Origin of the sequence: Microbacterium sp. PA5, from assembly GCF_049860775.1 — a bacterium.
Taxonomy (GTDB): Bacteria; Actinomycetota; Actinomycetes; order Actinomycetales; family Microbacteriaceae; genus Microbacterium.
The window spans coordinates 56,691-168,080 of record NZ_CP187567.1; the positions used below are offsets into that span (position 1 = coordinate 56,691).

107 protein-coding genes and 1 pseudogene (2 of these 108 running past the window's edge) are annotated in these 111,390 nt (G+C 72.1%); 55 read left to right on the forward strand and 53 right to left on the reverse strand.

Annotation, left to right across the window (positions count from 1 at the left end; genetic code table 11):
• The 3 genes in view from ACPWUT_RS00275 to ACPWUT_RS00285 are tightly spaced (each overlapping or abutting the next) and all read right to left on the reverse strand, a layout consistent with a single transcriptional unit that may run on beyond the window.
• Positions 1 to 1,618, reverse strand: the 5' portion of a protein-coding gene (locus ACPWUT_RS00275) for a YhgE/Pip family protein (protein WP_425839384.1). 326 nt of this gene lie to the left of the window's left edge; only the first 1,618 of its 1,944 coding nucleotides appear in the window; it begins with the start codon at positions 1,616 to 1,618; its stop codon lies off the left edge, out of view.
• Complete coding sequence (locus ACPWUT_RS00280; protein ID WP_425839387.1) at positions 1,615 to 2,304, reverse strand: hypothetical protein; 690 nt, start codon at positions 2,302 to 2,304, stop codon at positions 1,615 to 1,617. Before ACPWUT_RS00280 ends, ACPWUT_RS00275 begins: the two co-directional genes overlap by 4 nt.
• The gene (locus ACPWUT_RS00285) at positions 2,304 to 2,930 is read right to left on the reverse strand and encodes a TetR/AcrR family transcriptional regulator (protein ID WP_425839390.1); all 627 of its coding nucleotides are present in this window, start codon (positions 2,928 to 2,930) and stop codon (positions 2,304 to 2,306) included. Before ACPWUT_RS00285 ends, ACPWUT_RS00280 begins: the two co-directional genes overlap by 1 nt.
• A gap of 249 nt (positions 2,931 to 3,179) precedes the next feature.
• Between ACPWUT_RS00285 and ACPWUT_RS00290 the strand changes: the two genes are divergently transcribed.
• Positions 3,180 to 3,473: a GIY-YIG nuclease family protein gene (locus ACPWUT_RS00290; protein ID WP_284528487.1), complete on the forward strand. Its 294-nt coding sequence runs from the start codon at positions 3,180 to 3,182 to the stop codon at positions 3,471 to 3,473.
• A 109-nt stretch (positions 3,474 to 3,582) separates the two neighbouring features.
• Here ACPWUT_RS00290 and argG read toward each other — a convergent pair whose 3' ends face one another.
• The 6 genes from argG to ACPWUT_RS00320 form a co-directional block, all read right to left on the reverse strand.
• Positions 3,583 to 5,025, reverse strand: coding sequence for an argininosuccinate synthase (gene argG / locus ACPWUT_RS00295; protein ID WP_425839393.1), 1,443 nt, complete (start codon positions 5,023 to 5,025; stop codon positions 3,583 to 3,585).
• A 153-nt stretch (positions 5,026 to 5,178) separates the two neighbouring features.
• On the reverse strand, positions 5,179 to 6,000 hold the full coding sequence (locus tag ACPWUT_RS00300) for a MetQ/NlpA family ABC transporter substrate-binding protein (protein ID WP_284528489.1): 822 nt from the start codon (positions 5,998 to 6,000) through the stop codon (positions 5,179 to 5,181).
• Between the two features lie 11 nt (positions 6,001 to 6,011).
• A complete protein-coding gene (locus tag ACPWUT_RS00305) occupies positions 6,012 to 6,728 on the reverse strand; it encodes a methionine ABC transporter permease (RefSeq protein WP_284528490.1) in 717 nt (238 codons plus the stop codon).
• Positions 6,725 to 7,711, reverse strand: a complete 987-nt coding sequence (locus ACPWUT_RS00310; RefSeq protein WP_425839398.1) for a methionine ABC transporter ATP-binding protein — start codon at positions 7,709 to 7,711, stop codon at positions 6,725 to 6,727. Before ACPWUT_RS00310 ends, ACPWUT_RS00305 begins: the two co-directional genes overlap by 4 nt.
• Before the next feature lie 620 nt (positions 7,712 to 8,331).
• Positions 8,332 to 8,679 (reverse strand): hypothetical protein, encoded by a 348-nt coding sequence (locus tag ACPWUT_RS00315; protein WP_425839401.1) that lies wholly within the window; start codon positions 8,677 to 8,679, stop codon positions 8,332 to 8,334.
• Positions 8,669 to 8,917: a hypothetical protein gene (locus tag ACPWUT_RS00320; protein WP_425839404.1), complete on the reverse strand. Its 249-nt coding sequence runs from the start codon at positions 8,915 to 8,917 to the stop codon at positions 8,669 to 8,671. Before ACPWUT_RS00320 ends, ACPWUT_RS00315 begins: the two co-directional genes overlap by 11 nt.
• A gap of 354 nt (positions 8,918 to 9,271) precedes the next feature.
• Here ACPWUT_RS00320 and ACPWUT_RS00325 point away from each other — a divergent pair, with 354 nt between their 5' ends.
• Positions 9,272 to 9,511 carry a ribbon-helix-helix protein, CopG family gene (locus tag ACPWUT_RS00325; RefSeq protein WP_425839407.1) on the forward strand — a complete coding sequence of 80 codons (240 nt, stop codon included), beginning with the start codon at positions 9,272 to 9,274 and terminating at the stop codon, positions 9,509 to 9,511.
• A 341-nt stretch (positions 9,512 to 9,852) separates the two neighbouring features.
• On the opposite strand, the gene ACPWUT_RS00330 is transcribed toward ACPWUT_RS00325, so the two are convergent.
• Positions 9,853 to 10,566, reverse strand: a complete 714-nt coding sequence (locus ACPWUT_RS00330) for a Pr6Pr family membrane protein (RefSeq protein ID WP_425839410.1) — start codon at positions 10,564 to 10,566, stop codon at positions 9,853 to 9,855.
• An 83-nt stretch (positions 10,567 to 10,649) separates the two neighbouring features.
• On the opposite strand from ACPWUT_RS00330, the gene ACPWUT_RS00335 reads away from it, so the two are divergent.
• Positions 10,650 to 11,936: an adenylosuccinate synthase gene (locus tag ACPWUT_RS00335; RefSeq protein ID WP_284528493.1), complete on the forward strand. Its 1,287-nt coding sequence runs from the start codon at positions 10,650 to 10,652 to the stop codon at positions 11,934 to 11,936.
• Between the two features lie 3 nt (positions 11,937 to 11,939).
• The gene (locus tag ACPWUT_RS00340) at positions 11,940 to 13,124 is read left to right on the forward strand and encodes a lactonase family protein (RefSeq protein WP_425839413.1); all 1,185 of its coding nucleotides are present in this window, start codon (positions 11,940 to 11,942) and stop codon (positions 13,122 to 13,124) included.
• Between the two features lie 48 nt (positions 13,125 to 13,172).
• Here the strand turns inward: ACPWUT_RS00340 and ACPWUT_RS00345 are convergent, their stop codons facing one another.
• Entirely contained in the window at positions 13,173 to 14,366 is a 1,194-nt protein-coding gene (locus ACPWUT_RS00345; protein ID WP_284528495.1) for an AI-2E family transporter, read from the reverse strand.
• An 82-nt stretch (positions 14,367 to 14,448) separates the two neighbouring features.
• On the opposite strand from ACPWUT_RS00345, the gene ACPWUT_RS00350 reads away from it, so the two are divergent.
• The gene (locus ACPWUT_RS00350; RefSeq protein WP_425839417.1) at positions 14,449 to 14,751 is read left to right on the forward strand and encodes a chorismate mutase; all 303 of its coding nucleotides are present in this window, start codon (positions 14,449 to 14,451) and stop codon (positions 14,749 to 14,751) included.
• 31 nt (positions 14,752 to 14,782) lie between these two features.
• Here ACPWUT_RS00350 and ACPWUT_RS00355 read toward each other — a convergent pair whose 3' ends face one another.
• Genes ACPWUT_RS00355 through ACPWUT_RS00365 form a run of 3 tightly spaced genes read right to left on the reverse strand, consistent with a single transcriptional unit; the run spans position 14,783 to position 16,754 of the window.
• The gene (locus tag ACPWUT_RS00355) at positions 14,783 to 15,469 is read right to left on the reverse strand and encodes a hypothetical protein (protein ID WP_284528496.1); all 687 of its coding nucleotides are present in this window, start codon (positions 15,467 to 15,469) and stop codon (positions 14,783 to 14,785) included.
• Entirely contained in the window at positions 15,469 to 16,374 is a 906-nt protein-coding gene (locus ACPWUT_RS00360) for an ABC transporter ATP-binding protein (protein ID WP_425839420.1), read from the reverse strand. Before ACPWUT_RS00360 ends, ACPWUT_RS00355 begins: the two co-directional genes overlap by 1 nt.
• A complete protein-coding gene (locus ACPWUT_RS00365; protein ID WP_425839423.1) occupies positions 16,371 to 16,754 on the reverse strand; it encodes a GntR family transcriptional regulator in 384 nt (127 codons plus the stop codon). Before ACPWUT_RS00365 ends, ACPWUT_RS00360 begins: the two co-directional genes overlap by 4 nt.
• A gap of 422 nt (positions 16,755 to 17,176) precedes the next feature.
• Between ACPWUT_RS00365 and ACPWUT_RS00370 the strand changes: the two genes are divergently transcribed.
• The 3 genes from ACPWUT_RS00370 to ACPWUT_RS00380 all read left to right on the forward strand — a co-directional run bounded on the left by ACPWUT_RS00370 (position 17,177) and on the right by ACPWUT_RS00380 (position 20,391).
• Positions 17,177 to 18,484, forward strand: a complete 1,308-nt coding sequence (locus ACPWUT_RS00370) for a quaternary amine ABC transporter ATP-binding protein (RefSeq protein WP_425839426.1) — start codon at positions 17,177 to 17,179, stop codon at positions 18,482 to 18,484.
• Positions 18,484 to 19,398, forward strand: a complete 915-nt coding sequence (locus ACPWUT_RS00375) for an ABC transporter permease (RefSeq protein ID WP_425839429.1) — start codon at positions 18,484 to 18,486, stop codon at positions 19,396 to 19,398. Before ACPWUT_RS00370 ends, ACPWUT_RS00375 begins: the two co-directional genes overlap by 1 nt.
• Before the next feature lie 105 nt (positions 19,399 to 19,503).
• Positions 19,504 to 20,391 carry a glycine betaine ABC transporter substrate-binding protein gene (locus ACPWUT_RS00380; RefSeq protein WP_284528501.1) on the forward strand — a complete coding sequence of 296 codons (888 nt, stop codon included), beginning with the start codon at positions 19,504 to 19,506 and terminating at the stop codon, positions 20,389 to 20,391.
• Between the two features lie 81 nt (positions 20,392 to 20,472).
• Here the strand turns inward: ACPWUT_RS00380 and ACPWUT_RS00385 are convergent, their stop codons facing one another.
• From ACPWUT_RS00385 to ACPWUT_RS00405, 5 genes are all read right to left on the reverse strand, one after another.
• Positions 20,473 to 21,222, reverse strand: a complete 750-nt coding sequence (locus ACPWUT_RS00385; protein WP_284528502.1) for a hypothetical protein — start codon at positions 21,220 to 21,222, stop codon at positions 20,473 to 20,475.
• 10 nt (positions 21,223 to 21,232) lie between these two features.
• The gene (locus ACPWUT_RS00390; protein ID WP_425839434.1) at positions 21,233 to 22,330 is read right to left on the reverse strand and encodes a hypothetical protein; all 1,098 of its coding nucleotides are present in this window, start codon (positions 22,328 to 22,330) and stop codon (positions 21,233 to 21,235) included.
• 177 nt (positions 22,331 to 22,507) lie between these two features.
• Complete coding sequence (locus ACPWUT_RS00395) at positions 22,508 to 22,660, reverse strand: hypothetical protein (RefSeq protein ID WP_284528504.1); 153 nt, start codon at positions 22,658 to 22,660, stop codon at positions 22,508 to 22,510.
• The gene (gene purL / locus ACPWUT_RS00400) at positions 22,657 to 24,990 is read right to left on the reverse strand and encodes a phosphoribosylformylglycinamidine synthase subunit PurL (RefSeq protein ID WP_425839437.1); all 2,334 of its coding nucleotides are present in this window, start codon (positions 24,988 to 24,990) and stop codon (positions 22,657 to 22,659) included. The genes ACPWUT_RS00395 and purL overlap by 4 nt, the downstream gene beginning before the upstream one ends.
• Before the next feature lie 204 nt (positions 24,991 to 25,194).
• Positions 25,195 to 25,434 (reverse strand): hypothetical protein, encoded by a 240-nt coding sequence (locus ACPWUT_RS00405; RefSeq protein WP_425839440.1) that lies wholly within the window; start codon positions 25,432 to 25,434, stop codon positions 25,195 to 25,197.
• A 252-nt stretch (positions 25,435 to 25,686) separates the two neighbouring features.
• Between ACPWUT_RS00405 and ACPWUT_RS00410 the strand changes: the two genes are divergently transcribed.
• The 5 genes from ACPWUT_RS00410 to ACPWUT_RS00430 all read left to right on the forward strand — a co-directional run bounded on the left by ACPWUT_RS00410 (position 25,687) and on the right by ACPWUT_RS00430 (position 29,128).
• Positions 25,687 to 26,022, forward strand: coding sequence for a TraR/DksA family transcriptional regulator (locus ACPWUT_RS00410; RefSeq protein ID WP_425839443.1), 336 nt, complete (start codon positions 25,687 to 25,689; stop codon positions 26,020 to 26,022).
• A gap of 119 nt (positions 26,023 to 26,141) precedes the next feature.
• Positions 26,142 to 26,636 carry a MerR family transcriptional regulator gene (locus ACPWUT_RS00415; RefSeq protein WP_425839446.1) on the forward strand — a complete coding sequence of 165 codons (495 nt, stop codon included), beginning with the start codon at positions 26,142 to 26,144 and terminating at the stop codon, positions 26,634 to 26,636.
• Positions 26,633 to 27,700, forward strand: coding sequence for an SDR family oxidoreductase (locus tag ACPWUT_RS00420; RefSeq protein WP_425839449.1), 1,068 nt, complete (start codon positions 26,633 to 26,635; stop codon positions 27,698 to 27,700). Before ACPWUT_RS00415 ends, ACPWUT_RS00420 begins: the two co-directional genes overlap by 4 nt.
• Positions 27,701 to 27,776: 76 nt before the next feature.
• Positions 27,777 to 28,136: an ArsR/SmtB family transcription factor gene (locus ACPWUT_RS00425; protein WP_425839452.1), complete on the forward strand. Its 360-nt coding sequence runs from the start codon at positions 27,777 to 27,779 to the stop codon at positions 28,134 to 28,136.
• 32 nt (positions 28,137 to 28,168) lie between these two features.
• On the forward strand, positions 28,169 to 29,128 hold the full coding sequence (locus ACPWUT_RS00430) for an SRPBCC family protein (protein ID WP_284528511.1): 960 nt from the start codon (positions 28,169 to 28,171) through the stop codon (positions 29,126 to 29,128).
• A 133-nt stretch (positions 29,129 to 29,261) separates the two neighbouring features.
• On the opposite strand, the gene sufU is transcribed toward ACPWUT_RS00430, so the two are convergent.
• The 7 genes from sufU to ACPWUT_RS00465 form a co-directional block, all read right to left on the reverse strand.
• Positions 29,262 to 29,705: a Fe-S cluster assembly sulfur transfer protein SufU gene (sufU, locus tag ACPWUT_RS00435; RefSeq protein WP_284528512.1), complete on the reverse strand. Its 444-nt coding sequence runs from the start codon at positions 29,703 to 29,705 to the stop codon at positions 29,262 to 29,264.
• Entirely contained in the window at positions 29,702 to 30,964 is a 1,263-nt protein-coding gene (locus ACPWUT_RS00440) for an aminotransferase class V-fold PLP-dependent enzyme (RefSeq protein ID WP_425842327.1), read from the reverse strand. The genes sufU and ACPWUT_RS00440 overlap by 4 nt, the downstream gene beginning before the upstream one ends.
• 207 nt (positions 30,965 to 31,171) lie before the next feature.
• Positions 31,172 to 33,226: an APC family permease gene (locus ACPWUT_RS00445; RefSeq protein ID WP_284528513.1), complete on the reverse strand. Its 2,055-nt coding sequence runs from the start codon at positions 33,224 to 33,226 to the stop codon at positions 31,172 to 31,174.
• 133 nt (positions 33,227 to 33,359) lie between these two features.
• Positions 33,360 to 34,082, reverse strand: a complete 723-nt coding sequence (locus ACPWUT_RS00450; RefSeq protein ID WP_284528514.1) for a hypothetical protein — start codon at positions 34,080 to 34,082, stop codon at positions 33,360 to 33,362.
• Positions 34,079 to 35,344 carry an amidohydrolase gene (locus ACPWUT_RS00455; protein ID WP_425839458.1) on the reverse strand — a complete coding sequence of 422 codons (1,266 nt, stop codon included), beginning with the start codon at positions 35,342 to 35,344 and terminating at the stop codon, positions 34,079 to 34,081. Before ACPWUT_RS00455 ends, ACPWUT_RS00450 begins: the two co-directional genes overlap by 4 nt.
• A gap of 151 nt (positions 35,345 to 35,495) precedes the next feature.
• Positions 35,496 to 36,512, reverse strand: coding sequence for a LacI family DNA-binding transcriptional regulator (locus tag ACPWUT_RS00460; protein WP_284528516.1), 1,017 nt, complete (start codon positions 36,510 to 36,512; stop codon positions 35,496 to 35,498).
• 1 nt (position 36,513) lies between these two features.
• Positions 36,514 to 38,223, reverse strand: coding sequence for a glycoside hydrolase family 13 protein (locus ACPWUT_RS00465; protein WP_425839462.1), 1,710 nt, complete (start codon positions 38,221 to 38,223; stop codon positions 36,514 to 36,516).
• A gap of 240 nt (positions 38,224 to 38,463) precedes the next feature.
• Between ACPWUT_RS00465 and ACPWUT_RS00470 the strand changes: the two genes are divergently transcribed.
• Positions 38,464 to 39,000 (forward strand): adenine phosphoribosyltransferase, encoded by a 537-nt coding sequence (locus ACPWUT_RS00470; RefSeq protein ID WP_284528518.1) that lies wholly within the window; start codon positions 38,464 to 38,466, stop codon positions 38,998 to 39,000.
• Between the two features lie 24 nt (positions 39,001 to 39,024).
• On the opposite strand, the gene ACPWUT_RS00475 is transcribed toward ACPWUT_RS00470, so the two are convergent.
• Genes ACPWUT_RS00475 through ACPWUT_RS00490 form a run of 4 tightly spaced genes read right to left on the reverse strand, consistent with a single transcriptional unit; the run spans position 39,025 to position 42,630 of the window.
• Positions 39,025 to 39,840 (reverse strand): ABC transporter permease, encoded by an 816-nt coding sequence (locus tag ACPWUT_RS00475; protein WP_425839466.1) that lies wholly within the window; start codon positions 39,838 to 39,840, stop codon positions 39,025 to 39,027.
• The gene (locus ACPWUT_RS00480) at positions 39,837 to 40,661 is read right to left on the reverse strand and encodes an ABC transporter permease (RefSeq protein WP_284528520.1); all 825 of its coding nucleotides are present in this window, start codon (positions 40,659 to 40,661) and stop codon (positions 39,837 to 39,839) included. The genes ACPWUT_RS00475 and ACPWUT_RS00480 overlap by 4 nt, the downstream gene beginning before the upstream one ends.
• A gap of 1 nt (position 40,662) precedes the next feature.
• Positions 40,663 to 41,496, reverse strand: coding sequence for an ABC transporter ATP-binding protein (locus ACPWUT_RS00485; protein ID WP_425839469.1), 834 nt, complete (start codon positions 41,494 to 41,496; stop codon positions 40,663 to 40,665).
• Between the two features lie 18 nt (positions 41,497 to 41,514).
• A complete protein-coding gene (locus ACPWUT_RS00490; protein WP_284528522.1) occupies positions 41,515 to 42,630 on the reverse strand; it encodes an ABC transporter substrate-binding protein in 1,116 nt (371 codons plus the stop codon).
• A gap of 196 nt (positions 42,631 to 42,826) precedes the next feature.
• Between ACPWUT_RS00490 and ACPWUT_RS00495 the strand changes: the two genes are divergently transcribed.
• The gene (locus ACPWUT_RS00495) at positions 42,827 to 44,362 is read left to right on the forward strand and encodes a MinD/ParA family ATP-binding protein (protein ID WP_425839474.1); all 1,536 of its coding nucleotides are present in this window, start codon (positions 42,827 to 42,829) and stop codon (positions 44,360 to 44,362) included.
• Between the two features lie 12 nt (positions 44,363 to 44,374).
• On the opposite strand, the gene ACPWUT_RS00500 is transcribed toward ACPWUT_RS00495, so the two are convergent.
• The gene (locus ACPWUT_RS00500; RefSeq protein WP_425839477.1) at positions 44,375 to 45,292 is read right to left on the reverse strand and encodes a 2-hydroxyacid dehydrogenase; all 918 of its coding nucleotides are present in this window, start codon (positions 45,290 to 45,292) and stop codon (positions 44,375 to 44,377) included.
• Between the two features lie 80 nt (positions 45,293 to 45,372).
• Here ACPWUT_RS00500 and ACPWUT_RS00505 point away from each other — a divergent pair, with 80 nt between their 5' ends.
• The gene (locus ACPWUT_RS00505; RefSeq protein ID WP_284528525.1) at positions 45,373 to 45,804 is read left to right on the forward strand and encodes a DUF1761 domain-containing protein; all 432 of its coding nucleotides are present in this window, start codon (positions 45,373 to 45,375) and stop codon (positions 45,802 to 45,804) included.
• A 551-nt stretch (positions 45,805 to 46,355) separates the two neighbouring features.
• On the opposite strand, the gene purQ is transcribed toward ACPWUT_RS00505, so the two are convergent.
• Both purQ and purS read right to left on the reverse strand, forming a co-directional pair.
• A complete protein-coding gene (gene purQ / locus ACPWUT_RS00510) occupies positions 46,356 to 47,063 on the reverse strand; it encodes a phosphoribosylformylglycinamidine synthase subunit PurQ (protein WP_284528526.1) in 708 nt (235 codons plus the stop codon).
• Positions 47,060 to 47,305 (reverse strand): phosphoribosylformylglycinamidine synthase subunit PurS, encoded by a 246-nt coding sequence (purS, locus tag ACPWUT_RS00515; protein WP_284528527.1) that lies wholly within the window; start codon positions 47,303 to 47,305, stop codon positions 47,060 to 47,062. The genes purQ and purS overlap by 4 nt, the downstream gene beginning before the upstream one ends.
• Before the next feature lie 308 nt (positions 47,306 to 47,613).
• On the opposite strand from purS, the gene ACPWUT_RS00520 reads away from it, so the two are divergent.
• The 5 genes from ACPWUT_RS00520 (at position 47,614) to ACPWUT_RS00540 (ending at position 53,483) form a co-directional block, all read left to right on the forward strand.
• Positions 47,614 to 48,894, forward strand: coding sequence for an ABC transporter substrate-binding protein (locus ACPWUT_RS00520; protein WP_284528528.1), 1,281 nt, complete (start codon positions 47,614 to 47,616; stop codon positions 48,892 to 48,894).
• 86 nt (positions 48,895 to 48,980) lie between these two features.
• Positions 48,981 to 50,036 carry a carbohydrate ABC transporter permease gene (locus ACPWUT_RS00525; protein ID WP_284528529.1) on the forward strand — a complete coding sequence of 352 codons (1,056 nt, stop codon included), beginning with the start codon at positions 48,981 to 48,983 and terminating at the stop codon, positions 50,034 to 50,036.
• Positions 50,033 to 50,950, forward strand: a complete 918-nt coding sequence (locus tag ACPWUT_RS00530; protein WP_425839484.1) for a carbohydrate ABC transporter permease — start codon at positions 50,033 to 50,035, stop codon at positions 50,948 to 50,950. The genes ACPWUT_RS00525 and ACPWUT_RS00530 overlap by 4 nt, the downstream gene beginning before the upstream one ends.
• A 45-nt stretch (positions 50,951 to 50,995) precedes the next feature.
• Entirely contained in the window at positions 50,996 to 52,462 is a 1,467-nt protein-coding gene (locus ACPWUT_RS00535) for a GH1 family beta-glucosidase (protein ID WP_425839487.1), read from the forward strand.
• A gap of 7 nt (positions 52,463 to 52,469) precedes the next feature.
• Positions 52,470 to 53,483 (forward strand): LacI family DNA-binding transcriptional regulator, encoded by a 1,014-nt coding sequence (locus ACPWUT_RS00540; RefSeq protein ID WP_284528532.1) that lies wholly within the window; start codon positions 52,470 to 52,472, stop codon positions 53,481 to 53,483.
• Positions 53,484 to 53,620: 137 nt separating this feature from the next.
• Here ACPWUT_RS00540 and ACPWUT_RS00545 read toward each other — a convergent pair whose 3' ends face one another.
• The 4 genes from ACPWUT_RS00545 to ACPWUT_RS00560 all read right to left on the reverse strand — a co-directional run bounded on the left by ACPWUT_RS00545 (position 53,621) and on the right by ACPWUT_RS00560 (position 57,774).
• A complete protein-coding gene (locus tag ACPWUT_RS00545; protein ID WP_425839492.1) occupies positions 53,621 to 54,967 on the reverse strand; it encodes a uracil-xanthine permease family protein in 1,347 nt (448 codons plus the stop codon).
• A 117-nt stretch (positions 54,968 to 55,084) separates the two neighbouring features.
• The gene (locus tag ACPWUT_RS00550; protein ID WP_284528534.1) at positions 55,085 to 55,978 is read right to left on the reverse strand and encodes a phosphoribosylaminoimidazolesuccinocarboxamide synthase; all 894 of its coding nucleotides are present in this window, start codon (positions 55,976 to 55,978) and stop codon (positions 55,085 to 55,087) included.
• Between the two features lie 84 nt (positions 55,979 to 56,062).
• The gene (locus ACPWUT_RS00555) at positions 56,063 to 57,394 is read right to left on the reverse strand and encodes a DUF222 domain-containing protein (protein ID WP_425839496.1); all 1,332 of its coding nucleotides are present in this window, start codon (positions 57,392 to 57,394) and stop codon (positions 56,063 to 56,065) included.
• 62 nt (positions 57,395 to 57,456) lie between these two features.
• Entirely contained in the window at positions 57,457 to 57,774 is a 318-nt protein-coding gene (locus ACPWUT_RS00560; protein WP_284528536.1) for a TfoX/Sxy family protein, read from the reverse strand.
• 122 nt (positions 57,775 to 57,896) lie between these two features.
• Here ACPWUT_RS00560 and ACPWUT_RS00565 point away from each other — a divergent pair, with 122 nt between their 5' ends.
• Positions 57,897 to 58,202, forward strand: coding sequence for a hypothetical protein (locus ACPWUT_RS00565; RefSeq protein WP_425839500.1), 306 nt, complete (start codon positions 57,897 to 57,899; stop codon positions 58,200 to 58,202).
• Between the two features lie 25 nt (positions 58,203 to 58,227).
• Here the strand turns inward: ACPWUT_RS00565 and ACPWUT_RS00570 are convergent, their stop codons facing one another.
• Positions 58,228 to 61,302, reverse strand: coding sequence for a C25 family cysteine peptidase (locus ACPWUT_RS00570; RefSeq protein ID WP_425839503.1), 3,075 nt, complete (start codon positions 61,300 to 61,302; stop codon positions 58,228 to 58,230).
• Between the two features lie 179 nt (positions 61,303 to 61,481).
• Here ACPWUT_RS00570 and ACPWUT_RS00575 point away from each other — a divergent pair, with 179 nt between their 5' ends.
• Positions 61,482 to 62,111, forward strand: a complete 630-nt coding sequence (locus ACPWUT_RS00575; protein WP_425839506.1) for a PadR family transcriptional regulator — start codon at positions 61,482 to 61,484, stop codon at positions 62,109 to 62,111.
• Positions 62,108 to 63,637, forward strand: coding sequence for a DHA2 family efflux MFS transporter permease subunit (locus ACPWUT_RS00580; protein WP_284528540.1), 1,530 nt, complete (start codon positions 62,108 to 62,110; stop codon positions 63,635 to 63,637). Before ACPWUT_RS00575 ends, ACPWUT_RS00580 begins: the two co-directional genes overlap by 4 nt.
• 156 nt (positions 63,638 to 63,793) lie before the next feature.
• On the opposite strand, the gene purD is transcribed toward ACPWUT_RS00580, so the two are convergent.
• Entirely contained in the window at positions 63,794 to 65,065 is a 1,272-nt protein-coding gene (gene purD, locus ACPWUT_RS00585) for a phosphoribosylamine--glycine ligase (protein ID WP_425839510.1), read from the reverse strand.
• A gap of 149 nt (positions 65,066 to 65,214) precedes the next feature.
• Here purD and ACPWUT_RS00590 point away from each other — a divergent pair, with 149 nt between their 5' ends.
• Together ACPWUT_RS00590 and ACPWUT_RS00595 are read left to right on the forward strand one after the other, a co-directional pair.
• A complete protein-coding gene (locus tag ACPWUT_RS00590) occupies positions 65,215 to 65,571 on the forward strand; it encodes a sterol carrier family protein (protein WP_425839513.1) in 357 nt (118 codons plus the stop codon).
• Between the two features lie 107 nt (positions 65,572 to 65,678).
• A complete protein-coding gene (locus tag ACPWUT_RS00595) occupies positions 65,679 to 66,005 on the forward strand; it encodes a potassium transporter Trk (protein WP_284528543.1) in 327 nt (108 codons plus the stop codon).
• Positions 66,006 to 66,095: 90 nt separating this feature from the next.
• Here ACPWUT_RS00595 and ACPWUT_RS00600 read toward each other — a convergent pair whose 3' ends face one another.
• Complete coding sequence (locus ACPWUT_RS00600; RefSeq protein WP_425839517.1) at positions 66,096 to 66,698, reverse strand: zinc-binding alcohol dehydrogenase; 603 nt, start codon at positions 66,696 to 66,698, stop codon at positions 66,096 to 66,098.
• 83 nt (positions 66,699 to 66,781) lie between these two features.
• Here ACPWUT_RS00600 and purM point away from each other — a divergent pair, with 83 nt between their 5' ends.
• Genes purM through ACPWUT_RS00615 form a run of 3 tightly spaced genes read left to right on the forward strand, consistent with a single transcriptional unit; the run spans position 66,782 to position 70,695 of the window.
• Positions 66,782 to 67,900: a phosphoribosylformylglycinamidine cyclo-ligase gene (gene purM, locus ACPWUT_RS00605; RefSeq protein ID WP_425839520.1), complete on the forward strand. Its 1,119-nt coding sequence runs from the start codon at positions 66,782 to 66,784 to the stop codon at positions 67,898 to 67,900.
• Positions 67,901 to 67,922: 22 nt separating this feature from the next.
• Entirely contained in the window at positions 67,923 to 69,428 is a 1,506-nt protein-coding gene (purF, locus tag ACPWUT_RS00610; RefSeq protein WP_425839523.1) for an amidophosphoribosyltransferase, read from the forward strand.
• A 37-nt stretch (positions 69,429 to 69,465) separates the two neighbouring features.
• A complete protein-coding gene (locus ACPWUT_RS00615) occupies positions 69,466 to 70,695 on the forward strand; it encodes a CynX/NimT family MFS transporter (RefSeq protein WP_425839526.1) in 1,230 nt (409 codons plus the stop codon).
• A gap of 27 nt (positions 70,696 to 70,722) precedes the next feature.
• On the opposite strand, the gene ACPWUT_RS00620 is transcribed toward ACPWUT_RS00615, so the two are convergent.
• A complete protein-coding gene (locus ACPWUT_RS00620) occupies positions 70,723 to 70,902 on the reverse strand; it encodes a DUF3073 family protein (protein ID WP_144806857.1) in 180 nt (59 codons plus the stop codon).
• Between the two features lie 197 nt (positions 70,903 to 71,099).
• Here ACPWUT_RS00620 and ACPWUT_RS00625 point away from each other — a divergent pair, with 197 nt between their 5' ends.
• Positions 71,100 to 71,645, forward strand: a complete 546-nt coding sequence (locus ACPWUT_RS00625; RefSeq protein WP_284528548.1) for a universal stress protein — start codon at positions 71,100 to 71,102, stop codon at positions 71,643 to 71,645.
• A 39-nt stretch (positions 71,646 to 71,684) separates the two neighbouring features.
• Here the strand turns inward: ACPWUT_RS00625 and ACPWUT_RS00630 are convergent, their stop codons facing one another.
• Both ACPWUT_RS00630 and ACPWUT_RS00635 read right to left on the reverse strand, forming a co-directional pair.
• Entirely contained in the window at positions 71,685 to 72,314 is a 630-nt protein-coding gene (locus tag ACPWUT_RS00630) for a PadR family transcriptional regulator (RefSeq protein WP_425839531.1), read from the reverse strand.
• 2 nt (positions 72,315 to 72,316) lie between these two features.
• A complete protein-coding gene (locus tag ACPWUT_RS00635; protein WP_425839534.1) occupies positions 72,317 to 73,168 on the reverse strand; it encodes a DUF4097 family beta strand repeat-containing protein in 852 nt (283 codons plus the stop codon).
• A gap of 477 nt (positions 73,169 to 73,645) precedes the next feature.
• Here ACPWUT_RS00635 and ACPWUT_RS00640 point away from each other — a divergent pair, with 477 nt between their 5' ends.
• Positions 73,646 to 74,410, forward strand: a complete 765-nt coding sequence (locus ACPWUT_RS00640; RefSeq protein ID WP_425839537.1) for a MerR family transcriptional regulator — start codon at positions 73,646 to 73,648, stop codon at positions 74,408 to 74,410.
• Between the two features lie 110 nt (positions 74,411 to 74,520).
• Here ACPWUT_RS00640 and ACPWUT_RS00645 read toward each other — a convergent pair whose 3' ends face one another.
• A complete protein-coding gene (locus ACPWUT_RS00645) occupies positions 74,521 to 74,685 on the reverse strand; it encodes a hypothetical protein (RefSeq protein WP_284528552.1) in 165 nt (54 codons plus the stop codon).
• Between the two features lie 268 nt (positions 74,686 to 74,953).
• Between ACPWUT_RS00645 and ACPWUT_RS00650 the strand changes: the two genes are divergently transcribed.
• The 5 genes from ACPWUT_RS00650 to ACPWUT_RS00670 all read left to right on the forward strand — a co-directional run bounded on the left by ACPWUT_RS00650 (position 74,954) and on the right by ACPWUT_RS00670 (position 80,639).
• Positions 74,954 to 75,223 (forward strand): DUF7218 family protein, encoded by a 270-nt coding sequence (locus ACPWUT_RS00650; protein ID WP_284528553.1) that lies wholly within the window; start codon positions 74,954 to 74,956, stop codon positions 75,221 to 75,223.
• Positions 75,224 to 75,308: 85 nt separating this feature from the next.
• Positions 75,309 to 76,271 carry a DNA topoisomerase IB gene (locus ACPWUT_RS00655; protein WP_425839541.1) on the forward strand — a complete coding sequence of 321 codons (963 nt, stop codon included), beginning with the start codon at positions 75,309 to 75,311 and terminating at the stop codon, positions 76,269 to 76,271.
• Between the two features lie 20 nt (positions 76,272 to 76,291).
• Entirely contained in the window at positions 76,292 to 76,741 is a 450-nt protein-coding gene (locus ACPWUT_RS00660) for a fluoride efflux transporter FluC (RefSeq protein WP_425839544.1), read from the forward strand.
• Positions 76,738 to 77,115 (forward strand): fluoride efflux transporter CrcB, encoded by a 378-nt coding sequence (gene crcB / locus ACPWUT_RS00665; RefSeq protein WP_284528556.1) that lies wholly within the window; start codon positions 76,738 to 76,740, stop codon positions 77,113 to 77,115. The genes ACPWUT_RS00660 and crcB overlap by 4 nt, the downstream gene beginning before the upstream one ends.
• Positions 77,116 to 77,270: 155 nt before the next feature.
• On the forward strand, positions 77,271 to 80,639 hold the full coding sequence (locus ACPWUT_RS00670) for an efflux RND transporter permease subunit (RefSeq protein ID WP_425839547.1): 3,369 nt from the start codon (positions 77,271 to 77,273) through the stop codon (positions 80,637 to 80,639).
• On the opposite strand, the pseudogene ACPWUT_RS00675 reads toward ACPWUT_RS00670, so the two are convergent.
• Positions 80,580 to 81,551: pseudogene (locus ACPWUT_RS00675) on the reverse strand (hypothetical protein); the annotation flags it as partial. The gene ACPWUT_RS00670 and the pseudogene ACPWUT_RS00675 overlap by 60 nt on opposite strands.
• Before the next feature lie 52 nt (positions 81,552 to 81,603).
• Positions 81,604 to 82,206, reverse strand: a complete 603-nt coding sequence (locus tag ACPWUT_RS00680; protein ID WP_284528558.1) for an antibiotic biosynthesis monooxygenase — start codon at positions 82,204 to 82,206, stop codon at positions 81,604 to 81,606.
• Positions 82,207 to 82,515: 309 nt separating this feature from the next.
• On the opposite strand from ACPWUT_RS00680, the gene ACPWUT_RS00685 reads away from it, so the two are divergent.
• The 3 genes from ACPWUT_RS00685 (at position 82,516) to ACPWUT_RS00695 (ending at position 86,253) form a co-directional block, all read left to right on the forward strand.
• Entirely contained in the window at positions 82,516 to 84,714 is a 2,199-nt protein-coding gene (locus ACPWUT_RS00685; protein WP_425839550.1) for a DEAD/DEAH box helicase, read from the forward strand.
• Between the two features lie 84 nt (positions 84,715 to 84,798).
• Complete coding sequence (locus tag ACPWUT_RS00690) at positions 84,799 to 85,452, forward strand: hypothetical protein (protein ID WP_425839553.1); 654 nt, start codon at positions 84,799 to 84,801, stop codon at positions 85,450 to 85,452.
• An 87-nt stretch (positions 85,453 to 85,539) separates the two neighbouring features.
• Positions 85,540 to 86,253, forward strand: a complete 714-nt coding sequence (locus tag ACPWUT_RS00695) for a hypothetical protein (RefSeq protein WP_425839556.1) — start codon at positions 85,540 to 85,542, stop codon at positions 86,251 to 86,253.
• Positions 86,254 to 86,405: 152 nt separating this feature from the next.
• Here the strand turns inward: ACPWUT_RS00695 and ACPWUT_RS00700 are convergent, their stop codons facing one another.
• Positions 86,406 to 87,449 (reverse strand): Rv2578c family radical SAM protein, encoded by a 1,044-nt coding sequence (locus tag ACPWUT_RS00700; protein WP_425839559.1) that lies wholly within the window; start codon positions 87,447 to 87,449, stop codon positions 86,406 to 86,408.
• Between the two features lie 103 nt (positions 87,450 to 87,552).
• Here ACPWUT_RS00700 and ACPWUT_RS00705 point away from each other — a divergent pair, with 103 nt between their 5' ends.
• From ACPWUT_RS00705 to ACPWUT_RS00745, 9 genes are all read left to right on the forward strand, one after another.
• Positions 87,553 to 88,539, forward strand: coding sequence for a M15 family metallopeptidase (locus ACPWUT_RS00705; protein ID WP_425839562.1), 987 nt, complete (start codon positions 87,553 to 87,555; stop codon positions 88,537 to 88,539).
• 95 nt (positions 88,540 to 88,634) lie between these two features.
• Positions 88,635 to 89,798, forward strand: coding sequence for an acyl-CoA dehydrogenase family protein (locus ACPWUT_RS00710; RefSeq protein WP_425839565.1), 1,164 nt, complete (start codon positions 88,635 to 88,637; stop codon positions 89,796 to 89,798).
• 363 nt (positions 89,799 to 90,161) lie between these two features.
• Complete coding sequence (locus ACPWUT_RS00715; RefSeq protein ID WP_425839568.1) at positions 90,162 to 91,793, forward strand: TIGR04028 family ABC transporter substrate-binding protein; 1,632 nt, start codon at positions 90,162 to 90,164, stop codon at positions 91,791 to 91,793.
• Positions 91,794 to 91,847: 54 nt separating this feature from the next.
• Complete coding sequence (locus tag ACPWUT_RS00720; RefSeq protein ID WP_284528566.1) at positions 91,848 to 92,825, forward strand: ABC transporter permease; 978 nt, start codon at positions 91,848 to 91,850, stop codon at positions 92,823 to 92,825.
• Positions 92,822 to 93,748: an ABC transporter permease gene (locus ACPWUT_RS00725; protein WP_425839571.1), complete on the forward strand. Its 927-nt coding sequence runs from the start codon at positions 92,822 to 92,824 to the stop codon at positions 93,746 to 93,748. The genes ACPWUT_RS00720 and ACPWUT_RS00725 overlap by 4 nt, the downstream gene beginning before the upstream one ends.
• Positions 93,745 to 95,406 (forward strand): dipeptide ABC transporter ATP-binding protein, encoded by a 1,662-nt coding sequence (locus ACPWUT_RS00730; RefSeq protein WP_425839574.1) that lies wholly within the window; start codon positions 93,745 to 93,747, stop codon positions 95,404 to 95,406. Before ACPWUT_RS00725 ends, ACPWUT_RS00730 begins: the two co-directional genes overlap by 4 nt.
• Positions 95,403 to 96,425, forward strand: a complete 1,023-nt coding sequence (locus ACPWUT_RS00735) for a putative FMN-dependent luciferase-like monooxygenase (RefSeq protein WP_425839577.1) — start codon at positions 95,403 to 95,405, stop codon at positions 96,423 to 96,425. The genes ACPWUT_RS00730 and ACPWUT_RS00735 overlap by 4 nt, the downstream gene beginning before the upstream one ends.
• Positions 96,422 to 97,021 carry a CMD domain protein gene (locus ACPWUT_RS00740; RefSeq protein WP_425839580.1) on the forward strand — a complete coding sequence of 200 codons (600 nt, stop codon included), beginning with the start codon at positions 96,422 to 96,424 and terminating at the stop codon, positions 97,019 to 97,021. The genes ACPWUT_RS00735 and ACPWUT_RS00740 overlap by 4 nt, the downstream gene beginning before the upstream one ends.
• Entirely contained in the window at positions 97,018 to 97,644 is a 627-nt protein-coding gene (locus ACPWUT_RS00745) for an alkylhydroperoxidase domain protein (RefSeq protein WP_284528571.1), read from the forward strand. Before ACPWUT_RS00740 ends, ACPWUT_RS00745 begins: the two co-directional genes overlap by 4 nt.
• Before the next feature lie 149 nt (positions 97,645 to 97,793).
• Here ACPWUT_RS00745 and ACPWUT_RS00750 read toward each other — a convergent pair whose 3' ends face one another.
• From ACPWUT_RS00750 to ACPWUT_RS00775, 6 genes are all read right to left on the reverse strand, one after another.
• A complete protein-coding gene (locus ACPWUT_RS00750) occupies positions 97,794 to 98,654 on the reverse strand; it encodes a siderophore-interacting protein (protein ID WP_425839584.1) in 861 nt (286 codons plus the stop codon).
• Between the two features lie 54 nt (positions 98,655 to 98,708).
• A complete protein-coding gene (locus ACPWUT_RS00755; protein ID WP_425839587.1) occupies positions 98,709 to 99,581 on the reverse strand; it encodes an energy-coupling factor transporter transmembrane component T family protein in 873 nt (290 codons plus the stop codon).
• Positions 99,578 to 101,374, reverse strand: a complete 1,797-nt coding sequence (locus ACPWUT_RS00760; RefSeq protein WP_425839590.1) for an ABC transporter ATP-binding protein — start codon at positions 101,372 to 101,374, stop codon at positions 99,578 to 99,580. The genes ACPWUT_RS00755 and ACPWUT_RS00760 overlap by 4 nt, the downstream gene beginning before the upstream one ends.
• A gap of 139 nt (positions 101,375 to 101,513) precedes the next feature.
• Entirely contained in the window at positions 101,514 to 102,062 is a 549-nt protein-coding gene (locus tag ACPWUT_RS00765; RefSeq protein WP_284528575.1) for an ECF transporter S component, read from the reverse strand.
• 37 nt (positions 102,063 to 102,099) lie between these two features.
• A complete protein-coding gene (locus ACPWUT_RS00770) occupies positions 102,100 to 103,080 on the reverse strand; it encodes a pirin family protein (RefSeq protein ID WP_425839593.1) in 981 nt (326 codons plus the stop codon).
• Entirely contained in the window at positions 103,077 to 103,424 is a 348-nt protein-coding gene (locus tag ACPWUT_RS00775; protein WP_425839596.1) for a GNAT family N-acetyltransferase, read from the reverse strand. The genes ACPWUT_RS00770 and ACPWUT_RS00775 overlap by 4 nt, the downstream gene beginning before the upstream one ends.
• 201 nt (positions 103,425 to 103,625) lie before the next feature.
• On the opposite strand from ACPWUT_RS00775, the gene ACPWUT_RS00780 reads away from it, so the two are divergent.
• The 7 genes from ACPWUT_RS00780 to ACPWUT_RS00810 form a co-directional block, all read left to right on the forward strand.
• Positions 103,626 to 105,863 (forward strand): carbon starvation CstA family protein, encoded by a 2,238-nt coding sequence (locus ACPWUT_RS00780; RefSeq protein WP_425839599.1) that lies wholly within the window; start codon positions 103,626 to 103,628, stop codon positions 105,861 to 105,863.
• 2 nt (positions 105,864 to 105,865) lie between these two features.
• Positions 105,866 to 106,171 (forward strand): YbdD/YjiX family protein, encoded by a 306-nt coding sequence (locus tag ACPWUT_RS00785; RefSeq protein ID WP_342395262.1) that lies wholly within the window; start codon positions 105,866 to 105,868, stop codon positions 106,169 to 106,171.
• Positions 106,172 to 106,322: 151 nt separating this feature from the next.
• Positions 106,323 to 107,513, forward strand: a complete 1,191-nt coding sequence (locus ACPWUT_RS00790) for a sensor histidine kinase (protein WP_284528579.1) — start codon at positions 106,323 to 106,325, stop codon at positions 107,511 to 107,513.
• Between the two features lie 53 nt (positions 107,514 to 107,566).
• Positions 107,567 to 108,316, forward strand: a complete 750-nt coding sequence (locus ACPWUT_RS00795) for a LytR/AlgR family response regulator transcription factor (protein WP_425839604.1) — start codon at positions 107,567 to 107,569, stop codon at positions 108,314 to 108,316.
• A complete protein-coding gene (locus tag ACPWUT_RS00800; RefSeq protein ID WP_284528581.1) occupies positions 108,313 to 108,699 on the forward strand; it encodes a heavy metal transporter in 387 nt (128 codons plus the stop codon). The genes ACPWUT_RS00795 and ACPWUT_RS00800 overlap by 4 nt, the downstream gene beginning before the upstream one ends.
• Positions 108,696 to 110,153: a cation acetate symporter gene (locus ACPWUT_RS00805; protein WP_425839609.1), complete on the forward strand. Its 1,458-nt coding sequence runs from the start codon at positions 108,696 to 108,698 to the stop codon at positions 110,151 to 110,153. The genes ACPWUT_RS00800 and ACPWUT_RS00805 overlap by 4 nt, the downstream gene beginning before the upstream one ends.
• A 149-nt stretch (positions 110,154 to 110,302) precedes the next feature.
• A protein-coding gene (locus ACPWUT_RS00810; protein ID WP_425839612.1) for a glycoside hydrolase family 3 N-terminal domain-containing protein crosses the window boundary here: on the forward strand, positions 110,303 to 111,390 show its 5' portion. Its footprint extends 106 nt past the window's final position; only the first 1,088 of its 1,194 coding nucleotides appear in the window; its start codon is at positions 110,303 to 110,305; the stop codon falls past the right edge of the window.

The following is a 111,390-nucleotide window of genomic DNA, read 5'->3' on the forward strand; positions in this document are numbered from 1 at the left end:
TGATCGCCGCGTAGGTGAACGAGGCGAGGATGAGGATGCCGAGGGTCCCGAGCGGGTGCGCGAAGCCGAACCCCAGGGCGATCGACAGCACACCGAAGAGCACGACCATGCCCACGGCGCCGAGGAGCGCGGGGGTGAGCCAGCCGGCGATCGTGACCCGGATCGGCGACCGCAGTGCCGTGACGGCCCGGCGCGAGACGGGCTTCACGATGAGGAAGAGCGCGTAGATGCCGATCCATGCCGCGAGGGCCGCGAAGAAGGGCGCCAGGCCCGCGCCGTAGTCCGAGGCGTGCGCGGTGGTGCTCGTGTCGACCGCGACCGGATCGGCGATCGTCTCGGCCTGCGCCGCCCGCAGCGCGGCGGAGCTGTCGGGGATCGCCGCGACCCCGTCGGAGAGTCCCTCGCGGAGCTCTGCCGCGCCGTCTCGCAGGGTGGTGAGTCCCGCCCGGAGGGAGTCCGCCCCGTCGTCGACCCGCGTGGCGCCGGCGGCGAGGTCGGCCGAGCCCGACGCCAGCCGTCCTGCTCCGGCCGAGAGCGTCTTCGCGCCGTCGGAGGCGCGGGCGGCACCGGCGGCGACCTGGTCGGCGCCCTCCGACACCGTCGCGGCCCCCGCGGCGAGGCGGTCCACCTGTCCCACGGCGGCGGCGACACGGTCGCCGCCCGACGCGAGCGCCTCGCCGACCGGGTCGAGCTCGGCGAGCACGGCGGCGACCTCGTCATCCGACAGGCCGTGGTCCGCGAGCACGCGGGCGATGTCGGCCCGGGCGTCCGGGAGCAGCGCGGCCGCGTGCGCGACGGCGTCTCCCGCCCGGTCCGCGTACCCCGCGAGCGTGGCGGTGCCGTCGGCGACCTGCTGCGCTCCCGCGGCGACGCGAGCCGCGCCGCCGGCGACCTGCGCCGACCCGTCCGCGAGCGTGTCCGCGCCGTCCGAGAGGTCGGCCGCCCCGTCGGCGAGATGTCCGGCTCCCTCCGACAGCGAGGCGGTTCCCTCCGCGAGCCGCGTCGCGCCGGAGGCCGCGTCGGCCGCTCCCGCCGCCAGCCTGGTGGCGCCGTCGGTGGCGGTGACCAGCTGCGCGCGGATGTCGGCGACGCCGTCGAGCAGGCGGCCGGCCGCCTCCTCGGCCACCAGCTCGGCGACGGAGCGGCGGATCTTCTCGACGGCCTGCGTGCCGATCGACGACGCCAGGTAGTTGTTGGCGTCATTGGTCGCCAGCACCAGCGAGGCCTGATGGGGATGCTCGCCGGCCGCGCTCGTGAGCGCTTCGGAGAAGTCCGCGGGGAGGGTCACCGTGAAGTCCACCTCGCCGTTCCGGAGCGCCTGGGCTGCGGCGTCGGCGCCGAGGAGGCGCCAGTCGAACGCCTGGCCGTCGAGCAGCTGATCGGCCACGCGCGCACCGTAGTCGGCGGCGTCCTGATCGCCCGACGCCGGGACGCCCTCGTCGAGGTCGACGAGCGCCACCGGCACGTCGGCGAACTTCCCGTACGGGTCCTGGTTCGCCCACAGGTAGAGGCCGCCGTAGAGGACGGGGACGAGCATGAGCGCGATGAGCGCGATGACCGACATCCGGGTCGCGGTGAGGCGGCGGAGCTCGGCGGACAGGAGGGCGGGGATCTTCATCGGGCGCCTCCCGCGAGGTGACCCGCGACCTGCCCGCGGCGGCCGCGGATCCGGACGGCGCTCGCGCGCGGACGACGCCGCCGCTCGGTGCCGCCGACCGTCTCGGCGACCACGGCGGCCGCGGTGCGCCCGGCGATCACGAGGACGGCGAGGCCGCGGGCCGCGAACTCCTCCGCCAGCGGCCACCACTGAGACGGCTCGGCGCCATGGCGGTCGGGGGAGACGAGGACGAGCGCCTCGACGCCGGGTCGCCGTGCCGCGAGCTCGAGCAGCGCGCGGAGGCGGTCCACGGGCTCGACGTCGGCAATCGGCACGCGCGAGAGGTGGCGCAGGCCGTGCTCGTCGAGCCAGCGGCGGGCGGCGATCGGGTCGGCGGGCAGCCCGGCGAACATCAGCTCCTCGGCGACGACACCGGCGAGGGCGATGTTCGGGGCGGGCTCGCTGACATCGGGGGCGTCGACGAGGGCGGCGCGGCGGCGGAGGTCACGAGGGCGCGAGACGCCGTCGAGCGTGACTGTGCCGGTGTCGGGGCGCATCCGGCCGGTGGCGATGAGGCCCAGCACGGTGGGACGCTGCTCCGTCTCGGCGATGGCGAGCGTGGCGCGACCGGAGCGGTAGACGAGCGACGTCGAAGGCAGCGCGAGACCGCGCCGACCCTTCGAGACGTCGGCGAGAGCGACGAGCATCAGGGCTCCTGAGGGGAGGGCGGAAGGGAAGAGAGCACGGCATCCGCCTCACGCCATGAGAGCCCGGCGATCGAGAGGACGGCGCGCACGGCCAGAGTCCCGGCTTCGGGGGAGGAGGCGTCGAGGCGCGTGACGACGGTGCGTGCCGTCTCCTCCACGAGGCGGGCGACGGTGGCGGCGGTCAGATCGGTGCGGATCGTCCCGTCGTCCTGTCCGCGTCGCACGACCGCGGCGACCGTGCGGCGCAGCGGCGCCAGGGCGGCGGCGGTGCTCTCCAGGTGGGTCTCGTCGAGGGCGATCGCCGCCGCGACCTGCACGTGCGCGGCCTCGGTCCACAGCCGGGAGGTCAGGCGGGCCAGCGCGACCGGGGCCGGGTCGGACTCGTCGACGGTGGCGGCGATCGCGTTGAACCGCGGGGCGCCGGCCATGATGAGCTCGTGGAGCAGCGCATCGCGGTCGTCGAAGTGACCGTAGAGGGCGCGGCGGGAGAGCCCGGCGGCGCGCGCGATCGTGTCGATCGACGCGTGCGGGTCGTGGGCGATGGTGGTGGCCGCCGCCGAGAGGATGCCCGCCCGGTTGGCCGCGGCATCCCTCCTCGGGCGACGCGCCGGCGCGGTCGTGCTCATGCCTCCAGCGTACGAACGTGCACAGCGGTGTGCAAGTTATCTGGGCGAACTCCCAGCGGGCCGGAGGCGTTTCGTCTCGCTGCGCTCGCTCAACGACCGGGAGGCTGGCGGGGGCGTTTCGTCTCGCTGCGCTCGCTCGACGACCGGGGGTGACGGTCTCGGTCGTTGAGCGAGGGCGCGCAGCGCCCGAGACGGAAACGGCTGTGGAGGAACGGAGCGGATGCCTCACCGCATCCGTACGCTCATCCGATGCCTCACGTCTACATGCTGCTCTGCTCCGACGCAACGCTCTATGTGGGGAGCACGCGCGACCTCGCGCGGCGGCTGGCACAGCACCAGGCCGGCGAGGGTGCCGCGTACACGAGGCGACGACGACCGGTCGAGCTCTTCTGGTCGAGCGAGTGCGCCCGCGTCGAGGAGGCGTTCGCATGGGAGAAGCGGCTGCAGGGATGGAGTCACGCCAAGCGCGTCGCCTTCGCGGAGGGTGGAGTGGACGCCGTGCGCGGCTGGAGCGCCCGTCACCGCCGCACCTCCGGCGACTGACGGCGTTTCGTCTCGCTGCGCTCGCTCAACGACCGGGGAGGCGCTCGCTCAACGACCGGGAGGCGCGGAGCGAGACGAAACGAAACGGCGGTGGCGAACGGGGCGGCGGTCAGTCGGCGCCGAAGTCGAACGACGCCGACTCGGAGGCCTCGTCGACGGCCTCGGCGAGCTCCTCGCGCTTCGCGTCGTATGGGAGCGCGTGTCCGGTGATCTCGGCCGAGCCCCCGGTCGCGAGCTCGCCGACGAGTTCGGCGGTCGCGCCGCCGATGAGTCCGAGACCGGCGTACTGCTCGAGCCGGGCGCGCGAGTCGGCGATGTCGAGGTTGCGCATCGTCAGCTGTCCGATGCGATCCACCGGGCCGAAGGCCGCGTCGCCGACCCGCTCCATCGACAGCTTTTCGGGAGAGTACGACAGGTTGGGGCTCGTGGTGTCGAGGATCGTGTAGTCCTCGCCGCGCCGCAGCCGCAGGGTCACGGTGCCGGTCACGGCGGAGCCGACCCAGCGCTGGATCGACTCGCGCAGCATGAACGACTGCGGCTCGAGCCAGCGGCCCTCGTACATGAGGCGACCGAGGCGGCGACCCTGCTCGTGGTAGGTGGCGAGGGTGTCCTCGTTGAGGATGCCGTTGACCAGGCGCTCGTAGGCGATGAACAGCAGCGCCATGCCCGGCGCCTCGTAGATGCCGCGCGACTTCGCCTCGATGATGCGGTTCTCGATCTGGTCGCTCATCCCGAGGCCGTGACGGCCGCCGATCGCGTTCGCCTCCTGGACGAGCGCCACGGCATCCGCGAACTCGACGCCGTTGATGGCCACCGGCCGGCCCGCCTCGAAGGTCACGGACACGTCCTCGGTCTCGATCTCGACCGCCGGATCCCAGAAGCGCACGCCCATGATCGGGTCGACGATCTCGAGCGACACGTCGAGGTGCTCGAGCGTCTTCGCCTCGTGGGTCGCGCCCCAGATGTTCGCGTCGGTGGAGTAGGCCTTCTCGACCGAGTCGCGGTACGGGAAGTCGTGGGCGACGAGCCACTCGCTCATCTCCTTGCGTCCGCCGAGCTCGGTGACGAAATCGGCGTCCAGCCACGGCTTGTAGATGCGCAGGGCGGGGTTGGCGAGCAGGCCGTAGCGGTAGAACCGCTCGATGTCGTTGCCCTTGTAGGTGGAGCCGTCGCCCCAGATGTCGACGCCGTCCTCCTTCATCGCGCGCACGAGGAGGGTGCCCGTGACGGCGCGGCCGATCGGCGTCGTGTTGAAGTAGGTGCGGCCGCCGGAGCGGATGTGGAACGCCCCGCACGCGAGCGCGACGAGACCCTCTTCGACCAGCAGCGGCTTGCAGTCGATCAGGCGCGACGCCTCGGCGCCGTACTGGAGCGCACGACCGGGGATCGACGCGATGTCGTCCTCGTCGTACTGGCCGAGGTCGCCGGTGTAGGTGAAGGGCACCGCGCCCTTGTCGCGCATCCAGGCGACCGCGACGGACGTGTCGAGGCCTCCCGAGAAGGCGATGCCGACGCGCTCGCCGACGGGCAGGGACTGAAGGACCTTCGACATGCGCTCAAGTCTACTGAGGCCGCCGCGGCGCGATCGGCCGCGTGACGGCGGCACCGACGCGTTCGAGGGCACCGACGCGTTCGCCGGCACCGGACGCGCGGGCGTCGTCGGGACGCACCCTCGTTCCGGTGCCGGCGAGACGGCGGACGCGGGTCAGTCGGTCACGGGGACGACGAGGCCGCCCCAGGTCTCCTGCTCGTAGTCGGCGGTCTCCTGCGAGGTGAGCAGGTCGTACAGCGCGGTGATGCGGGGGTCGTCCGCGAGCTCGGGACGCGTCGCGAGCACGTTGTAGTAGTCGCTGTCCGAGCCCTCGATGAGGATCGCCTGCTCGGCGGTCAGCCCCGCGGGCAGCGCGAAGCTGATGGTGACGAACGCGGTGTCGACATCGGGCAGCGCCTGCGGCAGCGTGGCGTTCTCGATCTCCTGGAACTGGAAGCCGCGCGGATTCGCGATGATCCCGGAGAGGTCGACGACGTCGTCGGCGGCCTCGATGAGCCCCTCGGCGGCGAGCATCTTCAGGGCGCGTCCCTCGTTCGTCGGATCGTTGGGGATGGCGATCGACGCGCCGTCCTCGAGCTCGTCGAGGCTCGAGATCTTCGTCGAGTAGAAGGCGGCGGTCGGGAGGTACGCCTCGCCGACGCTGACCAGGTCAGCGCCCGCGTTGGTGTTGAAGTTCTCCAGGAACGTGGCGTTCTGGAACAGGTTGGCGTCGATCGATCCGTCGGCGAGCGCCGTGTTGGGCGTGTTGTAGTCGGTGAAGGGGACGAACTCGATCGTCAGGCCGAGCTCGGCCGCCCCGTTCTCGGCGACGTGCTTCAGGATGTCGCCGGCGGGCGTCTGGAGCGCCCCGACCTTGAGGGTGCCGAGGTCGTCGCCCTCCGCCTCGGGTGCGGTGCCGGTGGTGCCGCCGGCGCAGCCGGTCAGCAGGACGGCCACGGCGGCGGCCGCGGCGAGCAGGGGGAGTGTGCGGGTCATGTCGGGTCCTCTCAGAATGCCGCGGTCGCGGCGGGCGTGGTGGAACGGGGCGTGCGCCGGGCGAGGCGACGGGCGCCCCAGGTGGCGAGCGACTGCAGGATCATGACGATCGCGAAGATGATCACGATGACCGAGACGATGTGGATCCAGCTGTACTGCTGGTAGCCGTAGCGGATGGCGACGTCGCCGAGGCCCCCGCCGGCGACGGTGCCGACCATGGCCGAGAAGTTGATGATCGAGGTGACCGTGGTCGACAGGCCCAGCAGCATCGGCGGTGCGGCCTCGGGCAGCAGCACCTTCGTCACGAGCTGCCAGCGATTGGCGCCGAGAGAGGAGGCCACCTCGAGGAGGCCCGGGTCTACCTCCTTGATCGCGATCTCGACCATGCGCGCGAAGAACGGGATCGCCACCACCGAGAGCGGGACGATGGCCGCCGTCGGCCCGATGAAGGTGCCCACCACGACCCGCGTGAACGGGATCAGCGCGACCATGAGGATGATGAACGGCACAGACCGGCCGAGGTTCACGATGAAGTCGAGCAGCCTGTTGATCACGATCCCGAGCCGCCTCGACCCGAACGGCGCCTCGAGGAACCGGCCCTGCTCCGTGCCGACGAGGACGACCCCGAGCGGCAGGCCGACGATGACGGTCGCCAGCAGCGCGAACCCGACCATGTAGAGGGTCTGGCCCGTGGCGACCAGGAGCACGGAGAACAGCTGATCGTTCATGCCACCGCCCCCGTCCGCAGGACCTCGACGAGCAGGCCCTGACCGCGGAGGTCGGCGACGACGGCGGAGGCCGCCGCGCCCGGCACCTCCAGCCTCGTGCGTCCCGCCTGCGTGCCGCCGATGCGCTCGATCAGCGCACCGAGGATCGACACGTCCAGGCCGTGGTCCCGGGCGAGCTGCGCGATGACGGGGCGGTCGGCGGTCCCGCCGGCGAAGGTGATGTCGATGACCGTCGCCTCGGCGGGGACCGAGTCGGGGATGGGACCCAGCGGGAACAGCTGCGCGGTGAGCCGGGAGCCCGGGGTGCGGATGAGATCGACGAGACGTCCGCTCTCCACGACGCGGCCGGCCTCGACGAGCGCCGCCGAGTCGCACACCGCCTTGACGACGTCCATCTCGTGCGTGATCAGCAGCACGGTGAGGCCGAGCTCGGCGTTGATGCGGCGGTACAGCTCGAGGATGGATGCCGTCGTCTCGGGGTCGAGCGCGCTCGTCGCCTCGTCGGACAGGAGCACGCGCGGACGCGCCGCCAGCGCGCGGGCGATCCCGACGCGCTGCTGCTGACCGCCGGACAGCTCGTGGACCGAGGCGTCGGCGCGGTGGCTGAGGCCGACGAGGTCGAGCATCTCGAGCGCGCGCTCGCGGCGCTCGGCGCGCGGCGTGCCGTCGAGCTCCAGAGCGAGCTCGACGTTTCCGCGCACAGTGCGGCTCCCGAGCAGGTTGAAGCGCTGGAAGACCATGCCGATCCGGCGGCGGGCGGCGCGTAGCTCGCCCTCGCCCAGGGCGGTGAGCTCGGCGCCGTCGACGGTGACCGTGCCGGCATCCGGACGCTCGATGAGGTTCACGAGGCGCGCGAGGGTGCTCTTGCCCGCCCCGCTCTGGCCGACGATGCCGAAGATCTCTCCGGTCGGGATCGTCAGCGACACGTCGTCGACCGCGGCGACACCGCCGTATCGCTTGGACACGTGTTCGAGCGCAATCACGCGGGCAGGCCTCTCTGCTGGGGGGCGCGCCCGGTGGAGCGTCGACGCGTGCTCCGAGTCTTGCGGGGCACCGGCGCCATCGGCGAATCGCTGTTACGCCCTGTGTCGTTGCCGCTGGACGCGGGTGCGCCCGTGCGTCAGGAGGTGACTGTGACCGGCTCCGCCGCAGCGGCGCGCCGCCGGCCGATCCGCCACGGGTGTGTACCAGGGGCAGGTAAGCAGATGACCAACCCCAAGCGAGTGCGTAACGATGACCCACACGGAGGGGCTGTCGTTCGCGACCCACCTGCCGAGCTCATTCCTCGAGGCAGACCAGCTCACACGGTTTGTGTAATGCGTTGGCTGCCTCGGGCCTTCGACTACGACGCCGCGAAGAGGATTGCGTGGGGCTTCGGGAGCACTCACCGGGCTTCTCGAGCTCGGGCAGCTAAGTGGACGCGCTACGCGGCTAAACCATCGGCGCCTCGAGGACCTGGCGGGCCCGCCCCAGCGAGGGGTGATCGCTGCTAACGGCAGCTCTGCGTCGCGTCAGAAACGGTCGCTCGCAACTCCACCGACGACAGCGCCAGCTCCTTGGCGCTTCAGAGTCAGTCCGCGCCTCGGGTTGCGTCGTACGTCTCTCAGGACTTGGCGAAATAGAAGGCGAAGGCGACGGCGGTCAGGGCTTGCAGACCTGATGACGCCGCAATGATGCCGATGAGCTCATCCAGCTCGATGACGTCGCAGGCCAGCAAGGTGACGAGACCTACGTGGAAGAGGGCGAGCACGCCGAGAGCCGAGAGCGCCAGCATCTTGCGCGTCTTAGCTTTGTGCTCTTTCGGGTCGAACTTGCGAGTGTGTTGCGGAACGAGGCCGTCACCTGCGGGCAGCGAGTCATCTTCGAGATACCGCACCGAGAGTGCCGGCGCGCCATATGGATCGCCAGCCTCCGTGATGTCGCCCGACTCGAGTCCAGACTCAGCAGACACGAGTGATGTAGAACACGCCGTCGATGCCAAGGTCCGACGGCACGGAGTCGTCTGTGAGAGATGCCCGCTCCACCACAGTCGTTCGCTCCCTCCAAGCAAAGGCTTCGGGGAGATCCTCAAGGCGAACTTCGAGACGGTTGACGCTGTTTCGCGCCATGTAGGTGGCCAGTTCTGCGATCACGCCCGGGTCGGGTCCCTGGATCGAGTCCGGATGCGATGCGGGATCATCCGCGTTCATGTCTTACTCCTGTCAGCTCAGTCGATGGTCATGGTTCTCCCCTTTCCGTCCACTCTACAGTAGGGAGGTGCCTTGCACACGCTTCAAGTGCGTAAACTTTGCGCATGGCATACACGCTTTCGGCGCCAAATGTGCTGTACAGTGGTCATAAGTCAGGAGCTACTCCCTACCTGACCCGAGCTAGACGCCCCACAGTGAACTAGAAACGCCGCCACCCCGACGACCAATACCGGGAGACGTCGAGACCGCCTCGCCTCTCATTGCGTGGCAACTTCGTCGTACCTAGACGGCGGCGCCGACAATCAAATACAAACGCACACTGACTCTCAGGAGCGAGGGAAGGAAGTACCATCCATGGCTGCCAGCACACGGACCGACGTGAACACTGAGATTGTTCGCCTCAACGTGAACCTCAACGCAGCAACGGCCGATGCACTCAAGAAGCTCTCGGAGGAGCAGGGTGTATCGCTAACCGAGGTCGTCCGTCGAGCGATCTCGCTTTACAACTTCATCGACGACGAGCGTCGAAGTGGTCACCGCATCCAGACAGCCGACCCTGTCAAGGGAGAGGTGCGAGAGCTAGTCCTGATGTGACCCTTGCGTGAGGAACGGCCCCTCCTTCGGGAGAGGCCGTTCCTCCTTTTGGTGGCGCGCGCGTCGCGACCGTTGGTACTCCGCGGCGACGGGGTTAGGCGGTTGGGGCGGCCATAAACCTGCGGATCTCGGCGCGGTCAGCGAACCCTAGCGGAAGCGCGCTGAGTCAAAGGAACCGATCGGCAGCGCTGTAGCGAGTATCCATGTCCGTCATGGTGGCGATCGCGGCGAGGGCCACAAGAGCGGTTACTGGGTGTCGTGGCCATCCGGGGGCGGACATGCTGCACCCAGCGGGCGCCGACTGCGGGCTCGTCGTCGCTGGACGCGGGCGCGCCCGCTCGTCAGGAGGTGATGGTGACGGATTCCGCCGCAGCGGCGCGCCGCCGGCCGATCCAGACGGTGAACGCGCCGACCGCGACGAACGCGATCGAGATGCCCGCGATGTACACGAGCACGGACGGCCACCCGCCGGGGTTGTTGGGGTTGAGGAACGGATACGGGTACCACCACGGGTCGCCCGTCGCCGGGTTGGTCACGAGCGGCCCGCGCAGGAGCGTGTACGTCACCCATACGAGCGGGAAGGCCAGCACCACGAGCACCGACCGCCACGGCAGATCGCGCCGACGCGGGCCGAACAGCAGGTCGAGGAGCAGGAACAGCGGGCCGATCAGGTGCAGCACCTCGTTCGACCAGGGCACGGGCTCGCTCCCCTGCGGCAGGGTGATGCCGCGCAGGAGCAGGTTGTAGACGATCCCGGTGATGATCATCGCCGTGGTGGCGCACGCCAGAGCCGTCGCGAGGGCCGGGCTCTCGACGGCCGTCCGGTCGCGCCGTCGCGCGTCGATCCCCGCCCACAGCAGCACCGACGCCGCGAGCACGTTGGAGAGGATCGTGAAGAAGCTGAAGAAGTTGGCGATCACGGTGCCGAGATCGCGGCCCAGCTCGACCGTCGTGGCGACCGATGCCACCAGCTGGGTGACCACGGCGGCGACGATGACGAGGCCCATCACGAGCCGCAGGATCGACCACGTCGTCGTGAATGCCGGGGAGCGCATGAAGGGAGGCTACCGGGTGTCGGGGTGTATCGGGGAGCACTCGATAGAATGGGGACTCACCGTCCATCCACGGGGGAGCATCCATGCCAGGCATCGTCATCGTCGGAGTCCAGTGGGGGGACGAGGGCAAGGGCAAGGCCACCGACCTCCTCGGTGAGCGGACCGACTGGGTCGTCAAGTTCAATGGCGGCAACAACGCCGGGCACACCGTCGTCATCGGCGACGAGAAGTACGCCCTGCACCTGCTGCCCTCCGGCATCCTCTCCCCGGGGGTGAACGCGGTGATCGGCAACGGCGTGGTCATCGACCTCGAAGTGCTCTTCGCCGAGCTGTCCGCGCTCGCCGCCCGCGGGGTCGACATCTCGCGACTCAAGGTGAGCGCCAACGCGCACGTCATCACCCAGTACCACCGCACCCTCGACAAGGTGACCGAGCGCTTCCTCGGCAAGCGGATGATCGGCACCACCGGCCGCGGCATCGGCCCGAGCTACGCCGACAAGATCAACCGCGTCGGCATCCGCATCCAGGACCTCTTCGACGAGAACATCCTGCGCCAGAAGGTCGAGGGCGCCCTCGACCAGAAGAACCACCTGCTCGTGAAGGTCTTCAATCGCCGCGCGATCAGCGTCGACGAGATCGTCGAGGACCTCCTGTCGTACGCCGACCGGCTGCGTCCGATGGTGTGCGACACCGGCCTGCTGCTGCACGAGGCCCTCGACGCCGGCGACGTCGTCGTCTTCGAGGGCGGCCAGGCCACCATGCTCGACGTCGACCACGGCACCTACCCGTTCGTGACGTCGTCGTCGGCCACCGCCGGCGGCGCGGCGACCGGCTCGGGGGTGGGACCGAACCGCCTCGACCGGATCGTCGGGATCGTCAAGGCCTACACGACGCGCGTCGGCTCGGGTCCCTTCCCGACGGAGCTGTTCGACGACCAGGGCGAGTGGCTGCGCACGCGCGGGTTCGAGTTCGGCACGACGACCGGTCGCCCGCGCCGCGTCGGCTGGTACGACGCCCCGATCACCCGGTATGCGACGCGCGTGAACGGCATCACCGATCTCGTGCTGACCAAGCTCGACATCCTCACCGGGCTCGACGAGATCCCGGTGTGCGTCGCCTACGACGTCGACGGGCAGCGCTTCGACGAGGTGCCCGTCAACCAGAGCGACTTCCACCACGCGAAGCCGATCCTGGAGTACTTCCCCGGCTGGAAGGCCGACATCTCCGGTGCGCGCACCTTCGAGGACCTGCCGCTGGAGGCCCAGGACTACGTGCTCGCGCTCGAGGCGATGAGCGGCACTCGCATCTCGGTCATCGGCGTCGGCGCCGCGCGCGACGCCGTGATCGTGCGACACGACCTCATCGACTGACGCGTGCGCTTCTTTCTGGGCGCGTACACGGACGACGGCGACGGCGCGGCCGCGGGCATCGGGGTGCTCGACGCGGGCGACCCGGACGGACCGCTCGCCGGCGGGCAGCTGTCGGTGCGCGCCGACGCCGTCCGCATCGGGGGCTCGCCGTCGTGGCTGGCGTGGCATCCGACGCTGGACGTGATCTACGCCGCCCGCGAGGGCGACGGCACGGTGCAGGCGTTCCGCCGCACCGGACCCGCATCCTTCGCCCCGCTCGGGCGACCGGTCGAAGCGGGCCCGCTGGTCTGCCACGTCGCGGTGGACCCGTCGGGCGCGTGGCTGGTCGCCTCGTGCTGGGGAGACGGACGGGTGGTGCGGATGGCGTTGGACGCCGAGGGCGCCCCGGTGTCGGCGCGGGTCGTCGAGCCCCGCGAGGACCTGGATGCCGAGGACGGCATGTTCCGGCAGGGACCTTTCGACGGGCTCGAGGGCGTCGACGGGCTCGAGGGCTTCGGCGGGGTCGAGGGCTTCGGCGGGGTCGGGGATCGACATGGGGCCGGGGATCGACGCGGGGCCGGGGATCGACATGGGGCCGAGGAGCGGGTGTCGCGGGCGCACCAGGGGCGCTTCGTCGGCGCGCGGACCCTGGTCACCACCGACATGGGCCTCGACCAGGTGCGCTTCTGGCACGCCGCCGGCGACGGGCTCCGCGAGGTCGACCGGATCGTACTGCCGTTCGGCTCCGGGCCGCGTCACACCGTGTGGCACCCCAGCGGCCATCTGTACGTCGTCACCGAGCTGTCCCACGAGGTGTTCGTGCTCTCGCCGCCCCGCGACGGGCACGGCTGGCGCGTCGTCGGCGGCACGCCCCTGACCGCGGCGGCCGTCCCGGGCGCCGACTTCGCCGCCGAGATCGCCCTGTCGCGCGACGCCGGATTCGTCTACGTCGGGCTCCGGGGATCCGACACGATCGCCACCCTGCGGGTGCGCGGGGCCGGTGCCGAGCTGTCGCCGGTCGCGCTCGTGGAGGCGGGGGTCACCTGGCCGCGCCACCACGTCATCGCCCGCGACACCCTGCTCGTGGCCGGTCAGCGCTCCGACGAGGTGGCCTCGCTCGGACTCGACGAGCGGACCGGAGTGCCCGGCCGCGTCCGTCACCGGGTCGCCACCCCGTCGCCGAGCTGCCTACTGCCCGATCGCGCCTGAGCGGGCCCGACGCGTCGCCGACCCGTGGGAGCGGTGCGCCGCCGGCGGCTAGATCTTCGCGTCCTGGCGCGGGATCCACACCTTCTTGATGATGAGGAGGATGGACGCCGTGACCGGGATCGCGATGAGGGCGCCGAGCAGGCCCATGAGGGTGCCGCCGACGAGTGCGCCGATCACGACGAGCGAGCCCGGCACCGAGATCGTCTTGTTCATCACGCGCGGCGTGGCCACGTATGCCTCGAGCTGCATGTAGACGAGGTACACCCCCGCGAACACCAGGGCCGACAGCGGACTGGTGAACAGCGCCACCACCGAGCCGATGCCCCAGAACAGCACCGTTCCCACGAGGGGGATGATCGTGATGCAGAACGCGACCACCGCCAGCAGCAGCGGGAAGGGCAGCCCGAGCACCGAGTAGAGGATGAACGTCGTGATCGAGTTCAGCAGCGCCAGGATGACCATGCCGCCGAGGTAGCCGCCGACCGAGGCCGTGATCTCCTCGGTGAGCTCGGCGGTCAGCGCACGGTTGCGTGCCGGCACCAGGCGGTTCAGCGCGCGCTTCATCTCGGGCAGCGACGCCAGGAAGTACAGGCTCAGCACGATGATGATGATGATCCCCGAGATGGTGGTGCCGATCGAGATGCCGACCTGCAGGACACCCCCGCCGATCGCGGCGATGTGGGAAGGGTCGCTCAGGAAGCGCTGGATCTCGCTGAGCAGCGCCGGCACCTGGTCGCCGAACTGATCGCGTGCCCACAGATAGAACTCCGTGCGCTGGAACCCGGCGACCGTCGAGGGCAGGTCGCGGATGAACTGCGCGATCTGCCCGACCACGGTGGGGATGATGAGCCACAGCACGCCCACCATCACCAGGGCGAACACGAAGTAGACGATGACGATGCCCCACGTGCGACCGATGCCCCGCTGCTCCAGCCGCCGCACGATCGGATCGAGCCCGAGCGCGGCGAACAGCGCGAACGCGATGTAGATCCAGATGGTCGCCAGGTCGGCGAAGGCCGACGAGAGGCCGACGGCGAGCAGGCCCCCGAGCACCAGCAGGAAGCCGACCGCGAAGGGCCGCTGCAGGATCGCGCCCACGGAGCGGATCGGCTCGGCCGGCGAGAGGGACGGGTCGGCGGGAGTCACGGCCGAGGCGCGGGGGGCGGGAGCATCGGCCGCCTTCGCCCGGCGGCGCGCGGCGCGGCGCGGGACACGGCCCGGATCCCGGGGAGCTTCGGTCATGGTCACACTCTAGGGGCGGCTCCCCGCCGGGTGCATCGGCTCCTGCGCGGCGCGTGGCGGTAGGGTCGGGCGGGGAGGAACCATGACCGACGACACGACCCAGGCCGCCGCTCGCCTGCAGAGCCTGCGCGCCAGCATCGACAACGTCGACGCCGCGCTCATCTTCCTGCTCGCGGAGCGGTTCCGCTGCACGAAGCAGGTCGGCGTGCTCAAGGCCGAGCACGGGATGCCGGCCTCCGATCCCGCCCGCGAGGAGCAGCAGATCGCGCGCCTGCGACGCCTGGCCATCGACGCCGACCTCGATCCCGAGTTCGCCGAGAAGTGGTTCAACTTCGTCGTCGCCGAGGTCATCCGCCATCACACGGCGGCGGCCGGACGCGACTGACGCGCCCGGCCGCGGTCGGCGTCCCGGTCGGTCAGGGTGTCGCCCGGCGGAGCGGCGCGAACGACAGCGCACCGACGACGACGGCGACCACCAGCGTCCACGCGGCGATGCCCGCCGTCCCCTGGGTGGCGATCCATGCCCCGACCGCCGGCCAGCCGTCCGCGCGTCCGATCAGCCACCCCACTCCCACCAGCGACAGGCCGATGCCGACGAGCAGCACCGTGAGCCCGACGCTGCCGAAGCGCTTGTAGAAGGTCGCGGAGCCGAACCCGATCATGAAGAACAGCATCGGGACGGCGAAGTACAGCAGCCATGCCGCGGCCGGTCCCGCATCCCAGATCCAGCCGATCGAGAAGAAGTAGCCCTCCATGCCCCAGCCGCCGGTGGCGCGCTCGACGAAGGCGCCCCCCACATAGATCGACGCCAGCAGTGCCGAGGTGAGGATCGCGGTGAGCGTGGTGCCGAAGAAGTACTCCCGGCGCGTGACGCTCATCGCCTGCGAGAACGGGAAGGTCAGCGTCAGCGCCTGCACGCCCACGACGCCGAAGTACCAGTACACGGCCTGCGCGCCGCCGCTGTACTTCTGGCCCCCGAACGGCACCATCGACCAGATCAGCAGCGTGAGGACGAACGAACCCGCGAGCACGATCAGCGGCACCCACACGTAGGTCTGCTTGTTGATCAGCTGCAGACGTACGACGTTCCAGGTGCGGTTCATCACAGGACTCCTTCCGCTGCCGCGGGCTGCGCGGTGTCGGCGTGCTGGGTGGTGCGGACGATGAGCTGCTGCAGCGAGACGGGCGCGATGTCGAGCCCTTCGGCGGCGACGCGGGCGCGATCGGCGTCGGTCAGCTCGCCGAGGACGGTCACCGACGTCACCCGGCCGAGGCTCTCTCGATGGATCACCTCGCGACCGGCGACGAACGACTCCACCCGTGCGGTGTCGCCGACGATGTTGGCGGCGCGGCCGCGGACGGCGTCGGTCTCCTCGTCCATGAGGATCCGGCCCTTGTCGATGACGATCACGCGCTCGAGGAGGTTCGAGACCTCGTCGATCAGGTGACTCGACAGGATGATCGTGCGGGGATGCTCCGCATAGTCCTCGAGCAGGCGGTCGTAGAACAGCTGACGAGCCACCGCGTCGAGGCCCAGATACGGCTCGTCGAAGAAGGTGATCTCGGCCCGGGACGCCAGGCCGATGATGACGCCGACGGCGCTCAGCTGACCGCGCGAGAGCTTCTTGATCGTCTTCTTCATCGGGAGCTGGAACTCGGCCACCAGCCGATCGGCGAGCTCCTGGTTCCACCGGGGGAAGAAGAGACGCGCCATGCGCAGCGCGTGGGTCGCGGTGGCGTCATCGGGGTAGCGCTGGCTCTCGCGGACGAAGCACATCCGCGGGAGCACCCGGGCGTTCTCGTAGGGATGCTCTCCGAAGACGCGCACCTCGCCGCTCGTGGCGAAGTTCTGCGCCGTCAGGATCGACATCACGGTGGTCTTGCCGGCGCCGTTGCGGCCGAGGAGGCCGTAGATCGTGTCCTTCTCGATGGAGAAGCTCACGTCGTCGGCGGCGAGGGTGTCGCGGTAGCGCTTGGTGAGGTTCTTCACCTCGATCACGGTGGTCATCGTGCGGTTCCTTCCGTCGTGGTGCGTGACGCGCGCTCGGACAGGAGTCGCGCGACGTCGTCGGGGGTGAGGCCGAGGGTGCGGGCCTCGGCCAGGAGCGGGTCGAGGAAGCGGTCGGCGAAGGCGGCGCGGCGCTCGCCGAGCAGCAGCTCCCGCGCGCCGGGCGAGACGAACATGCCGATCCCGCGCCGCTTGTAGAGCACGCCTTTCTCCGTGAGCATCGCGACTCCCTTCGCCGCCGTGGCGGGATTGATGCGATGGAAGGCGGCGAGCTCGTTGGTCGAGGGGGCCTGCGCCTCCTCGGCCAGGCTGCCCTCGATGATCGAGTCCTCCACGCTCTCCGCGATCTGCAGGAAGAGCGCCCGACCTTCTTCGATCATCCGATCCCGCTTCCTTGGTTACTTACTTGACCAACTAACCATGCAACGGCAGTGACTCAGCTGTCAAGCCCTCCCCAGTCATGTCCCACAATCGGTTGATCCCGGCCCTCGAATCCGACCGGATGTGGGACACGGTGCGCGGAGAGTGGGACATCCTCGGTTTGCGGGTTGCTCTCGGGCTCGTTACGTTGGAAAGAGGGCCGAGAGGCCCCGACGACCAGTCCGCGGCTGCTCGAGCCGAGCGTCTCCGACGCCGCACGAGCGGGCGTACGGTCGGCGGTCTGGGCGACGGACCCGATGTGCGTCGCCGGAGCGCGACGTCCCCCGCGTCCGATGATGAGACGCGCGGCGGGTCGCGCCGGTGACCGTCACCCGGGCGTAACCGATGCTGTCGCGCGTGCGCGACCGCCGAGGTGAAGCACGTGATCGCACCCACCCCCGCATTGGAGGCGAAGGGCCTTTTCAAGGTCTTCGGCCGCAACCCCCGAGAAGGCGTCCGCCGGCTACGCGCCGGCCAGTCCCGCTCCGAGATCGCCGACGTCGGCACCGCCGCGGTGATCGACGCCGGCTTCACCGTGAACCCCGGTGAGATCTTCGTCATCATGGGCCTGTCGGGCTCCGGCAAGTCCACCATCATCCGCATGCTGAACGGACTGCTCGCGCCCACGGCGGGCGAGGTCCTCGTGGGCGGACGCAGCGTCACCGCCGCCTCGCCGTCCGAGCTGCGCGACATCCGCCGCTCGTCGGTGTCGATGGTCTTCCAGCACTTCGCGCTCCTTCCCCACCTCACGGTGCTCGACAACGCCGCGTATGCGCTGGAGATCCAGGGCGTCGGCCGCGCCGAGCGCCGCCGCCGTGCGCAGGAGATCCTCGATCGCGTCGGCCTCGGCGACCGTGCCGACGCCATGCCCGACGAGCTGTCGGGCGGCATGCGGCAGCGGGTCGGGATCGCCCGGGCCCTCACCGCCGGCACCGACATCCTGCTGATGGACGAGGCCTTCTCGGCGCTGGACCCGCTGATCCGCCGCGAGATGCAGGAGCAGCTCGTCGAGCTGCAGCGCGAGCTTGGCCGCACCATCGTCTTCATCACGCACGACCTCAACGAGGCGATGTTCCTCGGCGACCGGATCGCGGTCATGCGCGACGGCCGCATCGTGCAGAACGGCACGCCGGAGGAGATCCTCACCGACCCGGCCAACGACTACGTCGCGCAGTTCGTGCAGGACGTGGATCGCGCCCGCGTGCTGACCGCCGGCTCCGTGATGGAGCCGCCGCACCTCACCACGCCGCTCACCGCCGGGGTGCGCGGCGCGCTGCGGACGCTCCGCTCCCAGCAGGCCGGTGCCGTGTTCGCGACCGAGAACCGCCGGCTGGTCGGCGTCGTCACCGACCGCGCCGTCATCCGCGCCGTGAAGGCGGGGCAGACGGACCTCCGCGAGATCGTCGACGCGTCGGTGCCCACGGTCGGACCCGACGACCTGCTGACCGACATCGTCGAGACGGCGGTCGAAGCCACCGTGCCGCTGGCCGTCGTCGATGCCGAGCGCCGCCTGCTCGGCGTGATCCCGCGCGTCACGCTCCTCGCCGCGCTCGGCAACGTGCCGGCGATCACGCGGGAGATGCCGATCATCCAGACGCCGATCGACATGGTCGCCGAGTTCACCACGCTGGTCGATGCGGCCGCCGCCGCGCCGCCGGCGGAGCCCGCGATGGACAGGGGTGCCCGCTGATGGAGCAGTTCGAGCAGCTCATCCGCATCCCGCTCGGCCAGTGGGTGCGCAGTCTCATCGACTTCCTCAAGGAGTACCTCGGCGGTCTGTTCGACGCGATCGCGACGGTCTTCACGTCGATCTACGACGTCGCGGCCTGGGTGTTCACGACACCCCCGTTCTGGGCCGTCATCGTCGTCTTCGCCGCCGCCGCCTGGCTCGTGAAGGGCTGGCGGCTCGCCGTCGGCACCGTGCTCGGCTTCGTCGTGATCCTGGCCGTCGACCAGTGGGAGAACGCGATGCTGACGCTCGCGCTCACCATCGTCGCCGTGCTGATCGCGACGGCGATCGCGATCCCGCTCGGGATCTGGGCCGCTCGCTCGCAGACGGTCTCCCACGTGGTCCGGCCCGTGCTGGACTTCCTGCAGACGATGCCCGCCTTCGTCTACCTGCTGCCGGCGATCTTCCTCTTCAGCGTCGGCGTGGTGCCCGGCATCGTCGCGACGATCATGTTCGCGATCGCGCCCGGAGTGCGGCTGACCGAGCTCGGCATCCGCGGCGTCGACCCCGAGGTCGTCGAGGCCGGGCAGGCGTTCGGCGCGACGCCCGGCCGCGTGCTGCGCCAGATCCAGCTGCCGCTGGCACTGCCGTCGATCATGGCGGGGATCAACCAGATCATCATGCTCTCGCTGTCGATGTCGGTCATCGCCTCGATGGTCGGCGCGCCCGGCCTCGGGCGGCCCATCGTGCAGGCGCTCAGCTCCGTCAACGTCCCCCTCGGCTTCGAGGCGGGTCTGGCGGTCGTCATGATCGCGATGATCCTCGACCGCCTCACCGGCGCCCTCGGATCGCGGCGCCCCTCCCGGCGCCCCGTCGCCGCGGCGCGTGCGGCGAGCGACGCCCGCTCCGACGCGGTCGTCCCCGCCACCGCCTGAGTCCCCCCGGAACACCGGCGCGTCCGTCCGTCGCGCCGGCGGCCCGTGGCATCCCTGCGGGCCTCCCCACACCCGTGACACAGCACACGGGAGGAAAGGAAGAACATGAACAAGCGACACCTCCTGAGCACCCTTGCGCTCGGATCCGCCGCCGCCCTCGCCCTGACCGGCTGCGCCGGTTCGACCGGCGACGACGCAGCGGCCTCGAAGGAGATCACGATCGGCGTCTTCAACGGCTGGCCCGAGGGCGAGGCCGTCTCGTACCTGTGGAAGCTGATCCTGGAGGACGAGGGCTACGACGTCGACCTCGAGTACGCGGACGCCGGGCCGGTGTTCCAGGGCGTCGCGGGCGGCGACTACGACGTGGCGCTCGACGGCTGGCTGCCGATGACCCACGCCGCCTACTTCGAGCAGTTCGGCGACGACATCGTCGACCTCGGCTCGTGGAACGACGACGCCAAGCTCACGGTCGCCGTGAACGCGGACGCCCCCGTCGAGTCGCTGAGCGACCTCGCCGCCGCGGCCGACCAGTTCGACAACCGCCTCATCGGCATCGAGCCGGGCGCCGGCCTCACCGCCGCCACGCAGGACGAGGTCATCCCGACCTACGGCCTCGACGGCATGGACTTCGTCACCTCGTCGACGCCCGCCATGCTCGCCGAGCTCGACAGCAAGCTCGCCGCCGGCGAGAACGTCGCGGTGACGCTGTGGCGTCCGCACTGGGCCTACGACGCGTACGACATCAAGGACCTCGCCGACCCCGAGGGCACCCTCGGCGACGCGGAGTCGATCCACACCTTCACCCGCACCGGGTTCGAGACCGATCACCCCGAGGTGAACGAGTGGCTCGCGGAGTTCCGCATGGACTCCGAGGTGCTGTTCTCGCTCGAGAACGTCATGTACAACACCGGCGAGGACGTCACCGACTACACCGACATCGTGCGCCAGTGGATGACCGAGAACCAGGAGTGGGTGGACTCGCTCACCGCGTGAGCCGCGTCCCTCTTCGCCGAACCGACACGCTCCGCCCGAGCCGACACGTCCCGCACGTCGCGGAGCGTGTCGGTTCGGCGTTTACGTGTCGGCTCGCGGGGCCTCGGCAGCCGGGACCTCGGAGGCGGGGAGTTCGAGGGCGACCTTCTTCTCGAGCACGACGATGGCCTCGTCCGAGAGGGAGATGAGGCCGTCGAGCTCCCGGCGGGCGCGCTTGTACGCGCTCTGCCGCTCGGCGGGCGTCGCCGCTTCGTCGACGGCGACCGACAGCAGCTGCTTCGCCGTCGCGAGGCGCTTGCGCTCGGCCTCGCTGAGACCGCTCGTGCTCTGGCGGCGGGCGTCGCGCTCGGCGAGCTCGAACGCCACCTCGTAGTCGGTCACGGCGGCGCGGTACTCGGCGACCTGCTCGGGCGTCACCTTGGCGGACGCCGAGGCGGGACGCGCGCGGTCGGCGACCTTCTTCGCCTTCAGGAACGCGGCCGTGAGCGGCTGGCGACCATCGCTCATGGCGGGATAGTCGATGAGCTTGGCGACATCGAGTTCGTACTCGAGCCAGCGCGCGGTGACGTCGTCGTGGGTCTCGAACAGCTTCTGCAGCTGGTCCGGCAGCGGCGACGGGCGCGTGATCGGCTGCGGTTCCGAGGAGTGGGCGACCGCCTTGTGGCCGGCCTGCACGGCCTTCAGCTCGCCCTTGACCCGCAGCAGCTCCAGCCGCCGGTTGTGCCGGCGGGTGGCGAGGTAGTCCCAGCGCTTCACGGCGGCGCCGGCCACGCCCATCAGCGGGAAGGCCAGCCACCAGTAGTGGCCGAGGAAGGTGAGGATCTGATCCACTCGCCCGACCCTACCCTTCCGTCGTCGGGGGACGCGTCCGCGAGCGCGCCGGAACAGGCCAGACCGGCTCGGGGCCGGAGGTGGACCCCGGACGCTGCCGGGGTTCGCCCGCGGACTCGGGATCGCCCGCGGCCTCGGAATCGGTGGGGCCGCGGTCCTGGTCGTGCGCCGGCGGCCGGGGAGCTGCCTGCGGAAAGGGCGACGGCCGACGACCGTCCGCGGACGCCAGCCGCGCATCCAGGGCGGATGCCGCCGCCTCCGCGGCCCGGGTGAGCGCCTCGGTCGAACGGGCGACCGCCGTCTGGGCGAGCACCGACCAGGGTGCTGATCCCGGTTCGGCGGGCGCGTCGCCCGTCGTGCTGCGCGGCGGTGCCGATGCGCCGGCCGGGGCGGTGCCCGCCGCGCGCGCCTGGCGCCACGCCTCCTTCTCGGCGGCGTCGAACGCGCGCTCCAGCCGCTGCACCGCATCCCGGTACGCCGCGAACTGCGCTGCCGTCACCTGCGATCGGGCGACCTGCGCCGGCGTCGGTCGCAGACTCGAGGCCTCCGCGCGCACCGTCAGATACGCGGCGGTCAGCGGCTGCCGGCCGTCGCTCATCGCCGGGAAGGCGAGCACCCGTGCGGCATCGGTCTCGTACTCCATCCACCGTGCGGTCACCGCGTCGTGGGCGGCGGTGAGGCGGGCCAGCGGCAGCTCCTCGGTCGCCGACGCCCCGCGGGCCGCGTGGGAGAGTGCGGCGCGTGCGGCGGTCACCCGCGCGCGTCCCGCCCGCACGGCGGCCGTGGCTGCGTGGGCCTCGCGCTGGGCAGACTGCAGCTCGAGCCGCGCTGCGGCCACATCGGCGGCGGTTGCGTGCGACGCGGTCCGCTCGGCCTGCACCCGCGCGAGGTCGGCGCGGGCCACCCGGGCGGCGCCGCGGGCGGCGACGGAGCGCTGCCGGGCGATGCGCAGCTCGTGCTTGGCGGCCTCGTGCGCGAGGCGCCGGGCGCGCTCGGAACGCTGGTGCCGAAGCCCCAGCCATCCGAGCCAGCCGGCGGTGCCGGTTCCGATCACGGCCGGCCCCAACCACCAGAACTCGGCGATCGTCGTCCAGACGAGCGGGTCCATGTCCTCATGCTAACCAGCATGGCTGAATCCCCACCGGGCGTCTCGGGTCGTCTCCGCGGCGCCGTGTCCCATTTCCGGTCGGTCGCGTGGGCGAGGAACGACCGGAAATGGGACACGTGCCGCCGATGAGGGGACATGCGTCCGGTGCGTGCGAACCGGCGGGGACGGGGCGGGGGCTCAGCCGAAGAGCAGGGCCAGGACGGTGGCGCCGCCGCCGACGAGGATCAGCGACACGATCGCGATCCACGCGACGATGCGGGTGCGGCGCGTGCGCGCCTCGTTCATGCCGGCGTACTCGTCGGGTTCGGGAGACGACTTCGACAGGCTCATGCGCCCACCTCCTGGATGACATCGCCGAAGACCGCAGGCAGCGTGCCACGCGACGTCTCGCGCAGCTGCGACAGCGGGATCGTGAACACGTCCTGCACCTCGAGCGCGGGCTCGTCGCCGTCGGCGGCCGGGTCGGTCACGCCGATGCGGAGCACGGGGTAGCCGCGGCCCTCGCAGAGCCCGCGGAACTTGACGTCCTCCTCGCGGGGCACCGAGACGATGACGCGGCCCGTGGACTCGCTGAACAGCGCGGTCGCGGCATCCACGCCGTCGCGCTCCATGATCTCGCGCAGCCACACGCGGGCGCCGACGCCGAAGCGCAGGACGCCCTCGGCGAGCGCCTGGCCGAGACCGCCTGCCGACAGGTCGTGCGCGCTGGAGACGAGCTCCTGCTGCGATGCCGCGTGGATCAGCTCGGCGAGCTTCTTCTCCTGGGCGAGGTCGACCGCCGGCGGGCGTCCGCCGAGGTGGTCGTGGACCGTGCCGGCCCATGCGGAGCCGCTGAGCTCGGTGGCGGTCACGCCGAGGAGGTAGATGTTCTCGCCGGCGTCCTGCCAGCCCGACGGGATGCGGCGGGCGACATCGTCGATGATCCCCAGCACGCCGACCACCGGCGTGGGGAAGATCGGCTGGTCGCCGGTCTGGTTGTAGAAGCTCACGTTGCCGCCGGTGACCGGCACGCCGAGCTCGAAGCACGCGTCGGCGAGGCCGTCGACGGCCTGCCCGAACTGCCACATGACCTCGGGGTTCTCGGGGCTGCCGAAGTTGAGGCAGTCGGTGACGGCGGTGGGCACCGCGCCGGTGACGGCGACGTTGCGGTACGCCTCGGCGAGGGCGAGCTGCGCGCCCGCGTACGGGTCGAGCTGGCAGTAGCGGCCGTTGCAGTCGGTGGCGATCGCGAAGCCCAGGCCCGACTCCTCGTCGACGCGGATCATGCCGGCGTCGTCGGGGAAGCTCAGCGCCGTGTTCCCCATGACGTAGTAGTCGTACTGGTTCGTGATCCACGAGGTGTCGGCCAGGTTCGGGCTCGACAGCAGCTGCAGGAACTGCGTGCGCAGCGTCTCGGGGTCGTCGGTGCGGGGCAGGGCGGATGCCGAGTCGTCGCGCAGCGCGTCGATCCACGTCGGGTAGGCGACGGGGCGCTCGTAGACCGGACCGTCGACGGCGACGGTCGAGGGGTCGACGTCGACGATCTGCTCGCCGTGCCAGAAGATCTGCAGGCGTCCGTCGCCGGTGACCTCGCCGAGCACGCTCGTCTCGACCTGCCACTTGTCGACCACGGCGAGGAACGCGTCGAGCTTCTCGGGCGCGACGATCGCCATCATGCGCTCCTGGCTCTCGCTCATGAGGATCTCCTCGGGCGTGAGCGACGGGTCGCGCAGCAGCACGTTCTCGAGGTCGACGCGCATCCCGCTGCCGCCGTTGGCGGCCAGCTCGCTCGTCGCGCACGAGATGCCGGCGGCGCCCAGGTCCTGGATCGCCTCGACCAGCTCATCCCGGTACAGCTCCAGGCAGCACTCGATGAGCACCTTCTCGGCGAACGGGTCGCCGACCTGCACGGCCGGACGCTTGGTCGGGCCGCCGTCGGCGAACGTGTCGGAGGCGAGGATCGACGCGCCGCCGATGCCGTCGCCGCCGGTGCGCGCACCGAACAGCACGACCTTGTTGCCGGCGCCCGAGGCGTTCGCGAGCTTGAGGTCCTCGTGGCGCAGCACGCCCACCGCGAGCGCGTTGACGAGCGGGTTGCCCTGGTAGACCGAGTCGAACACGGTCTCGCCGCCGATGTTGGGCAGTCCGAGGCAGTTGCCGTAGAACGAGATGCCGCTGACGACGCCGTGCACGACGCGCGCCGTGTCGGGGTGGTCGATGGCGCCGAAGCGGAGCTGATCCATGACAGCCACGGGGCGGGCACCCATCGAGATGATGTCGCGGACGATGCCGCCGACACCGGTGGCGGCACCCTGGAAGGGCTCGATGTAGCTCGGGTGGTTGTGCGACTCGACCTTGAAGGTCACCGCCCATCCCTCGCCCACGTCGACGACGCCCGCGTTCTGCCCCATGCCGACCATCAGGCGCTCGCGCATCTGGTCGCTGACCTTCTGTCCGAAGCGGCGCAGGTAGATCTTGGACGACTTGTAGGAGCAGTGCTCGCTCCACATCACCGAGTACATCGCCAGCTCGCCGCTGGTGGGGCGGCGGCCGAGGATCTCGCGGATGCGGTCGTACTCGTCCGGCTTGAGGCCCAGTGCGGCGTACGGCTGCTCGCGCTCGGGAGTGGCGGCGGCGTTCTCGACGGTGTCGGCAACGGCAGAGGGGGCAGGGGTGCTCACGCGGCTGGGCTCCAAGACTCGGGATGCCGGCGGGGGATCGGCCTCCAGTCTAGTTCGCGGCACCGCGCCGCCGCCGCCCTGCCCATGCCCATGCTCATCTGCCGAGCCGACACGCTTCTGCCGAGCCGACACGCTGCGTGCGGTTCATACCGTGTCGGCTCGCACGGCGCGTGTCGGCTCGGCGGCTGCGGTGGGGGCCGGGGCTCAGGCCTCGTCGATGACGCCGATGCCGGTCGCCTGATGGCTGGGCTCGGAGTCGTCGTGCGCGGGTGCCTTCGGCTCCTCGCCCGGCGCCTTCTCGGTGCTGGGCTCCTCGAGCTCCGCGGTCGAGGGCACCTCGGCCTCCGTTACGCTGTCGGCGGCGGGAGCCTCGTCGATCGCGGCGTCGGCGGTGCCGTCCGTGTCGGGTGTGGACTCGGTCGTGTCGGGTGTCGATTCGGTCATGGGCGCATCCCTCTCTCGACGGCGCAGGACCCCGCGCCGATGTGGACTCGTGCCGTCAGTGTCACTCCCCGGCATCCGCCGCGGTACGGGGTTGACACCGCGCGCCGAGCCGACACGGTCCCGCCGAGCCGACACGATTCCACACGTCCGCATCGTGTCGGCTCGCGCGAAACGTGTCGGCTCGGCGGCGGGGAGAGGGGCCGCGGGGGCGGGGGCGGAGAAACGGCGGCGAAACGGGCGTAGCCTCGGCCCATGACCCGGGCGATCCTCGAGGCGCGGTTGCGCGAACTCGACACGGCGCTGGCGCGACTGGACGCCGACGACGCGTCGCTGCGTCACGACCGCGCCGACGCGACGGCCGACGACGAGCACGACCCCGAGGGGTCGACGCTGTCAGGCGAATGGCAGCGGGTCGACGCCCTCCGCCGCGCCCGGCTCGATGAGCGCGCCGAGGTGCTCGCCGCGCTCGACCGGGTGGAAGCCGGCACGTACGGCATCTGCGCCGTCTGCGGCCGGCCGATCCCGGCGGCTCGGCTCGAGGTCCGCCCGATGGCGACGACCTGCGTCACCTGCGCGGCAGCCGTCTGACGCCCACGAGACTGCCGCCCCTGCCGCCCCGCCCCAGCCCCAGCCCCGCCCCGCCGCGCACCAACCCCCCGCCTTGACTTCAAGCGCATGAAGTACCGCAGGCTGGGAGCATGACGTCGATGAGCACCGCCGTGGTGGCGGGCACCCTCTCCATCCAAGAGACCTCGCGCCGGACCGGCCTGAGCGAACCGACGCTGCGCTACTACGAGCAGGTCGGGATCATCCCGCCGGTCCCCCGCGACCGGGAGAGCGGCCATCGCCGCTTCCCCGCGGCCGTGCTGACCACCCTGCAGACCCTCGCCTGTCTCCGCGCGGGAGGGATGCGGATCAACGACATGCGCCGCTACGTGGAGCTGATGGGCCGGGGGGATGCGGCGGCGGCCGAGCAGCGCGAGCTCTTCACCGTGCAGGCGGGGCGGCTCGCGGCGGACATCGACCGCCTGCAGACGCAGCTGGCCTACCTGCGCGCCAAAGCGGCCCTGTGGGACGCGCGGGTGCGCGACGACACCGAGGCGGAGCGGCAGGCGACGGCGGAGGTCGTCGCCATCGCCGACCGACTGAATCCCGACGGTCGCGAACCGGTGGGCCCATCCGACGACAGGAGACGACCATGACGACCGACACCACGCCGACGACTGCCGGCCGCGAAGGTGGACCGGTGCCGCTCGTCCTCGTCACCGGCGGCTCCGGCTACGTGGGCGCCCACACCGTCGCAGCCCTCCTGCGGCAGGGCTATCGCGTCCGCACGACGGTCCGGTCCGCCGATCGCTCCGACGAGGTGGCGTCGCAGCTGGCCGCGGCGGGCGTCGACGCGAGCGGGCTCGAGTTCGCCGTGGCCGACCTCAGCGCGGATGCCGGATGGGGGGACGCGGTGGCAGGAGCGGATCACGTGCTGCACGTCGCGTCGCCCTTCCCTCCCGCCGGGACGGTGGACAACGACGACGAGATCATCGTTCCGGCTCGCGACGGCACGCTGCGCGTCCTGCACGCGGCGCACGACGCGGGCGTGCGACGAGTGGTGATGACCTCGTCCTTCGCCGCCGTGGGCTACGGAGCGGTTCCCCGAGACCTCTACACGGAGGCGGACTGGACCGAGCCCACCGATGACAACACCGCCTACATCCGCTCGAAGGCGATAGCGGAGCGTGCCGCGTGGGAGCTGGTGGCGGGATGGGACGGGTCCACGGAGCTCACCGTCGTCAACCCCGTCGGGATCTTCGGTCCGGCGCTCGGGCCGAAGCTGTCGGTGTCGCTCGGATTCGTGAAGGCCCTGCTCGAGGGGGCGATGCCGGTGGTGCCTCGCCAGATCTTCGGCGTCGTCGACGTGCGGGATGTCGCCGACCTGCACATCCGCGCCATGCTCCATCCGCGAGCCGGAGGCGAGCGCTTCCTCGCGGTCAGCGGCATGTCGAGCTTCTACGGGGTGGGGCAGATCCTTCGACGCCGACTCGGCGACCTCGCCGCGGCGGTGCCCGAGCGCGAGCTCACCGACGACGAAGTGCGCGAGCGCGCCGCCTCGGATCCCGCCCTCAGGGAGTCCGTCAGCCAGCTCGGGCGGACGCCGGTCATCAGCAGCGAGAAGGCCCGCCGCGTTCTCGGATGGTCGCCGCGCGACGTCGAGGACACGATCGAGGACTCCGCACGCAGCCTGATCCGGCTCGGCCTCGTGCAGGGATGACCGGTCGTCGCCGGGTTCGCATCGGCGCACCCGGGGGTGTTGACACGGAGCTCCGCGCGGTCTAACGTGCAACCAAATGGTTGTACATGACACCTCCCACGGACGCAGTGAGCTGACCGACGATGAGACCGACCGCCTGTTCCACGCACTCGCGGCGGCGACCCGCCGCGACATCCTGCGCCGCACGATCGAGGCGGAGCAGTCCGTCTCGGCGCTCGCCGCGGCGTACGACATGTCCTTCGCCGCCGTCCAGAAGCACGTGGCGGTGCTCGAAGCGGCGCACCTGGTCGTCAAGCGCGCCGAAGGGCGCGAGCGGCTCGTGCGGGCGGATCCGGGCATGATCGCCCGGGCCCGCGCGCTGCTGTCCCGCTACGAGGACCTCTGGAGGTCGCGCATCGACCGCCTCGACGCCCTGCTCGCCGACCCCGAACGCTGAACCCACCGGACCGACACAGAGAAGGAACCGCCATGCCCGTCACCGACATCACCACCGACGCCGAGGCGCTCACGATGAGCCTCACGGCCGACTTCGCCGCGCCCGCCGACCGGCTCTGGCGCGCGTTCACCGACCCCCGCCAGCTGGAGCGCTTCTGGGGCCCGCCGGGATGGCCGGCGACCTTCACCGCCTTCGACTTCACCGTCGGGGGACGCGCCGACTACCGGATGACCAGTCCCCGCGGCGAGGCGTCGCGCGGCGGCTGGGAGTTCCTGCGCATCGACGCCCCGTCGTCCTTCGAGGTGCTCGACTCCTTCCTCGGCGAGGACGGCGCGCCCATGGAGGGTTTCCCCTCGATGCGGATGGTCTTCACCTTCGAGCAGACGGATGCCGGCTCGCGCCTGCGCAACGTCACCTACTTCGACTCGCTCGAGGCGCTGGAGCAGACGGTCGCCATGGGCGCCGTCGAAGGATCGCGCATGGCGATGGACCAGCTCGACGCGGTGCTGCAGGACCTGCGCGACTACGCGGAGGGCAAGGGCACGCGCACCGAGATCCTCGACGACCAGCACGTCCGCATCACCCGCCTGATCGACGGGCCCCGCGACCTCGTCTGGCGTGCGCACCACGAGCCGGAGCTCCTCAAGAAGTGGCTGCTCGGCCCGGACGGCTGGCAGATGGTCGAGTGCGAGGTCGGCGACACCTACCGCTACGTCTGGCAGCAGGGCGACGACGAGTCCACGCGGTTCGGCTTCGAGGGCGAGACCGTGCTCAGCGAGCCCACCCGCCGCGCGGTGACGACAGAGCAGATGATCGGGATGCCGGGGCCGTCGACGCTCAACGACCTCCAGCTGTACGAAGAGGACGGCGCGACCCTGCTCACCCTCCTCATCGAGTACCCCGACAAGGAGACGCGCGACATGATCCTCGCCACCGGCATGACCGACGGCATGGAGGCCTCGTACGCCCGCCTCGAGGGTGCGCTGGTCTGACGGCCCCGGCCAGGCAGTTGTTGTCCCACTTTCGGCGGGGCTCGTCCCCAATTCGGCTGATTGACCCGGGCCGAATCAGCCGAAAGTGGGACATGCCCCGGCGGTGACCCGGTGGGCCACCGCTGGCAGCGGCTCAGGCGCGGGCGAGCGCGTCTTCGAGCGCGACCCAGGCGAGCATGGCGCACTTCACGCGCGCGGAGAACTTCGAGACGCCGGTGAGGGCGGCGGCGTCGCCGTACACGTCCTCGTCGAGCTCGATCTGGCCGCGCGAGCGCAGCGCCTCGCGGAAGCCCTCGATGAGGGTGGCGGCCTCGGTGCGGGTCTGACCCTCCACGAGCTCCGAGAGCATCGATGCCGACGCCTGCGAGATCGAGCAGCCCGAGCCCTCCCAGGTGACGTCGCGGATGGTCTCGCCGTCGGTGTCGACGCGGGCGCGCAGCGTGATCTCGTCGCCGCACACCGGGTTCTTCTGATGGGAGGTCGCGTGCGCCCCCTCCGCCTCGGCGAGACCGAAGTGCTGCGGGTGCTTGGAGTGATCGAGGATCAGCTCGCGGTACAGGGTGTCGAGCTCGCTCATGACTCCACTCCGAAGTAGGCACGGATGCCGCGGACGGCGTCGACGAGCTCGTCGACCTCGTCGGCGGTGTTGTACAGCGCGACCGAGGCGCGCACCGAGGCGGTGATGCCGTACTGGCGGTGCAGCGGGGCGGCGCAGTGGTGCCCGACGCGCACGGCGATGCCGCGGTCGTCGAGGAACTGACCGGCGTCGTGGGCGTGGACGCCGTCGACGTCGAAAGCCCACAGGCCGACGCGCTCGGCATCCGCGTCGCCGAGCAGGCGGATGCCGGGGATCTCGATCAGGCCGGCGCGCATCCGCGCCGCCAGCGCCTGCTCGTGCGCGTGGATCCGGTCGAGCCCGACCTCGTCGAGGTAGCGGACCGCCGCGGCGAGCCCGATCGCGGGGCCCACCGGCTGCGTGCCGGCCTCGAAGCGCTGCGGCGGCGGGAGGTACTCGGCGGAATCGAGGGTGACGGTGGTGATCATCGAGCCGCCGGTGAGGAACGGCGGCAGCGCCTCGAGGCGCTCGGCGCGTCCGTACAGGCCGCCGACCCCGTAGGGCCCGAGCATCTTGTGGCCGCTGAAGACGGCGAAGTCGACCCCGAGGCCGGGGAGGTCCAGCGGCAGATGCGGCGCCGACTGGCACGCGTCCATCACGGTGATCGCGCCCACCTCGGCGGCCAGGGCCACGAGCTCGGCCACGGGGTTCACGATGCCGAGCACGTTCGAGACGTGCGTGAAGGCGACGACCCGGGTGCGCGGACCGATGAGGTCGCCGGCGGCATCCAGGTCGAGGGTGCCGTCGGCGCGCGCGGGGATGTGGCGGAGCGTCGCGCCGGTGCGCGCGGCGAGCTCCTGCCACGGGATGAGGTTCGCGTGGTGCTCGATCGCCGTCGTGACGATCTCGTCGCCGGGCCGGAGCGCGAGGGAGGCGGAGTCCGCGCCGCCACGACCCGCCGTCGCGTTGCCGATCGCGTAGGCCAGGAGGTTCAGTCCCATCGTGGCGCCGCTGGTCCACACCAGCTGTTCGGCCGGTGCGCCGACGAACCCCGCGACGGTGGCGCGCGCGTCCTCGAACAGGTCGGTCGCCTCGGCCGCGAGGGTGTGCGCCCCGCGGTGGACGGCGGCGTTGGCGTGCGTGAGGAAGTCGTACTCGGCCTGCAGCACCTGGCGCGGCTTCTGGCTCGTCGCGGCGGAGTCGAGGTAGACGAGGGGGCTGCCGTTCACGGTCTCGCCGAGGATCGGGAAGTCGGCGCGGATGCGGGCGACATCGAGCATCGCGGGGGCCTCGGTCACGGGCGTTGTCTCGGTCGCGGAACTCACCCCTCTAGGCTACGCCCCGGCATCCTCCCCGGCTCCGGCGATGATCCTCCGATGCATCCTCGCTGCCGACTGGGTGATGTCCCACTTTCGGTCGCTTCACCCCTGCCCCAGCGACCGAATCTGGGACACGCCCCACCGGAAGTGGGACATCGCGGTCAGCGGTCAGACGGGATCGTCGGTGTGGGCGACCAGGCCGTAGCTGGTGATGCGGCCGGCGCGGTCGTCGCCGGGCAGCGGGCGCGAGCGGCGGCCGTAGACGAGCTCGGACGAGTCGAGCAGCCACGGCACCAGGGTGATCGAGACGCCGTGGACGAGCATGAGCTGCTGGGCGATCCGCTTGGCGCGACGGTTGTGGAGGAGCGACTCCCACCAGTGGCCCACGATGTACTGCGGCAGATAGACCGTCACCATCGTCGACCCGTGCTTCTCGCGGTAGGCCTTGATGAACTGCGCGACCGGCGCGGCGTACTGGCGGTAGGGCGACTCGATGATCACGAGCGGCACGCGCATGCGGTGCACCTCCCAGTCGGCCTGGAGGGCGGCGGTCTCCTCCGCGGTCACCGACACGTGCAGGGCGATCGTCTTCTCGTGGCGCGCGGCGAGGGCGTAGTCGATGGCCTTCGCGACGGGCTTCTGCAGCTTGCCCACGAGGATGAGGGCGACGTCGCCGCTCGCGCCGAAGCTGACGGTATCGTCCATGCTCGTCTCGTGCTCCACGTCGCGGTAGTAGCGGTGCACGCCGACCATGAGCACCGACAGCACCGGGATCGCGAGGAAGACGAGCCAGGCTCCGTGGGTGAACTTCGTGACCGTGACGACGACGAGGACGAAGACCGTGAACGCGGCGCCGACGGAGTTGATGAGCAGTCCGGTGACGATGCCGCGCCGCTCGGCGACGTGCTTGGGGTGGACGAGCCGCAGCTCGCGCCGCCAGTGCTTGACCATGCCGATCTGCCCGAGCGAGAACGAGACGAAGACGCCGATGATGTACAGCTGGATGAGCGTCGTCAGACGGGCCTGGAAGACGATGAGCACCACGATCGCGGCGGCGCCGAGGATGAGCATCCCGTTGGAGAAGACCAGGCGGTCGCCGCGCGTGTTCAGCGACTTGGGCGCGTAGCCGTCGCGCGCGAGCACGGCGCCCAGCAGCGGGAACCCGTTGAAGGCCGTGTTGGCGGCCAGCAGCAGCACGCAGGCGGTCGCGGCCTGGATCACGTAGAAGGGGATCGACCCCGCTCCGAACGTGGCGGAGGCCACCTGCGCCATGAGGGAGGGCTGCGGGGTCCCCGCGCAGTCGAAGCCGATCAGCTGGCACGGGTTCTCGGCGTAGTGGACGCCCGTGATGAGGGCCAGCGCCGTGAGGCCGGCGAACAGGAGCGTCGCGATCGAGCCCATCGTCACGAGGGTCAGCTGGGCGTTGCGGATCTTCGGCTTGCGGAAGGCGGGCACGCCGTTGGAGACCGCCTCGACGCCGGTGAGCGCCGAGCATCCGCTCGAGAAGGCCCGGAGGATCAGGAGGAGCACGGCGGCCTGGCTGAGGTCCTCGGCCTGGACGGCGTACTGCGCGCTCTCGGCCACGGGCGCGTCGCCGAGCAGCCAGCGGATGAGGCCGGTGACGATCATGATGCCGACCGATCCGATGAACACGTAGGTCGGTACAGCGAAGGCCGTCGACGCCTCCCGCACGCCGCGCAGGTTCACGACGATGATGAGGACCACGAAGCCCACCGCGAGCTCGATCCGCCAGGGGTCGAGCTCGGGCACGGCGGAGATGATGTTGTCGACGCCCGAGGCGACCGACACGGCGACGGTCAGGATGTAGTCGACGAGGAGGGCGGATGCCACGACCACGCCGGCCTTCTCGCCGAGGTTCGTGCGCGCCACCTCGTAGTCGCCGCCGCCCGACGGATACGCCTTGATGAGCTGCCGGTAGCTGAGCACGACGACGATCAGCAGCGCGACCACGGCCGCCGCCACCCACGGGGTGAAGGCGAGGAACGCGGTGCCGCCGATGAGGAGGATCATCACGAGCTCCTGCGGCGCGTACGCCACCGACGACAGCGCGTCGGAGGCGAAGATCGGCAAAGCCCTGCGCTTGGGCAGGGCTTGGTCGTCGAGCTGCTCGCTGGTGAGCGGATCCCCCAGCAGGATGCGTTTCGCGATCGGCGTCGTCTCGTCGGACGGATCGCGACTGTCGTCAGTCACGACGCGCGACATTACGCCTGCGCGCCCGCGCGCGCAACGTGGAAGCGCCGGGCAGTCGCAGGCGCCAAGAGAAGGTGGCGCAAATCGCGGCCTCCACACGCGGGAATCACCCGATCGCGCCACCTTCTCGGCGGGGTGGCGAACCTCAGAGCTCGGGCGCGTAGGTGTAGGTGATCCAGAACGACGAGTCGTCGATGGTGACGACGGCGCCGAACGTGCGCTTGCCGTCCGCGTAGAACGTGGCGCGGTCCTTCCCGAAGAGGTACGCGGCGGTGCCGCCGTCGGCGTGCGCCTCGTCGGGGTTCAGCGCATCGAGCTCGTCGGGCGTCATGCCGATCTCGATCCCGAGATCGTTGGTCACGTCGACGGGCACACCCGTCCCGTACGACACGTAGGTCGGCGCGGGCACCTCCGACCGCTGCCGGTCGCTGCCGTCGAGGAACACGTCGAAGAAGCGGAATCCCTCCCACTCGTACACGTCGTAGGCCCAGTTCTCGGCGTCGCCGTTCTGGAAGTCCTCGGTCGGCTCCGTGCCGAACAGCGCCGTGAGCGCGTCGATCGCCGGCTGCGGATCGTCCGCCCACTCGTGGGTGAGGCTCTCGCCGTCTTCGCCGGTGATGGTGAACCCCGTCGCCGTGACGTCGATGCCGGCGTCGCTCGACGAGGACTCGGTGGGGCCCGGCGCGGGGTCCGCCTGCGTCGAATCCGGTGCCTGAGGCGCCGGCGACGAACCCGTGGACGCGGGCGAGTTCGGGCGGAGGAAGTACACCGACAGCGCGATCACGACGGCGACGGCGAGAATGCCGGCGATGATGCCGAGGATGAGCGGCGTGCGGTCGCGCCGCGCGGGGACCTGGGGCGCGCTCATGCGTCCGCCTCTCCGTGGCTCTCCTCCGCGAGGAACTCGCGCGCCGCGACGACGAGCGTCTCGACGCCGCGTTCGATCGTGGGATGCAGGATCGGGGCGAAGTACGGGGAGTGGTTGGTCGGCACGTCGACGTTCACGGTGCCGCCGGCCACGGCGTCCGCGTAGGCCTGCGGGTCGTGGCCTCCCCAGAACCAGAACACCAGCGGGACGCCCGACTCGCGGGCGAACCAGGACACGTCCTCGCTGCCCGTGAACATCCCGGGGTCCACGACCGCGCCCTCGCCGAACGCGCGCTCGAACGCGGAGGTCAGTCGCGCGGTCGCCGCCGGGTCGTTGATGGTCGGCGGCAGGGAGTGGTCGACGGTGATCACGGGGGACTCCTCGGCGCCGGAGGCCGCGGCCTCGGCGCGGACGATCCGCTCGACGCGCGCCATGACGTCGGCGCGGGCGTCGTCGTCGGGGTAGCGCAGGCTCAGCTCCAGGGTCGCGTCGGCCGGGATGATGTTGTTCTTCAGGCCCGCGTGGATCGAGCCGACGGTGACGACCGCCATCTCGCGGGGATCGATCTCGCGGGAGACCACCGTCTGCAGGCGCATGACGGTCGCCGCCGCCATGACCACGGGGTCGATCGTCGCGTGCGGTCGCGATCCATGGCCGCCGCGGCCCAGGAGCTTCACGGTGAGGCCGTCGCTGGCGGCCATCTGGGTGCCCGGCCGCACGCCGATGATGCCCGCCGGGAGCGGGGTCAGGTGCTGGCCGAGCACGATGTCGGGCTTCGGGAAGCGGTCGAGGACGCCGTCGGCGATCATCGCCTGCGAGCCGGCGCCGTACTCCTCGGCGGGCTGGAAGACGGCGACGACTGTGCCCGACCACTCGTCCTTCGTGGCGACGAGCCGCTCGAGGGCGCCGAGGAGCGCGGTGACATGCATGTCGTGCCCGCACGCGTGCATCACGGGCACGTCGTTGCCGGCGGGATCGGTACCGCGCGCCGTCGAGGCGTACTCGAGTCCGGTGAGCTCGCCGACCGGCAGCCCGTCCATGTCGGCGCGCAGCCAGACGACCGGGCCCTCGCCGGCCCCTCCTGAGCCTGTCGAAGGGTTGACGATCGACGTCGCCACGCCGGTCTTGCCGAGGCCCTCGACGTACTCCAGCCCGAGGGCGGCGAGCTCGCGGGTGATGACCCCCGCGGTGCGCGTCTCCTGGAACGACAGCTCCGGATGCCGGTGAAGGTCGATGTAGAGGGCTTCGAGATCGATCGTCATGCCTTCGAGCCTACGCGCCGTCGCGAGAGCGACCGGGGCGTTTCGTCTCGCTGCCCTCGCTCGACGACCGGTGGGGCGGGTGTCGTGCCCCGGTCGTTGAGCGAGGAGCGCAGCGACGAGACGAAACGCCACCGGGGGGCTGACCGGCGGCTCAGCGCGGCGGGGCGGTCGAGGAGCGGATCACCAGTTCGAACGGCAGAGCCGGATCGGGGGGCGCCACATCCTCGCCGAGGGCGGCCAGCGCGGCGTCGGCGGCGCGCTCGCCCTGCGCGTGCGGGAACTGCTCGACGGTCGTCAGTCCGAAGAAGCCGCTCAGCTCGTGACCGTCGACGCCCACGATCGAGATGTCGCCCGGCACGGCCAGGCCGGCGTCGCGCGCGGCGAACATCGCCCCGAACGCGAGCTCGTCGGAGGCGGCGAACACCGCCGTGGGGGCCCGGCGGTCCACCGGCTCCCCGCCGGCGGTCGTGCGCAGGAGCTCGCCCATGGCGCGGTGGCCGTCCTCGATCGTGAAGTCGGTGGCCACGAAGCGCGCCGGCACCACGCCGGCACCGGCCATCGCCGCCTCGAAGCCGCGCCGGCGCATCGTGGGGATGTCGGGGTCGCCGCCGTCGCGGCTGCGCCCGATGTGCGCGATGTCGCGGTGGCCGAGCTCCAGCAGGTGCGCGGTCGCGAGCCGGGCGACCGCCTCGTCGTCCACCCGGAGCGACGACAGCCGCGGGTTGGGGGTGCCGAGGCCGACCAGCGGCAGCCCGAGCTGCTCGAGCACGCCCAGCTCACCGGCGTCGAACTCCAGCGACAGGGCGATGACGGCATCCACCCGCCCGCGGCGCAGCGACGTCTGGAACAGCTGGCGCCGCTGCGCCGCGTCGTCGGTGACGTTGTAGAGCGTGATGTCGTAGCCGTGAGGGGCCAGGCGCGACGCGATGCCGTCGAGCACGTTGGCGAAGAACCAGCGGTCCACCAGCGGGACCAGCACGCCGATCGACCGCGTGCGGCCCGTCGCCAGGCTCGACGCGGTGGCCGAGACCACGTACCCGAGCTCGGCGGCCGCCGCCCGCACGCGCGCACGCGTCGCGTCGGACAGCCGCCCGCGCCCGCTCAGGGCGCGCGAGACGGTCGCCGTCGAGACCTGTGCGCGACGGGCGACCTCCTCGAGGCTCGACATGTCAGTCGGTCGCCAGCCACACCGCCGTGTCGACGGGGAGCAGGCCGCCCTCGAACGGCTCGCTGGCCACCAGCACGGTCGCCGCCGGCAGTGCCACCGGCTCGGTCCCGACGTTCGCGATCACGGTCACCGCGCCGCCCTCGGCCTGCACGCGGAACGCGAGGACGTCCTCGCCATAGCCGTCGAGCCACTCCAGCGTTCCCGCCCCGAGCCCGGTCGACCGGCGGGTGGCGAGGAGGCTCCGGTACAGCCACAGCGTGGAATCGGCGTCGCCCTCCTGCGCCGAGCGCGCCAGCGGCGCCCAGTCCGCCGGCTGCGGCAGCCACGACGCGCCCGTCGGGCTGAAGCCGTAGGCGGGGGCATCGGCATCCCACGGGATGGGCACCCGGCAGCCGTCGCGACCGTAGCGCTCGTGGGCCGTGCGGAACCACGTCGGGTCCTGGCGGGCGTCGTCGGGCAGGTCGATGACCTCGGGGAGGCCGAGCTCCTCGCCCTGGTACACGTACGCCGAGCCGGGGAGCGCGAGCATCACCGTCGTCGCGGCGCGCGCTCGGCGCAGGCCGACGTCGGGGATCGGCTGGCCGGGGGAGTCGGGGCCGATGCCGTGGCCCTGCGGGTTCTCCGCGGTCAGCGCGAGCCGCGAGGCGTGCCGGACGACGTCGTGGTTGGAGAGCACCCACGTCGCCGGGGCGCCGACGGCGGGGAAGGCCCGCAGCGACTCCGAGATGACCTCGCGGATGGCCGCGGCGTCCCATGCCGTCATGAGGTACGGGAAGTTGAACGCCTGGTGCATCTCGTCGGGACGCACCCACAGGGCGGTCTTGTCGACGGTCGGCAGCCACGCCTCGGCGCACAGCGCGCGGTCGCCGTCGTACTCGGCCAGCACGCGGTTCCAGTCGCGGTAGATCTCGTGGACGCCCTCCTGGCCCCAGTACGGGACGTCCTCGTCGCCGCCGCCCATGCTGTCGGCGTCGACCGCCGGCAGGTGATCGGGCAGGCCGTCGGACTTCACGAGGCCGTGGGCGACGTCGACCCGGAAGCCGTCGACGCCGCGGTCGAGCCAGAAGCGGAGGATCCGGCGGAACTCCTCCTGGACGACGGGGTTCGACCAGTCGAAGTCGGGCTGGCTGGAGTCGAAGAGGTGCAGGTACCACTGCCCGGGCCGGCCGTCGGCCTCGGTCACGCGAGTCCAGGCCGGACCGCCGAAGACCGACTCCCAGTTGTTGGGGGGAAGCTCGCCGTCCTCGCCGCGGCCGTCGCGGAACATGTAGCGGGCGCGCTCGGCGCTGCCGGGACCGGCGGCCAGCGCCTCCTGGAACCAGACGTGACGGTCGGAGCTGTGGTTGGGCACCAGGTCCACGATCACGCGGATGCCGCGTCCGTGGGCCTCGGCGAGCATCTCGTCGACGTCGGCGAGCGTGCCGAACAGCGGGTCGACGTCGCAGTAGTCGGCGACGTCGTAGCCCGCGTCGTTCTGCGGCGACCGGTAGAACGGGCTCAGCCACACGGCGTCGACGCCGAGCGAGACGAGGTCGTCGAGGCGGGCGGTGATGCCCGGGATGTCGCCGATGCCGTCGCCCGAGGCGTCGGCGAAGGACCGGGGGTAGATCTGGTAGATCACCGCGGTGCGCCACCACTCGGAGCCGGGCCGGCGCTCGTCGGAGTTCTCCGCCGCGGAGGGCGCGAGGGCAGAAGTCGTCGTCGAAGTCATGGCATCCATCGTAGAGCAAGCGCTTGCGCACGTCGACCACGGCCACCGCACCTCGACCTCACGGCTCGGACGCGGCCTCAGCCCCGCGGGTGTCGGTGGTCCGCCGTTCGCAACTCCGGAAGCCCGACGCCGGACCGCTGCGGAACCAGGGCTGCGGGCCCGATTCCCACCAAACTTCCGGAGTTGCGCGCACCCCGCCTCCGCGCCCCGCGGCGACGGGCGGCTCCGGGCGCCGCCGTGATGCCCGCGTACGCTGGTGCGGTGACTCCCGACCTCGCGCGCGCCGAATCCCTCATCGCCCGGATCCCCGACTTCCCCGAGCCGGGCATCCTGTTCCGCGACATCTCGCCGCTGCTGGCCGACGCGTCCGCCATGCGCACCGTGATCGATGCGCTGGTGGCGCCGTTCGCCGGGGAGTTCGACGTCGTCGCGGGCGTCGAGGCGCGCGGGTTCCTGCTGGCCGGGGCGGCCGCGGTCGCGGCGGGGGTGGGCATGGTCCCGATCCGCAAGGCGGGGAAGCTCCCGCGCCCGGCCGCCGGGGTCACCTACGACCTCGAGTACGGGCGGGCCACCATCGAGATGGCCGCCGACCTTCCCGTCGGGACGCGGGTCCTGCTGGTGGACGACGTGCTCGCCACGGGCGGCACGCTGCGCGCGGGGCAGCGCCTGCTGGACGAGCTCGGCTACCGGCTCGCCGGAACCGCCGTGCTGATGGAGCTCGCCGACCTCGGCGGCCGCGAGGTGTGCGGCCCGGTCCACAGCGTCTTCACCGTCTGACGCCGCCGGTCGGGCCGCCCGCGGTCAGGTCAGGGTGCCGGTCATGCCCATTCGGGCGAGCACCGCGGTCTCCACGATCTGCACGAGGTTGTAGAGCACCAGGGTGACGAGCGTGATCACGGCCACCGACGCCCACAGCTCCTCGAAACGGGCCGAGGCGTTGAACTTCTGGATCATCCCGCCGATCCCCTGACCCGTCGAGAGCCACTCGGCCAGGAGCGCACCGGTCACCGCACCGGGCACCGACACCCGCGCGGCGGCGAACAGCGAGGGGAGCGCCCCCGGCACGTTCACCTTGCGCAGCGCGGTCAGCCGCGATCCGCCGTACACATGGACGAGGTCCAGGCTCTCGGGGTGGGCGCGGCTGAGCCCGAACAGCACGGACGCCAGCGCGGGGAAGAGCACGACGATGCTCCCGATCACGGCGACCGATGCGGCCGAGCCGCGCCCGGTGATGAGGATGATGACCGGCGCGAGGGCCACCAGCGGCACGCTGCGCAGCAGCAGGGCCAGCGGCATGACGCCCGCCTCCACGCCGCGCGAGAGCGAGAACAGGATCGCGAGGGCGATCGCCGCGAGGATGCCGACGACGAAGCCGAGCGCGGCGTCTTGCAGCGTCTGGGCCAGCAGCGGCGCGAGGGCGGCGCGATTCTCCGCGGCGCTTCCCGGCTCGTCGCCGTCGCTGAAGAGGAACGCCCACACCTCGGCGGGGCCCTTCGCGACGTAGGCGGAGATGCCTGTGAGGCTCACGACGCCCTGCCACAGCAGCAGGATGATCGCGAGGGTCACGACCGCGTTGAGCGCGGCCCGCCCGACCGCGCGCCACATCGCCCGGTTCATCGGCGCGCCCCCGCTCCGCTCGCGCGACCCGACACCCACGGGGTCACGAGCCGGGACAGGAGGCCCACCAGCGCGTAGCCGGCCAGGGCGATGAGGGCGCACAGCAGGAAGACGACCCACACGCGGGCGGAGTCGAGGTTCCCCTGCAGGCGGATGAGGGTGATCCCGACGCCGCGATCGATCGCGCCCATGTACTCGCCGAGCACCGCGCCGAGGAAGGCGCTGGGCACCGCGATCTGGAGGGCGTTGAGGATCGACGGGAGGGCGGCGATCAGCCGGACCTTCCGCAGCTGGGTCAGCCGGGAGCCGCCGTAGACGCGGACGACGTCGAGCGAGGCCCGGTCGGCGGCGGTGAAGCCGAGGACGGCGCCGACGACGGTCGTGAAGAAGACCGCCAGGGCGGCGAGGAAGACGGCGGTCGAGCTGGCGTCGCCGGGCTGCTTCGCTCCCCCGAGGGTCACGATCGCGATGCCGCCCACGGCGACCACCGGGAGGCAGTAGCTCACGACGGCGATCTGCATGACGATCGGCTCCAGTCGGGGCAGCAGCAGCACGGTCGCGGCGAGCAGGAGTGCGATCCCGTTGCCCCAGGCGTACCCGATCGCCGCCTCGCGCACGGTGACGCCGAACACCGACCAGTACGCGGCGGGACCGTCGGAGACGAGTGTCGTCACGACCACCCACGGCGAGGGCACCGGGGTGTAGTCGGTGCCGGGCGCGGGGGTGAACACGGTGGCGGAGAACACCCACCACACGGCGATGAGCACGGCGGTGCCGATCACGGCGGCGACCCATCCCGGCATCCGGGTGCGGGCGCGCACGTCAGGCCTCCGCGGCGGCGCGCCCGTCGGCGCCGAAGAGCAGCTCCGACGCGCGGTCGACCAGGGCGTGGAACTCGGGTGTCCGCTGCATCTCGGGCGTGCGGGGCCGCGGCAGGTCGACCTCGATGATCTCCTTCACGCGGCCCGGCCGCGGCGACATGACGGCCACGCGGTCCGACAGGAAGATCGCCTCGGAGATGCCGTGGGTCACCAGCAGTGTCGTGGCCGGCTTCTCGCTCCAGATCCGCAGCAGCTCGAGGTTGAGGTTCTGGCGGGTCATGTCGTCGAGCGCGCCGAACGGCTCGTCGAGCAGCAGCACCGAGGGCTTCAGGGCCAGCGCCCGCGCGATCGAGACGCGCTGCCGCATGCCGCCCGACAGCTGCGACGGCCGGGACTTCTCGAACCCCTGCAGGCCGACCAGCGCGATGAGCTCGTCGATGTAGGCGTCGTCGACCGGGCGCCCGGCGACCTCGAAGGGCAGGCGGATGTTGCTGCGCACGCTCCGCCACGGCAGGAGCGCGTGGTCCTGGAACGCGATGCCGAGCTCGCCCGAGGCGCGCAGCTCGTGCGGGGTCTTGCCGTCGACGCGCACCTCGCCGCCGGTGGGCGTCTCGAGGTCGGCGAGGATCCGCAGGATCGTGGACTTCCCGCACCCCGAGGGGCCGAGGAGGGCCAGGAACGAGCCCTGGTCGGTGTGCAGGTCGGTGTCCTGCAGGGCCGTGACGGTGCGGCCGCGACCGGTCGCGAACGTCTTGGTCAGGCCGTCGATCCGGATGCCGGTGCCCCCCTGCGCGGGGAGGGCACCGGCATCCGTCGTCGTGGAGCTCTGGTTCATGGATTCAGGTGCGGCTGATCAGGGCAGGTAGTTCTTGAGCTCGGCGTCCTCGGCGTAGATCTCGTCGATGATCGTCGTGTCGAAGAGGTCGTCGACCGAGACCTCCCAGCCGGCGGCGGCGAGCGAGTCGACCGTCTGCTGCTTGAGCTCGTCGGAGATGGTGAACAGGCCGTTCGCCTCGGTCTCGGGGGTCGAGATGAGGAGCTTCTCGGCCTCGAGGCCCATGCCGGTCTTGACCGGGTCGAGGGCGCCGAACACGGCCTCGAGACCGTCGGCGGACTCCTCGGCGGCCGCGTTGTAGTACTTCTCGATGAGCTCGACCGAGTCGTCGGTGGAGTTCTGGAAGACGTCCGTCCAGCCCTTGATCTCCGCGGTGAGGAACGCCTTCAGCAGATCCTTGTTCTCGGCCAGGTACTGGTCGGTCACCGAGAACGTCTCGGCCACGTAGGGCACGCCGTTGTCGGCGTACGACAGGTTCGTGATCTCGTAGCCGGCGAGCTCCACGGTCAGCGCCTCGTTGGTGAGGTAGGCCATGAAGCCGTCGACGTCGCCGTTCATGAGCGGTGTCGGGTCGAAGTCGACGGGGACGACGGTGACGTCGGCCGGGTCGATCCCGTTCGCGTTCAGGAGCGCCTGGAAGACCGACGCGTTGGAGTCCTGCACGCCGATCGTCTTGCCGACGAGGTCCTGCGGGGTGGTGATGTCGGCGCCGTCGGCCAGCGACAGGATCGTGAAGGGGTTCTTCTGGAACGTCGCGCCGATGATCTTCAGCGGGGCGTCCTGCTCGGCGATCGCCGCGCCGATCGAGGCGGCGTCGGAGAGGGCGACCTGCACGGTGCCCGACAGGAGCTTCGCGACACCGGTGTCGGGGCCGGAGATGCCGATGACGTTCGAGAAGCCGGCCTCGTCGTAGTAGCCGTTCTCGTAGGCGTAGAACTCCCCGGCGAACTCCTCGTTCTTGATCCACGAGTACTGGACGCTGATCTCGCCGAAGTCGGCCGCCGCGTCGCCGGAGCCCGACGGGGCCGGGTCGCCGCTTCCCGCGCAGGCGGAGAGTGCGAGAACGGATGCCACGGCAACGGCTGCCGTGGCGAGGACGCGGGCGCGCGGGCGCCGGGTGCTGTGGATCGCCATCGAAGTCCTTCGGAGGTGGTGTCGGGTGCGGTGTCGGTGGAACGGATTGCGGTGCAGGTGGCACCATGATCGCGCCGTCGTGTGTACGGCTACGGCCGCTCGTGTTTCCACCGTGTGACAAGTGCGGCAGCCGGGGGCCTCGGCGGCGGGGGGTCGCGGGTGGGATACTCGTTGTGCCCTTCAGGAAAGGACCGCTGTGGGAACCACCACCTACGAACCGACCGTGCACATCACCTCGAGCACGGGAGCCCAGATCCACGTCGGCGGCGAGATCGACGAGGTCTTCGCATCGACCGAGGAAGGTCTGCGCGCGCGGGTCGTCGAGGCGATCCGTCAGCTGGCGGCGTCGGCGGGCGAGCCCGTGACCGCCACCGTCGTCGACGGGGCCGCACGCTGGCCGATGATCGTGCACCCCGACGGCACCTTCCTGGAGGCGACGTCGCTGTCGTCGGCGGGCGAGGCGGCGCCGATCGGCGAGGGCGACGTCCCGACCCCGGTCGCTGCGGCCGCACCCGTGCCCGCCGACGTTCCCGCTCCCGCGCCGGTCGCCGAGGAGGCGCCCGAGCCGGTGGCGGCGGCTCCGGTGGCGGCGGCACCCGTGGCGGTGGCTCCTGTCGCGGCGGCACCGGCGGCCGAGGACGCACCCGCTCCTGTGGCGGCGGCACCCGTGGCGGCGGCCCCTGTCGCGGCGGCGCCCGTGGCGGCGGCGGCCCCGGCGGCCCCAGCCCCGGTGGCGTCCGCGCCGTCCGGCGCGCTGCGCGGCGACGGTCTCCGCCGCGAGCAGTCCGCACCGCGCACTGCGCCCACGGTCGACGACCTGCTGAGCTCGCGCAGCGACCGCTCCCGCCCGCGTGCCACCGAGGGGTGGCAGGGCTCGATCCGCCGGTTCACCGGCGGTGCGATCTCCCCGCGCCCCGGCCGGGCCGAGCGGTCCCGCCTGGAGCGGGAGCGCAAGGTGCAGCGCCGGCTCGACGCGCCCCGCACGATCGTCATCCTCAATCCCAAGGGCGGCGCGCACAAGACCACGAGCACGCTCCTGCTCGCCGCGACCTTCGGCACCCAGCGCGGCGGCGCGACCCTCGCCTGGGACAACAACGAGACGCGCGGCACGCTCGGCTGGCGCGCGCAGCACGCCCCCCATCACCGGACCGCCGTCGACCTGCTCGCCGACCTCGACCGGTTCACCGAGCCCACCCACGCGAGCCTCGCCGGACTCGACACGTACGTGCGCACCCAGGTCGACGCCCGCTTCGACGTGCTCGCCTCCGACGAGGACGCCGCGGCATCGTCGACGATCGACGCCGCCGCGTTCGACCGGCTCCACGGGGTGCTCTCGCGCTACTACCGTCTGCTGATCGTCGACACCGGAAACAACATGCGGGCGTCGAACTGGGTCGCGGCCGTGGCCGCCGCCGACCAGCTGGTCATCGTCTCGACCGTGCGCGAGGACACCGCGGCCAGTGCCGCGTGGCTGCTCGACGGCCTGCGCGAGAAGGGCTTCGACCACAAGATCGACCAGGCGGTGACGATCCTGGCCGCCCCGTCCGCGCGCCCCGACAAGCGCCTGTCGGAGCGTCTGGAGCGCCACTTCGAGCAGGTGACGTCGGCGGTCGTGCACGTGCCGTTCGATCCCGCGCTCGTCGACGGCGGACCGATCGACTTCGACGCGCTGTCGGCCGAGTCGCGCGACGCGTGGCTGACGGTCGCGGCGACGGTGGCCGACCGGCTCTGAGCCGAGGACGGCTCAGGCGGGGAGCACCACGTTCTCGTACTCCTCGCCGGCGCGCAGGTGCGCGATCTGACGGCGCAGCAGCGCCGCCAGCCGCGGCCGCATCGCGCTGGACGCCCCGCCCACGTGCGGTGCGATTAGCACGCCGGGCAGGGTCCACAGCGGATGGTCCTGCGGCAGCGGCTCGGGGTCGGTCACGTCCAGGGCGGCGCGGATGCGCCCGTCGGCGACGTGCCGCACGAGCGCGTCGGTGTCGATGAGGGGGCCGCGTCCGACGTTGACGACGAGCGCGCCGTCGGGGAGCGCGGCGAGCTCGGCGTCGCCGATGAGGTGGCGGGTGGCCTCGCCGCCCGGCAGCGACGCGACGACGATGTCGACGGTCGGCAGCAGCTCCGCGAGCTCGTCGATGCCGTGGACGTGGACGCCGTCCTCCTCGCGCGCCCGAGAGGCGACGGGGACCAGCTCGACCTCGAAGGGCGCGAGGCGGGCGGCGATCGCGGTGCCGACGCCGCCGTAGCCGAGCAGCAGCACCCGCCGGTCGGCGAGGCTGTCGGCGAAGACCGGCGCCCAGGTGCCCGCCTGCCCGTCGATCGCGAAGCGGTGCACGTGTCGCTGCACGGCGAGGGTCAGGGCCACCGCCAGCTCCGCGGTCGACGTCTCGTGGACGGTCGATGCGTTGGCGAACGGGATGCCCGGGGGCAGCACGTCCTCGACGCCCTCGTAGCCGATCGCCTGCCCCTGGACGAGGCCGATCTCCGCCTCGCCGAGGCGGGCGAGGAGCCCCCGCTGCGTCATGTACGGCGGCACCACGATGTCGAGCCGTTCGCGCGGCGCCGGTGACTGCAGGTCCCACACGATCACCTCGACGTCGTCGGGGACGGAGGCCAGGTCGGCAGCGAGCTCGGCGGTCGGGACAGTCACGGCGAAGGGCATCCTCCACACGCTACCGGCAGCCGCAGCGGCAGGACGCGACGGAGTAGCCTGCTCAGTACCCTGCGACAAGGAGATCGCCGATGATTCCCGAGATCAACTACTGGGCCGTGATCGTGGCCACCGTCGCCGCGATGGTGGTCGGCTCCGTCTGGTACGTCCCCAAGGTGTTCGGGGAGCGCTGGAAGCGGCTCGCCGAGGTGCGCGACCCCGAGACGTCGCTCCAGGCGATCCTCCCCCTCATCGTGTCGATCACCCTGTCGTTCCTGCTCGCGTGGGTGCTCGCCGGATCGGTCGCGATCGCGTGGCACTTCTACGGCGGCGGCTACCTGTCGTCGGCGCTCGTGACGGGACTGACCCTGTGGGCGGGCTTCACCGCCGGCCGCATGATCGTCCACGACGTCTTCGCCGGCCGCCCGTCGCAGCTGACGGTGCTCAACATCGCCCACGAGCTCGTGCTGATCGTGGTGATGTCGCTGATCATCGGCATCTGGCCGCCCGCCGGCACCGTCTAGCCCAGCCCGGCGCCGGGGGTTGTCCCACTTTCGGTGGTGGGTTGTCCCAGTTTCGGTGGTGGATGTCCCAGTTTCCGCTGAATCGGGCGGGGTGAACCAGCCGAATGTGGGACACGCCCGGCGGTGGGTGTGTGCGGTCACCGAAGGTGGCGCATCAGTGCCCTGACCCTGAGGGGATGTCCCAACTTCTGCAGTGGATGTCCCAGATTCGGCTGACTGGACAGGGGTGAACCAACCGAATGTGGGACATGGCCCCCGGCGCAGCCAGCCGAAAGTGGGACATCGCCGGCGGTGGGTGGGTGTGTGCGGTCACCGAAGGTGGCGCATCAGGGCCCTGACCATGAGGGGATGTCCCAACTTCTGCAGTGGATGTCCCAGATTCGGCTGACTCGACAGGGGTGAACCAGCCGAATGTGGGACATGGCCCCCGGCGCAACCGGCCGAATGTGGGACATGGCCCCGGCGCAACCAGCCGAATGTGGGACATGGCCCCCGGCGCAGCCAGCCGAAAGTGGGACATGCCCCGGCGCAACCGGCCGAAGGGGGGAGCGTCAGGCGGCGGCGGATGCCAGGGAGGCGATCGCCGACGTGAAGAAGCCGAGCCCGTCGACGCCCGATCGCATGGCGGCGGTCGTGTCGGGGCCGAAGCCCGCCTCGACGGCGTGCTCAGGGTGGGGCATGAGGCCCACGACGTTGCCGCGCTCGTTGGTGAGGCCGGCGATGTCGTCCAGCGATCCGTTGGGGTTCACGCCCACGTAGCGGAACGCGACGAGGCCCTCGCCCTCGATCCGCGCGAGGGTCTCGGCGGAGCAGATGTAGCCGCCGTCGCCGTTCTTCAGCGGGATCGTGATCTCCTGACCGGCCGAGAAGTGCGAGGTCCAGGCGGTCGACGCGTTCTCGACCCGCAGGCGCTGATCACGGCGGATGAACTGCTGGTGGGCGTTGCGGATGAGGCCGCCGGGCAGCAGGTGCGCCTCGACGAGCATCTGGAAGCCGTTGCAGATGCCGAGGATGGGCATGCCCTGGGCGGCGGCGTCCTTCACCTCGGCCATGATCGGCGACAGCGCGGCAATGGCGCCCGCCCGCAGGTAGTCGCCGTAGCTGAATCCGCCGGGAAGGACGAGCGCGTCGACCCCCTCGAGGTCGTGCGAGCCGTGCCAGAGGGCGACGGGCTCGGCGCCCGCGAGGCGGATGGCGCGCTGGGCATCGCCGTCGTCGAGCGAGCCGGGGAAGGTGATGACCCCGATGCGCGCGGTCACTCGACGACCTCGATGCCGACCACGTCCTCGATCACGGCGTTGGAGAGGATCTCGTCGGCGATCCGCTTGACCGTGGCCAGCGTCTGCTCGTCGGCGGTGTCGACGGTGAGCTCGAACCGCTTGCCGATGCGGACGCCGGAGATCCCGCCGACCTCCAGGCGCGAGAGCGCTCCGGCCACGGCCTTCCCCTGGGGGTCCAGCAGCTCGGCCTTGGGCATGACGTCGACGACGATGGTGGGCATCTGGTCCTCCAGGCGGCCGCGTTTCGCGGCCGCGGCTTCGGTCGTTGAGCGACGAGCGTCGCGAGGAGTCGGAACGCCGGGAAGTCGCGGAAAGGGGTGCGCGACCAGTCTACGGGGCGGCGGCTCGGCGGCGGAGCGATGGCTGTGACCGAACCGTGACCTCGTTCGTGGGAGCGCTCCCTTGACAGCCGTGGGAGCGCTCCCGTACCGTCGAGGGCGTTCGGTGAGAGCGCTCCCAAGACCCGCGGAGTCACCGTCGCCGACGACAGCGAACACGCAGCAAGACCCACACCACAAAGGAGTGACACGTGAATTCACGCGCACTGCGCCGCATCGGGATCATCGCCGGCGCCGCCACCACCACCGCGATCGTGCTCGCCGGCTGCGCCGGCGGGGCGACCCCCACCGAGAGCTCGCCGGCCGGCGAGGAGAACTTCGAGGGCGTCGAGCTGACGCTCGCGACGTTCAACGACTTCGGCTACACGGATGAGCTGCTCGCCGAGTTCACCGAGGAGACCGGCATCACGGTCGTCCACAACAAGGCGGCGACGTCCAACGACGCCCGCGCGAACTTCTTCCAGAAGCTCGGCAAGACCGGTCTGGCCGACGTCGAGGCCGTCGAGATCGACTGGTTCGCCGAGATGATGCAGTACGCCGACCTGCTCGCGCCGGTCTCCGACGACCTGAAGGGCCGCTGGCTCGACTGGAAGGAGGCGTCGGCCACCGACGGCGAGGGCAACCTCGTCGCGTACGGCACCGACATCGGCCCGCAGGGCATCTGCTACCGCGCGGACCTCTTCGAGAAGGCGGGCCTGCCGACCGACCGTGCCGAGGTCGCCGAGCTCTTCCCGACGTGGGACGCGTTCTTCGACGTGGCCGACGACTACAAGGAGAAGACCGGCCAGCCGTTCATCGACTCCGCCAACGCCGTGCTGCAGGGCATCCTCAACCAGGAGGAGATCACCTACGAGAACACGGACGGCTCCATCGTCGCCACCGAGAACCCGGTCGTGAAGGAGGCCTACGAGACGGTCGTCGACCGCGCCGTCCCGATCGCCGCCTACGCCGGCCAGTGGAGCGAGGACTGGTTCGCGTCGCTCGCCAGCGGCGAGTTCGCCACCATGCTCTGCCCCGGCTGGATGCTCGGCGTCATCTCGGGCAACGCGCCCGACACGACCGGCTGGGACATCGCCGACGGCTTCCCGGGCGGCGGCGGCAACTGGGGCGGCTCGTACCTCGTGGTCCCGGCCAACGGTGAGAACGTCGCGGCCGCGCAGAAGCTGGCCGACTGGCTGACCGCGCCCGAGACGCAGATCAAGGCCTTCACCAACGCGGGCACCTTCCCGAGCCAGAACGACGCGCTCGCCAGCCCCGAGCTCGCCTCGGCGACCAACGAGTACTTCAACGACGCCCCGTCGGGCGAGATCCTCACCAACCGCGCGAACGCGATCACCGTCGCGCCGTTCAAGGGACCGAAGTACTTCCAGTTCCACGACGCCCTGCAGAACGCGGTCACCCGCGTCTTCGACGGCCTCGAGGACAAGGACACCAGCTGGAACACCTGGGTGACCGAGGTCAGCGCGTTCTGACCCGGCCCCTGCTCGGCCCCTGATGCCGGGGCGCGGCGACCCGAACGCCGCGCCCCGTCATCCCCTCCCCGACCCGAAGGACGATCGTGACCACGACCACGCCGCGACCGGCGGCACGCACCCGGACCCCCGAACCCGGCCCCCGCCAGCCGCGAGTCATCTCGTTCTCGCAGAAGCTCAGCAAGTGGGACCTGAAGTTCTCGCCCTACCTCTACATCTCGCCGTTCTTCCTGATGTTCGCGGTGGTGGGCCTGTTCCCCATCGGCTACACGGCCGTGATCTCCTTCATGGACTGGGATCTCATCCGCAACTCCGGCGAGTTCATCGGCTTCGACCAGTACGTCTGGATCCTCACGCAGCCGCACTTCTGGACGGCCCTGCGCAACACGTTCAGCATCTTCGTGCTCTCGAGCGTCCCCCAGCTGATCCTGGCGATCTTCATCGCCGCGGTCCTCGACCGCAACATCCGCGCCAAGACGTTCTGGCGCATGAGCGTGCTGCTCCCCTTCGTCGTGGCGCCCGTCGCCGTCGGCCTCATCTTCACGGCGATCTTCGCCGACAACTTCGGCCTGGTGAACAACTGGCTCACCTCGCTCGGCCTCACGCCGATCCCGTGGCACAAGGACCCGTTCTGGAGCCACATCGCGATCGCGACCATGGTGAACTACCGCTGGACGGGCTACAACACGCTGATCCTGCTGGCCGCGATGCAGGCCGTCAACCGCGACTTCTACGAAGCGGCGACCGTCGACGGCGCCGGCCCGGTGCGCCAGTTCTTCTCCATCACGCTGCCGTCGCTGAAGCCGACCCTCATCTTCGTGATCATCACCTCGACGATCGGCGGCCTGCAGATCTTCGACGAGCCCCGCGTGTTCGACCAGTTCGGCCGGGGCGGCGCCGCCCAGCAGTGGCTGACGATCTCGCTCTACCTCTACGACATCGGCTGGGGCCAGTGGAACTTCGGCCGCGCCGCGGCCATGGCGTGGATCCTCTTCCTCATCATCCTGCTCATCGGGCTGCTGAACCTCCTCATCACCCGCACGCTCGTGCGCGACGAGGGGCTGCACCGCGAGCTCACGAAACGACAGCAGCGCGCTCTCGAGAAGACGGCGAAGCGCGACGCGAAGGAGGGCTCGCGATGAGCACGCTCGGCACCCCCACCCCGCTCGCGACGGTCGAGGAGACCATCCCCGACGCCGGTGCGCGTCGCAGGGCCGGACGCACCGTGAAGATCCGCGGCTCCCGTCCCGGCTGGGTGGTCTACGGCATCCTGTCCGTCGTCTTCCTCACCGGCGTCTTCCCGCTGTACTGGTCGTTCATCATCGGCTCCGGCGACGCGTCGTCGCTGCGTCGCCCGTTCAGCTGGGTCCCCGGCGGCAACTTCTGGGACAACGCGCTCGCCGTGATGAACAACCCCGCGGTGAACTTCTGGCCGGCGCTGTGGAACTCGATCTACAGCTCGTTCCTCATCGCCGCCGCCGTCGTGATCACCTCCACGCTCGCCGGCTGGGCCTTCGCGAAGCTCCGGTTCCACGGCGGGCCCGCGCTCCTCGTCTTCGTCGTCGCGACCATGGCCGTCCCGCAGCAGCTGGGCGTGGTGCCCCTCTACATCCTCTTCAGCGAGCTCGGCTGGACGGGACAGATCGGCGCGATCATCATCCCCGCGCTCACGAGCGCGTTCGGCGTGTTCTGGATGACGCAGTACCTGCGTCAGGCCGTGCCCGACGAGCTCATCGAGGCGGCGCGCGTCGACGGCGCGTCGATGATCCGCACCTTCTGGACCGTCGGCGTCACCGCCGCCCGGCCGGCCGCGGCCATGCTGTTCCTGTTCACCTTCGTCGGGGCATGGAACAACTTCTTCTGGCCGTTCATCGTGCTCGACCGTCAGAACCCGACCCTGCCCGTGGCCCTGTCGCTGCTGCAGTCGAACTACTTCGTCGACTACTCCATCGTCCTCGCCGGCGTCATCCTCGCCACGATCCCGCTGCTGCTGCTGTTCATCTTCGCCGGCAAGCAGCTCGTCAGCGGCATCATGGCGGGCGCGGTCAAGGGCTAGGCGGTACTCTCCATGAGCCACGTTCCTCGAGAGGACTCTGCCTCCATGTCCCGCACCTTCCCCCAGGGCTTCCTGTTCGGCGCCGCCACGGCGGCCTTCCAGATCGAGGGCGCCGCCTTCGAGGACGGCCGCACGGCCTCCATCTGGGACGCGTTCTGCCGCGTCCCCGGAGCGGTCATCAACGGCGACCACGGCGACGTCGCGTGCGACCACTACCACCGCTACCGCGACGACGTGGCCCTCATGAAGGACCTCGGCCTCGACACGTACCGCTTCTCGGTGTCGTGGTCGCGCGTGCGCCCCGACGCCGGGCCCCTCAACCCGAAGGGCCTCGACTTCTACAAGCGCCTGGTGGACGAGCTGCGCGATGCCGACATCCTGCCCTGGCTCACCCTCTATCACTGGGACATGCCGCAGGCGCAGCAGGAGCGCGGGGGATGGACGGCGCGCGAGACCGCCGACCGCTTCACGGAGTACGCCCTCGACGTGCACGACGCGCTCGGGGACCGTGTGCAGAACTGGACGACGCTCAACGAGCCGTGGTGCTCGTCGTTCCTGAGCTACACCGGCGGCATCCACGCGCCCGGTCACTACTCGGTCACCGAGGGCGTCCTGGCTGCCCACCACCTGCTGCTGGCCCACGGCCAGACGGTGCAGGCGCTGCGTGGGCGCGACGCATCCCTCGACCTCGGCATCACGCTGAACCTCACCGTCGCCGAGCCCGCCGACCCGACCGACCCGGCCGACCTCGACGCGGCGCGGCGGATCGACGGTCAGTTCAACCGCTGGTTCCTCGACCCGATCTTCCGCGGGAGCTATCCGGCCGACATCGTGGAGGACTTCCGGGCCGTCGACGCGGCGGCGGTGGACGCGCTCGAGGCGGCGACGCTCCCGGGCGACCTCGACGTCATCTCGACGCCGCTGGAGGCGCTGGGCGTCAACTACTACCACGGCGAGTACGTGGGCGGACGCCCCGACCCGAACCCGCCGACGCCCGGTGACGCGCCGACCAGCCGCCCCACCGCGTCGCCCTTCCCGTCGCACCAGGACATCCACTGGCACGAGCGGGGCCTGCCGCGCACCTCGATGCACTGGGAAGTGCAGCCCGAGGGGCTGACCACGCTCCTGCAGCGGGTGTCGGACGAGTACACGAAGGATGCCGGGACCGCGCTCTACGTCACCGAGAACGGCGCCGCCTACGACGACGTCGTGACGGGGACCGGCGGCGAGACCCGCGTGCACGACGTCGAGCGCACCGACTTCCTCCGGGGGCACCTGGGCGCAGTGCTCGACGCGGCCGAGGCCGGCGTCGACGTGCGCGGCTACTTCTACTGGTCGCTCCTGGACAACTTCGAGTGGGCCTGGGGATACGAGAAGCGGTTCGGCATCGTCCGCGTCGACTACGACACCCAGCAGCGCACGATGAAGGACAGCGCGCTGGAGTATCGTCGGGTCATCGCCGCCCGCGCGATCGACATCCCCGCCCGCCCCGCCCTTCGCCTGCAGAGGTAGCCCCGCCGTGACCATCGATTCGACGCGCTCCGCCGCGACCATCGAAGAGGTGGCTGCTGCGGCGGGCGTGTCCCGGTCGACGGTCTCGCGCGTGGTGAACGGCTCCACGGCCGTGAGCCCGGCCGCGCTGGAGGCGGTGCACCGCGCCATCGCCGAGCTGAACTACGTGCCCAACCGGGCGGCGCGCTCGCTCGCCAGCCGGGCGACCATGGCGCTCGCGCTCGTCGTCCCCGAGGACACCACGCGGTTCTTCGGCGACCCGTTCTTCGCGGCGATCGTCTCGGGGATCAACGCGCGGCTCAGCCGGTCGGACTACGTGCTCAACCTGATCATCGCCAGCGACGATCCGCAGGACAAGGCGACGGCCTACCTGCGCAGCGGCGCGGTCGACGGGGCGATCGTCGTCTCGCACCACACCAGCGACACGTTCATCGACCGCATCGCCGCCGCAGTGCCCGTCGTCTACGGCGGCCGTCCCGTGCGCGAGCGCGAGCGCGACCACTACGTCGACGTCGACAACGTCGCCGGCGGCCGCCGGGCGACCGAGTACCTGATCGGCAGGGGGCACCGCCGGATCGCGACCATCGCCGGGCCGCTCACGATGCCCGCGGGGGAGGACCGGCTGCTCGGCTATCAGCAGGCGCTCGCCGCGGCCGGGCTCGAGGAGGTCGCGGTCGAGGACGGCAACTTCACCGCCGACGGCGGCGCCGCGGCGATGCAGCGGATCCTCGACCGGGGGGCCGACTTCGACGCCCTCTTCGTCGCCAGCGACCTCATGGCCCGCGGCGCCCTGGCCACCCTCGGGCGCGCCGGCCTCCGTGTGCCCGACGACGTGGCCATCATCGGCTTCGACGACTCGCCGGTCGCGCAGACGGTGAGCCCGCAGCTCACGACCATGCGGCAGCCGTCGTTCCAGCAGGGCGAGCGGATGGCCGACATCCTGCTGTCGATCCTCGCCGGCGGCAACCCGCCGCACGTGACCATCCTCGAGACCGAGCTGATCGTCCGCGTCTCCGCCTGACGCGACGGGGGAGTGCCGGCGCTTCCGGCGCCGACCCCACCCCGACGCGACGACCCCACCCCGACGCGACGACCCCACCTCGTGCGCGCGGTGCGCAGCGGGTGGGGTCGGCACGAGCGGGTGGGCTCGGCGGAGGGTTACTGCGGGTCGCCGCCGAGCTGGCCGATGGGGACGATCGGGCCGCCGTCGTCGGCGCCGGTCTTGCGCCACCGGGCGATCGCGTTGCCGCCGTGGTAGATCACCAGGGCCGCGAGCGTGCCGAGGACGATGGCGCCGAAGCTCAGCGTGCCAAGGTTCATCGTGAATCCGGCGATCGCGATCACAAACGCGACCGCCACGGTGTACTGGTTGACGGGGCGCGAGAAGTCGACCTGGTTGTCGACCCAGATCTTGATGCCGATGACGCCGATGAGGCCGTAGAGCGCCGTCGTGACGCCGCCGAGCACGCCGGCGGGCATCGCGAAGATCACGGCGCCGACCTTGGGCGAGAAGGCGAGCAGCACAGCGACGGCGCCCGCCACCCAGTAGGCGGCGGTCGAGTACACGCGGGTGGCGGCCATGACGCCGATGTTCTCGCCGTAGGTCGTGGTGCCCGATCCGCCGAACGCGCCGGCGAGGGTCGTGGCCAGGCCGTCGGCGACGAGCGCGCGCCCGGTGTGGCGGTTGATGCCGGGGTCGCCGGTCATGGTCGCGACGCCGCGCACGTGTCCGACGTTCTCGGCGATGAGCACCAGCACGACCGGGAGGAACATCGGCAGCATGCTCCAGGCGACCGCGTCGCCGAAGGCCGGGAGGTGGAACTCGGGCAGCCCGATCCAGGCGGCGTCCGCCACCCCCGAGAAGTCCACCCGGCCGAGGATGATCGCCACGAGGTAGCCGACGACGACCCCGAGGAAGATCGAGATGCGGCCGAGGAAGCCGCGGAAGAGCACCGCGAACAGGATGCACGCCGCGAGGGTGATCGTGCCGAGGAGGGCGTCCTGGCTGAAGTTCTGCCAGGCGACCGGGGCGAGGTTCAGGCCGATGAGCGCGACGATCGCGCCCGAGACGACCGGCGGCATGAGCTTCTCGATCCAGCGGGTGCCGGTCGCCTGCACGAGGAAGCCGACACCGGCCAGCAGCAGACCGGCGACGAACACGCCGAGCAGGGCCTGGCTGATCTGCTCCGCCGTCTCGAGCGGCGCGCCGTCGCCGGGGCCCAGAGCCAGGATCGGCGCGATGAACGCGAACGACGAGCCGAGGTAGCTGGGGAGGCGGTTGCGGGTGAGCAGCAGGAAGAGGAAGGTGCCGACACCCGAGAACAGCAGGGTGGTGGAGACGGGGAAGCCGGTCAGCAGCGGGACCAGGAAGGTCGCGCCGAACATGGCGACGACATGCTGGGCGCCGATGGCGATCGTGCCCGGCCAGCTCAGGCGCTCGTCGGGCTTGACGACGGCGCCGCGCTCGACGTGGCGGCCGTCGCCGTGGAGTTTCCAGGTGGGCATGGCGATGCTCCTCAGAATCAGGGGGAGGTCGGGCGTGGTGCTCGACGTCAGGCTACCTGGGAGATCGCTGGGAGCGGGTGAGCGGCACGCAGCCGACGGGCGCGCGGGAAGGCCGGCTCAGGCGGAGAGGAGCTGCAGCAGCTCGCGGTACTTGCCCGCCGTGCGCGCGACGATGTCGGCGGGAAGCTCGGGCGGCGTGCCCGTCTTGTCCCAGTTCGCGGCGAGCCAGTCCCGGACGATCTGCTTGTCGAAGCTCGCCATCCGCTCGGCCGGGGTCGTTCCGGTCCGCCACGCCTCGGCGTCCCAGTACCGCGACGAGTCGCTGGTGAGCACCTCGTCGGCGAGGGTGAGGACGCCGTCGGCGTCGAGGCCGAACTCGAACTTGGTGTCGGCGAGGATCAGCCCCTTCGCCTCGGCGACGGCGGCGGCCCGGGCGTAGATCTCCAGCGAGGCGTCGCGCAGCTCGGCCGCACGGTCGGGTCCCACGATCTCGGCGGTGCGGGCGAAGCTGATGTTCTCGTCGTGCTCGCCGAGCGGCGCCTTGTACGCCGGCGTGAAGATCGGCTCGGGAAGGCGGTCGCCGTTGGCGAGACCGCCCGGGAGGCCGATGCCGCACACCGTCTGGGTCGCGCGGTACTCCGCCCATCCCGATCCGGTGAGGTAGCCGCGGACGACGCACTCGATCGGCTGCATCTCGAGCGCGCGGACGACCATCGCGCGGTCCGCGACCTCGGCGGGCGGCTCCGTCCCGGGGACGAGGTGGTTCGGGATCGCGCGTCCCCCGTCGGCTCCGGCGAGCTGGTCGAACCACCACAGGCTGAGGCGGGTGAGCAGCGCGCCCTTCTCGGGGATGCCGGGGCTCAGCACGTGGTCGAACGCGCTCACGCGATCGCTCGCGACGACGAGCATGATCCCCTCGGCGGCGTCCGCGTCCTCCGCGGGACGGTACAGGTCGCGCACCTTGCCCGAGTACACGTGGGTCCAGCCGGGGAGTTCGCGCGCGTCGGTCACCCGACCATTATCCGGGTCGGCGCGTCAGGTCGGTGCGTCTGGTCGTGGCGTCGACGAGCGCGGCGGTGCCCAGATACCGGCCGTTCATGCCGTCAGCTCGTAACGCGCGCGACCTCCGCGGCGCGGGGCGCGGGTGGGGTCGATCCAGGGTGGCGGGATGAGCCACACCGTGGCGGTCGTACCCGTCCCGTCGACCTCGACCTCCCAGCCGTCGTCGTGGATGCGGTGGTGGCACCCGGAGCACAGCAGCACTCCGTTGGCGAGGTCGGTCGGCCCGCGGTCTCGCTCCCACCATCGGATGTGGTGCACGTGGGTCCACGCGGCGGGCGCCCCGCAGGACGCGCAGCCGCCGTCGCGCTCCCCGAGGGCGAGCTTCTGCGAGCGGGTGAAGAGGCGCTTGGCTCTTCCCCAGTCGAGGATCTCGGACTCGCCGCCCAGCACGCACGGGATGAGCTCGGCGTCGGCGGCGATCCGGCGCGCGGTCCGGGCGCTGACGGGGGTGTCGATTCCGTCGATGGTCGCCACGCCCTCACCGGAGATCAGGGCGTCGAGCGCGACGCGCACGACCACGGTCGCCGACGGGGCAGCGGGCAGCGCATCGCAGCCGAGCGCGTGACGGCAGAGGTCGGCGAGCGCGTCTGCCTGCAGCTGCTTCACGCTGCGCTGGTCGCGCTCCGCCTCCTCGCGGTGCTCGTTGCGGCGCAGCGCGCCGGTGACGATCCCGTCGATCGCCGCCCGGACCGGCGCGGCAGTCTCGGGGTCGAGTCGGGCCGTGAGGAGTGTCATACCATCGCGCTCCTGGATCATCAGCGAGCGGTCGTCGCGTCGCTCGTGCTCGCGGGGTTCGACGCCGTCGGGGTCGAGGTGCGCCTCGGCGCGCGCGATCACCCGCGTGAGTTCATCGGGACGGAGCCCGGGGGCGAGATCGACCAACTGCCGCTCGGCGCCGTCGCGCCGGGCGGCGTCGACCCGGAACGCGAGGCGGTCGAGCAGCCCCACGATCTGCGACGCGGCCCAGGTGCCAACCGCGCCCGCGGCGAACGCCGCGGCCACGTGCGGGTGAGCGGCCGGCAGCAGCTCGCCGGTGAGCGACCGGCGCGGTGCCGTGGCCTCGCCGACCTGCAGGAGTCGCGCCGCCTCGCCGCCGGTAGAGGCGGTGGCGGTCGCGATCATCACCACCGGAGTCCGGAAGCCCTGTCGCCTCGCCAGCGAGTCGCGACCGAGTTCTGCGCGGGACTGCCGGGCGACCTCTGCCGCCACGGGCGCGAACGCCGCCTCTACGTGCCGCCGGAGCGCCCCGAAAGCGGCGGTCACCGCGATCAGCTCGCCGGGTGACAGCGCCTCGGGCGCGCGATCGCCGCCGGCGCTCGCGAGCGCGTCGAGAGCCTCGGTGATGCGATGGAGCGGGGTGGTCATGCGTCGAGAGTAGAACAAATGTTCGATGATCGAAGAGAGTTATCCACAGCCCGCGGTCGCAGTCAGGGGGTGATCTCGTCGACGAAGGCGAACGCCTCCGCGACGACTTCGGGCCACAGATCCGCGGCGGCGTCGGGCACGTGCACCCACTCCCGCATCGCGCGCTCCCGCATGATCATCCGCTCGGCACGGCCGCTCTCCTCCCAGTGGGTGACGCGATCCTCAGGGAGTTTGGCGATGATGCCGTCTTTCACGACGAACGCGAAGACCTTCCCCCGGATGCGCAGTCCTTCGCTTCCGAACATCGGGCCGATGTCCACGCCATCGCGCGTGAGGTAGGCGGCGGCGATGTCGTCGAACTGCTCGTGCGGGCGGCTCATGAGCACACACTAGGACCCGAGCCGCGTGCGCCGCACCGGGCGAGGCGCCCGCGAACGCGCCACGAGTGACAGGCTGGCGGCGGGGACCGCGCCGCGCGCCCCCGGATGGAGGCGACTGCGCCATGGTCATCGATCTCGCCTACCCCTTCGAGGGTCGATGGCGCGCCCTCAACAGCCCCGTCGACCGGGTGCCGAGCCATGGCACGACCCGCTTCGCGAGCTCCTACGCGATCGACTTCGTCTTCGTCGGCGAGGAGGGGAGGTCGGCGCCCTTCACGGCGGCCTCGCTCGTGCGCCCCGAGCCGCCGGAGCGGTTCGGGGGGTTCGGTCGCCCGCTGCGCGACGATCTCGACCTCGCGCGCGCCCGCGCCGTCCCCGTCACCTTCGACGGGACGCTCCCTCGGTCAGGCGCGATCGTCCACGCCTGACCGTGACCGCTGCGGATCTCGCCGCTCAGCCTTCGCGGCCGGCGAGCTCCACCACGGTGACGGCGGCATCGCCGTGGGAGGCGGTGACCTCCAGGGCCCGCCCGCGCAGCTCCCGCGGCACCTTCGCGAACCCGTCGGCATCCGTCTCGAGCAGCACCTCCTCGCCCTGCCCGTCGTCGACCGCACGCACGTGGACCAGCGCGCCCTCGACGGGGCCGGGGTCACCGGGGCGCCCGGGGACGGGCTCGGCCCGCTCCACCGTGACCCGCAGGCGGTCGTGCCCGGGGTCGGCCTCGACGACGAGCCGGGGGAAGGCGGCGCGATACACGCGCAGCTCCGGGTCGCCGAGGAGGTTGAGGCTGAAGATCTGCCAGCGGTCGTAGCCGCTCCAGTATCCGGTCGTGCCGAACACGCTCAGGCGGCTGTCGTTGAGGAGCCCGAGATGACGCGTCGATGCGAGGCGGTGGAAGAAGGCCCGCTGGAAGTCGTCGCCGACGCCGATCCACGAGAACCGCGTATTGCCGACGTATCCGACGGCGCCGCCCGCTCCGTTGAGCAGGAGCGCCTCGGACATCGCGTCGCTCGCGTCGAACCCGTTCGTGAGGCACGAGTCGGCGTAGCCGATGAAACCCGGCTCGCCGTTGCGGAGCGCCTGCGCCATCGAGGTGCTCAGGTGCGCGACCCCGGACTGGCTGCCGTGGCCGGAGAGCGACACGAGGTGCGGCGCCGCGTCGAGGCCGCCCCGGAGCCCGGACTCGGTCAGGTACTGCACGGGGGCGGCCCAGCGGTCGAACCAGGGGAGGTCCCGCTCGTCCTCGTAGTGCCGGGAGAACCGGTCGATGCCGGGCACCTCGGCGCGGATCTGCCGGCGCAGCCGCTCCTGATCGGCCATCGATCCCTCCGCGCTGCGGGGGTTGAACTCGTACGCCGCCGGCGCGCGCTCCGCCGCGACGCCGTGGACGACGATCCACGCGCTCGGCACCGGGAAGGTGAGAGTGATGAACCACAGCGGGATGCGGATCGCGCTCGGCCGGTCGTCGGTGGCCGACATCGCGTAGTACCAGCCGCGGACCGACGCCGACGGGTCGGTCTTGAACGGCAGCTCGCGACGGTCGGTCTCGCTGATGCGTGCGACGAGGTCCCACGTGAAGTCGGCGGGCGGGCCGGCGAGCTTCAGCAGGGCGCGGCTCTGCGACGCCTGCGTGACGAACTGATCGTCGCCGGGGACGGCGGAGGCCGTCGGCCACAGGAAGGTGCGCCCGCCCCAGTCCGACGACACGAGCACCATGCGGCGCGGCCAGTCGCGATCGGCGAGGAGCCCCCAGCCGCCGCCGGCGCGCTCGTAGGCGAGCGTCTTGTCGACGAAGACCTGTGCCTGCGCGGCGTCTTCGACCGGAGCCCGCCCGACGCTGAGGTCGGTGCGCAGCACCACGCCGTCGATGTCGGTGCCGTCGGCGTGGTTCTGCCCGTACACGCCGTTGCCCGCGGCATCCCACGCGTGCTCGGGCACGTACACCCACGGCACCGTGAAGGTGAAGGGTCCGACGTGGAGACGGGCGGTCGTGACGATGAAGCTCGAGAGGCTCGCGTAGTAGAAGTCGGTGGGGATCGTGTTCCACGCGTACAGGAACTGCAGCGGCGTCTCGACGAGCGCCCGCGGCCCCTCGACGCGGATCCACTCGGTGGGCGCCGCGCTGCGCGTGGCGTAGTCGTCGCCGGTCGTGAAGTACCAGCCGGGCGACGCGCTTCCCGAGGTGCCGGCTGCGTCGTACGGGATCAGCGTGCCGTCGCTGATCCGCGTCAGGCGGTTGTCGGCGCTGTTGCCCCACCAGTCGCCCAGTGCGTGCGCGTGGATGCGCAGGTGACCCCCCGTCCAGAAGCTCTGGCCGTTGTCGGGGGTCGCCTTCGTGCCCACCGAGACTCCGCCCAGCACGCCGCCGGCGGCCTGCCGGGCGGGGACGATCGAGACGTCGCCTCCGACGAGCAGCCACGAGATCCCCCAGTCCTCGCGCTTGTCCGCGAGGAACCTCCGGATCACCTCGGCGAGGTCGCGCGATCCGGAGCGGAAGTCGCCCCAGCGTCCGTCGACGATCTCGCTCACGGTGACCACGCGTGCGCTGATCCCGCGGGCCCGCTTGGCCTGCGCGAGGCGTTCGAACTGCGCGACGATGCCGGGCCGCGCGGCGCCGCGGGTGATGGTGGCGTTGTCCCAGGTCGCGTCGTCGGTGACGATCACGTACGCCGAGGGGAACTCGAAGCGCGGCCAGGACAGGTCGAGCTTCCCGATGGCCTCGGGGTTGAGCACCGACCCGCGGGCGATCTCGCGCGCTGTCGCGCTCTCCGCCTCGCTGACGGGCATCGCTTCGGGCCGCAGCCGCAGGCGCTCCTCGTCGAACGCGTCGCCGAAGCGCTCGCGGAACTCCTGCGCGGCCGCTTCCCGATCGTCGACGACCGGCTCGGCGCCGAACGCGACGGTCACGGTGAACGAGACGCAGAGCTCCAGGACGGCCTTGCGGGTCATCCGCACCGGGGCGATCTCCAGCACGGCGATGCGGACGCCTCCGATCGTCTCGATCCCGCCGCTGCGGACCACGGGCGGCGGCTCCTCCGCGGCGGCGAGGTACGCGTCGACGTCGGGCGGCACCACCGGCGGCGCCGGGAACCCGGTGTCGATGGGCGCGCGGTCGGTGCGGCGGCAGCTGCAGTCGGCGTCGCAGTGGACGTGCGTCGTGCGGGGCGCCGGACGGGCGTGCTGCGCGGGAGCCACGAAGGTGAGGCCCCGCGTCACCCGCGTCCACTTCTCGGACTCGACGGTCAGGCCGACGGGCCACATGCCGTCGGGCGCGGCGATGCGCACCCGGGCGGAGGGAAGGGCGGGATGACCGGGCGCGCCGCCGGTGGTGAAGTCCTCGAGCGCCACGATGACGCCCAGCGGTGTCTCGGTGAGGCGGAGGTCGCGGCGGTCGATGCCGAACGTGACGGTGACCGGGCGGCCGTCGCGGCCGTCGCGGCGGTCGCGGCGGCGGCGGTGGCCGCGGCGCGGGTCGGCGTGCTCCGGTTCGGTGTGCTCCGGGTCGGCGGGGTGCAGTTCGGTGCGCATGAGCAGCTCCGTTTCGCGAGGTGGAGGCGGACGTCGCCTCATCGAGAAGGAGGGAATCCGCCTCCGCCTGATACCGGTGTCGGCGAACGGGTATATAGTCCATCTGGACTATTCGACGCGCAGTCTTCGGCCGGGACAATTCCCGCGGACGGGCGCGGGACGCAGCAGAGGGGGACGACATGACCGACGCCGCGCGCGCCCTCACGCCCCTCGGTGTCGTCGTGCTGGGCCTCCTGCGCGAGAGCGACATGCACCCCTACCAGATGCTCCGGCTCCTGCGGCAGCGACGCTACGACCGGATCGTCGGCGGCTCGCGCGGCACGCTGTACCACACGGTGTCCCGCCTGGAGCGGTGCGGCCTCGTCGCGCAGGCCGGCGTGGACCGCGACGGCAACCGGCCGGAGCGCACGACCTACACGGTCACCGACGCCGGCCGCGCCGCGGCCGACGACTGGGTGCGCGACCGCCTGCCGCGCATCGACGGCATCCTCGAGTTCCGCGTCGCGCTCGGCGAGGCCCACGACCTGCCCCGCAGCGAGGTCGCCGACCTCCTCGGCCGGCGCCGCGCCGCGCTCGCGGCGGACCTCGACGGCCTCGACGCGAGCCTCGCCGGCGCCCAGGAGCGCGGCGTGCCGCTGCAGTTCATCGTGGAGCTCGACCGCGAGCGCCACATCGTGGGCGCCGACCTCGCCTGGCTCGACGGGCTCCTCGCCCGTCTCGCCGACCCCGACATCCCCTGGGGCGTGCACGAGGTGCCCGCCGCCACCCTGGCCCGCCTCGCGGCCTTCAGAGAGAGCGTGATCGCATGACCGATCCTTCGACCACTCCGGCGCACACCGCGGGCGCCGCCTCCGCATCCGTCCCGCCCCGCGCCTCCGACCGCACCCCGGATCGCACTCCCGAGCGGAGTCCGTGGCCGGCGCTGTGGGCGCTCGTCATCGGGTTCTTCATGATCCTCGTCGACACGACGATCGTCTCGGTCGCGAACCCCGCGATCAAGGCCGCGCTCGATGCCGACACCAACAACCTCGACAACGTCGTGTGGGTCACCTCGGCGTACCTGCTCGCGTACGCGGTGCCGCTGCTGATCACCGGCCGGCTCGGCGACCGCTTCGGGCCGAAGAACATCTACCTCATCGGGCTGGCGATCTTCACGCTCGCCTCGCTGTGGTGCGGCCTGTCCTCGACGCTGGAGATGCTGATCGTCGCCCGCGCCGTGCAGGGGCTCGGCGCGGCGCTCATGACGCCGCAGACGATGGCGGTCATCACCCGCACCTTCCCGGCCAACCGGCGCGGGGCGGCCATGGGACTGTGGGGCGCGACGGCGGGCATGGCGACGCTGATCGGCCCCCTCGCCGGCGGTCTGCTGGTCGACGGCCTCGGGTGGGAGTGGATCTTCTTCGTCAACCTGCCCGTCGGCGTCATCGGCTTCGTCCTGGCGTGGATGCTCGTGCCCTCGCTCGAGACCCACCCGCACCGGTTCGACCTCGTGGGCGTGGTGCTGAGCGCGGTCGCGCTGTTCCTCATCGTCTTCGGTCTCCAGGAGGGCGAGAAGTTCGCGTGGACGACGTGGATCTGGCTCATGATCGGCGCCGGCGTGGTGGTGCTCGCGGTGTTCATCTGGACGCAGTCGCGCACCCGCAGCGAGCCCCTGGTGCCGCTGGAGCTGTTCGCGAACCGCAACTTCTCGGTCGCGAACCTCACGATCGCCGCGGTCGGGTTCACCGTGACGAGCATGTCGCTGCCGCTCATGTTCTTCGTGCAGCTGGCGCGCGGTCTCACCCCGACGCAGGCGGCGCTCCTCCTCATCCCGATGGCCGTGCTGTCGGGTGTGCTGGCGCCGTTCGCGGGGCGCCTGCTGGACCGCACCGACCCGCGGCTCCTGCTGGTGCCCGGCCTGCTGATGGTCGCGGTCTCCCTGTTCTGGTACTCGACGCTCATGAACGTGGACACGCCGATCTGGATGTTCCTCCTGCCGTCCGCGCTCATGGGAGTCGGCAACGCCGGCATGTGGGGTCCGCTCGCGACCACCGCGACGCGCGACCTGCCGCCGCGCCAAGCCGGCGCCGGCGCGGGCATCTACAACACGACGCGCACCGTGGGGTCGGTCATCGGCTCGGCCGCGATCGCCGCCGTCATGCAGTCCCGGCTGAGTGCGAACCTGCCCGGCGCCGGCGATGCGACCGAGAGCTTCGGGGGCGGCACCCTTCCGCCGTTCGTCATCGACGGCTTCTCCACCGCGATGGCGGAGTCGATCCTGGTGCCCGCCGGCGTGCTCCTCATCGGTGTGGTCGCGGTGCTGTTCCTCCGCCGCCCCGAGTCCGTCGCGCACTGAGCCCCGCCCCGCCGGCGTCCCCTCGCCGTCGTCGTCGTCCCCTTCGCCGAGCCGACACGCTTTACCCGAGCCGACACGCTGTGAACCGCGCGGAGCGTGTCGGCTCGGCAGAAGCGTGTCGGCTCGGCGGGGCAGTCGGGCGGACCCGGCCGTGCGTCAGTCGGCGACGCGCGCGGCGATGTCGGTACGGTGGTGGGCACCCTCGAGCGAGATCTCGCCGAGCGCGCGGTAGGCGCGCTCCCGCGCTTCGGTGAAGGTGTTGCCGAGCGCCACCACGTTGAGCACGCGGCCGCCGGTCGCCACGAGACCGCCGTCGCGCTCCGCGGTCGCGGCGTGCGCCAGGTGGATGCCCTCGACGGATGCCGCGGCCTCCAGCCCGGTGATCGCACGCCCCGTGACCGGCGCCTCCGGGTAGCCCTCGCTCGCCAGCACGACCGTCACCGCGACGGCCTCCGCGAACGCCGGTGCCGGCTCGTCCTCGAGGGTGCCGGACGCCGCCGCCAGCAGCAGGCTCGACAGCGGCGTGACCAGCCGCGCGAGCACGACCTGGGTCTCGGGGTCGCCGAAGCGCGCGTTGAACTCGATGACCTTGATCCCCTGCTCGGTGAGGATGAGGCCCGCGTACAGGAGTCCGATGAAGGGCGTGCCCTCGGCATCCAGCCGCCGGATCACCGGCTCGGCGACGGTGCGGGTGACCTCCTCGACGAACGCGTCCTCGCCGCCGAAGGCGCCCGCGAGCCACGGCAGCGGCGAGTAGGCGCCCATGCCGCCGGTGTTGGGGCCCGCGTCGCCGTCGTAGGCGCGCTTGAAGTCCTGCGCCGGGCTGAGCGCCCGCACGGTGTCGCCGTCGGAGACGAAGAAGAGCGAGACCTCGGGGCCGCTCAGGAACTCCTCCACGAGGATCGGCCCGGTCGGCAGGTACGCGTCGGCGTGCGCGAGCGCGGCGTCGCGGTCGGAGGTCACGACGACGCCCTTGCCGGCGGCCAGCCCATCGGCCTTGACCACGTAGGGCGCGCCGTACTCGTCGAGGGCCGCGGCGACCTCGTCGCGCGAGTGCGCGCGGGTGGCGCGTCCGGTCGGCACGCCCGCGGCGTCCATCACCCGCTTGGCGAACGCCTTGGAGCCCTCCAGCTGCGCGGCCGCCTTGCCGGGGCCGAAGACGGGGATGCCGCGCTCCCGCAGCGCGTCGGCGACGCCGGCGACCAGGGGCGCCTCGGGACCGATCACGACGAGGTCGATCCGCTCCGCGTTGGCGTAGTCGGTCACGGCCGCTGGCGAGTTCGCGTCGAGGTCCGGCACGAGGACCGCGTCGGAGGCGATGCCGGCGTTGCCGGGTGCCGCGAACAGCTCGTGACCGGCAGCCTCCGCCTTCAGGGCGAGGAGGATGGCGTGCTCGCGGGCACCGGAACCGAGGACGAGGATGCGCACCCGCACAGCCTACCGAGGCCGGTCGCCGCGCCGTGCGGCCGCCGACGCGTGCGCAACTCCGGAAGATCGGGCCGCGGAGGCACGGGAGGCCCGCTCCCGGGCGTCCGGCACACGGATCTCCGGAGTTGCGAACGGCTACCGTGGAGCACATGGCTCGGAAGATCACCGCCGACGAGGGGCGCGCGGCGCTCGCGGCGGTCGCCGCCGCCGAGACGCCCGCCCGCGCGGAGCTCGCGACGGCCGTGCGCTACCTGCTGCAGCTGCTCGCCGAGAAGGCCCCGGGCAACTCGGTCGAGGTGCGCGTGCCCCCCTTCGGCGCCGTGCAGGCGATCGAGGGCCCGCGCCACACCCGCGGCACGCCGCCGAACGTGGTCGAGACCGACGCCCGCACCTGGATCGCACTGGCGACCGGGGCGGAGAGCTGGACGGATGCCACCGCCGCCGGCCGCATCCTCGCCTCGGGCACCCGCGCCGACCTCACGCCGGTGCTGCCGCTGCGCCCCTGATCGTCCGTCGAGCAGGACTCCGCGAGCCCGCGCCCGCGAGCCCGTCCGGGGCTGACTCCCAGGCTGCGGGCCCCCGCGGGCGGCCGCCCGGTGGGACAATGGATGCCATGTCGCACACCGAGCACCACCTCGAGTCGGCGCAGCTGCGCCGGAGCCCCCGCTACGGACGGCTGATGGTCGCCGGCGCGGTGCTCGGGCTGCTGGTCGCGATCGTGCTCACCCTCGCCTTCGACGGCACCCGGCAGATGAGCGAGTACACGCGCGTCGTCTACTCCACTCCGCAGGTGCTCGGCTTCGTGGCGCTGATCTGCATCCCCGTGGGGATCGCGCTCGGCGGCGCGGTCGCGCTCATCCTCGACCGGGTCGTCGGACGTCGCACCCGCGAGGTGCGGATCGACCGCGAGACCGTGGTCGAGCAGCTCCCCGAGGCCTGAGCCCGCCCGCCCGCGCCCGCCCGCCGCGAGCCCGCGCGACTGCCCCGCACCACTTCCCCGCGCGACGGCCCGCCGCCCCGGGCGGCCCCGTCAGGCCAGGTCGGCGATGACCGGCGCGATCGCGGAGTCGAACGCCGCCACGTCGCCGCGGAGCCCGTCGGTGACCGCGACGGTGAGCGAGCCGATCCACCACACGCCGCGCTGCGTGAGCGGCAGCACCTGCACGTTCAGCTCGAACGAGTGCGCGCGTCGCCCGACGTTGCGCTCGTGCTGCGCGATCGCGCTCGCATAGGCGCGGTAGGACGAGCCGGTGCCGAGCCCCGCCCGGTAGCGCTCGTGCGCGCGGCGGGCGACGGCGACGGCCTCGGGGCCGTGGCCCGCGATCGCCCCGCGCAGCTCGTCGAAGCCCTCCGTGGGCAGCGCGATCAGCATGTCGTAGCCGTCCACGAGGTCCAGGGGCACGGGCGACGGATGCGCCTGCGGCTCCACGGTCATCTCCCAGAACGCCCGCCACTGCCGCTCCAGGGCGGGGGACCTCTCGAACTCGCCCGCCTCGGCCGCCGGCACCCCGCGCAGCATCGGGAGCTCCTCGGGGAAGCGCAGGCCGAGCACCTGTCGCAGGTACAGCGCGACGAGCACCGGAAGCCCGGCGTCCTCGCGCACGACCCACTCCGGTCCGGCGGCGGCGTTCATGCCGCCATCCTAGGCAACGGCCGGGCCCGAGCGGCGGCCCGAGCCCGGCTCCCACCGCCCCGGTGGGCCGGTAGGCTGGTCGTGTGGCCTCGACCCCACCGAATCCCTATACCCAAGCCGGCGTCGACACCGCGGCAGGCGATCTCGCCGTCGAGTTGATGAAGTCGGCGGTCCGGCGCACCCACGGGGCGGAGGTGCTGGGCGGTGTCGGCGGCTTCGCCGGCCTCTTCGACGCCTCGGCCTTCCTGTCGTACGAGAAGCCGCTGCTGGCGACCTCCACCGACGGAGTCGGCACGAAGGTCGCCATCGCCCAGGCCATCGACAAGCACGACACGATCGGCCAGGACCTCGTCGGCATGGTCGTCGACGACATCGTCGTGGTGGGCGCGAAGCCGCTGTTCATGACCGACTACATCGCGTGCGGCAAGGTCTACCCCGAGCGCATCGCCGACATCGTCCGCGGCATCGCCGACGGCTGCTCGGCCACCGGCACCGCCCTGGTCGGCGGCGAGACCGCCGAGCACCCCGGCCTCCTCGGACTCGGCGACTACGACGTCGCCGGAGCGGCGACCGGCATCGTCGAGGCCTCGAAGGTGCTCGGCGCCGACCGGGTGCGCGGCGGCGACGTCGTGCTGGCCCTCGCCTCCAGCGGCCTCCACTCCAACGGGTACTCCCTCGTGCGCCACATCGTCGCCGGCGCGGGGATCGGCTACGGCGACAACGCCGCCGACTTCGGCACCACGTGGGGCGAGGCGCTCCTCGAGCCCACGCGCCTCTACACCTCGCCCCTCCTGCGGCTGATCGACGGTCTGCCGGACGCCGTGCACTCCCTCAGCCATGTGACCGGCGGCGGCATCGCCGCCAACCTCGCCCGCGTGCTCCCGCAGGGCACGTGGGTCGACGTCGACCGTGCGACCTGGTCGCCGGCTCCCGTCTTCCGGGTGCTCGCCGACCTCGGCGGGCTGGAGCTCACCGCCACCGAGGGCACCTGGAACCTCGGCATCGGCTTCCTCGCCGTCGTCGCCGCCGATCAGGCCGCCGCCGCCACCGCCGCCCTCACCGCCGAGGGCATCGCCACCTGGCAGGTCGGCGTGGTGCGCGACGACGCGCGGCCCGACGGAGAGTTCGAGCAGGGCGCCAAGGGCGTCGACGGCGGCGCCGTGCGCCTCATCGGCGCGTACCGCGATGCAGGGGCTGAGTGACACCGGGATGGTCGAGTAATACATGTGCGGAATCGTCGGGGTCGTCGGTCAGGGACCCGCGAACCAGGAGGTCTACGACTCGCTGCTCCTCCTGCAGCACCGCGGTCAGGACTCCACCGGCATCGCCACGGCGGAGCCCAACGGCGTCTTCCACATCTTCAAGGCCAAGGGACAGGTCCGCGAGGCGTTCCGCACGCGGGACATGCGCGCCCTCCTCGGCAACATCGGCCTCGGCCACGTCCGGTACGCGACGAAGGGGACGGCCTCCAGCGAGGAGGAGGCGCAGCCCTTCTACGTCAACGCGCCCTACGGCATCGTCCTCGTCCACAACGGCAACCTCACCAACACGCGCGAGCTCACCGAGGAGCTGTTCCGCAACGACCGTCGCCACCTGAACACGTCGTCCGACACCGAGCTGCTGGTCAACGTCCTCGCGAACGAGCTGCAGCAGTCGATCTCGGGGCTGGAGCTCGACCCCGAGCAGATCTTCCAGGCGGTCAGCCGCGTCCACGAGCGCGTCGAGGGCTCCTACGCCGCGATCGCCCTGATCGCGGGCTACGGGCTGCTCGCCTTCCGCGACCCGTTCGGCATCCGTCCGCTCATCCTCGGCACCCGCAAGGTCGACCCGGCGACGAGCCCGGCGGCCGACGCGGCCGGCTCGGCGACCGGCGCGCGGTACGAGTGGACCGTCGCCTCCGAGTCGCTCGTGCTCGAGAACGGCGGCTTCGAGGTCGTCCGCGACGTCGAGCCCGGCGAGGCCGTGTTCATCGACCTCGACGGCAACCTCCACACCCAGCAGTGCGCGACGAAGCCGCAGCTCGTGCCCTGCTCGTTCGAGTACGTGTACCTCGCCCGCCCCGACAGCATCATGAACGGCATCTCGGTCTACGAGGCGCGGCTGCGCATGGGCGAGCGTCTCGCCGACACGATCGCCAAGTACACGCCCGAGGGATCCATCGACGTCGTGATGCCGATCCCCGACTCGTCGCGGCCGGCCGCCATGCAGGTGGCCCGCAAGCTCGGGATCGAGTACCGCGAGGGCTTCTACAAGAACCGCTACGTGGGCCGGACCTTCATCATGCCCGGCCAGGCGGTGCGCAAGAAGAGCGTGCGCCAGAAGCTCAACGCGATGTCGAGCGAGTTCAAGGGCAAGAACGTGCTGCTGATCGACGATTCGATCGTCCGCGGCACGACCTCGCGCGAGATCATCCAGATGGCGCGGGATGCCGGTGCGCTCTCGGTGACGTTCGCCTCGGCCGCCCCGCCGGTGCGCTTCCCCCATGTGTACGGCATCAACATGCCGTCGCGGCAGGAGCTCGTCGCCCACGGCCGGACGATCCCCGAGATCGCGAAGGAGCTCGGCTGCGACTACCTCGTGTACCAGGAGGTCGCCGACCTGAAGGCCGCCATCCTCGAGGGCTCGCCCGACGTCGAGGACCTCGACATGAGCTGCTTCGACGGCCGCTACATCACCGGCACCGTGTCCGAGGAGTACCTCTCCTGGGTCGAGGGCACCCAGGAGAGCTGACGCGCCCGAGCGTGCGGCGACCGCCTAGGCTGGGGCGGTGACGTCCGCCTCCCCCCGCCCGCTGTGGCGGGGCCGCGTCCTGGCCCTCATCGGCATCGCGCTGTTCGCCTTCTCGCTGCGATCGGCGGTCGCCTCGCTCTCGCCGGTGCTCGACCACATCCGCGTCGACTTCGACGTGCCCGCCTGGATCGTCGGCGCCATCGGCACCGCGCCGCCCGTGTGCTTCGCGCTGTTCGGGCTCCTCACGCCACGGCTGGAGCGGCGACTGGGGCTCGAGCGGCTGACCGTGATGGCGCTCGTCGTGGTCTCGGCGGGGCTCGTCGCGCGCGGACTGTCGACCGACGCCGGCATGCTCGCCGTCACGACGGCGGTCATCTTCGCGGGGGTGGGTGTGGGCAACGTGCTGCTGCCGCCGCTCGTGAAGAAGTACTTCCCCGACCGCATCGGGCTGGTCACGACCCTCTACTCGACGACGATGGCGTTCTCGACCTTCCTGCCGCCGCTGTTCGCCGTGCCCGTGGCCGATGCCGTGGACTGGCGCACCTCGCTCGGGCTGTGGGCGGTCTTCAGCGCGCTGGCGATCCTGCCCTGGGTCGCGCTCCTGGTCCGCGAGCGCGCGGCCCTCGCCGTCGACATCGAGCAGGCGAACCCCCGCCTGTTCGGCCGCCTCTGGCGGCTCCCGCTCGCGTGGGCGGTGACGGTCACCTTCCTCGTCTCCAGCGCCGTCGCCTACACGAGCTTCGCGTGGCTGCCGTCGCTGCTGGTCGACACCGCGGGAGTGACGCCGGCGCAGGCCGGGGCGCTCCTGTCGCTGTTCGCGGTCATGGGGCTGCCCGCGGCGCTCGTGGTGCCCGTGCTGGCCTCACGCCGCAGGGTCATCCCGGTCCTGTTCGCGGTCGCCGTCGTGGCCGGGCTGGCCGCGGTCGCCGGTCTCCTCTGGGCGCCGAGCGCCGCACCCGTGCTGTGGGTGGTGCTCCTGGGCACGACGCCGCTCTTCTTCCCGCTGGCCCTGGCGCTCATCGGCATCCGGGCGCGCACCCATGAAACCGCGGTCGCGCTCAGCGGATTCGTGCAGAGCATCGGCTACGCGATCGTCGCGGCGCTGCCGCTCGGTGTCGGCATCGTGCACGATCTCACCGAGTCCTGGACGATCCCGCTGATCGCCCTGGCCCTCGTGATCGTGGCGTCGATCCCCGCGGGCGTGCGACTGGCGCGCCCCGGCACGGTCGAGGACGAATGGGAGCGTCGCCACGGACGGACCTGGTGACCAGGTCCGGGTCGACGTCGGTCGGGCTCAGGCCTTCTCGAGCTCGTCTTCGTCGTCGGCGTACTGATCGGCCCACTTGTCGACGTACGCGTCTTCTTCGTGGTGACCGAGCTCCTTCTCGAGAGCGGAGTAGTTCACGTTGTACGTGTCGTACTTGAGTTCGCGAGCGATCTTGGTGTGCTTCGCCTTCTGACGGCCACGCCCCATGCGAGACCCCCTCATTTCAGAGTCACGGGCCTGGTGATATGCCCGTCGCAGAATGGTCCGGCGCTCAGCCGGGAAGAGTAGCATTCAGGATAACACGGGGCATCCGACTGCTCGCCGTCGGATGCCGCGGTCCCCGGCGGACACCACGCTCGATCACGAGTCGACAACGGGTCCGCCACGAGTTCGGAGGCTGATCAATGACCGACCAGACCGATCCCTACGGCGTCGACGCCGGCTCGGGGGGAGCCGTGCCCCAGCGCGCGGTGATCGTCGGAGCGATCCCCGACCAGCCCAACCGGGTGCTGAAGGAGGCCGCGCGCTACGCGAAGCTCTTCGGCGCCCCACTGCTGGTCGCCCATGTCGACGTGACGCGCTTCGTGACCTACGAGGATCCCGACGGCTACGTCCACTCGGCGCCCATCGACATCGACCTCACCGGCGGCGAGAGCCAGCTCGCCGCGGTGACGGCCGCCGCGGCGGCGGTCCTCGACGGGAGCGGCGTGGAATGGAGCGTCCAGCAGCTCGTCGGCGATCCCGCGCTCGCCATCAAGCACCTGGCCGAGCGCGCCGATGCCCGCCTCATCGTCGTCGGCACGCGCCGGCGGGGTCTGGGCGAGTCGATCCGCGAGTTCTTCACCGGTTCGGTCGCCGCCCGCCTCGCGCACCGGCAGTCGCGCCCCATCCTCGTGGTGCCGCTCGAGCAGCCGGCCCGCGACGACGAGGAGCTCTGGCCCGACAGCTGACCGCCCCGCGCGGGGGCGGGGCGACCGGCTGTCGGGTGATCAGCCCCGCAGGGCGATCGTGAGCGCCCGCTGGGCGTCGGTGAGTGCGGCGGCGAGGTCGTCCACGGCCGAGGCCGGCAGGTTCCCGCCCCGGGCGACATGCGTCCGGAGGTCGGCGCGGACGGTGGCGCGGAACTCCGATACGGCGGCATCCGCTCGGCGCAGCTGCTCCCGCGACGCGGCACGCGCGTCGTCGGCGGGCCGAGGGGGTCCGGTGCGCTCGGGCGCCCCGCGTCCGGCCGCGCGGTCGGCCGCCGCGGCGGCGGCGAGGTCCGCACGCAGGCTCTTCATGGCCTCGCGCACGCTGCCGCGGACCTCGTCGGCGATCAGCCGCACGCTGTCGGCGAGTCCCGCCTCGATCCCCTCGAGGTCGTCGGCGCGCGCCGCGACCTCGGCACGGCCGGCCTCCGTGATCTCGTAGACGGTCTTGCGGCCGTCGACGGTCTTGGTGACCAGGCCCTCCTCCTCGAGCTTGGCGAGGCGGGGGTAGATGGTGCCGGCGCTCGGCGTGTACGTGCCGCCGGTGCGATCGGACAGCGCCTGCATGAGGTCGTACCCGTGCCGCGGCCCCTCGTCGAGCAGGCGCAGGAGGTACAGGCGCAGGTCGCCGTGCGAGAAGACGGGAGCCATGCTCACCACTCCTCGGGGGTCGGCGCGTCGTCGGCGCCGACGGGGTCGGTCGCCCGGCGCAGCACGGTGACGTCGCCGGAGACCGAGTTGACCCGCACGTCGACGAAGCTGCTGCTGAGCTCGCCCACCGAGTCGGTGTAGTTGGTCGGCGCGGAGGTGGAGCGCTTGACGCCGTCGACGGTGACCCGGCCGCTGACGCTGCGGAGCACGTAGTTGGCGGGGCGTCCCTCGTCCACGCGCACGCTCGCGTCGCCGCTGACCGTGTTGAGGTTCACGGCGAGGATCTCGCCGACGGTGTCGATGAGCATCCCGCCCGAGACGGTGTCGACCGAGGCCTTGCGCAGGCGGCCCGTCGCCGCGACGTCGCCGGAGACCGAGTTGGCGCTCAGGGCGCCCTCGAGTCCGCGGATCTGGACGTCGCCCGAGACGGCGTTGACCGACACGTCGCCGGTGTGTCCGTCGACGATGATGTCGCCCGAGACCGTGTTGAGGCGGGCGTCGGTGGTCAGGCCCGACACGAGCGCGCTCGCGCTCACGACGCCGAGGTTCAGCTCGGTGCCGCGGGGCACCGCGACGCTGATCTCGGCCTTGGGCCCGCCGCTGCCGAAGTTGCGGAACACCTCGAGGAAGTTGTCCCAGCGCAGCTGCGCGTGGTCGATCTCCACGGTGTCGCCGGTCGCCTCGATGCGCAGGTCCTTCGTGGTCACGCCGTGCACCTCGATGCGGATGCCGGGCTCGTCGTGGGCCACGACGTCGACCTGCCCGCCGACCAGTCCCACCTTGAGCTTGCGCACGCCCTCGATGTCGATCACGCGCGTCTCGCCCGGGTGGATGAGCCACTTCTCCAGGGTCATGATGTCTCCTCAGTCCTTCGCGATGATCCGGATGGATCGAGATATATCGCGTGTAGTCACTGTAACACGATATATCTCGACTTTGTCAACCCTTCCGCTGTTGTTGTCCCACTTTCGGTGCGTGATGTCCCACTTTCGGTGCGTGATGTCCCACTTTGGGTTGCTCAGCCGGTGGTACTCCGACCGAATGTGGGACATGCCGGCGTGCTGAGGGAGTCAGCCGGTGCGAGGGCGGCGGACAGCCGGCGCCTCGCCTGCGCGCTGACCCGTGGTGGGTATGTCCCAGAATCGGCGGGTTTCGCGGGGCGGAATCAACTGAGAATGGGACAAGCCCTGCGGAGACTGGGACGAGCCCTGCGGAAAGTGGGACATGCCCTGCGGAGAGTGGGACAAGCCCTGCGGAAAGTGGGACACACCGGAGTTGACCTTGACGCAGCGCTTGACCTTGACGCAGCGTCAACATCTACCGTGGGTGGCATGACGAAGGAATGGTCGATCCAGCAGATCGCGAAGCTCGCCGGTACGACGAGCCGCACCCTGCGGCACTACGGCGAGCTCGGGCTGCTGCCGCCGTCGAGTGTCGGGAGCAACGGCTACCGGCGGTACGACGGCGCGGCGCTCGTGCGGCTGCAGCGCATCCTGCTGCTGCGGGAGCTCGGACTGGGGCTGCCGCAGATCGCGGAGATCCTCGCCCGTCCCACGAGCGAGGAGGGCGCGCTGGAGGGCCATCTGGCCTGGCTCCGCGAGGAGCGCGAGCGGCTGGCGCGGCAGATCGCGTCGGTCGAGACGACCATCGCGGCGATGAGAGGAGGTGAGGAACTGATGGCAGAGGAGATGTTCGACGGCTTCGACCACACGCGGTATCGCGCGGAGGTCGAGGAGCGCTGGGGCGCCGACGCGTACGCGGCGGGCGACGCCTGGTGGCGCGGCATGAGCGCGGAGGAGAAGGCGCAGTGGCAGCGGCGGACGACCGAGCTCGGCGCCGCCTGGACGGACGCCGCCGCGCGCGGCATCCCGTCCGACGGCGACGAGGCGCAGGCGCTGGCGGAGCGTCACGTGGCGTGGCTCACCGGCATCCCCGGCACCCCCGCGGGCGATCCCGGCGGAGACGTCGCGGGCTACGTGCGCGGACTCGCCGACATGTACGTGGCGGATCCGCGGTTCGCGAAGAACTACGGCGGCCAGGCGGGCGCCGAGTTCGTGCGCGACGCGCTGAGGCACTACGCCGCGGCGCGCCTGTGATCCAGGTCCGGACGCGGATCCGGGGCACGGTGGCCGCGCGCATGCGAGCCCCCGTGCACAGCAGAACGCCCCCACGATCCACCGTGGGGGCGTTCTGCGTTCTCAGTCCGTCAGGTGCGGCTGCCACCGCGCACGACGCGCAGCAGGAAGGCGATCAGGGCGATGACGCCGACGATCAGCGCGACCCACAGCAGCCACTGCAGCGAGGCGTTCAGTCCGCTGACGATGGCCAGCACGATGGCGACCACGATGATGACGAGGAGTGCGATGTTCATGTCTGTTTGCTCCGTTCTGCGGGCCCGCAGCCGATCGGCGAGCGGGGTACCGTTCGATCCGAAGGTAGGCCCGGCGGCAGTTGCGCGACAGACCCTTGACGCTGCTGAACCGGCGGTGCTATCGCGTGCGAACGCGGGGTGATGGACGGGCGACGGCCTCGGCGCCGCACGCACCGACTCCGGCCTACTCCCGCCGCCGTCCCGTGGTCAAGCCCCTCGGGCCGCGCGGGCGGCGGGCCGTAGCCTCGCCCTGTCGAAGGAGGATGCCATGCCCGGCGGACGCGGATCGAACAGCCTGAAGGACCCGGAGCTCTACGAGGAGCTCCGCAAGGACGGCGCATCGAAGGAGAAGGCCGCGCGCATCTCGAACGCCGCGGCCCGCGACGGCCGTCGGGCCGTCGGACGGCGCGGCGGCACGTCCGGAGACTACGAGGACTGGACGGTGGCCGACCTGCGTGCCCGCGCGAAGGAGCTGGGCCTGCGCGGATACTCCGGCGCGCGCAAGGCGGAGCTCATCGAGATGCTCCGCTCCCACTGACGGGCCGCCGATCACGGAGGGGCCCCCGATCACGGAGGGGCCGCCGATGCCGACGGCCGCATACGACGCATGAGAGATTGAAGGAATGCCGAGACTGGTGCGCGTCCGCCCCGGGGTGGACCTGGGATACCGTCGCCTGCGCGCCGGCAACGGCTTCCGCTATGTGGACGCGGACGGCGCCGCGCTGCCCGCCGCCGAGCGCGAGCGCGTGGTGGCGCTGGTGCTCCCGCCCGCGTGGCGTGACGTGTGGATCTGCGCGTCGCCGAACGGCCACATCCAGGCCACGGGCATCGACGACGCCGGCCGGATGCAGTACGTCTACCACCCGCAGTGGACCGCGGGGCGGGACAAGGGCAAGTTCGCACGGGCGCTCCAGCTGGCCGAATCTCTGCCGCGCGCCCGCGGCCGCGTGACGACGTCGCTGCGGCGAGAGGATCTCGACCGCGAGCGCGTGCTGGCGGCCGCCTTCCGGCTGCTGGACCAGGCTGCCCCGCGCGTGGGATCGGAGCGCTACCTGGAGCGCCACGGCAGCCGGGGGCTCACCACCCTCAAGCGCCGCGACGCGGTGATCGAGGGCACGCTCACGAGCCTGCGCTTCCCCGGCAAGAGCGGCAAGCGGCAGCGCCTGGAGATCGACGACGAGGACCTCGCGATCGCGGTCGCCCTGATGGCGGCCGGCCGCCCGGGGTCCGCGCTGCTGGCGTATCAGCGCAGCCGACGACGCGTTCCCCTCACGCCGCGGGAGGTCAACGCGTATGTGCGCGCGATGACGGGCGGCACGTTCACCGCGAAGGACTTCCGCACGCTCCGCGGCACGATCCTCGCCGCCGATGCCCTCGCGCGGATCGGAACGGTGGACACGGCCGCCGACCGCAAGCGCGCCGAGGTGCTCGCCGTCCGCACCACCGCCGAGGCCCTGGGGAACACCCCCGCCGTCGCGCGCGGCTCCTACATCGACCCGCGGGTCTTCGGCGCGTACAAGAAGGGGCGGCTGCTGGACACGTCGGTATCGCCCGAATCGGCGATCCGTGCCCTGATCCTCGGCTGAGGTGGCCCTAGCGTGAGGGCGTGGCCCTCCCGCGCTGGTTCTCTCCCGCCGCGCTCGTCGTCGTGGTCCTCGGCGGCGCCGTCGGCGTCGCGGCGCGCGCGCTGCTGGTCGTGCCGCTGTCGGCGGGCACCCATCCGCTGGTGGTCCCGGCGGTCACCCTCGGGATCAACGTCGCCGGATCGCTGCTGCTGGGCGTGATCGTCGGCGCGCTCGACGGTCGCCGACCGCTGCTGCGGCTCTTCCTCGGCACCGGGATGATGGGCGGATTCACCACCTACAGCGCCTTCGCGGTGCACGTGGTCACTACCTCGAGCGCGGCGCCGATCGTGGGACTCGGCCTCGTCGTGCTGTCGGTCTTCGGCGGTGTGGTGGCGGCCACCGCGGGCCTCATGATCGGCCGCCGGATCTCCGGCCGCCCCGAGCAACCCGGTCGGCCCGGGGCGGCAGAGCCGCCGGAGGTCGCGGAATGAGCGCCCTGGAGCTCGTCGCCCTGGTGATCGGCGGCGGCCTGGGCGCGGGGGGCCGCTACGTGGTCGACGGCCTCGTGATGCGGGGCCGCACCGGGGTGTTCCCTCTCGGCATCCTCGTCGTCAACGTGACCGGGTCGTTCGCGCTCGGCCTCCTCACCGGGATGGCCGCCGTCATCGGCCCGCTGTGGATGACGATCCTGGGCGTGGGCGTGCTCGGCGGTTTCACGACGTTCAGCACGGTGTCGGTGGAGAGCGTGCTGCTCGCGCAGGCCGGGCGTCGCGATTGGGCATGGCTCAACCTGCTGGGCACGCTCGTGGCCGCCGTGATCGCCGCCGCGGTGGGGTTCATGCTCGGCGGGCTCCTCCCGCGCTGAGCCCGGGCGCATCCTCGCCTCCTCCCCAGCGGGGGTCCTCCCGCGGTCCCCCCACAGGATCCGTCCCGGGGAGGAGGTCCCGCCGGGGTGCGCGTGGGACAATCGGAGTCGATACAGGTCTGTATCGGCTGACCCTCGCATCGCAAAGGCCTCCCGTGTCGAATCTCGCCGTCCTGAGCCTCAAGAACCGCGCCCTCATCGCGCTCATCACGATCGTCGCGGCGATCTTCGGCGGCCTCGCGCTGACGAGCCTCAAGCAGGAGCTGATCCCCTCGATCGAGTTCCCGCAGCTGTCGGTGCTCACGACCTACCCCGGCGCCTCGCCCGACGTCGTCAACAACGACGTCTCGACACCGATCGAGACGGCCATCCAGGGCATCCCCGGGCTGGAGTCGACGACCGCCACGAGCACGACCAACGCGTCGATCATCCAGGCGTCGTTCACCTACGGCACCGATCTGGCCACCGCCGAGCAGAAGATCCTCCAGGCGATCAACCGCATCAAGAGCGACCTGCCGGAGGCCGTGGAGCCCAATGTCGTCTCGTTCTCGATCGACGACCTGCCCGTCATCGCCCTCGCCGTCACCGGCTACGACGACGCGCGCACCATCGAGGCGCAGCTCGAGGCGAGCGTCATCCCCGACCTCGAGGACGTCGACGGCGTCAGCGCGGTGGCGATCATCGGCGGCCAGGGCCAGCGCGTCACGATCGTCCCCGACCAGGCGGCGCTCGTCGCAGCGGGCTACACCCAGACGGCGATCACCGACGCGCTCGACCAGAACGGCGTGCTCTTCCCGGGCGGCTCGGTGACCGAGGGCGACCAGACGCTCACGGTCCAGACCGGCACGAAGCTGTCGTCGGTCGACGAGATCGCGGCGCTCCCGCTGGTGCCGGGCTCGGCGGAGCAGCTCGCCGGCGGCGCCGTGACGATCGCCGACGTCGCCGACGTGGCACTCGACGAGGATCCGGTCACATCGATCTCCCGCGTCAACGGCGAACCCGCCCTCACGCTGTCGATCACCAAGCTCCCGGCGGCCAACACCGTGGACGTCTCCCGCGGCGTGGCCGCCATCATCCCCGACCTGCAGGACGCCGTGGGCGCCGACGCCGAGTTCACCGTCGTGTTCGACCAGGCGCCCTACATCGAGCAGTCGATCGAGGCGCTCGCGCAGGAGGGGCTGCTCGGGCTCCTGTTCGCGGTGATCATCATCCTGGTGTTCCTGCTGTCGGTGCGCTCCACCCTCGTCACGGCGATCTCCATCCCGACGAGCGTGCTCATCACCTTCGTCGGCATCCAGGCCTTCGGCTACTCGCTGAACATCCTCACCCTCGGCGCCCTCACGATCGCGATCGGTCGCGTCGTCGACGACTCGATCGTCGTGATCGAGAACATCAAGCGCCACTACGTGGGCGACGCCGACAAACTCCGGGCGATCCTGCTCGCGGTGCGCGAGGTCGCGGCGGCCATCACCGCGTCGACCATCACCACCGTGGCGGTCTTCCTGCCGATCGCCTTCGTCGGCGACGTCACCGGCGAGCTGTTCCGCCCGTTCGCGCTCACCGTCACCATCGCGATGACGGCGTCCCTCTTCGTCGCGCTCACGATCGTTCCCGTGCTCGCGTACTGGTTCCTGCGCCCGGGCAAGCCGCTGCGCGACGCCGAGGGGCGCGTGGTCGACCCCGAGCACCCCGACGCCCCGCCGTCTCGACTGCAGAAGGCGTACCTCCCGGTGCTGCGCTGGACGCTGAAGCACTCGTGGGTGACGCTGCTGCTGGCCGTGCTCGTGCTGGCCGGCACCATCGCGGCGGCGCCGCTCATGAAGACCAACTTCCTGGGCGATTCGGGCCAGAACACGTTCACCGTCACGCAGGAGCTCGGCCAGGCGCCGAGCCTCGACGCCGAGGACGCCGCAGCTGCGAAGGTCGAGGACGCGATCCTCGGCGTCGACGGCATCGAGACGGTGCAGACCTCGATCGGCTCCAGCGGGTCGGCCGTGCGCGACGCGTTCGCCGGCGGCAGCGCCGGCATCACCTACTCGATCACCACCGACACCGACGCCGACCAGGTCGCCGTGCGCGAGGCCGTCCAGGAGGCGGTCGCCGACCTCGAGGACGTCGGCACCGTCACGGTCTCCGCGGGTCAGGGCGGATTCGGGTCGAGCGACATCGAGGTCGACGTCACCGCCCCCGACGCCGCGACGCTCGGCGAGGCGACCGACGCGGTCGTCGCCGCCCTCGACGGCGCCGAGGGCATCGGCCAGGTCACCTCGAACCTCGCCGCATCGCTCCCATTCGTCGCCGTCACCGTCGACCGCGAGGAGGCGGCCGCCCTCGGCCTCTCGGAGGTCGCCGTCGGCGCGCTGGTCTCCAACACGATGCAGCCGCGGGGAGTGGGCTCGGTCGAGATCGACGGCACCGCCCTGACGGTGTACCTGCAGGCCGACGACATCCCGCAGACGATCGCCGAGCTCAAGGACCTCGAGATCGCCACCGCCGCAGGCCTCGTCCCGCTCGACCAGGTCGCCACCGTCGAGGAGAGCCAGGGGCCCACCTCGATCACCACCCAGCGCGGGCAGCGCACGGCGACCGTCACGGTCACCCCCGCCACCGACGACCTCAACACGGCCTCGGCCACCGTCAGCACCGCGCTCCTCGACGTCGACCTGCCCGACGCCGCCGACGCCCAGGTGGGCGGCGTGCTCTCGCAGCAGCAGGACGCCTTCGGGCAGCTCGGCCTCGCGATGCTCGCGGCCATCCTGATCGTCTACATCGTCATGGTGGCGACCTTCAAGTCGCTGCGCCAGCCGCTCCTGCTGCTGATCTCGGTGCCGTTCGCCGCGACCGGCGCGATCCTGCTGCAGATCGCCACCGGCGTGCCGCTGGGGGTGGCGTCGCTCATCGGCGTCCTGATGCTCATCGGCATCGTGGTGACCAACGCGATCGTGCTCGTCGACCTCGTCAACCAGTACCGCGAGAAGGGGCTCACGACGCACGACGCGACCCTCGCCGGCGGCGCGCGACGCCTCCGGCCCATCCTGATGACGGCCCTCGCGACGATCTTCGCGCTCACCCCGATGGCGCTCGGCATCACCGGGCACGGCGGCTTCATCTCGCAGCCGCTGGCGATCGTCGTCATCGGCGGACTGATCTCCTCGACCGTGCTGACCCTGCTCGTGCTCCCGACGCTGTACAACCTCGTCGAGGGCGCGCGCGAGCGTCGCGCGATCCGCCGGGGAGAGCTCGTCCCCGCCGAGGCGTCCGCCGGTGCCCCGGCGACGCGCCGTGCGCGGCGCGAACGGGACGCCGCAGCCACCGGCGACGCCGCAGCCACCGGTGCCGCGCCCGCCGCCGTGCTCGTGGAGGCCGAGGCCGGGTCAGTCGCCGGCGACGCTCAGGAAGCGGATGAAGACGGCCAGCCAGCCGAAGATCAGCGCGAAGACGACGATCTCGAACGCGGTGAGGCCGAAGTAGCCGACGGCGAAGAGCACGATCGACGCGACGAGCGCGGCCAGGAAGCCCCATGACGCGTAGAAGTACGTGCGGGGCATGCCCCGCAGCAGGCGCGGTCCGCCCGCGAGCAGCAGCAGGTACATGAGGGCCATCCCCGACGCGGAGAGGTTGTGGAGGAGCAGGTTCACGTCGACGGGGAAGATCCCGACGCACGCGAGCATGATACCCATGACCATCAGCGCGCCGGTGACGACCCGGGTCTTCGGCCGCGCATCCCCGCGGCCGACGCGGCGCAGGTCCCGGCCGACGTACAGGGTGAAGGTCGTCACCAGCAGGCCGCCCGCGATGAGCGTGCCGTTGAACAGCAGGCTCGAGAGGTCGCCGAACGTCCCGAGCTGACTGAAGTGCAGCTCCCACCACGCCGGATCGGAGGTGGTCACCATCGCCGCGAGCGTGCCGATGCCGATGAACGACACGAGCAGCGAGGTGAGGCGCTGGGTCGTCATCCGCGACGAGGACAAGTACGACAGGTAGCCCGAGAGGCCGGCGGCGAGGGCCAGGAGGGTCACCGTCCAGAACCCGTTGACGGCGACGCCGATGAAGGCGCGCGCCAGCAGGGCGAACAGCGCGAGGACGGCGATCGCGGTGAGCGCGACGTGCGCGATCATGACCGACGCGGTCGACACGACGTAGCGCCAGTCCGAGATCTCGCGCCGCCACTCCTCGCCGTCGGTGGTGCGCGAGCGCCAGAAACCCAGCGCGGAGCTCACGGCCGCCGCGGCGGCGCCGCACAGCGCCGCCCACGACCCGAGCCCCCACGGCGCCCACAGCGACAGCGTGCGGGCGACGAGCGCCAGCACGAGTCCGACGAGGGCGCCGCCCGCGCCCGCGATGAACGCCGCCAGCAGCGCCTCGGACTCGGCGCGCAGAGTGGGGACGGAAGTGCGTGCGGCGTCCGCAGCAGGTGCCGCATCCGGGGTCGTCATGGGCCACAGTGTACGACCGGGGCGTGCCCCGCCAGGAGTGTCCTCCGCGGGGTCAGCGCTGGAGCCAGCGGCGCAGCAGCCGCGTGACCCAGGGCAGCACCGCGTAGGTCATCACCGGCGTCAGCAGCACCGTCGACAGGAGCACGCGCGCCCACAGCGGCCACTCGGTGAATCCGGGCGCGAAGCCCAGCAGCCACGAGGCGAGCAGATTGGTCGGGAAGAAGCCCAGCCAGATGGTCACCGCCTGCTTCCAGCGCGGCGGGGCCGGCGGGATCGGCAGTGCGACCGGACCCGTCGGCGTGGCATCCGCTCCCCGGCGGGACTCGACGCCGGTCGCGAAGGGCGCGTCGAACCAGCCCTCGATCCCGGTGCGGCGTTCGACGCGCTCCTCGCGCGCGAACGCCTTGCCCGACTCCAGCCACCAGCCGCGCTGAGCCGACTGCTCCCACGACTCGAGGGTCGCGATGTCGTGGAAGCGGTAGAGCATGTACCAGAGGTCGCTGTCCTCGCCGGCGCGCACCCATCCCGAGCCGAGGAATCCGGGGAAGGTCGTGGCGAGGTCCGTGCCGGCCTGCATCCACGCGGTCGCCTCCCGCGTGCGGTCGGGGTCGATGCGCCGCTCGATCGCGACGGTGATCGGATGCGTGTCGGCCATGGCATCCATTGTCCGTCGTCCGAGCGCAGTCTCGGACCGGTCCCGGAGGCGGCGGGCACTCTCCCAGGATCATCCGCTAGAGTTGCTCGGTCGGCTCTGGACACCGTGCGTGATGCGCGGATGGGTTTGTGAGTCCAAGGGGCCGATGGTGGGAGCGAATCCGCTCCGACGACCATCACTGTGAATGGCCCCCGGCCGACGGATGTCCGGGTTACTCCACGCCGCGTGCGCGGCCGCGTCCACTCCCTGTCGGAGTGCGTGATCTGAGGAGTGCTGTTCTCGCGCGAGACAACCCAGAAGGACACCACCATGCCCAAGAACAAGAAGCCGGCCGGCGGCCGAGCCCAGAACTTCGAGCCGCGCTACGGCAGCAAGACCTCCTACCAGGACGCCAAGCGCCGTCCCGGTCAGTCGTCCGCCGGCAAGCCCGGCAGCAAGAGCGCCGGTCACCGCGGGTACCGTCCCGCCGAGGCCGACGCGCCCGCCAAGAAGCAGCGCTGGACGGCGCAGGAGCGCGCCGGCCGCGACGAGGCCCGCGGGATCCGCACCCACGCCCGCAGCGACGCCGGGGACCGCCCCGCCCGCTCTTACGACGACCGCCCCGCGCGCAACTCCGGAGATTTCGACCGCAACCGGTCGGAGCGCCCCGATTCGGGCCGCGAGCGCACGGATCGCCGGAGTTACGTCCGTCCGGCCCGGTCGTTCGACGACCGTCCCCGCGGCGAGCGTCAGCCCCGCGACGACCGGCGCACGTTCGGCGACGCGCGCCCGTCGTTCCGCGACGACCGTCCCGCCCGGTCGTTCGACGACCGCCCGCGACGCGACTTCTCCGACCGTCCCGCGCGTAACTCCGGAGATTTCGACCGGAACCGGTCGGAGCGCCCCGATTCGGGCCGTGAGCGCACGGATCGCCGGAGTTATGACCGTCCGGCTCGGTCGTTCGACGACCGTCCCCGTCGCGACTTCTCCGACCGTCCCCGTCGCGACGACCGTCCCGCCCGGTCGTTCGACGACCGTCCGCGTCGTGACTTCTCCGACCGTCCCGTGCGTAACTCCGGAGATTTCGACCGGAACCGGTCGGATCGGGCCGATTCGGGCCGTGAGCGCACGGAGCGCCGGAGTTATGACCGTCCGGCTCGGTCGTTCGACGACCGTCCGCGCCGCGACTTCTCCGACCGCCCGCGCCGCGACGACCGTCGCGACGGCTTCGCCGCCAACCGCTCCGACTGGGACGCCGACAAGAAGGCGAAGGCCTTCGAGGCCCACGTCGACGTCGTGCACGAGAAGCTGCAGGCGGAGGCCGTCCAGGCCGAAGAGGTCGCGGACGTGAGCTTCGGCTCGCTGGGCCTCGGCGACAACATCGTCCGCGCGCTCGCCGACCTCGGCGCGGCCTCGCCGTTCCCGATCCAGGCCGCGACGATCACCCCGATCCTCGAGGGTCGCGACGTCCTGGCCCGCGGCCGCACCGGTTCGGGCAAGACCATCGCGTTCGGCGCCCCGCTCGTCGAGTCGATCCTGCGCGCCCAGGCCGGTCAGCGTCGCGAGTTCGGCCGCAAGCCGAAGGCGCTCGTGCTCGCCCCGACCCGTGAGCTCGCCCTGCAGATCGACCGCACCATCCAGCCGATCGCCCGCAGCGTCGGCCTGTTCACCACGCAGATCTACGGCGGCGTGCCCCAGGCGCGCCAGGTCGGTGCGCTCAAGAAGGGCGTCGACATCATCGTCGGCACCCCCGGCCGCATCGAGGACCTGCAGGAGCAGGGCAAGCTCGACCTCTCCGAGGTCCGGATCGTCGTCCTCGACGAGGCCGACCACATGAGCGAGCTCGGCTTCCTCGAGCCGATGCAGCGGATCCTCCGCCTCGTCCAGGAGGGCGCCCAGAAGCTCCTCTTCTCCGCGACGCTCGACCGCGAGGTCGCCGCGCTCGTCGACGAGTTCCTCGTGGAGCCCGCCGTCTACGAGGTCGCCGGTGAGGACCAGGACTCGGGGACGATCGACCACCGCGTGCTCGTGATCGACCACCGCGACAAGGCCGAGATCCTCACCTCGCTGGTCGACCGCGACGCCAAGACGCTCGTCTTCGCCCGCACCCGCGCCTACGCCGAGATGCTCGCCGAGCAGTTCGAGGACGTCGGCATCCGTGCCGTCGCCCTCCACGGCGACCTCAACCAGGCCAAGCGCACGCGCAACCTCGAGCGCCTCACCTCGGGCCGTGTCGAGGTGCTGGTCGCGACCGACGTCGCCGCCCGCGGCATCCACGTCGACGACATCGACCTGGTCGTCCAGGCCGACGCGCCCGATGAGTACAAGACGTACCTGCACCGTTCGGGCCGCACCGGCCGCGCCGGTCGCAGCGGCACCGTCGTGACGCTCATCACGCGTCAGCGTCGTCGCAAGATGACCGAGATGCTGGAGCGTGCCGAGATCGCGGCGCCGTTCGACGAGGTGCGCCCGGGCGACGACGTGCTCGAGGAGCTCGCCGGCCGCCAGCTGGCCGACGTCGACGCCTGATCCGACTGCTGCGAGAAGCCCCGAGGCCCTGGTCCTCGGGGCTTTTCGCGTGCACCGCCGGAGCTGATCGCCTAGGCTCGGGGCATGACCAGCCACGTGCGCATGGTGGTCGTGCTGGGGGCTGTCGTCGCACTTCTGGGAGGGTGCGCCGCGACGGATGTGCCGACGCCGACGCAGACGACGTCGACGACGGCGCGCTCGAGCGCCGGCCCGACGCCTTCCGCCACGCCGACGCCCACGCCGACGCCCACGCCGACGCCCACGCCCACCGCATCCGCCGCCGGCGTGCCCGAGACGTGCGAGGCGCTCCTTCCGCTCGCGACGATCAGCGGGGAACTCGGGGAGCCCTGGCACCCCATCGACCCCGACAACCCCTCGGCGCAGATCCCGGGGCCTCAGGCGCGCGCGGCGGCGGCCGCAGCGATCGAGACACTGCCCTGCCTCTGGGGCCCTGACGCGGTGACCGAGGGGTATCTGCTCGGCTACGCCTTCAGGCTGGATCCCGCGGCCCGGGTGGACCTCGTCGACGCGCTCGGCGAGGCGTCGTCGTACAGGACTCTCCAGATCGAGGGGGCGGACATCGCGTTCTCGACCTCCGAGCTGCGCGGCGACCTGCGCCACACGACGATCTACGCATTCGCGGGCGATGTGTGGATCGTGCTCATCGCACCGCTGTACGACATCGTGCTCACGGGGTTCGCCGAGGAGGCCCTCGACGCCGCGCTCGCCGCCGGCTGACTGCTCCGGGCGGCTTGCGAGCGCGGCCCTGGACGGAGCGCGGCCGGCCTCCTCCTGACCCGGCCGCTCGCGACGTAGGATCGCCCCATGACCCCCCGGTCCTTCGTGTCGCTCACCGTGCTCGCGGCCACCCTCGCGCTCGCGCTCACGGCCTGCGTGCCGGAGCCGCCGGCCGCTGGCCCGACGACATCGCCCGCTCCCACCGGCACGGCGACCGCACCGGCGACCCCGGGTCCGACCACTCCCACTCTGCCGGGTACGCCGACCGCGACCCCGTCGCCGACGGCCACGACGACCCCGAGTCCGACGCCGAGTCCCACCGCGACGGCGGGCGCATCGGATCGGGCCGTCCTGCCGTCGTGCGGCACGCTCTTGCCGCTGTCGACGGTGCACGCGCTGTTCGGCGACGCGGCCGAGCCGCTGGATGCCGGCGGCTCCGCGGCGGACCACATGCCGGGGCCGCTGGCCGCCGAGACCGCGGCCCGGGCTGTGCAGTCCGAGGTGTGCTCGTGGGGCATCCCGTTCTCCGACGGCGGGTTCAGCGTCGTGGCCGCCGAGCTGACGACGGCGGCGCGCGACCGTCTCGTGTCGTCGCTGCGCACGGCGGCGTCGTATCGCGCGACGACCATCGCCGGTGCGACCGCGTTCACGCACTCCGAGGAGAGCGAGTTCGGCACGATCGCCGTCGTCTACGTCTTCACGGGCCGGGTGTGGATCACCGTCACCGGCACCCTCACGGTCGAGACGGGGAGCGAGTTCGCCGGTTCCGCGCTCGACGCCGTCCGGGCCGCCAACGCCTGACGCGATTCTCTCTCCCTCTCGCCGAGCCGACACGTCCCGTGCGAGCCGACACGGTTTGCACGGGACATCGCGTGTCGGTTGGGCGGAAACGTGTCGGCTCGGCGGCAGGCGCGGCGGCGCGCGCGGGGCGGGGCGGGGCAGGAGCGAGGGCGTCAGAAGAGCATCGCGGGAGCCGACGCGGATGCCGTGGCGCGCACGGGCATGAGGCGTGACGCGCGCGGCGCGGGGGCGTCGTCCTCCGCCCCGCCGGTGAGGCCATGGCGGCGCAGCAGCGGCCGCACCCGCGCCGACAGCAGCTTGCGGTAGCCGACCGGCGCGCTCACCGACGCGCCCGGGTACAGCCCGCGGTAGAGCGGCAGCAGGTCGGGACGCTCGCGCTCGAGCCACTGCCAGAACCACTCCTTGGCGCCGGGGCGCAGGTGGAGCGCCCCGAACACGACGCGGCGGGCGCCCGCCTCCCTCAGCTGCCGCAGCGCGTCGTCGATGATCGCCGCGTCGTCGGTGAGGTGCGGGAGGATCGGCATGAGGAAGACCATCGGGCGGAAACCCGCTTCGCTCGCCGCGCGGATCGTCTCCACCCGCGCGCGGAACGTCGGCGCGCCGGGCTCGAGCGATTCGCGCAGGGCGTCGTGGCTGATGGCGATCGACATCGACACGTCGACGTCGACGACGGACGCCGCAGCCGCCAGCGCCGGCAGGTCGCGGCGCAGCAGGGTGCCCTTGGTCAGCACCGAGAACGGCGTGCCGCTGTCGGCGAGCGCCTCGATGATGCCGGGCATGAGCCGGTAGCGCCCCTCGGCGCGCTGGTACGGATCGGTGTTCGTGCCCAGCGCGACGTGCTCGCGCGCCCACGACGGCCGGGCGAGTTCGCGGCGGAGCACCTCGGCGACGTTCGTCTTCACGACGATCTCGCGATCGAAGTCGGCGCCGGAGTCGAAGTCGAGGTACTCGTGCGTGCGACGGGCGAAGCAGTAGACGCAGGCGTGACTGCAGCCCCGGTAGGGGTTCACGGTCCAGTCGAACGGCATGGCCGACGGACCGGGAACGTGGTTGAGCGCCGACTTCGCCAGCACCTCGTGGAAGGTCATGCCCGCGAATTCGGGCGTCGTCACGCTGCGGACGAGCCCGCCGAGGGACTCCAGGCCGGGCAGCGCGTCGGGGTCCGTCGCCCCCACCTGCTGACCCTGCCACCTCATCCTCCCAGGGGAACACAGATTCGACACTCCGTCAACCCATGAGCGACGACAGTCGAACATCGCGCAATCCCGGGCGCCGCGCGCCGTCGCGCGACAATGGAGTGTGCCCGCCGCGTCCCCCCACACGCGCCGCGCCCACCGCACGTCGCGCCGGGTGCGGCTCGTCCGCCGCCGCGTGCTGGCGGTGACGCTCGTGCTCGTCGTCGGCGCGTCCATCGCCACGTTCGCGCTGCCGCGTCCGAGCGACGGCGAGGCGGAGGCGCCCCCCTCGCCGTCCGCGACCTCCCCCGCGCCGACGCCCACCGCAGCTCCCACGCCGGCCTCGCCCGCTCCGACGAGCCCGGCCCCTGCTCCGACATCCCCTGCGGTCTGCGACGACCCCGCGGTCGTCGACGCGCTGGCCTCGGGGACGGACGCCGAGGTGGTCGCGGCTCTCGGCGGCGGAGAGGCCTTCCGTGCAGCCGTGGCATCCGGCGAGGCCCCCTGCATCGACGTGACCGAGGCGGGCAGAACGTGGGTCGTCGTGAACAAGCGCAACGCCCTCGATCCCCTCGACTACTGGCCGACGCCCCAGGCGCAGCCGCAGGGCATCCGGGTCGTCTCGGGCGGCGGATGGCTGCGGGCCGACGCCGCCGACGCCCTCGACGAGCTCGCCGCCGCGATCGTCGCCGACGGCGTCGGGACCCTCGGCGTCGATAGCGCCTTCCGCCCGTACGCCTACCAGGTCGACCTCTACAACGGCTACGTGGCCTCGCGGGGCCGGGCCGCCGCCGACCTGCGCAGCGCCCGCCCCGGGCACAGCGAGCACCAGACGGGGCTGGCGGTCGACGTCGTCGCGTGCGACGGCGGCTGCGGGTCGCACGACGGCTTCAAAGGCACCGCCGAGGCGGAGTGGCTCGTCGACAACGCCTGGCGGTTCGGCTTCATCATCCGCTACGAGGACGGCGCGACCGCGACGACCGGCTACTCGTGGGAGCCGTGGCACCTGCGCTACATCGGGGTCGAGCTGGCCGAGGCGTACGACGCCGGCGGCTACGGCACCCTCGAGGACTTCTTCGGACTCCCCGCCGCACCTGACTACGACGCCTGAAACCCAGTACCATGGATGCCGGGATGCAATCCCACGGCCGGCCCTGCCGCACACCCTGCGGCAGCGGCACTCGAGGATGAGAGGACGGGCGCACGATGGAGCGCGACATCTACGACGAGGACCACGAGGCGTTCCGCGACGTCGTCAAGGAGTTCTGCAAGCGGTACGTGACCAACGAGGCGCGCGAGAAGTGGGACGCCGACGGTGAGGTCGACCGCGCCACCATGCTCGCCGCCGGCGAGGCCGGGATCATCGGCCTGAGCGTGCCCGAGGAGTTCGGCGGCGCCGGGATGCTCCAGGACTACCGCTTCCGCGCGGTCGTCAACGAGGAGGTCATCCGCGCCGGAGCCGGATCGCTCGCCGGTGCCTTCGGCATCCAGGACGACCTCGCCGTCCCCTACCTCGTGCACATGGGCACGCAGGCGCAGAAGGAGAAGTGGCTGCCCGGCATGGCGACCGGCGAGATCCTCGGCGCCCTCGCGATGACCGAGCCGGGTGCGGGCTCGGACCTGCGCGGCATCAAGACCACCGCCAAGAAGGTCGACGGCGGCTACCTCGTCAACGGCGCCAAGACGTTCATCTCGTCCGGCAAGACCGCCGACATGATCGTCACCTTCGTGAAGACCGGGGAGGGGAACCGTCCCGACGCCTTCTCGCTGCTCATCATCGAGAACGGCATGGAGGGCTTCGACCATGGCAAGAAGCTGCACAAGATGGGCTTCCAGGGACACGACACGGCCGAGCTGTCGTTCAGCGACGTGTTCGTCCCCGAGGAGAACCTCATCAGCGGCACCGAGGGCCAGGGTTTCGTGCAGCTCATGATGAACCTTCCGCTGGAGCGCCTGTCGATCGGCGTCGCCGGTGCCGCCGCGGCGGCCGCCGCGCTGGAGTGGACCCTCGCCTACACGAAGGACCGCGAGGCGTTCGGCGAGCGCATCATCGACTTCCAGAACAGCCGCTTCCAGCTGGCCGACGTCGCGACGACGGTCGACGCCCTCTGGGCCTACATCGACCGTGCCCTCAAGGCCTACGCCGAGGGCAAGCTGTCGGCCGAAGAGGCGGCAAAGGTGAAGTTCTGGGCCACGGAGCGCGAGTGGGACGTGCTCGACACCTGCGTGCAGCTCCACGGCGGATACGGCTACATCACCGAGTACCCGATCGCGCGCGCCTTCCTCGACGCCCGCGTGCACCGCATCTACGGCGGCACGAACGAGATCATGCGGGAGATCGTCGGCCGCCAGCTCGCCGGCAAGCGCTGAGGCCCGCCCACCGCTGAACCGACGCCAGAACCGCCCCGGCCGCCCGGCCGGGGCGGTTCTGTCTGTCCGTCGGCGGGGGTCGGGCCGCCGGCGGGGGCGAAAGCAGGCTGGGCCGGGTGCGACCGCCGCGCCGGATGCCACCGCGCCCGGTTCAGCCTGCTTTTGCCACGCGGGACGCAGCCCACGACACCACGGGACGCAGCCCACGACACCACGGGACGCTGTCCGCGGCACGACGGGACGCAGCCCGCGGCCGCACATGACGCCGGATGACGGCGGATGAAGTCGCGTAACGGATGCCGTCGGGGCCCCGCAGGGCCCGCTCCTACCGTGGGGGATTCCACCCACCAAGGAGCAGCATCCATGAACCCTCACGCCCGCCGCGCCGGCGCCGGCCTCGTCGCCGTTGCCGCGGCGCTCGCGCTCGCCGCCTGCAGCACCCCGTCCGCGTCTTCGCAGAACTCCGCCGCGGCGGCGGGTGAGCCGGTCACCGGCGGCACCCTGACCTTCCTCGAGTCGCAGGCGCCGACCTGCTTCTACGCGGGCGGCGGCGGGTTCTACCCGGTCGCGACGATCCTCAATCAGGTCGCCGACAAGCTCACCTACCAGGACCCGGAGACCCGCGAGATCTCGCCGTGGCTCGCCACCGACTGGGAGGTCGACGACGACGCGACCGAGTACGTCTTCCACCTGCGCGACGACGTCACCTTCTCCGACGGCACGCCGCTGGACGCCGAGACCGTCGCCCTGAACTTCGACCACTTCGGCCTGGGCGACGAGTCGCTCGGCCTCGCGGCGCAGGAGTTCGTCGCGAACTACGAGGGGTCCGAGGTGATCGACGACCACACCGTCAAGTTCACCTTCTCGGCTCCGACCCCCGGGTTCCTGCAGGCGACGTCCGTCGTCGGCTCGGCGATCGTCGCGAAGTCGACGGCGGAGCTGCCGTACGAGGAGCAGTGCCAGCTGGAGAACCTCGTCGCCACGGGCCCGTTCACGGTCGGCGAGGTCGTGCCCGAGCAGAAGTACTCCCTCGCCGTGCGCGAGGACTACGACTGGGCGCCCGAGGTCTCCGAGCACCAGGGCCGCGCCTACCTCGACGCCGTCGAGATCATCGTCACCCCCGAGGACAACGTGCGCACCGGCGCGCTGACCGCCGGCCAGGCCGACGCGATCCGCGCGGTGCAGGTGTACGACGCGGATGCGCTGACCGCCGCGGGCAGCGGCGTCCACTACGCCCCGACCAACGGGGTGAACCCGCAATTCGCCCTCCGGTGGACCAATCCGCTCCTCGCCGACCTCCGCGTGCGCCAGGCGCTGCAGAAGGCGACCGACACCGCGGCGATCGTCGACACGATCTACCAGGGCAAGTTCGCCCAGGCGACGTCGGTGCTGAGCCGCGGCGCCACCGGCTACGTCGACCTCTCCGACAGGCTCGGCTACGACCCCGAGGCGGCTGCCGCGCTCCTCGACGAGGCCGGCTGGGTTCCCGGCGATGACGGCATCCGCGTGAAGGACGGTCAGCGCCTCGAGCTCGAGACCTGGGTCGGCGCGGTGTTCCCGCTCAACCAGCAGCTCGACGAGCTCGTGGCCGAGCAGTGGGAGAAGGTCGGCGTGAAGCTGAACATCGACACGCCGGATGCCGCGACCGCCACCGCCGGTCAGAAGGATCCGCTGCTGCTGCCGGTGGCGATCACCCACGTCGGTCGCGTCGACCCGGATGTGCTCAAGAGCAACTTCCACAGCGCCTCCAACCGCAACGCGCTCGTGTCGGACGACGAGGTGCTCGACGGGCTGCTCGACGAGATCTCGACCCTGTCCTCGACGGAGGAGCGCTACGCGAAGGCCGCCGAGGTGCAGGAGTACCTCATCGACAACGCGTACACGATCCCGCTCTACGAGCTGCCGCAGACGTACGCCACCTCGGCGGCGACGCACGGACTCACGTGGGAGCCGGTCGGGCGCGTCGTGCTCTACGACACCTGGCTGTCCGAGTGACGGCCGCCGGCCGGTAGCCACCGCATCACGCAGAGCAGGGAGAAGGGAACGGACATGCGCCACCTCATCGGACGCGTCGGACAGGCGGCACTCGTGCTGTGGGCGGCGTACACGGCGACCTTCTTCCTGCTCTCGGTGCTGCCGGGCGACGGCATCATGATCGCGTTCGAGAACCCCGAGATGGGGCTGTCGGCCGAGCAGATCGCCGCCATCCGGGAGTACTACCGGGTCGACGACCCCGTGCTGCTGCAGTACGCGCATGCGCTGCTCGGCACGGTGCAGGGCGATCTCGGCTACTCGATCACGAACGCGATGCCGGTCGCCGACCGCCTCGCGGCGGCGCTGCCGCAGACGGTGCAGCTGGCGGGGGCGGCGTTCGCGCTGGCGCTCCTCATCGCGGCGGCGATCGCGGGAGCATCGGTGTTCGCGCCGTTCGCGTGGGTGCGGCGGGCGCTGGACGCCGTGCCGTCGCTGTTCATCTCCCTCCCGGCGTTCTGGCTGGGCCTCGTGCTGATCCAGGTGTTCTCGTTCCAGCTGGGGTGGGTGCCGATGATCGGCGCGACGCCGACCGAGGCGCTGATCCTGCCGGTGATCACCCTGGCGATCCCGATCTCGGCGCCGCTCGCGCAGGTCTTCTGCCGCAGCCTCGACGAGGTGGCCACGCGCCCCTTCGTGCAGGTCGTGACCGCGAAGGGCGCGAGCCGGTCGTGGATCCTGCTGCGGCACACGGCGAAGAACGCCCTGCTGCCGACGCTCACGATCAGCGGGCTCATCGTGGGCGAGCTGATCGCCGGATCGGTGGTCACCGAGACCGTCTTCGGGCGGGCCGGCATCGGCCGCCTCGTCAACGACGCCGTCGCCGGGCAGGACCTCCCCGTCATCCAGGCCGTCGTCCTGCTGTCGGCCCTCGTCTTCGTGACGGTCAACCTGATCGTCGACCTCCTCTTCCCGGTGCTCGACCCGCGCCTGCGGACGCGCGCTCGCGTCCGCGCCGCGGCGACGGCGCCCGAGCCGATCGGAGCACTCGCATGACCGCTCTCGCCACCGCTCCCCTTCTCGGCGACCTCACCGCCGGCACCGCCGGCACCCCGCCCGGGACCGGTCCGTCGCCGGCTCCCGCGCCCGGACCGGCGGCCCGTCGCCGTCGCCGGATCCGCGTCTCGCCCACGCTGCTGCTGTCGGGAGCGGCGCTCCTCGTCGTCGTCGCGTGGGCCGTCGCCCCCGCGGTGTTCTCGCCGCACTCGCCGTACGCGCCGGTCGCCGGTGCTCTCCAGGCGCCGTCGCTCGCGCACCCCTTCGGCACCGACTCGATCGGTCGCGACCAGCTGGCGCGGGTCATCTTCGGCGCCCGCGAGTCGCTCGTCGGGGCGGCGATCGCCGTGTCGGTCGGTCTCGTGGTGGGCGTGCTGCTCGGTGCCGTCGCGGCCGGCGTCGGCGGGGTCGTCGACGCCGTCGTCATGCGCGTCGTCGACGTGCTGCTGGCGATCCCGGGGCTGCTCCTCGCGCTCACCGTGGTGGTCCTCCTCGGCACCGGCACGGCCAACGCGGCGCTCGCCGTCGGCGTCGGCTCGATCGCGGGGTTCGCCCGGCTGGCCCGCTCCGAGGTGGTGCAGGTGCGGGGCACCGAGTACGTCGAGGCCGCCTACGGGAGCGGCGGCACGTTCGTCTCGGTGCTGTTCGGCCACATCCTGCCGAACTCGCTGCGCCCTGTCCTCGCCCTCCTCGCGCTCCAGTTCGGCGGGGCGATCCTGGCCCTGTCGACGCTCGGCTTCCTCGGCTACGGCGTGACGCCGCCCGATCCCGAGTGGGGCATGATCATCGCGCAGGGACGGAACCTGCTGGGCGCCGCCTGGTGGGTGACCGCGTTCCCGGGCCTCGTGCTGCTGGTCGTCGTGCTCGCGACCAACCGCATCAGCCAGCTCATCGGGTCGCCGGCGGTCGGAGCACGGCGATGAGCGCGGTGCTCGACGTCCGCGACCTGGCCGTCGCCTACGAGACCCGGCGCGGACGCGTCGTGGCCGTCGACGGCATCGACATCCGCATCGAGCCCGGCGAGGCGGTCGCCCTGGTCGGCGAGACCGGATCGGGCAAGACGACCGCCGCGCTCGCGTCCATCGGGCTGCTGCCGCGGGGAGCCGTCCGGCTGCGCGGCACGGTGCGGCTCGGCGCGCTGGACATCACCGGCTGGTCGCCGCGCCGCCTCGAGCGGATCCTCGGGCGCGACGTCGGTCTCGTGCCGCAGGACCCGACCGCATCCCTCGACCCGCTGAAGACCGTCGGCTGGCAGATCGGCGAAGTGCTCCGCATCCACGGCGAACGCGATCGCGCGCGGATCGCGCAGGAGGTCGAGGGGCTGCTGGAGCGCGTGGGCCTCGCCGACACGGCGCGCATCGCCCGGTCGTACCCGCACGAGCTGTCGGGAGGACAGCGCCAGCGCGTGCTGATCGCCGGTGCCGTCGCGCTGCGGCCCGGGCTCATCGTCGCCGACGAGTCGACGAGCGCCCTCGACGTGACGGTCCAGCGCACCGTGCTCGACCTCCTCGACGACCTCCGCCGCGAGGACCGGTCGGGCCTGCTGTTCGTCACCCACGACCTCGCCGTGGCCGCCGAGCGCGCCGACCGGATCATCGTGCTCGAGGGAGGCGCCGTGCAGGACGCCGGCGACGTCCGCACCGTGCTCGGCGGCGCCGGGCATCGCGCCGCGCCCTACACCCGGCGCCTCATCGCCGACGCGCCCGCCCTCCAGCCCGCGCGGTTCCGCGAGGCGCCGCCGGCGACCGGCGAGCCGCCCGCGATCGAGGTCGCGGGGCTCGCGAAGGTGTTCACGGGGCACCGCGGCCGTCCCGACGTGGCCGCCCTGCGGGACGTGTCGTTCACCGTGGCACGGGGCACCACCCACGCGATCGTCGGCGAATCCGGATCGGGCAAGTCGACCGTCGCGCGCATCGCGCTCGGATTCGAGTCCCCGTCGGCGGGGACGGTGAAAGTCGCCGGCACCGACGTGTCCGGGGCGCAGGGCCACGGCCTGCGCGGCGCCGGCCTCCGGCGGTTCCGGGCGAGCGTGCAGCTGGTCTATCAGAGCCCGTACGCGTCGCTCGATCCCTCGCTCAGCATCCTCGACACGGTCTCGGAGCCGCTGCGGCGCATCGGCGGGCTCCCGCGCCGTGAGGCCCGCCGTTGCGCCGCAGAGCTCCTCGAGCGGGTCGCCCTCGCCCCGGCGCTCCACGATCGGCGCCCCCGGGAGCTGTCGGGCGGCCAGCGGCAACGCGTCGCCATCGCCCGCGCGATCGCCCCGCGGCCCGAAGTGCTCGTGCTCGACGAGCCGGTCTCGGCCCTCGACGTGACGGTGCAGGCCCAGATCCTCGCCCTGCTGGACGACCTGCAGCGCGAGTTCGGCCTCACCTACCTCTTCATCTCGCACGACCTCGCCGTGGTCCGGCAGATCGCCGACACGGTGACGGTGCTCGCGCACGGCCGCGTGGAGGAGACCGGGACCGCACGCGACGTGTTCGAGCGCCCGCGGAGCGACTACACGGTCGCTCTGCTCGAGGCGATCCCCGTGCCGTCCCTCGCTCCGGCCCCTCTCCCCACGATCATCGGAGGCCCCGCATGACCCAGCTCGCCCTGTTCACCCGTCTGCTCGACGATGCGTCCCCCGCCGAGCGCTACGCGCTCGCGCTCGCTCAGCTCCAGCAGGCCGAGCGCCTCGGCCTCGACCGCGCCTGGGTCGCGCAGCACCACTTCCGTGCCGCCGAGGGCGGGCTCCCGTCGCCGTTCGTGTTCCTCGCGCATGCGGCCGCCGCGACCAGCGCGATCCGCCTCGGCACCGGCGTCGTGACGCTGACGCTCGAGGACCCCGTGCGCGTCGCCGAGGACGCCGTGGTGCTCGACCTCCTCACCGGCGGCCGCCTCGACCTCGGGCTCGGCAGCGGCGGCACTCCGACCTCGTTCGCGCCCTTCGGCCTGCGCCTGGACGACAAGACCGCGGTGTACGAGGCGAAGCTCGAGACGCTGCTCACCGCCCTGCGCGGTGGAGACGTCGGCGGCGGGAACACCCTGTACCCGGACGCCGGGACCCTGGGCGACCGGGTGTGGCAGGCGACCTTCTCGGCGGGAGGGGGCGCCCGCGCGGGCCGTCACGGGCACGGGCTGCTCCTCTCCCGCACCCAGCCCCGCCCCGACGATCGTCCGGACGCCACCCTGGCCGAGCTCCAGCTGCCCATCGTCGACGCGTACCTCGAGGCACTGCCGGCCGGCTCCCGCGGATTCGTCACGGCATCCCGCACCGTCTTCGTGGCCGACGACCGCGACGAGGCGCGCGCCTTCGCCGAGACGGGGCTGCGGCGGGCCGCGCGCTCCTTCCGCGGCGGCCGGCTCGCGCCCGACGCCGACCTCGACGAGCTCATCGCCGCGAGCGACACCCACGTCGGCACCGCCGACGAGGTCGCCGCCTCCCTCGCCGCCGACCCGACCCTCGCCCGCGCCGACGAGATCGCGTTCCAGGTGCACTCCGTCGACGCCCCGCACGCGCACGTGCTGCGCTCGATCGAGCTCTTCGCGACCGAGGTCGCCCCCGCCCTGGGCTGGCGCAGCCCGGCATCCCCGCCCATCACCACAGGAGGACACTCATGACCACCACCGTTCCGGACGTCGTCGACGAGATCTCGGGCGCATCGCCCGCGGTCGCGGCGCGGCGCCGACCCGTGACCCGCGAGCAGTCGCAGGCGAGCTTCGAGGCGCTCTTCTCGCCCCTCGACGAACGTCACCTGGCGACGCGTGACCGCTGGCTGCTCGCCGCCTTCGCGACCCGCCTCACCGCCGACGACCGCACCGCCGGCTTCTACGCGGACCGTGCCCGGATCGCCGCACCCACCCTCGCCGAACGCGTGCTCGCCGAGGCCGGGGCCCAGTCCGTGGCTGGCCCGTACGGGGTCTACGCCGAGCCGGGGCTGCGGGGCGAGGACATCGTCGGCCCGCGCTACGCGCCGTCGGCCGACCTGCGCGCGGCCGTCGGCGAGAAGCTCGCCGCCGGCCTCGCCCACGTGCACCTGCTGACCTACCGGCTGCGCGAGACCGACGGCGCGTCGCACGACGCCCTCCTCGACGCGGGCTGGAACGTCGACGGCATCGTCACGCTGTCGCAGCTGATCGCCTTCCTCGCCTTCCAGCAGCGGGTGGCCGCCGGCCTGCGCGTCCTGTCGGCGAGCGAGGCGGGGGAGGCGGCATGAGCGGCACGATCTCCGACGCGACGGGCACCGCGCGCGCACTCCGGCACGACGCCCCCCATCCCGACGGCTTCACGCGGGAGAGCGTCGGCTGGCTGCCGTGGCTCGAGCCGCTGCCCGCCGAGGAGCTGACCGACCGCCATCATGCGGGCCTCGTCGACCGCGGCCGGGCCAACTCGGACTACTTCCGCCTCCTGGCGCGGGACCCCGAGATCCTGCGGGCGCGCACCCTCACCGACAAGGACATCTTCTACAACGTCGCCGAGGGCCTGCCGCGCGAGGATCGCGAGCTCGCGGCCGCGGCGGCGTCACGCGTCAACGGCTGCGTCTTCTGCGCCTCGGTGCACGCGCGGTTCGCGGCCCATTTCTCGGGCCGCGACGCCGACGTCGACCGCCTCCTCGCCGAGGGCGTCGGCGCCGACCTCGGCGAGCGGTGGAACGCGATCGTGGCCGCCGCCGTCGCGCTCACGCAGACGCCGATCGCCTTCGGGCCCGCGCACGTCGCGCGCCTGCGGGCGGCCGGGCTCGACGACCTGGAGATCTCCGACGTCGTGCACGGCGCCGCGTTCTTCAACTGGGCGAACCGCCTCATGCTCACCCTCGGCCGGGCGGTCGCGCCCGCCTAGCCGCCGCACGCGGGGGCGAAAGCAGGCTGGATCGCGTCGCTGGGCGCCGGCCCAGACGGCTGGGGGCCATCCAGCCTGCTTTCGCCCCCGCCCGCCGGCGTCACCCCGCCCGCCGGCGTCACCCCGGCCCGGCCCACCCCGGCCCGGGGTCAGGACAGTTCCGCCGACTGCCGCCCGGCCGCCGGGGCGCCGGCGCCGACGCGCCAGTACCCGACGAAGCTGACGGCGCCCTTGTCGAGGCCGCGCTCGCCGACGAGGTACCGGCGCGCGGCGGTCGGCAGCGCCTGCTCGCCGACGATGAAGGCGTGCGGATCGCCGGGGAGGTCCCGCTCCTGCAGTGCCGCCAGCGCGAGGCTCCCCGGCTTCACGCCGGCGCCGCGGACGATCCACTGCACATCGACCCCCGCCGGCGCATCGAAGGGGAGGATGTCGTCGGCCGACGGCGCCTCGATGATCGCGAACCCGGTGGCCGTCGCCGGCAGCGAGGCGCACACCCCCGCGACCGCCGGCGCGCCGGTCTCGTCGGCGACGAGGGCGACCCGCTCCACGCCGCGCTCGGGGCGGAACCCGAGGCCCTCGTCGATGATCACGACGGACTCGCCCGGGGTCGCGGCCTCCGCCCACCGCGAGGCGGGACCGGCGGCGTCGCCCGAGCCGTGCAGCACGAAGTCGACGTCGATCTCCGCTCCGCCGCCGTCGGGGCCGCCGGCGCGGTAGGCGCGGACGGTGTAGTTGCGCATCACGGGACGCATCCCGGCGGGGATCCGCAGGTACTTCAGGTAGCCGAGGATGCTGTTGGCCTTGGCCGGGATCCGCTCCAGCCCCTCGTCGCCGCCCACCGGCAGGAAGAGGCGGAACCACTGGTCGTAGCCGAGCGGGCGGAAGCGCGCGATGTCGCCGCCGCCGAGCGTGATCCGCATCCAGTGAGGGCTCAGCCGCTCGGTGCGCAGCACCGTCAGGTGTAGGAGCTCCTGCACGGCGGGCTTCACGAGGGTGCTGGATCGGGCCATGAGGACGTCCTTTCGGGGAAGGTGCCGGCGTGCGCGGGGCTCACGGCGGCGGGATCAGGCGGCCGCCCAGGGGAATCCCGCCCCGGGGAATCCCGCCCAGGGGAATCCCGCCCAGGGTGATGCCGCCCAGGGGAACAGCAGCCACAGGATGACGAGCGAGACGGCGGCGAACGCCACCGTGAACGCGGTGTCGCGCGCCCGCCACGGCACCAGGTGCCGCTCGGTGCGGTCGGGGTGGGCGCCGAACGCGCGGGCGTCCATGGCGAGCGCGACCCGCTCGGCGTGGCGGATCGCCCCCGCCAGCAGCGGCACGAGGTATCCCCACCAGCGGGCGATCGCCGCGAACGGGCCGCGTCCGCCGTGCGAGCCGCGCACGCGATGCGCCTGCCGGATGACGTCGAGCTCGTGGCCGAACCGGGGGACGAAGCGGAACGCGGCGAGCGCGGTGTAGCCCACCCGGTAGGGCACGCGCAGCTGCTGCACGCTGGCCCGTACGAGGTCGGGGCCGGTCGTGGTGAGACCGGCGATCAGCGCGAGGGCGATGATCGCGGCCAGCCGCAGGGCGGTCGCCAGCCCGATCACCAGGGCCCCGCCGTACAGGGTCCAGGGTCCGATGGTCAGGACCACCGCCGACTGGTCCACGCGGCTCGCGTCGGCCCACACGGCCATGCCGAACCCGAGCAGTGCGACGGCCGCGGGAAGGGCGACCAGCAGCAGGAGCACGACGCGCGGGGTGAGCCGCGCTCCGGCGACGAGCACCGCGTAGGCGAGGCCGATGAAGGCGAGCGGCGTGACGAGGTCGCGGACGAAGACGAGCGCGATCATCGCCGGCAGGGGGGCGGCGAGCTTGGCGAGCGGATTGAGGCCGAGGAGGAACCTCCCGCGGGCGGCGAGGTCGGCGTACGGATCGGCGGCGAGGACGGTCACGGCGCCGCCTCGGCGGGACGGACGGTCCGGGCGTCGTGCTGCGGAGCGGGCAGGTCGGCGAGCCGGGTGACTCCGGCGAGCGCGGGATGGCGCGACCCCTGCAGCGCCTGACGCAGCGGCGGGAGGCGGAGCCCGGCGCGCCGCAGCAGCGCGGCATCGGCGAACACGTCGCCCGTCGTCGTGTCCGCGACGACGCGGCCGCCGTCGAGCACGATGGTCCGGTCGGCGTAGTCGGTGACCAGCTGCATGTCGTGGGTGACGACGATGACGGTGGTCCCGGTGTCGTTGAGCTCCCGGAGCAGCCGCAGCAGCTCGTCGGCCCGGGCGCGGTCCTGGCCGAACGTCGGCTCGTCGAGCGCGAGGATCGGGGCGCCGGCGACGAGCGCCGTGCCCACCGAGAGGCGACGCTTCTGCCCTCCCGACAGGAGGAACGGGTGGGTGCCGGCGCGGTCCTCGAGCCCGAACCGGGCGAGCACCTCGAGGGCGCGTGCGCGGACCTCGTCCTCCGGCAGCCGTTGCAGCCGCAGGCCGTGGGCGAGCTCGTCGAAGACGGTGTGGGCGATGAACTGGTGCTCGGGGTTCTGGAACACGAAGCCGATCCGCCGGGAGAGGCTGCGCAGGCCGGTGCGCGCGGGATCGGCTCCGGCGACGCTCACGTGCCCGCGGGGGAGCGGGATGACCCCGGCGATCGCCTGCAGGAGCGTCGTCTTGCCGGCGCCGTTGGCGCCCACGATCGCGACGAACTCGCCGCCGCGCACCTCGAGGTCGATCCCGTGCAGCACGCGGGTGCGGCCCCGCGAGAGCGACAGGTCCCGCACCGTGACGACCGGCTCGATCGGCGCGGCGGTCGGGGTGGGCGGCGTCGCGGCCGGGGCGCCCTCCGCGGCGGCGGGCACGGTCGCCGGGGGTGGGGCGTCGGCGGCCTCGACGGCGGCGCGCAGCTCGTCGGGGGTGAGCGGCAGCGGGTCGATCCGCCATCGCGCCTCGCGCAGCGCGAGGGCGGCGAGGGTGGAGACCGGCAGCCACACTCCGAGCGCGTGCAGCTCCTCGGCGCGGCCGCGCAGCACGTCGTCGGTCGTGCCGTCGGCGACGGTCCGTCCGCGGGCGTCGAGCACGACCACGCGGTCGGTGAGGCCGACGGCCTGGTCGAGGTTGTGCTCGATGAGCACGATCGCGCGATCGCCGGCGGAGACGACGTCGGCGAGGGTGGCGTACACCTCCTCGATGCCGGCGGGATCGAGGTTGGCGGTCGGCTCGTCGAGCACGAGCACGGGCGATCCCATCGCCAGCGCGCACGCGATCGCGAGCCGCTGCCGGCCGCCGCCGGAGAGCCGGTCGGGGTTGTCGGCGCGGCGCTCCCACAGTCCGACGCGGCGGAGGGCGTCTTCGGTGCGCGCGAGCACGACCTCCACGGGGAGCCGGAGATTCTCGGGACCGAAGGCGACCTCGTCGAGCAGGGTGCCCGTCACCAGCTGCGCGTCGGGGTCCTGGAAGACCATCCCGACGGTCGTGCTGAGCGTCGCCACCGGTGTGGTCGCCGCATCCCTCCCGCCGATGCGCACGTCCCCGTCGATCCGCGCGGGGATCGCGTGGGGGATCAGCCCGTTGAGCGACAGTGCCAGCGTGGACTTGCCCGAGCCGCTCGGACCCAGGAGGAGGACGACCTCGCCGGGGTGCACCGCGAACGATGCGCCCGCGGGCGTCGCCGTCGTCTCGCCGTCGTGGGTGATCGCGACGCCTTCGACCTGCACCACCGGGGTGCCGGTCGCCGTGTCGTCCGCTCGGTTCCCCACACCCCTAACTTAGCCCACCCTAACCTCACCTCTCCTGGGCCGGTCGCCAAGACCGCGGGGCGCGCGCGGGAGCCTGGGCGGGGAGCCTGGGCAACGGGAGCCGGGGCCGCGGGGCGTGAGCGGAGCGGCGGGGATGCGGTCAGGCGTGGGCGCGGGCCACGCCGGCGCGGCGCAGGCCCCGGCCGACCGCGAGGCCGCCGGCGGTCCACACGACCGGCGACACCACCGACAGCGCCAGGTAGGCGATCTGCGCCCACGGCTCGAGCTTGCCGAGGTCGGCGGCGAAGAAGACGACGACGGCGATGATGACGCCGATGATCGCGGCCGAGATGAAGAAGCGCCACGGCCCCCAGGCGCGGTAGCGGGTGGCGGCGGCGACGGCCTCCTGGATCGCTCCGAACAGTAGCGCCGTGCCGAGGAACCGCCCGATCCACATCGGGGCGAAGGCGCTCGCGACGAGGGCGGCGAGCACGTGCGTGATGAGCGCGACGAGCGGCAGGCGCAGCACCTCCTGCGCGATGATCCCCGGCAGCACGTGGGCACCCAGCAGCATCCCGTAGAGGAAGGGTGCGGTGGCGAGCACGACGAGGCTCAGCGAGCCGGCGATGCCGCCGACGATGCCCGTCGCGACGCCGATCGCCGCGCAGACGAGCAGCACGCGCGTCGACAGGAGCGGGGTTCGGGCCACCTCTCCAGCGTAGTCGCGCGAGAGAAGGGGCCGACCCTCAGCGGCCGGGGGAATCCGGCCGGCGGCGCCGGGTGAGGCGCACGCCCGGCAGCGGCGGTGCGGGGATGCGCTCCTCGCCGTGTCCGACGACGTGCCCGAAGCGGTCGGTGCCCGCCTCCCACGCGTCGCGCGCCGCCACGATCTCCTCGTGCGTGCGGCCGACGAAGTTCCACCACATGACGATGTCGTCCTCGAACGGCTCGCCGCCGAGGAGGAACACGGTGGCGTCCTGCGTCGCGGTCACCTCGACGCCGTCGCGCTGCACGCCGAGGTAGAGCAGCCCCAGGTCGGGCACGGCGACGGGATCCGGGGCGTGCACGGTCGGAGCTCCCGAGATGCCGACGACGGCGTACTCCCACTCCGGGTTCAGCGGCAGCCGGGTGCGCACCCCCGCCGGGATGACCACCTCGGCCCCGACGATCGGCGTGTACATGCGGGCGGGCGAGGTCGCGCCGGCGAACTCCCCCACCACCACGTGCGCTGTGGCGCCGCCGTCGAGCGCGACGACCGGCAGGTCTCCGATGCGCTCGAAGTCGCGCTCGCCGTGGCGGCGCGACTCGGGCAGGGCGACCCACAGCTGCAGGGCGTCGAGGGGCACCGCGTCCTCGCCGACGGAGTACTCCGAGTGCGAGATGCCCGCGCCGCTGGTCATGATGTTCAGCACGCCGCGCTTCACGACCACGTCGCTGCCGATCGCGTCGCGGTGACGCACCTCGCCCACGAACGGCCACGTCACGGTCTGCAGGCCGATGTGCGGGTGCGGCTCGACGCGCATCCGCGCGGTCTGCGGACCGAACCGGTCCAGGAAGCACCACGCGCCGACCATCGGCAGCGCGCGCTGCGGCAGGCTCCGGTGCACCGACATGCCCCGGACGCCGCCCAGGGGCACCTCGCGCGCCTCCAGCAGGAGCGCACGCGGGCCGTCGCAGGCGACGGGTGCCTCCCGCGCGGGCTCGTGGGGCGCGTCGAGCCGGGTCATGCGTCCGCGGCGTCGATCTCGTCGCTGCCGGCCGCGTCGGCGGTGGGGCGCCACCGCACCTGCAGGCCGTCGACGTCGTGGGACTGCAGGTACTTCACGACGAACGGGCACACCGGCACGACGGTCTCCCCGCGCGCCGCCACGTCGGCGAGCGCCCGGCCGACCAGGACCGAGCCGAGGCCGCGACCGCTGAAGGCGGGGTCGATCTCGGTGTGAGGGAAGACGAGGCGGCCCTGGTCGTCCCCGCGGAACAGCGTGAACCCCGCGACGGTGTCGCCCTGACGGATCTCGTAGCGCCCCTTCGCGTCGTTGCGCTCGACCGTGATCCCGACGTCATCGCTCATGGCATCCCTCTCCTCGCTTCCCCCAACGTACGGCGTGGCCGGGGTGTTCCGCGAGCCTCCGCGGCCCGGCGCGGGGCGGGTGCCCGCCGTTCGTCGCGGCATCCGCGCCGCTCGTCGCACGTCGGCCCGCGGACGCGCCGCCCCCGGCGGGCCGGTTCCTACCCTGAAGCGCACGCAATGACGCGCCCACGAGGAGATCCGATGACTGCACCTTCCCCGACCCTGCCCCCGGTGGCCGTCTCCGACGACGACCACGCCTCACACGCCCGCTGGACCCCCCTGAAGATCGCGATCTGGGTCGCGATCGCCCTCCTGGGCGGTGTCGCCTGGGTCATGCTCGCGCTCGTGCGCGGCGAGACCGTGAACGCGATCTGGTTCGTGTTCGCCGCCGTCTGCACCTATCTGATCGGCTACCGCTTCTACTCGAAGGTCATCGAGCGCTACATCACGCGTCCCGACGACCGCCGCGCCACGCCCGCCGAGGTGCGCTCGGACGGCAAGGACTACGTCCCCACCGACCGCCGCGTGCTCTACGGGCACCACTTCGCCGCCATCGCCGGCGCCGGCCCGCTCGTCGGACCCGTGCTCGCCGCGCAGATGGGATACCTGCCCGGCACGATCTGGATCATCGTCGGCGTCGTGCTCGCCGGCGCCGTGCAGGACTACACCGTGCTGTTCTTCTCCATGCGCCGCGGCGGCCGCACGATCGGCCAGATGGCGCGGCAGGAGCTCGGCAGGATCGGCGGCACCGCCGCGATCATCGCGTCGCTGCTCATCATGCTGATCATCGTCGCGATCCTGGCCCTGGTCGTCGTCAACGCCCTCGGCGAGAGCCCGTGGGGCGTCTTCTCGGTCGCCATGACCATCCCCATCGCGCTGTTCATGGGCGTGTACCTGCGCTACCTGCGCCCCGGCAAGGTCACCGAGGTCTCGCTCATCGGCTTCGTCCTCCTGATGTTCGCCATCGTCGGCGGCGGATGGGTCGCCGGCACCGAGTGGGGACAGGCGATCTTCCACCTCGACCGCACCACGATCGCCGTCGGCATCATCATCTACGGCTTCGTCGCCGCGGTGCTCCCCGTCTGGCTGCTGCTGGCCCCCCGCGACTACCTGTCGACGTTCATGAAGATCGGCGTGATCGTCATGCTGGCCGGCGCGATCGTGCTGGTCCGTCCCGAGATCTCCGTCCCGGCGGTCACGATCTTCGGCGAGAACGGGCTCGGCCCCGTCTTCGCCGGTCCGCTCTTCCCGTTCCTGTTCGTCACCATCGCCTGCGGTGCGCTGTCGGGCTTCCACGCGCTGATCGCCTCGGGCACGACGCCCAAGCTCGTCGAGAAGGAGCGCCAGACGCGCTTCATCGGCTACGGCGGCATGCTCATGGAGTCCTTCGTCGCGATCATGGCGCTCGTTGCCGCGATCTCGATCGACCAGGGCATCTACTTCGCCATGAACGCACCGGCCGCCCTCACCGGCGGCACGGTGGAGGGCGCGGTCGCGTTCGTGAACTCGCTCGGGCTCACCGGGTCGCCGCTCACCGCCGACATGCTCACCGGCACCGCCGCCGCCGTGGGCGAGGAGTCGATCGTCTCCCGCACCGGCGGCGCGCCGACGCTGGCCCTCGGCCTCGCGCACATCATGCAGCAGGCCCTCGGCGGGCAGGCGCTCATGGCGTTCTGGTACCACTTCGCCATCATGTTCGAGGCGCTGTTCATCCTCACCGCCGTCGACGCCGGCACCCGTGTCGCCCGCTTCATGCTGCAGGACTCCATCGGCGCCTGGTTCCCCAGGTTCCGCGACGTCTCGTGGCGTCCCGGCGTGTGGATCTGCACCGCGATCATGGTCGCCGGCTGGGGGACGATCCTCATCCTCGGCGTCACCGACCCGCTGGGCGGCATCAACACGTTCTTCCCGCTGTTCGGCATCGCCAACCAGCTGCTGGCGGCCATCGCGCTCGCCGTGGTCATGGCGATCGTCGCCAAGCGCGGCCGGAGCTACGTGAAGTGGCTGTGGATCGTCGCCCTGCCGCTGGCCTTCACGGCGGTCGTCACCGTCACGGCGTCGCTCTACAAGATCTTCTCGCCGGTCCCGGCGATCGGGTACTGGGCGAACCACTTCAAGTACCGTGCGGCCCTCGACTCCGGCGACGACAGCCTCGGCACCCCCGAGGTGATCGGCGCGGTCATCCGCAACACCGCGGTGCAGGGAACGCTCTCGATCATCTTCGTGACGCTCGCCGTCGTGGTGATCGTGACGGCCGTCGTCGTGACGGTGCGGGCCATCCGCGCCGGCGGCGGTGAGGAGACCGAGGACGAGGCGGTGCCCTCGCGGCGCTTCGCACCGGCCGGGTTCCTCCCGACGGCCGCCGAGCGCGCCCTCGAGAAGGAGTGGGAGCCGATCCTCGCCGACGAGCGCCGCGAGACCGCTCGCCGAGGGCACTGACGATGCGCGCTGTGCACAACTCCGGAAGAGTCGACGTCGCAGAGGCGGAGACGACGGATTCCGGCCGTCCGGGGCCCGATCTTCCGGAGTTGTGCCGGCGCGCCGTCGGTGCCGTCGCCCACGCCGCGGCCCGCGCGGCCCGCGGCGTGCGCTGGTACATGTCCGGGCTCATGGGCGACGGGGCGTACGACGTGTACCTCGCTCACCAGCGGCGCACGCATCCGGAGGCCGAGCCCCTCACCGAACGCCAGTTCTGGCGACAGAAGATGGACGATCAGGACCGCAACCCCGGGGCCAGGTGCTGCTGACGTCCCCTGGTCGCCTACCCCGGTCGTCGAGCGAGCGCAGCGAGACGAGACGCCCGCCCCGTGCAGCCACCGCCGGTTCGTCTCGGGCGCTGCGCGCCCCCGCTCGACGACCGTCCCCCGCCGACGGGTCCCCCCTCCGTAGGCTGAGCGCATGACCGATGCCGCCGTCCTCGCCGCTGTGCTCGGCGTGGTCGGCGGCGTCGCGCTGACCGTCCTCCTGCTGCTCGCGCGCCGACTGGCCAAGGGCACCGCCGACCTCGGCAGCGATGCCGACCAGGCGGCGTTCCGGGCGCTCCACCAGGCCAGCCTGGCCGCACCTCACCTGCGCGGCGGTCTCGACGGGCCCGACGTCGCTCCTGCCGCCCGGCACCTCCGGGCGCTCCTGGGCAGCACGGCGGTCGCCCTCGTGGGGGCGGAGGGCGTCGTCGCGATCGACGGGCAGGCGGACGCGGCGGAGCTGACGGGGGCCGCCGCACGCGTCGCCGAGCGGGTGCGCGCCACGGGCCGCCGCCAGGTCGTCCCCCGGGGCGAGGGAGCGCACGCGCTCGAGGCGGTCGGCGCGCCGATCGTCGTCGACGGGATGGTCGCCGGCGTGGTCGTCGCCTTCGCCTCCCCGGTGCGCGCCGCGCTCGTCCGGGCCGCCGGAGAGGTGGCGCAGTGGTGCGCCGCGCAGCTGGAGGCGGGCGAGCTCGACGCCTCCCGCACGGCGCTCGCCGAGGCCGAGCTCCGATCGCTGCGCGCCCAGATCTCGCCCCACTTCATCTACAACGCGCTCACCGCGATCGCCTCGTTCATCCACACCGATCCGCCGCGCGCCCGCGAGCTGGTGCTCGAGTTCGCCGACTTCACCCGGTACTCCTTCCGGCGCCAGGGCGAGTTCACCACCCTCGCCGAGGAGCTGCGCAGCATCCACTCCTACCTCGAGCTGGAGCGCGCCCGCTTCGGCGACCGCCTGCAGGTGACGCTGCGGATCGCGCCCGAGACGCTGGCCACCGTCATCCCCTTCCTGTCGGTGCAGCCGATCGTCGAGAACGCGGTGCGCCACGGCCTCGAGCCCGGCGAGGGCGGGGGGACCATCCGCATCGAGGCGCGCGACGACGCGACGCACACCGAGATCACCGTCGACGACGACGGCGTGGGGATGGATCCCGAGGCGTTGCGCGACCTGCTGTCGACGGCGGCCGACGGCGCCCACGTCGGCATCCGCAACGTCGACACGCGGCTGCGGCAGCTGTACGGACCCGACGGAGGCCTGGTCGTGGAGACCGGCACCGGCGCCGGTACCCTGGTGAGGATGCGGGTCCCGAAGTCGCAGCCCCACCACGAGCTCGACGGCGGCTGACCCCACCGGCCGATTCACCCCGAAACGACCCCGGACGGCGGAAAGGTGATCCCGTGATCGACGTGCTCGTCGCCGACGACGAGCGTCCCGCGCTCGACGAGCTCGTGCACCTCCTGCGCGCCGACGGCCGGATCGGCGAGATCCTGACCGCCGGCTCGGGAGCCGACGCGCTGCGGCAGCTGTCGGAGCGGGCGGTCGCCGTCGCCTTCATCGACATCCACATGCCCGGACTCACCGGCCTCGAACTCGCCCCCGCGCTGGCGGCCCTGGCCGACCCTCCCGCGATCGTGTTCGTCACCGCCGACGACGCCCGCGCCGTCGACGCGTTCGACCTGCGCGCCGCCGACTACCTCCTGAAGCCGGTCCGCGGAGAGCGGCTGCGCCGGGCCGTCGACCGCGTGGTCGAGCTCGCGGCCGCGACGCCCGCCGAGACGGAGGCCGACGAGGTGCTGCCCGTGACCGTCGGCCAGTCCGTGCGCTTCGTGCGCCGCAGCGACGTGCGGTGGGTGCAGGCGCAGGGGGACTACTCGCGCCTGCACGGCGACGGGCGCGACGACGGAGCCGGACACCTCGTGCGCATCCCGATCTCGGAGCTGGAGCAGCGCTGGGCGTCCGCCGGGTTCGTGCGGGTGCACCGGTCCTACCTCGTGCTGGCAGCGGCGGTCACCGAGGCGCGGCTGAGCGGCGCCGAGCCGTCGGTCTCGGTGGGTCCGGTGGCGCTGCCGGTGAGCCGGCGGCTCCTCCCCGCCGTGCGCGACGCCCTCGTCGGAGACGCGCGCGCCCGCGACGGCGGTCCGCGGTGAGCGACGGCGCGCCGCGGCGGGTGCGGGTCACCGCCGACGCGCGGCGGCTGCCGGCGTCCCGCTCCCAGCCGGTCCGCTCGGCCGTCGCGGCGTCGGCCGACGGGACGGACGACGCCGATGCCGTGTACAGCCGCGCCTTGCGCCGCACGCAGCTGCGCCTCGCGCTCGGGACCGTCGCCGGCTTCGTCGTGGTCGCCGTCGCGCTGACGATCGCGATCGCCGGCATCCCCGAGCTCGATCGCCACGACCTGGGCGGCGTGCCGCTGTCGTGGCTGCTGCACGCGTTCGCCTTCTATCCCGTGATCTTCGTCTTCGCCGTGCTCTACGCCCGCGGCGCTGCGCGCAACGAGCAGCGCTACCGGATGCTGCGGGACCGCGGATGAACGCCGTCCTCGACCTCGTCGCGGTCGCGCTCGTGGTGCTCGCCACCGTCCTCATCGGCGCCTACGGGCTGCGCGCATCCCGCACGACGAGCGACTTCTTCGTCGCCTCGCGGACGGTGCGCCCGGTGTGGAACGCGTCGGCCATCAGCGGCGAGTACCTGTCGGCCGGGACGTTCCTCGGCCTGTCCGGACTCGTCCTCCTCGGCGGCGCGCGCGGCTTCTGGTTCCCCATCGGCTACGCCGCCGGGTACCTGCTCGTGCTGGTGTTCGTGGCCGCACCGCTGCGACGCAGCGGCGCGTACACGATCCCGGACTTCATCGAGGCGCGGCTGCAGTCGCGCACCGCCCGGCGGGTCACGAGCGTCGTCGTGCTCGTCATCGGATGGCTCTACATCGTGCCGCAGCTGCACGGGGCGGGGATCACCCTCGTGGTCGTGGCGGGCCTGCCGAGCTGGATCGGGGCGGTGCTCGTCGCCGTGCTGGTGGGCGGCGCGGTCGCGGCCGGCGGCATGCGCGCGATCACCTTCGTGCAGGCGTTCCAGTACTGGCTGAAGCTCACCGCGCTCCTCGTGCCCGTGGTCCTCATCGCCTTCGCGACCGCCGGCGGTCCGCACGAGATCGATCCGTCGGTGGTGTTCCCGCCCGCCGCGGGCCCGCGCGGCATCGACGCCTACGAGACGGCGTCGCTCCTGCTCGCGCTCCTGCTCGGGACCATGGGCCTGCCGCACGTGCTCGCCCGGTTCTACACCAGCCCCGACGGCGTCTCGGCGCGGCGCACGACGGTGCTCGTGGTCGCGATGGTCAGCGTCTTCTACGCCGTCTCGAGCGCGCTGGGGCTGCTGGCGCGGGTGCTCGCCCCCGACCTCGCGCAGCCGGGCGTCGCCGACACCGTCGCGCTGGTGCTCCCCTCCCGGGTGTTCCCCGGGCTCGTCGGAGAGCTCCTGACGGCACTCGTGGTGGCCGGCGCCTTCGCCGCGTTCCTCGCGACCTCGGCAGGGCTCGTCGTGTCACTGGCCGGGGTGATCAGCCAGGACGTCTTCTCCGGGTCCGTCCGCTCGTTCCGGCTGTCGGCGGCGCTGTGCGCCCTCGTGCCGCTGGCCGTCGCCCTGCTCACCGCACCGGGAGGGCTGGTGACGAGCGTCGGCGTCGTCTTCGTGTTCGCGGCGTCGAGCCTGTCGCCGATGCTGCTGCTGGGCGTGTGGTGGCGGGGGCTGACCGCGCGCGGCGCGGTCGCGGGCGTCGTCACCGGAGCGGTCTCGTGCGCCCTCGCCCTGCTCGTCCACACCGCCGTGGGCGGAGTGGGCGCGGCGGCGCCGTTCCTGGCGCAGCCCGCCGCCTGGACGATCCCGCTGGCCACCGCGGTCACCGTCGTGGTCTCGCTCCTGGACCGCCACGGCCCGCCGACCCGCGCCGATCGCTTCCTGGCCCGGCTCCACAGCCCCGAGCGCGTCTGACGGCGGCGGTCGGCCGCGGGGCGCGTGCGAAAAGCAGGGGGAATCGGGTCGATCGGCGGCCAGCCCCGCCCGGGATGTCGATCCGCCCTGCTTTTCGCACGGGTCCGACCGGAGACGTCTGAGAGGATCGTGGGGAGGGAGATGATCCGATGAGACGTGCGGTCGGCGCCGTCGCCCTCGTGCTCGGCCTGCTGCTGAGCGCGTGCGCGGCAGTCCCGTCGGCGACCCCGGACGCGGTCGCCCCGGCCCGCCCCTCGGCCTCCGCTGCTCCGCAGCCGCTGTTCACCCGGACGCCCACCCCGTCGCCGACCCCGGCGGATCCGCTGGAGGACCTCAGCCTCGAGCAGCGCGTCGGCCAGCTCTTCATGGTCGGGACGCCCGTCGAGCGCGCCTCGAAGACCACGCTCCGCGCCGTGCGGGACCGCCACGTCGGCAATGTGTTCCTGCACGGCAGGTCGAAGGGCGGGGCGTCCGAGGTGGCCGCGGTCGTCCGGCGCTTCACCGACCTCGTCGGACCCGACACCACCGCGGGCCTCCCGCTGTGGGTCGCCACCGACCAGGAGGGCGGCCAGGTGCAGGTGCTGCGCGGGCGGGGGTTCTCCGACATGCCGTTCGCGATCCGGCAGGCGGATGCCGACGACCGCGCGCTCGAGAAGCAGGCGCACCGCTGGGGTGCGCAGCTGCGTCGCGCCGGCGTCACGATGAACCTCGCGCCGGTGGCCGACATCGTGACGAGCCGGAAGACGCGGTTCGACAACGCCCCGATCGGCGCGTACGGACGGCAGTACGGGTACGACGCTCGCACGGTCGACGAGAAGGCCGGCGCCTTCGCCCGGGGGATGCGCGCCGCAGGCGTCCTGCCGACGTTCAAGCACTTCCCGGGCCTCGGCCGGGTGACCGACAACACCGACACGACCCGGCACGTGACCGACACCGTCGTGCGCGCGGGCTCGCCGGACGTGCGGGTGTACCGCGAGCTCACCTCCGCCGGCCCGTCGGTCGTCATGGTCAGCAGCGCGGTCTACGAGCGCATCGACCCGTCGCGTCCGGCGATGTTCTCGAAGACGGTCATCGAGGACGTCCTCCGCGGCGACGTGGGCTTCGACGGGGTCGTGATGACCGACGACGTCTCCGCCGCGCAGGCGGTCGCGGGCATCCCGCCCGGTCGCCGCGCCGTCGCGGCGATCTCGGCGGGGGTGGATCTCGTGCTGGTCTCCGCCGATCCGGCCGTGCTCCC

Bases quoted from the DNA above. Each gene is read 5' to 3' on its own strand.
- ACPWUT_RS00280 (WP_425839387.1), bottom strand. From the start codon at position 2,304: ATGCTCGTCGCTCTCGCCGACGTCTCGAAGGGTCGGCGCGGTCTCGCG.
- ACPWUT_RS00285 (WP_425839390.1), bottom strand. From the start codon at position 2,930: ATGAGCACGACCGCGCCGGCGCGTCGCCCGAGGAGGGATGCCGCGGCC.
- ACPWUT_RS00290 (WP_284528487.1), top strand. From the start codon at position 3,180: ATGCCTCACGTCTACATGCTGCTCTGCTCCGACGCAACGCTCTATGTG.
- argG (WP_425839393.1), bottom strand. From the start codon at position 5,025: ATGTCGAAGGTCCTTCAGTCCCTGCCCGTCGGCGAGCGCGTCGGCATC.
- ACPWUT_RS00300 (WP_284528489.1), bottom strand. From the start codon at position 6,000: ATGACCCGCACACTCCCCCTGCTCGCCGCGGCCGCCGCCGTGGCCGTC.
- ACPWUT_RS00305 (WP_284528490.1), bottom strand. From the start codon at position 6,728: ATGAACGATCAGCTGTTCTCCGTGCTCCTGGTCGCCACGGGCCAGACC.
- ACPWUT_RS00320 (WP_425839404.1), bottom strand. From the start codon at position 8,917: ATGAACGCGGATGATCCCGCATCGCATCCGGACTCGATCCAGGGACCC.
- ACPWUT_RS00325 (WP_425839407.1), top strand. From the start codon at position 9,272: ATGGCTGCCAGCACACGGACCGACGTGAACACTGAGATTGTTCGCCTC.
- ACPWUT_RS00330 (WP_425839410.1), bottom strand. From the start codon at position 10,566: ATGCGCTCCCCGGCATTCACGACGACGTGGTCGATCCTGCGGCTCGTG.
- ACPWUT_RS00335 (WP_284528493.1), top strand. From the start codon at position 10,650: ATGCCAGGCATCGTCATCGTCGGAGTCCAGTGGGGGGACGAGGGCAAG.
- ACPWUT_RS00345 (WP_284528495.1), bottom strand. From the start codon at position 14,366: ATGACCGAAGCTCCCCGGGATCCGGGCCGTGTCCCGCGCCGCGCCGCG.
- ACPWUT_RS00350 (WP_425839417.1), top strand. From the start codon at position 14,449: ATGACCGACGACACGACCCAGGCCGCCGCTCGCCTGCAGAGCCTGCGC.
- ACPWUT_RS00355 (WP_284528496.1), bottom strand. From the start codon at position 15,469: ATGAACCGCACCTGGAACGTCGTACGTCTGCAGCTGATCAACAAGCAG.
- ACPWUT_RS00360 (WP_425839420.1), bottom strand. From the start codon at position 16,374: ATGACCACCGTGATCGAGGTGAAGAACCTCACCAAGCGCTACCGCGAC.
- ACPWUT_RS00365 (WP_425839423.1), bottom strand. From the start codon at position 16,754: ATGATCGAAGAAGGTCGGGCGCTCTTCCTGCAGATCGCGGAGAGCGTG.
- ACPWUT_RS00375 (WP_425839429.1), top strand. From the start codon at position 18,484: ATGGAGCAGTTCGAGCAGCTCATCCGCATCCCGCTCGGCCAGTGGGTG.
- ACPWUT_RS00380 (WP_284528501.1), top strand. From the start codon at position 19,504: ATGAACAAGCGACACCTCCTGAGCACCCTTGCGCTCGGATCCGCCGCC.
- ACPWUT_RS00390 (WP_425839434.1), bottom strand. From the start codon at position 22,330: ATGGACCCGCTCGTCTGGACGACGATCGCCGAGTTCTGGTGGTTGGGG.
- ACPWUT_RS00395 (WP_284528504.1), bottom strand. From the start codon at position 22,660: ATGAGCCTGTCGAAGTCGTCTCCCGAACCCGACGAGTACGCCGGCATG.
- ACPWUT_RS00405 (WP_425839440.1), bottom strand. From the start codon at position 25,434: ATGACCGAATCGACACCCGACACGACCGAGTCCACACCCGACACGGAC.
- ACPWUT_RS00410 (WP_425839443.1), top strand. From the start codon at position 25,687: ATGACCCGGGCGATCCTCGAGGCGCGGTTGCGCGAACTCGACACGGCG.
- ACPWUT_RS00415 (WP_425839446.1), top strand. From the start codon at position 26,142: ATGAGCACCGCCGTGGTGGCGGGCACCCTCTCCATCCAAGAGACCTCG.
- ACPWUT_RS00420 (WP_425839449.1), top strand. From the start codon at position 26,633: ATGACGACCGACACCACGCCGACGACTGCCGGCCGCGAAGGTGGACCG.
- ACPWUT_RS00425 (WP_425839452.1), top strand. From the start codon at position 27,777: ATGGTTGTACATGACACCTCCCACGGACGCAGTGAGCTGACCGACGAT.
- ACPWUT_RS00430 (WP_284528511.1), top strand. From the start codon at position 28,169: ATGCCCGTCACCGACATCACCACCGACGCCGAGGCGCTCACGATGAGC.
- sufU (WP_284528512.1), bottom strand. From the start codon at position 29,705: ATGAGCGAGCTCGACACCCTGTACCGCGAGCTGATCCTCGATCACTCC.
- ACPWUT_RS00440 (WP_425842327.1), bottom strand. From the start codon at position 30,964: ATGCTCGATGTCGCCCGCATCCGCGCCGACTTCCCGATCCTCGGCGAG.
- ACPWUT_RS00445 (WP_284528513.1), bottom strand. From the start codon at position 33,226: ATGTCGCGCGTCGTGACTGACGACAGTCGCGATCCGTCCGACGAGACG.
- ACPWUT_RS00450 (WP_284528514.1), bottom strand. From the start codon at position 34,082: ATGAGCGCGCCCCAGGTCCCCGCGCGGCGCGACCGCACGCCGCTCATC.
- ACPWUT_RS00455 (WP_425839458.1), bottom strand. From the start codon at position 35,344: ATGACGATCGATCTCGAAGCCCTCTACATCGACCTTCACCGGCATCCG.
- ACPWUT_RS00460 (WP_284528516.1), bottom strand. From the start codon at position 36,512: ATGTCGAGCCTCGAGGAGGTCGCCCGTCGCGCACAGGTCTCGACGGCG.
- ACPWUT_RS00465 (WP_425839462.1), bottom strand. From the start codon at position 38,223: ATGACTTCGACGACGACTTCTGCCCTCGCGCCCTCCGCGGCGGAGAAC.
- ACPWUT_RS00470 (WP_284528518.1), top strand. From the start codon at position 38,464: ATGCCCGCGTACGCTGGTGCGGTGACTCCCGACCTCGCGCGCGCCGAA.
- ACPWUT_RS00475 (WP_425839466.1), bottom strand. From the start codon at position 39,840: ATGAACCGGGCGATGTGGCGCGCGGTCGGGCGGGCCGCGCTCAACGCG.
- ACPWUT_RS00485 (WP_425839469.1), bottom strand. From the start codon at position 41,496: ATGAACCAGAGCTCCACGACGACGGATGCCGGTGCCCTCCCCGCGCAG.
- ACPWUT_RS00490 (WP_284528522.1), bottom strand. From the start codon at position 42,630: ATGGCGATCCACAGCACCCGGCGCCCGCGCGCCCGCGTCCTCGCCACG.
- ACPWUT_RS00500 (WP_425839477.1), bottom strand. From the start codon at position 45,292: ATGCCCTTCGCCGTGACTGTCCCGACCGCCGAGCTCGCTGCCGACCTG.
- ACPWUT_RS00505 (WP_284528525.1), top strand. From the start codon at position 45,373: ATGATTCCCGAGATCAACTACTGGGCCGTGATCGTGGCCACCGTCGCC.
- purS (WP_284528527.1), bottom strand. From the start codon at position 47,305: ATGCCCACCATCGTCGTCGACGTCATGCCCAAGGCCGAGCTGCTGGAC.
- ACPWUT_RS00530 (WP_425839484.1), top strand. From the start codon at position 50,033: ATGAGCACGCTCGGCACCCCCACCCCGCTCGCGACGGTCGAGGAGACC.
- ACPWUT_RS00535 (WP_425839487.1), top strand. From the start codon at position 50,996: ATGTCCCGCACCTTCCCCCAGGGCTTCCTGTTCGGCGCCGCCACGGCG.
- ACPWUT_RS00545 (WP_425839492.1), bottom strand. From the start codon at position 54,967: ATGCCCACCTGGAAACTCCACGGCGACGGCCGCCACGTCGAGCGCGGC.
- ACPWUT_RS00555 (WP_425839496.1), bottom strand. From the start codon at position 57,394: ATGACCACCCCGCTCCATCGCATCACCGAGGCTCTCGACGCGCTCGCG.
- ACPWUT_RS00560 (WP_284528536.1), bottom strand. From the start codon at position 57,774: ATGAGCCGCCCGCACGAGCAGTTCGACGACATCGCCGCCGCCTACCTC.
- ACPWUT_RS00565 (WP_425839500.1), top strand. From the start codon at position 57,897: ATGGTCATCGATCTCGCCTACCCCTTCGAGGGTCGATGGCGCGCCCTC.
- ACPWUT_RS00570 (WP_425839503.1), bottom strand. From the start codon at position 61,302: ATGCGCACCGAACTGCACCCCGCCGACCCGGAGCACACCGAACCGGAG.
- ACPWUT_RS00575 (WP_425839506.1), top strand. From the start codon at position 61,482: ATGACCGACGCCGCGCGCGCCCTCACGCCCCTCGGTGTCGTCGTGCTG.
- ACPWUT_RS00580 (WP_284528540.1), top strand. From the start codon at position 62,108: ATGACCGATCCTTCGACCACTCCGGCGCACACCGCGGGCGCCGCCTCC.
- ACPWUT_RS00590 (WP_425839513.1), top strand. From the start codon at position 65,215: ATGGCTCGGAAGATCACCGCCGACGAGGGGCGCGCGGCGCTCGCGGCG.
- ACPWUT_RS00595 (WP_284528543.1), top strand. From the start codon at position 65,679: ATGTCGCACACCGAGCACCACCTCGAGTCGGCGCAGCTGCGCCGGAGC.
- ACPWUT_RS00600 (WP_425839517.1), bottom strand. From the start codon at position 66,698: ATGAACGCCGCCGCCGGACCGGAGTGGGTCGTGCGCGAGGACGCCGGG.
- purF (WP_425839523.1), top strand. From the start codon at position 67,923: ATGTGCGGAATCGTCGGGGTCGTCGGTCAGGGACCCGCGAACCAGGAG.
- ACPWUT_RS00620 (WP_144806857.1), bottom strand. From the start codon at position 70,902: ATGGGGCGTGGCCGTCAGAAGGCGAAGCACACCAAGATCGCTCGCGAA.
- ACPWUT_RS00625 (WP_284528548.1), top strand. From the start codon at position 71,100: ATGACCGACCAGACCGATCCCTACGGCGTCGACGCCGGCTCGGGGGGA.
- ACPWUT_RS00630 (WP_425839531.1), bottom strand. From the start codon at position 72,314: ATGGCTCCCGTCTTCTCGCACGGCGACCTGCGCCTGTACCTCCTGCGC.
- ACPWUT_RS00635 (WP_425839534.1), bottom strand. From the start codon at position 73,168: ATGACCCTGGAGAAGTGGCTCATCCACCCGGGCGAGACGCGCGTGATC.
- ACPWUT_RS00640 (WP_425839537.1), top strand. From the start codon at position 73,646: ATGACGAAGGAATGGTCGATCCAGCAGATCGCGAAGCTCGCCGGTACG.
- ACPWUT_RS00645 (WP_284528552.1), bottom strand. From the start codon at position 74,685: ATGAACATCGCACTCCTCGTCATCATCGTGGTCGCCATCGTGCTGGCC.
- ACPWUT_RS00650 (WP_284528553.1), top strand. From the start codon at position 74,954: ATGCCCGGCGGACGCGGATCGAACAGCCTGAAGGACCCGGAGCTCTAC.
- ACPWUT_RS00655 (WP_425839541.1), top strand. From the start codon at position 75,309: ATGCCGAGACTGGTGCGCGTCCGCCCCGGGGTGGACCTGGGATACCGT.
- crcB (WP_284528556.1), top strand. From the start codon at position 76,738: ATGAGCGCCCTGGAGCTCGTCGCCCTGGTGATCGGCGGCGGCCTGGGC.
- ACPWUT_RS00680 (WP_284528558.1), bottom strand. From the start codon at position 82,206: ATGGCCGACACGCATCCGATCACCGTCGCGATCGAGCGGCGCATCGAC.
- ACPWUT_RS00685 (WP_425839550.1), top strand. From the start codon at position 82,516: ATGCCCAAGAACAAGAAGCCGGCCGGCGGCCGAGCCCAGAACTTCGAG.
- ACPWUT_RS00690 (WP_425839553.1), top strand. From the start codon at position 84,799: ATGACCAGCCACGTGCGCATGGTGGTCGTGCTGGGGGCTGTCGTCGCA.
- ACPWUT_RS00695 (WP_425839556.1), top strand. From the start codon at position 85,540: ATGACCCCCCGGTCCTTCGTGTCGCTCACCGTGCTCGCGGCCACCCTC.
- ACPWUT_RS00700 (WP_425839559.1), bottom strand. From the start codon at position 87,449: ATGAGGTGGCAGGGTCAGCAGGTGGGGGCGACGGACCCCGACGCGCTG.
- ACPWUT_RS00710 (WP_425839565.1), top strand. From the start codon at position 88,635: ATGGAGCGCGACATCTACGACGAGGACCACGAGGCGTTCCGCGACGTC.
- ACPWUT_RS00715 (WP_425839568.1), top strand. From the start codon at position 90,162: ATGAACCCTCACGCCCGCCGCGCCGGCGCCGGCCTCGTCGCCGTTGCC.
- ACPWUT_RS00720 (WP_284528566.1), top strand. From the start codon at position 91,848: ATGCGCCACCTCATCGGACGCGTCGGACAGGCGGCACTCGTGCTGTGG.
- ACPWUT_RS00725 (WP_425839571.1), top strand. From the start codon at position 92,822: ATGACCGCTCTCGCCACCGCTCCCCTTCTCGGCGACCTCACCGCCGGC.
- ACPWUT_RS00730 (WP_425839574.1), top strand. From the start codon at position 93,745: ATGAGCGCGGTGCTCGACGTCCGCGACCTGGCCGTCGCCTACGAGACC.
- ACPWUT_RS00735 (WP_425839577.1), top strand. From the start codon at position 95,403: ATGACCCAGCTCGCCCTGTTCACCCGTCTGCTCGACGATGCGTCCCCC.
- ACPWUT_RS00740 (WP_425839580.1), top strand. From the start codon at position 96,422: ATGACCACCACCGTTCCGGACGTCGTCGACGAGATCTCGGGCGCATCG.
- ACPWUT_RS00745 (WP_284528571.1), top strand. From the start codon at position 97,018: ATGAGCGGCACGATCTCCGACGCGACGGGCACCGCGCGCGCACTCCGG.
- ACPWUT_RS00750 (WP_425839584.1), bottom strand. From the start codon at position 98,654: ATGGCCCGATCCAGCACCCTCGTGAAGCCCGCCGTGCAGGAGCTCCTA.
- ACPWUT_RS00770 (WP_425839593.1), bottom strand. From the start codon at position 103,080: ATGACCCGGCTCGACGCGCCCCACGAGCCCGCGCGGGAGGCACCCGTC.
- ACPWUT_RS00775 (WP_425839596.1), bottom strand. From the start codon at position 103,424: ATGAGCGATGACGTCGGGATCACGGTCGAGCGCAACGACGCGAAGGGG.
- ACPWUT_RS00780 (WP_425839599.1), top strand. From the start codon at position 103,626: ATGACTGCACCTTCCCCGACCCTGCCCCCGGTGGCCGTCTCCGACGAC.
- ACPWUT_RS00785 (WP_342395262.1), top strand. From the start codon at position 105,866: ATGCGCGCTGTGCACAACTCCGGAAGAGTCGACGTCGCAGAGGCGGAG.
- ACPWUT_RS00790 (WP_284528579.1), top strand. From the start codon at position 106,323: ATGACCGATGCCGCCGTCCTCGCCGCTGTGCTCGGCGTGGTCGGCGGC.
- ACPWUT_RS00805 (WP_425839609.1), top strand. From the start codon at position 108,696: ATGAACGCCGTCCTCGACCTCGTCGCGGTCGCGCTCGTGGTGCTCGCC.